This is a genomic window from Pseudomonas frederiksbergensis (assembly GCF_003732665.1).
Taxonomy (GTDB): domain Bacteria; phylum Pseudomonadota; class Gammaproteobacteria; order Pseudomonadales; family Pseudomonadaceae; genus Aquipseudomonas; species Aquipseudomonas frederiksbergensis_G.
The window spans coordinates 115,344-229,015 of the sequence record NZ_MOBP01000006.1; the positions used below are offsets into that span (position 1 = coordinate 115,344).

A 113,672-nucleotide genomic window follows, 5' to 3' on the forward strand; every position below is an offset into this window, starting at 1 on the left:
CGCCCACCGCGCACAACTGCCGATGGCCGGCCAACCGCGTCAGCCAGTCGCCGAGTGCCGTCAGGTCTTCGGGGCGATGGTCGTCCAGATACACCGGGTGCAAGCCGAATGCCGCATGCAGGTCGGGATCACTCAAAACCAAATCCCAGACCCGCTGCCAGTTATCGTGATAAACCCCCAGCACCACCATCCGCCGCACCCCCAGGGCGCGGCTTTCGGCCAGCAACGCCGGGCGATCGGCGTCGAAGTCCGGAAAGTCCAGGTGCGTGTGGCTGTCGATCAGCTCCACTTTTCAGTCCTGCAGAATGCGCTGCTTGAAGGTCCGCGCGATGGCCTGTACGCCGGGCTGGTAGTCCGACTGTTCAATCGCGGCCAGGGCCAGTTCCAGGGCTTTGTCGGCGATCAACTGATGCTGTTGGGCCATGGCATTGACCGGCAACGGCAGGAAGTCCAGCAACTGCGTGTCGCCGAAGGTGCCGAGGCGCAGCGGTCGGGTTTTCAACGGGAAGTCGTGCAACGCATCGAACACCCCTTGCAGCAGTACGTAGGAAGTTGTGACCAGCGCATCCGGCAAATGCCCCAGGCGTTGTAGTAGTTCTTCCATCAACTGCTTGCCGCACTCGCGGCTGAAGGACTCGCCTTGTTCAATCAGGATTTCGCCTTTGAACCCGGTCAGCGCTTCTTTGAAACCTGCGGTACGTTCCTGGCTGATGCTCAGCTCCGGGCGGGCGCCGATCAGGGCGATCTGCTTGGGCAGTGGTTCGAGCAGGCTGCGGGTCAACTGCAGGCTGGCCTCGCGGTCGTCGCTGATGACCGAGCAGAAATGCTCGGGCTCCATGACCCGGTCGATGGCGATGATCGGAATGCCTTTGGCCTGCAACTGCCGATAGCTGTCGTCACCGGCCGGCAGGCAACTGGCGACAATCAAGGCATCGCAGCGCCGGGCGCGGAATAGTTTGAGCAATTGCCGTTCGCTGTCCGGCGCATCGTCGGAACTGGCGATCAGCAGTTGATAGCCCCGCGCCCGGGCGCCTTGCTCCAAAAGCTTGGCGATCCGTGCGTAACTGGGGTTTTCCAGGTCCGGCAGGATGAAGCCCAAGGTGCGGGTATGCCGACTGCGCAGCCCGGCGGCCTGGGGATTGGGCGTAAAGCCATGCTGCTCGACCACGGCGCGAACACGCTCCACAGTCGCGGCGCTGATGCGTTGCTGTGCGGCCTTGCCATTGATGACATAACTGGCGGTGGTAACGGACACACCGGCCAACTGTGCGATATCACTGAGTTTCAACTCGGGATTTCCTTGTTTTTTCGAGCTTGCCCCGACATTTTCGCCAATCCTACCCGATTCGGGCGGGCGACCATTGTCTCAACGCATCCGACAAGTTGGACTTCAAGGATGGGACATTATCGAGTAACGTGCCAATCATTCTAGATTAAACGTTTCAGCAAGCGTATTTTCTGCGTTATAGGTCGCATTGGCCGGTTCTGCCGCGAAACCGCCAAATGTGATCACGAAGCGCCTAAGCTGAATCATTCAAAACAATACCTGGTGTCCCAAGACGCCAAAAAGGAGAAAGCATGCTCGAGCTCACCATAGAGCAGATATCCATGGGCCAGTCGGCTGTGGATAAGTCAGCCGCGTTGCACCTGCTGGCCCAGCATCTGGTTGCCGATGGGCTGGTCGCAGAAGGCTACCTCGCCGGTTTGCAGGCGCGGGAAGCCCAGGGCTCGACCTTTCTCGGTCAAGGTATTGCCATCCCCCACGGTACGCCGGAAACCCGCGACCAGGTGTTTTCCACCGGCGTGCGCCTGATGCAATTTCCCGAAGGTGTGGATTGGGGCGACGGCCAGATCGTCTACCTGGCCATCGGCATCGCCGCCAAATCCGATGAACACCTGCGCTTGCTGCAACTGCTGACCCGCGCCCTCGGTGAAACCGATCTGGGTCAGGCCCTGCGTCGCGCCAGTTCCGCCGAAGCGCTGTTGAAACTGCTGCAAGGCGCGCCGCAAGAACTGGCGCTGGATGCGCAGATGATCGGTCTCGGCGTCTCCGCTGATGATTTCGAAGAACTGGTCTGGCGCGGTGCGCGTCTGTTGCGCCAGGCCGATTGCGTGAGCAATGGTTTCTCCGCCGTGCTGCAACAAGTTGAAGCGCTGCCCCTGGGCGATGGCCTGTGGTGGCTGCACAGCGAGCAAACCGTCAAGCGTCCGGGCCTAGCCTTCGTCACGCCGGACAAACCGATGCGTTACCTCGGTCAGCCATTGAGCGGTCTGTTCTGCCTGGCCAGCCTCGGCGAGGCGCATCAGGCCTTGCTCGAACGTCTTTGCGCGTTGCTGATTGAAGGTCGTGGCCACGAATTGGGCCGCGCCACCAGCAGCCGTAAAGTCCTCGAAGTGCTGGGCGGTGAAGTGCCGGCTGACTGGCCGAGTGCGCGCATTGCCCTGGCCAATGCCCACGGTTTGCATGCGCGGCCGGCGAAGATCCTCGCGCAATTGGCGAAAAGTTTTGAAGGCGAGATTCGCGTGCGCATCGTCGACGGCCAGGACAGCGCGGTGTCGGTCAAAAGCCTGAGCAAACTGCTGAGCCTTGGCGCCCGTCGCGGTCAGGTGCTGGAATTCATCGCCGAACCGAGCATCGCCGCCGATGCCTTGCCGGCCTTGCTGGCGGCCATCGAAGAAGGCCTCGGTGAAGAAGTCGAGCCGTTGCCGGCGGTGAATCAGCAGCGCGAAGTGATGGCGGATATTGCTGAAGTGCTGCTCGCACCAAAATCCGGCAGCCTGGTTCAGGCCATCGCCGCCGCGCCCGGCATCGCCATCGGCCCGGCACACATTCAAGTGCTGCAAGCCATCGATTACCCGCTGCGCGGTGAGTCTGCGGCCATCGAGCGCGAACGCCTCAAGCAAGCCTTGACCGATGTGCGTCGCGACATCGAAGGCTTGATCGAGCGCAGCAAATCCAAGGCGATCCGCGAGATTTTCATCACCCACCAGGAAATGCTCGACGACCCGGAATTGACCGATGAAGTCGATACCCGCCTCAAGCAAGGCGAAAGCGCCGAAGCGGCGTGGATGGCGGTGATTGAGGCGGCGGCCAAACAACAGGAATCCTTGCAGGACGCGTTGCTCGCCGAACGCGCCGCCGACTTGCGCGATATCGGCCGCCGGGTGCTGGCGCAGTTGTGCGGCGTCGAGACCCCGAGCGAACCGGAGCAACCGTACATTCTGGTCATGGACGAAGTTGGCCCGTCCGACGTGGCGCGCCTTGATCCGGCGCGAGTGGCGGGCATTCTCACCGCCCGTGGCGGCGCCACCGCTCACAGCGCCATCGTTGCCCGCGCTTTGGGTATTCCGGCGTTGGTCGGCGCCGGTGCCGCCGTGTTGCTGCTGGCGCCGGGCACGCCGTTGCTGATCGATGGCCAGCGCGGTCGCCTGCATGTGGACGCCGATGCCGCGACTTTGCAGCGCGCCACCGAAGAGCGGGACACCCGCGAAGTGCGCCTCAAAGCCGCCGCCGAACAACGCCATCAACCAGCACTGACCACCGACGGCCATGCCGTGGAAGTGTTCGCCAATATTGGCGAGAGCTCCGGCGTCACCAGCGCGGTAGAACAGGGCGCCGAAGGCATTGGCCTGCTGCGCACCGAACTGATTTTTATGGCCCACTCCCAAGCCCCGGACGAAGCCACCCAGGAATTCGAATACCGTCGGGTCCTTGATGGCCTCGCCGGTCGTCCGTTGGTGGTGCGTACCCTCGACGTTGGCGGCGACAAACCGCTGCCCTATTGGCCGATCGCCAAGGAAGAAAACCCGTTCCTCGGCGTGCGCGGCATTCGCCTGACCCTGCAACGTCCGCAGATCATGGAAGCGCAATTGCGCGCCTTGCTGCGTGCCGCCGACAACCGCCCATTGCGCATCATGTTTCCCATGGTCGGCAGCGTTGATGAATGGCGTCAGGCCCGGGACATGACCGAACGTCTGCGTCTGGAAATTCCGGTGGCGGATTTGCAACTGGGGATCATGATTGAAGTGCCGTCGGCAGCGTTGCTCGCACCGGTGCTGGCCAAGGAAGTGGATTTCTTCAGCGTCGGCACCAACGACCTGACCCAATACACCCTGGCCATCGACCGTGGTCACCCGACGCTATCGGCCCAGGCTGACGGCCTGCACCCGGCGGTGCTGCAACTGATCGACATCACCGTGCGTGCGGCCCATGCCCATGGCAAATGGGTCGGCGTGTGCGGCGAACTGGCGGCGGATCCGCTGGCGGTGCCGGTGCTGGTCGGCCTCGGTGTCGATGAACTCAGCGTCTCCGGTCGCAGCATCGCCGAGGTCAAGGCGCGCATCCGCGAACTCAGCCTGGCCCAGACGAAAATTCTCGCCCAACAGGCCCTGGCCGTGGGCAGCGCCAATGAAGTGCGCGCATTAGTGGAGGCCCTGTAATGGCCAAGATTCTAACCCTGACCCTCAACCCGGCACTGGACCTCACCGTCCAATTGCCGGTGCTGACACCCGGTCAGGTCAACCGCAGCGACGAGATGCACACCCACGCCGCCGGCAAAGGCGTGAACGTGGCGCAGGTGCTGGCCGATCTCGGTCATCAGTTGACCGTCAGTGGATTTCTCGGCGAAGACAATCTTCAGGCCTTTGAAACCTTGTTTGCCAAACGCGGTTTTGTCGACGCGTTCATTCGCGTGCCGGGCGAGACCCGCAGCAACATCAAACTGGCGGAAAGCAACGGGCGCATCACCGACATCAACGGTCCGGGCCCGCAGGTCAATGAGGCGGCGCAACAGGCGTTGCTGGAGCGACTGGATCAGATCGCGCCGGGGCATGACGCTGTCGTCGTCGCCGGAAGTTTGCCCCGCGGTGTCAGTCCGCAGTGGTTGCAGGCCTTGATCGCGCGCTTGAAAAACCTCGGCTTGAACGTGGCCCTGGACACCAGCGGCGAAGCCTTGCGTGCGGGGCTGGCGGCCGGTCCGTGGCTGATCAAGCCCAACACCGAAGAACTTGCCGATGCACTCGATTGCGACGTGGTGTCGGTGGCGGCACAGGCCGAAGCGGCGAGCCGCTTGCACGCCCAAGGCATCGAGCACGTGGTGATTTCCCACGGTGCCGATGGCGTGAACTGGTTCAGCGTTGGCGCGGCGATGCATGCCACGCCGCCGAGGGTCAGCGTGGTCAGCACAGTGGGTGCGGGCGATTCATTGTTGGCGGGGATGCTTCACGGTTTGCTCAGCGCCGACACGCCCGAACAGACCCTGCGCACCGCCACGGCGATTGCCGCGATGGCGGTCACGCAAATCGGTTTCGGCATCAATGATGCCGCGCAGTTGACGCAACTCGAACAGGGCGTGCGCGTGCGCCTCCTGACAGAACAATAAGAGGGGTTGTCATGAAGTTAGCCATTGTTACGGCCTGCCCGAACGGCATGGTCACCAGTGTGCTGTGCGCTCGGCTGCTCGATGCAGCCGCCCAGCGTCAGGGTTGGAGCACCTGCGTCGAAGTCGTTGATGCGGCGCACCCGGAACGTCAGTTGTCGGCGGCCACCATTGAGTCCGCCGAGTGGGTGTTGCTGGTGACCAGCGCGCCTGTGGATATGTCGCGATTTGTCGGCAAACGAGTGTTCCGCAGCACCCCGGCCCAGGCCCTGCAAGACGTTGAAGCGGTGCTGCGCCGTGGCGCGCAAGAGGCTGAGGTTTACGTTGCCGACGAAGCAATCGCCGTACCCGAAACAGCCGCTAAAAACGCACCGCGTCTGGTCGCCATCACCGCATGCCCGACCGGCGTCGCCCACACCTTCATGGCCGCCGAAGCCTTGCAGCAAGCGGCCAAGCGTCTGGGCTACGACCTGCAAGTGGAAACCCAGGGCTCGGTCGGTGCGCGCAATCCCCTGAGCGCAGCGGCAATTGCCGATGCCGACGTGGTGCTGCTGGCCTGCGATATCGAAGTCGCCACCGAGCGTTTCGCCGGCAAGAAGATTTACCGTTGCGGCACTGGCATTGCCTTGAAACAGGCCGAAGCCACGCTCAACAAAGCCCTGGCCGAAGGCAAGCAGGAAACCGCCGCGTCCGGCGCGAAGGGGCCGGCCAAGCAAGAGAAAACCGGCGTCTATAAACACCTGCTGACCGGGGTGTCGTTCATGCTGCCGATGGTGGTGGCGGGCGGTTTGATGATTGCGCTGTCGTTCGTGTTCGGCATCACCGCGTTCAAGGAGCCGGGCACGCTGGCGGCAGCCCTGATGCAGATCGGCGGCGAAACCGCGTTCAAGTTGATGGTGCCGCTGTTGGCGGGTTACATCGCCTACTCCATCGCCGACCGTCCGGGCCTGGCGCCGGGGATGATTGGTGGTTTGCTGGCGAGTACCTTGGGCGCCGGTTTTATCGGCGGGATCATTGCCGGTTTCATCGCCGGTTACGCAGCCCAGGCAATCAACCGTTATGCGCGATTGCCGCAAAGTCTTGAGGCGCTGAAACCGATCCTGATCATCCCGTTGCTGGCAAGTCTGTTCACCGGGCTGGTGATGATTTATGTGGTCGGCAAACCAGTGGCGGGGATGCTCGAAGCGCTCACGCATTTCCTCGACAGCATGGGCACCACCAACGCCATCCTGCTCGGTGTGTTGCTTGGCGGCATGATGTGCGTCGACCTCGGCGGGCCGATCAACAAGGCGGCTTATGCGTTCTCCGTGGGCCTGCTGGCGTCCCAGAGTTATGCGCCGATGGCCGCGACCATGGCCGCCGGCATGGTGCCGCCGATTGGCTTGGGTATCGCCACATTTATCGCTCGCCGCAAGTTCGCCCAGACCGAGCGCGAGGCCGGTAAAGCGGCGTTTGTGTTGGGGCTGTGCTTTATCTCCGAAGGGGCGATTCCGTTTGCCGCGAAAGACCCGTTGCGGGTGATCCCGGCGAGCATTGCCGGTGGTGCGCTGACCGGTGCGTTGTCGATGTATTTCGGCTGCAAGCTGATGGCGCCGCACGGTGGGTTGTTTGTGCTGCTGATCCCGAATGCGATCAACCATGCGTTGCTGTATTTGCTGGCGATTGTCGCGGGGAGTTTGCTGACGGCGGTGGTGTATGCGGTGTTGAAGCGGCCGGAAGTGGTGGAGCTGGCGGTAGAGCCCGTCAACGCCTGACACCCAGCCTCATACCCTCTGACACCCAACCCTGTAGGAGCGAGGCTTGCCCGCGAAAGCGTCCGTTCAGTCAATGATGATGTCGACTGATATGACGCCTTCGCGGGCAAGCCTCGCTCCTACAAGGGACTGTGTTTTCACACGGGCGTCATGCGCACATGCTTTAGTTTCCCTTTTCCAGGGAGAACACCATGAGCGAATTCAACCTCGGTCGCCGGCGTGTGATGCAAGCCGTCGGCGCCGGTTTGTTGCTGCCCGGCCTGGCCCCGGCGGTGATCGCCTCGGTCAAGGATCGGCCGCAACTCACCGACGGTGTGCAGTCCGGCGACCTGCAGGGCGACCGGGTGATGGTCTGGAGCCGCAGCGACCGTCCGGCGCGGATGGTGGTGGAATGGGACACCCGCAGCCTGTTCACCAATCCCCGCCGTTTCGTCTCACCTTTGGCTGATGCCCGAACCGATTTCACCGCCCGGGTCGAACTCACTGGCCTGCCTGCCGACCAGGCGATTTTCTATCGCGTGCACTTCGAAGACGCCCAGAACGGCACCAGCAGCGAGCCCTGGTTCGGCCACCTGCGCAGCGTGCCGACGGCCCGGCGTGACATCCGTTTTGTGTGGAGCGGCGATACCGTCGGCCAGGGCTTTGGCATCAACCCGGACATCGGCGGCATGCGCATCTACGAAGCCATGCGCCTGCGCCTGCCGGACTTCTTTATCCACAGCGGCGACACCATCTACGCCGACGGCCCGGTGCCGGCGCAACTGACCACCGAGAGCGGTCGGGTGTGGCGCAACATCACCAGCGAAGCCAAGAGCAAAGTCGCCGAAACCCTCGATGAATATCGCGGCAATTACCGCTACAACCTGATGGACGAAAACATCCGCCGCTTCAACGCCCAAGTGCCGCAAATCTGGCAGTGGGACGACCACGAAGTGGTGAACAACTGGTCGCCGGGCAAGCAACTGGACGATCGCTACAAGAGCAAAGATATCCACAGCCTGGTGGGCCGGGCGCGCCAGGCCTGGCTCGAATACGCACCGATGCGGTTGCAAGCTGCTGACAACGGCGGGCGGATTTATCGCAAGCTGAGCTATGGGCCGATGCTTGATGTGTTCGTGCTCGATATGCGCAGTTATCGCGGGGCAAATGACGACAACCTCGGCGGGGAAAAACCGTTCCTGGGACGTGAGCAACTGGACTGGTTGAAGGCTTCGTTGAAGGCCTCGACGGCTCAGTGGAAAGTCATCGCCGCCGACATGCCGATCGGCCTCGGCGTGCCCGACGGTGAAGTCAGCCCGGGCGTCGCTCGCTGGGAAGCGGTGGCCAATGGCGATCCGGGACCGGCCCAGGGTCGTGAACTGGAAATCGCCGAGTTGTTGGGTTTCCTGCGGGCGCAGCAAGTGCGCAATTTCGTGTTCCTGACGGCGGATGTGCACTACTGCGCGGCGCATCACTATCACCCGGATCGCGCGGCGTTCCAGGATTTTGAACCGTTCTGGGAATTTGTCGCCGGGCCGCTGAATGCCGGGAGCTTCGGGCCTAATCCGCTGGATAAAACCTTCGGGCCGCGGGTGGTGTTCGAGAAGGCACCGCCGGCGCAGAACACCTCGCCGTTTGCCGGGTTTCAGTTTTTTGGCGAAGTGAATATTGAGGGGCAGACAGGGGAAATGAGCGTGGTGTTGCGGGATCTGGATGGGGTGAGTGTGTTTGAGCAGAAGTTGCAGCCGGTTTGATGTGGATGGCTTCAAGATCCACCCCTCACCCCAGCCCTCTTCCCAAAGGGGAGAGGGGGAAAGGGAGCCGATCTTCATACTGTTCAAATTCTGAGTTCGACTTTAAATCACTGAGCTGATTTTCGTTGTTTGCAATACCTGAGTTCGACTCGGTTTTTCAGGTCGATGTATAGCGCAAGACACCTCGGTCAGTTCCCTCGCCCCTTTGGGGAGAGGGTTAGGGTGAGGGGTGGATTCCAGATCAGAATCACGGCATCCGATTCGCAGCAATCCTGATGATCTGCTCCAACACATCACTCATCTGTTCAATGACTTCCAAATTGCTAAACCGTAGTACCTCAATCCCACACTGCTGGAGGTAAAGCGTACGGCGCTGATCATGAATCCTGCCCGCCGTTTCATAGTGCTGCCCTCCATCAAGTTCTATCGCCAGCTTTAACTCTGCACAGTAGAAATCCAGCACATACGGCGGGCACGGAAACTGTCGGCGGAATTTCAGATTGGCGATTTGTCGAGCGCGTAGTTTCTGCCAGAGCAGGAGTTCGCAGTCGGTTTGATTGGTGCGTAAATGGCGGGCGAACTGGCGTTGGTCGAGTGTGGGGCGGGTCGGCATGCTTCACGTCCTTGTGAAGGGGGTGGAGTTTTACTGTAGTCGGGGATTATGGGTTTGGCTTGAAATCGACCCCTCACCCCAGCCCTCTCCCCAGAGGGTAGAGGGAGCCGACCGAGGTGTCTTGCGCTACACATCGACCTGAGAAACCGAGTCGAACTCAGGTTTGAACAACATGAAGATCGGCTCCCTTTCCCCCTCTCCCCATTGGGGAGAGGGCTGGGGTGAGGGGTGGCCTTAATAGACGTCGCGACGGTAGCGGCCCTGTTCGATCAAGCGGTCGACTTCCTCGATGCCGAGTATTTCGTTGAGTACGTGATCCACCCCCGACGCCATGCCCTGCAAGCTGCCGCAGATGTAGATCACGGCACCTTCGGCCAGCCATTTCTTCAGCTCGACGGCGGATTCGCGCAGGCGATCCTGGACGTATATTTTCTCGGCCTGGTCCCTTGAGAACGCCAGGTCCAGACGCTCCAGATCCCCCTCGATCAACCAGCCTTCCAACTCATCGCGACACAGGAAGTCATGCTTGCGATTGCGTTCGCCAAACACCAGCCAGTGCCGCTGCTGGCCGTCGGCGATCCGCGCCTTGAGCAAACTGCGCAACCCGGCGAGGCCGGTGCCGTTGCCCAGCAGGATCATCGGCACCGGCTCCACCGGCAGATGGAAACCGCTGTTGCGCCGCACCCGCAGGCTGATGCTGCCGCCCACCGGCGCATGTTCGGTCAGCCAACCGGAGCCGATGCCGAGGCTGCCGTCGGGGTGCAGTTCTTGACGTACGATCAGTTCCAGTACGCCATCGGCGGCAATCGAGGCGATGGAGTATTCGCGCATCGCTAACGGCACCAACGCCTGCACCAGCGCCTGGGCATGCAGGCCGACCAGATGCGTGCGGTTCTCGGGGAGTTGCCGACTGGCCAGCGCCTGGTCCAGCGGTTGCGAGAGGCCATCGAGTTCAACGCTGGCCCGCCCATCGATGCCCAGGCCATCGAGGAAATGCTCGATCGCCCATGGGCAATTGCGCGGCATGACTTCCACCAGATCCCCAGCCAACCAACTGCTGGTGCTCGGGGCGGTGAGGCCGATCATGTACACCGGCGCACCGCTGCTGTCCGGGTTCATCAGCTCGCGGCGGGCCAGGGTCCAGTTGTCGTAGTTGGGCGCTTGCCAGGTGTCCACGGGGGCCTGTCCGGTCAGCAGGCCGAGTTGTTGCTGCCAGTGACGCAAGGCGTAAGGGTCGCCGCTGTCGACCTCCACCGGGGCGAACAGCGTCTTGCCGCCGTGTTCGCCGAGCCAGGTGTGCAAGCGCCGGGCGAAGCCGCAGAAGTGTTGGTACTGCCGATCACCGAGGCCGAGCACCGCGTAATTCAAACTGCCCAGGCTCAATGCCCGACCCAGCACTTTGCGTTCGAAACCCCGGGCGCTGTCCGGCGCTTCGCCGTCGCCGAAGGTGCTGACGACGAACAACGCGTTGTCCGAATCCTGCAAATCCTGCTCGCTGACATTGGCCAGCGGCTGCACCTTCACCGGCAACCCGGCGGCCTGCAATTGCCCGGCGGTTTGCCACGCCAGTTGCTCGGCAAAACCGCTCTGGCTGGCGAAGCCAATCAGCCATGCCGGCACATCACGGCCCGGTTGCACCAGGCCTTTGCGCGCATCCTTGATCTGGCGTTTCTTGCGTCGACGATCCAGGTATAGCAACCAGCCTGTGATGAAAAACAACGGCATGGTCAGCGCGGTGATCGTCAGGATGATCCGCCCGACGAGGCCGAAGTAGCTGCCCGTGTGCAGCGCATAAATACTGGTCAGCAATTGCGCCTTAAGGCTCTTGTCGCTGTAGCGGTCATGGCGTTTGACGATGCCGGTCGCCGGATCGAGGCTGATTTCGTTGAGTGCGCGATCATGGGGCGAGGTGTTCAACAGGTAAAAGACCGTGGCGGGTTGGCCGGACAGCGGTGGCATGCGGATGTTGTAGGCGGACAGGTTCGGGCCGGCGGCGCTGTAGATGCTGCTCCACATCGCCGCGTAATCGGCGGTTGGCGCCGGACCGTTTGGCGCCGGGCCACGGTTGCGCACCCGCTCGTTTTGCGGCGCATCGGAGAGCAATTGAGTCAGGCCCTTGTTGTACCACTCGTAGGACCAGGACAACCCGGTCAGCGCGGCCAACAGATAAAACAGCATGCACCAGGTGCCGGCCACCGAGTGCAGATCCCAATTAAAGCTGCGGCCTTTTTTCTTCCAGTCGAGAGTGAGCCAGGCACGCCATTTATTCCATTGGCGCGGCCAGCGCAGGTAGAGGCCGGACAGGCAGAAGAACACCAGGATCAGCGTGCACGCACCGGTGATCTGCCGCCCGGTATCACCCATCGCGAGGAAGCGGTGCAACTGCAACATGAAGCCAAAGAAGTCCTGGCCGGTGGCCTCGCCCAGGAACTCGGCAGTGTAGGGGTCGAAGTAACGCATCTCGCCGCGACGTTCACCCGGCGGCGGGGTGAAGATCACCCGGGCGGCGTTGCCGCTGTCGGTCTCGACCCAGAGCATCGAGACTTTCTTGCCAGAGGCGGCTTCGATGTGTTCAACCAGTTCGGCGGGCGGCAGCACACCGGCGACCTGTTTCTCCACCTGCAACACAGACGGATTCAGCGCCCGCAGGATTTCGTCCTGAAACGAATAGGCCGCACCGGTAATGCCCATCAGGGCCAGGACCAGCCCGGCGCTGATGCCAAAGAACCAGTGCAACTGGAACAGGGTTTTCTTCAACACGTCACTCGCCTTGTTCGTTCGAAAGTATTCATCACGGCGCGCATTATGCCGTGGGTTGTCGAGAAACATTCTTTATTACGCACAAAAGCCCCGTTCAATTGAATGAACGGGGCCTGGCCCTGATAACCACCGCAATTCCTGTAGGAGCGAAGCTTGCTCGCGAAAGCGGTGTATCAGGCAGTTTCGATGTCGACTGACACGACGCCTTCGCGAGCAAGCTTCGCTCCCACAGGGGGATTGCGGTGTGGCGGGCAATCAGAAGTGGAAGTTAGCGCTCAGCAGGGCGGTACGACCCGCCGCCACGTGGGCGTAGTGCGTCTGGAACACCTGGTCGAAATAACGCTTGTCGGTCAGGTTCTGTACGTTGAGTTGCAGGTCGACGTTCTTGGTCAGGGCGTAGCTGGCCATGGCGTCGTAGCGCCAGTAGGACGGGATCTCCACCGAGTTGGCGACGTTGCCGAACTGCGAATCGACGAAGGTCGCGCCACCGCCCACGGTCAGTTTTTCCGGGATCAGGTCATAGGTCGACCACAGGGTGAAGTTGTTCCGTGGCGTGCTCGGCATGTGGTTGCCTTTGTCGGCGGCGAGGGTGGTCTTGACCACTTCGCTGTCCATGTAGGTGTAACCGCCGAAGACTTTCCAGTTACGCGTCAGCTTGCCGGTGTAGGTCAGTTCCAGACCGTTGACGGTTTGTTCGCCGTCCAGCACTTGGGTGGTGGCGCCATCTGGATCGTCGATACGGGCGTTGGTTTTCTCGGTGCGGAACAGTGCGGCGGTCAGCGACAGGTCGTCACCGAAGAAGTCCCACTTGGTGCCGATTTCGTAGTTGCGGTTTTTTTCCGGGTCCAGGTCGCTGTTGTTCGCTGCCAGTTCCAGGCCGCCGTTACCGCTGGTTTCGCCGGCAGGGTTGCTGGAGGTGGAATAGGCCGCATACACGCTGCCGTTAGGCAACGGGTTGTAGACCACGCCGATCTGGTAGTTGAGCAGGTCGCTGGTGTTCTCGCGGGAAAAGCTGCCCGCTGGCGAACTACGGCCAGCATTGGCATAGCCGCTGGATTCGGTCTGGTAGTTGTCGTAACGCAGGCCCAGGTTCAGGGACCATTGCTCGTTGAACTTCAGCGTGTCGAATACGTAGGCTGCGGCGGTCTTGGTATCGGTGTCGGTGAAGGCGTTGCTGTCCGTGATCGTGCCCGACCAGTTATCCCCAGGCGTCGGCTTGTACAGGTTGGTGCAGTCGCCCGAGTTGAACAGCGCACGGTTGCACGTAGTGCCGGCCGCCGTCGAGGTCAGGATGTACGGACGGTTGTGGGTGTCCTGATAGGAAAACTCCAGGCCGGTGACCAGGCTGTGTTCGATCGCGCCGGTGTTGAACTTGGCGCTCAGGTCGGTCTGGTTGGCCCAGCCGCTGGACGTCGAGTTACGGCTTTTCGCGCCACGGTAAACGCTGCCTTTGGCCACGTTGCCCTTGCTGTCGTCGGGGTTGCTGACGATGTAGTCCAGGGTCGAGCGGGACATGCGGAAGCTGTTGGAAACGGTCAGGTCGTCATTCAGATCGTGTTCGATCTTGATCGTGCCGCTGTCGTTTTGGGTCTGGCGATAGTCGCGACCGGTGAGGCCGTAGAAGTTGTCTTTATTGACGTTGGCCGGTTTGTCGACGTTGTACTTGCTGCGGTTCGGGCTAAGGGTCAGCGGCACGCCGTAGTCCGGCATGTCGTCGGTTTCGACGTGGTAGTAACCGACGGTCACACGGGTGTCGGTGCCCAGGCCGAAGGAGAAGGTCGGCGCCACGCCCCAGCGGCTGACATCCACGCCATCACGGCCAGCGACGTTGGCTTCGTGCTTCATCAGGTTCAGACGGAAAGCGGAGGTGTCATTGATCTGCTGGTTCAGGTCCAGGGTGGTGCGCTTGGTCTGGTCCGAACCCCAGGTGAAGCCGCCGTTGTAGAAGTTGCCGAGTTTGGCGGTCTTGCTCACCAGGTTCAGGCTGCCACCGGTGGAGCCGGCGCCGGTGAAGGCCGAGCCCGGGCCTTTGCTGATTTCCACCGATTCCACGTCGAAGATCTCGCGGCTTTGCGACGCAGGGTCGCGCATGCCATCGACGAACACATCGCTTTCGGCGTTGAAGCCGCGAATGATCGGACGGTCGCCGGCCGGGTTGCCGCCTTCGCCGGCACCGAAGGTAATGCCCGGCGTAGTGCGCAACGCATCGACCAGGCTGGTGGCGCCGGTGTCGCGGATCACTTGTTGCGGAATCACGGTGACGCTTTTCGGCGTTTCACGCAGCGGCGCGGTGTATTTCTTGGAGGCCGAGGTATCGGTCTTGTAGGAGGTGTCTTGCTGCTCGCCGACCACGCTGGTGGCATCGAGGGAAATCCCATTGTTCGGCGCTTTTTCTTCGGTGCTTTCAGCAGCGAAAACCATGTGCCCGGCGGAGCCGGCAGTGATCGCCATGCCAATGGCAGAAGCGAGCAAACGCGGTGAACTGCCCGGTAATTGTGATTGTTGGCGTGACATGTGAATTCCCCTCCCCAAGGATTTGAGGCCGCGGAATATAGGGTAAACAAGTATTTGTATCAATTGCGAAACGTTACTATTCGCGACGAATTTACATTCTTTACAATTTAACCTTACGGTTTTTGCTGTCTCGTTCGTCTGTGGGGTTTTACACAGTCAATAAGAATCAATACCATTGGCGCCTCTTTGAAATCAGGTGTCGTCCTCATGTTGCTGCACATTCCCGGCGTGTTCGCGAAAGAAGAAGTGCAGCGCATCCGCGAGGCCCTGGAACAGGCGGATTGGGCCGACGGCAAGATCACCGCCGGCTTCCAGTCGGCCAAGGCCAAGCACAATCTGCAACTGCCTGAAGGTCATCCGCTGGCCAAGGAAATCGGCGCGGCCATGCTTGAACGGCTGTGGAAAAATCCGCAGTTCATGTCGGCCGCACTGCCGCACAAAGTCTTCCCACCGTTACTGAACTGTTACACGGCGGGTGGAAGCTTCGACTTCCATATCGACAACGCGGTACGCCAGCCCAAAGGCAGTATCGAGCGGGTGCGCACCGACCTGTCGGCGACGCTGTTCTTCAGCGAACCGCAGGACTACGACGGCGGCGAACTGGAAATCCAGGACACCTTCGGCACCCAACGGGTCAAGTTGCCCGCCGGCGACATGGTGCTGTACCCCGGCAGCAGTCTGCACAAGGTCAACGCCGTCACTCGCGGAACGCGTTATGCGTCGTTCTTCTGGACCCAAAGCCTGGTCCGCGAAGACAGCCAGCGTGCCTTGCTGTTTGAGATGGACGGCGCCATCCAGCAACTGACTCAAGACATGCCCGATCATCCTTCACTGATCCGCCTCACCGGCACCTATCACAACCTGTTGCGCCGCTGGGTCGAGGTATGAGTTACCAACTGCGCCGCGAGGAAGTGCTCGACGGTGATCAGCTCAAAGCGATGCTTGAGGAAAGTCCCGCACGGGCGGCCCAGGCGATCCTGATCGCGGCCCGCGAAGGCGTACTCGATGCCCAGGCGTTGCTCGGGCAGATCCTGCTGGACGGGCAGGGCATCGAACAGGATCAGCCGCTGGCCGTGCGCTGGTTCGACATCGCGGCCCGGGGCGGGCACCTGATGGCGCGCAACATGCTCGGCCGATGTCATGAGCACGGCTGGGGTTGCACGGCGGATGCTGCGGTGGCGGCGGTGCATTATCGCCTCGCGGCTGAGCAGGGGCTGGATTGGGCGATGTACAACTATGCCAACCTGCTCGCCACCGGGCGCGGCGTGTCCGAGGACCAGAAGCAAGCCCTGAGCCTTTATCGCCGTGCGGCTGAATCGGGCCATGCCAAATCGATGAACCTGCTGGGGCGGTATCTGGAGGAGGGGCGCCATTGCCCGGTTGATCCAGTGGCAGCCGTTAACTGGTATCGATGCTCGGCACTTGGCGGCGATTTTCGCGGGCAGTTCAGTTATGCGGCAGTGCTGGCGGAGGAAGGGAACATCGACGCGGCACTGGGCTGGCTGCACAAGGCGCTGGCCGGTGGGAATATCAATTTTCTGCGGGTCAGCAGCGAGTCGTTGCTGGGCGCACGGCATCCGCAGATTCGCGCCATGGCCCAGCCCTATCGGCAACGGCTGGCCGAGCTGGCCAGCCACCTGATTTAAAGACTGCGCACCGGCCCATTGTCTGACGGGCCGATGCGCAAGGGGCTGACAATCAGCCGCGCATCCAGCGACCTTGCAGGACGTTCATATAGGCGTGCAACGCTTGGCTTTGCCCGATCAGGCGATTGCCGGTGCTCAGCATGTCCTCATTGCTGGAGGGCATGACTGCCTTCAGGAATGCTGACAACGCAGCGACCAGTTTGTCGGCTTCGCGGACATAAACCTGCTGGTGCGGCACGACTTTCTGAGTGTCGTTTAGCTGTCGGGTCTTGTCGTGGACGTCACGCAGTTGCGCGTTCAGCGAAGTCACCCGCGCCTGGCGCTGGTCGATGCGGGTCTGGATGATTTGCCGGGCCTTGAGCAAATCCCTGTATTGGGTCAATTCGTTGGCTTCATCGAGGAATTTGTTCGCCACAATCAGCCCGGCCTTCATGGCTGCGGTTTGCGGCGTTTCAGGCTTGTCGCCGATCAGCGCCATGAGTTGTTCCAGCAAGGGCTTGAGGCGATCGATAAAGCTCTGCTTTTCGAAGACTTTGATGGCTTCGTTCAAGATGTCTTCATCGTCACGCAGGGTGTCCAGGGGCACTTGCTCTGCGCTCAACTCCTCGTCCAGGCCAACCTGTTTGTCGGCCAGCTCCGCCAGCCTGAAGCGATTGTTGCTGATGGTGATGCTCTGGACATTGAACAAGCCATGCTGCAACTGCGTGTGTAACTGGGCAATCTGGCTGGTGCACAGTTCCATCAATTGGTTGGCGGTGGTCGAATACAGCTTGATCGCGTTTTTCACACCCGCGTCGGCTTCACGGCCAGTCAATACCGCCAGGGCCTCAAGGTTTTCGTGAAGGTCTTGGGTTTCCAGCGCGGTAATCGCCGACGTAATGGCGTTGGCGAACAGTTGGTCGGTACTGCTGACGGCTGCATTAAGCCCGATCAGCTCATCGCTCAGGGCTTTAATGTACAGGTTGGCAGAGCCGACAATCGATTGGTAACGAATGGCTTCACGGCTGTCGCGAATCAAGGCGAAGTCAGGTGCAACATAAGCTGGAGTAGACATGAGGAAATCCTTTTCCTATTAATAGATGAATGGATCAGTCGAACGCGGTTATAAGGGCGTTGGCATTGTTTTGAATGTTCTTCCAGTTTTTCAGGATGACTTTAAAACTGGAGACAAAGCTTCGCAGTGTCAGGAAGTCATGAATGCCCGACAGCTTGTTTTTCGAAGCGTTGATATAGTCAGAGGTGGACCCCCACAGGGTTTCAAGTTGCGCCGTACTGGTAATGGCGCCTTCAATGTAAGTCATCAGGCTGTCCAGTTCGCTATGAAGTTCCAGCAATGTTCCTGAGAGAATGCTTTTTTGTTTAATTTGTTCTGTGAGTTGTTCGCGCTCCCTGATCAACGGTGAGAGGTGGACTTTCTGTAAGTCAGCGACAAGCTTGTAGTGCCTGGAACCCAGCGGGTTGACAAACCCCATGACATGATCAAAGAACGTGGCTGAAGTTTCTCGGGTTTTTTCATCAATACGCTTCTGGCTTTCGTCGATTTTTTGATTGATCTGGGTAATGTGCCGATTGATTTCGTCGGTGCTGGCCAGTTTCAGTTTTGCGCCGATACCGATATGGACTTCATTGTTGAGTTCTGTCTTGAAATACTTCAGGCGTTCCAGGATATCCACGCTGCTCAGCTTCTTGTCATCGATCGAACGACCAATGAACGCCAGGGATTCGCTGATGGAGCCGAAGCGGTTCTTCTCGGCCTTGCCGATTTCCAGCGGCGGCAGGCTGTTGATTTCGTTCTCCGTCATGTTTCCAATCGTGCCGAGGTAGCTTTGGTAACCGGGCATGGTCACGATGGCGTCGATAATATCCTGACCGAAACTTTCCAAATCTTCGGAGAACGTCGAAAGACTGCCGCCCACGCGTTTCATGGAAAATTCGATGTCTTTCCAGGCGTTAGCGTTATTGATGATCTTGTGATACAGGCTGACAACATCAAACGGTTCCAGACCCACGATATTGGTCGTTTTTGTTTTCAGTTGTTGTTCGACTTCTTCGAGGGTGACGGGCAGCGCTTTAGCGGTCGCAATATAATGTTTGATCTTGCGAATGTCGTCTTTGGTAATGATGGGGGTTGAGGTGTTACTGCTCAGGTGCATTGTTCTAAATCCATTTAGAGTGTGCGTTGAGTTTTTAGAGTAAAGGCATTCGCCTGATTGTTGTATGTTTTGTCTGTAACCTGTTCTTTCTTTGGTGTGTTGTAATATTAAGTGCCTTTTTGGAGGTTTTAATCATAAAAAAAACCCGTGAATGATCACGGGTTTTTTATTGGATTTTACGCTTACACGTAAAACGACTTCAGCGGCGGAAAGCCATTGAATTCAACCGCGCTGTAGCTGGTGGTGTAGGCGCCGGTGGACAACCAGTACAAACGATCACCGATGGCCAGGTTCAGCGGCAAACCGTACTTGTAGTTCTCGTACATGATGTCGGCGCTGTCGCACGTCGGGCCGGCGATGACCACTTCTTCCATCTCGCCTTTCTTCTCGGTCCAGATCGGGAACTTGATGGCTTCGTCCATGGTTTCGATCAGGCCGGAGAACTTGCCCACATCCGTGTACACCCATCGCTCGACGGCAGTACGGGATTTGCGCGCGACCAGCACCACTTCGCTGACCAGGATGCCGGCGTTGGCGATCAACGAACGGCCAGGTTCCAGGATGATTTCCGGCAGGTCGTCACCGAAGTCTTCCTTGAGGAAACGGATGATTTCTTCAGCGTAGGTTTCCAGGCTGTTGGTGCGGGTGATGTAGTTGGCCGGGAAGCCACCGCCCATGTTGATCAGCTTCAGGTGGATGCCGTCTTCTTCTTTCAAACGCTCGAAGATCACTTTGACCTTGGCGATCGCCGCGTCCCAGACGCTGATGTCGCGCTGTTGCGAGCCGACGTGGAACGAGATGCCGTAAGGCACCAGGCCCAGGTCGCGGGCGAGGATCAGCAGGTCCATGGCCATGTCGGTCTGGCAGCCGAATTTGCGCGACAGCGGCCAGTCAGCGGTGGTCGAGCCTTCGGTGAGGATGCGCACGTAGACTTTCGAACCCGGCGCCGCTTTAGCGATGTTGCGCAGGTCGGCTTCGGAGTCAGTGGCATACAGACGCACGCCCTTCTCGTAGAAGTAGCGGATGTCCTTGGATTTCTTGATAGTGTTGCCGTAGCTGATGCGATCCGGGCCGACGCCCTGGTTCATCACTTTGTCGAGCTCGTAGATCGACGCGATGTCGAAGTTCGAACCTTTCTCTTTGAGCAGGTCGATGATTTCGACGGCCGGGTTGGCCTTGACCGCGTAGTAGACCTTGGCGAAATCGAAACCGGCGCGCAGGTCGTCATAGGCCTGGCTGATCATCGCGGTGTCGATCACCACGAACGGGGTTTCTTGTTTGTCGGCGAACGCCTTCATTTTGTTGAAGGTATCGCGCGCGAAATAGTCTTCGACGTTGATCGACATGCTGGGAACTCCTACTGGCAAACTGAAATTAACAATGGGTGCAAATGAACGTCCTCCGTATCCCCACTTTGGTTCGCCTACTTCCCAAGGCATGTCGCCGAAAGCAAAAAGGCCACGGGAGGCGGTGCTGCCCTTGGCCTTGCTGTCTCGTCGTCAGTACTTGAGCCGGATGGATCGTTTCCAGCATGGACGTTCGGCGCGAACTTTAGGGCGTGAGGGGCTTGAGATCAACAAAAAATGTCGCGTTTCTGCACGCTTCCGTCGTGCGGTCCCGGACAGTTACTGATGTAACCGACCTGCATGACAGTGTGATGTTCCCTCAGAAGATCGTTCCCACGCTCTGCGTGGGAATGCATCCGGAGACGCTCCGCGTCTCAAAGGGCGGACGCAGAGCGTCCCGGGCGGCATTCCCACGCAGAGCGTGGGAACGATCAATTTGAGGTGTCTCAAGGGGATTTGTGGTGCCCCATTCGCGGGCAAGCCTCGCTCCTACAGGTTTTCGGTATGCCGTGATGTTGCGTACGACATCGCACCTGTAGGAGCGAGGCTTGCCCGCGAAGGCGTCAGATCAGGCGACCGCAGTCTCGGCCGGCGAAACAATGCTGGTCTTGCCGCCACGGGACTTGCCGGAGCTGAGGTATTCGGCAATCGATTCCTGGGTCACTTCACCCAGGAACACCCGCTCGGCGTCCATCACCGGCAACCACGAGCGGTTGAACTCGTACATGCGCGACAGCAGGATGCGTAAATGCTCGTCAAACGCCGCCGTGGCGTTGAACTCGCGCAAGTACTGCGAGCACGTACCGGTCTGACGGTGCAGGTCGCGACGTCGTACATAACCGAGCGCCTTGTTCTCACCATCCGTGACCACCACATAACGACGGTCCAGTTCGTCCATCAACTCCAGGGCCTCGGCCACCGGGGTTTCCGGGCTCACCGACGGCGCGTTGTCCGCCGCGTCTTCGGCTTTCACCAGCAACAGACGCTTGAGGGTGCTGTCCTGGCCGACGAAGTTGCTGACAAAGTCATCCGCCGGGTGCGCCAACAGCGTGTCCGGGTGATCGATCTGCAGCAGCTTGCCAGCGCGGAAGATCGCAATCTTGTCGCCGAGCTTGATCGCTTCGTCGATGTCGTGGCTGACCATGATCACGGTCTTGTTCAGCGCCCGTTGCATCTCGAAGAATTCGTTCTGGATCATCTCGCGGTTGATCGGATCGACCGCGCCGAACGGTTCGTCCATCAACAACAGCGGCGCATCCGCCGCCAGCGCACGGATCACACCGATCCGTTGCTGCTGACCACCGGACAACTCACGCGGATAACGCGTCAGGTACTGCTTGGGTTCGAGCTTGATCATGCTCATCAACTCGCGGGCGCGGTCGTGGCACTTCTGTTTGTCCCAGCCCAGCAGGCGCGGAACGATGGTGATGTTTTCCTCGATGGTCATGTTCGGGAACAGACCGATCTGCTGGATCACATAACCGATGTTGCGACGCAGGGTCACTGCGTCGAGGTCGGTGGTGTCTTCGCCGTTGATCAGGATCTTGCCCGAGGTCGGCTTGATCAGGCGATTGATCATCTTCAGCGTGGTGCTTTTGCCGCAGCCCGATGGCCCGAGGAACACACAGATTTCGCCTTCATTGACGGTCAGGCTTACCGAGTCCACGGCTTTCACATCTTTGCCGTTGCTTTGGAAGGTCTTGCTGAGGTTTTGAAGTTCGATCATTTGAGCAGTCCTTTTGGAGTCAGCGTGCGTTGCAGCCATTGCAGAAGCAGGTCGGCGAAGATGGCCAGGAGACTGACCAGCACGGCGCCGACGATCAGCATCGACATGTCGCTGCGGCTGATGGAAGCGAGAATAAGTACACCGAGGCCACCGGCGCCGATGGTCGCGGCGATGGTCATGACACCAATGTTCATGACCACGGCGGTGCGCACACCGGCGAGGATCACCGGCACCGCGATCGGCAGTTCAACCATGCGCAGGCGCTGGCCGAAGGTCATGCCGATGCCGCGTGCGGCTTCGCGAATGCCCGGTTCGACGCCGGTCAGGGCGAGGTAGGTGTTACGCATGATCGGCAGCAGCGAATACAGAAACACGGCGGTGATCGCCGGCATCGGGCCCAGGCCCTGGCCGAACTTGGAGTAGAACGGCAGCAGCAGGCCGAACAGCGCAATCGACGGCACGGTCAGCAGCACCGTGGCGCTGGCCTGCAAGGGGCCGGCGAGGGACGGGAAGCGCGTCATCAGGATGCCCAGGGGCACGCCGACGAGAATCGCCAGGGTCACGGCGATGCCGACCAGGGTGATGTGCTGCCAGGTCAGGTGCAGGACCAGCGGCCAGTCGAGATGGGAAAAGGCGTTCAAAAATTCCATGTCTTCTCCTCCTCAGTTGATCGGGTGCTGGCGCAGGAAATCTGCGGCAACCGATGAAGGGCTTTCGTGATCGACATCGACCCGGGCGTTAAGCGCACGCATGGTGGCGTCGTCGAACAGTTCGGCCAGTGGCTTGAGCTCTTCGGCGAGTTTCGGATGGGCGTCGAGGTAGACCTGACGCACTACCGGTGCGGCGGTGTAGTCCGGGAAGTAGTGCTTGTCGTCTTCGAGCAGTTTCAGCTTGAAGGCGTTCAAGCGACCGTCCGTGGTGTAGACCAGACCGGCAAACACCTGGCTGTTACGCAGGGCGGTGTAGACCAGCCCGGCGTCCATCTGTCGGGTGTTCTTGCGGGTCAGGTTCATGCCGTACAGATCGACCATGCCCTCCAGACCGTCGGAGCGGTTGGCGAACTCGGTGTCCAGGGCCACGAGGTGATTGGTCTTCGCCTCAGCCTGCATCACCGTGTTCAGCTCACTGATGGTGTTGATCTGCGGATAGGCCTGCGCGGTTTTTTCCGGCAGGGCCAGGGCGTAGGTGTTGCTGAATTTCGACGGCGTCAGCCAGACCAGGCCTTTTTTCGCGTCGACTTCTTTCACCTTGGCGTAGGACTGAGCGCTGTCGAGCTTGTCAGTGATGTGGTTGTAAGCCACCAGCGACACGCCGGTGTATTCCCACATCAAATCCAGCTGGCCACTTTCTTGGGCGCTGCGGGCCAGGGTGCTGCCCAGACCGCCGGTCACCTGGGTGTCGTAACCCTTGGTGCGCAGGTATTGGGAGGTGATTTCCGCCAGCAGGGTTTGTTCGGTGAACACCCGGGCGCCAATGCGGATCACGGGTTTTTCAGCGGATTGGGCAAATCCTGCGAACAGCAGGGCGCAGCCTAGTATCAAGCTTAATTTCTTCATAAAAATTCCTTTGCCGAGGCTTAAGACGGGCGTAGGCCGCGTTCGAGCCAGAGGCGGCTGGCGAGTGTCACCAGGCCGTCGAGCAGCAAGGCCAGCAGGGCGGTGCAGGCCGCGCCGAGCAGCAGTTGCGGCTGATTGTTCAGGGCGATGCCGGGGAAAATCAGGCTGCCCAGGCTGTTCGCGCCAATCAGGAACGCCAGCGGTGCCGTGCCGACGTTGATCGCCAGGGCCACGCGCACGCCACCGATGATGATCGGCACCGCGTTCGGCAGTTCGACCCGCCACAGCACTTGGGTGGGCGTCATGCCGATGCCGACGGCCGCTTCTTTCAGCGAACCCTGGACGTTTTTCAGGCCTTCATAGGTGTTGCGAACGATCGGCAACAGCGAGGCGAGGAACAGGGCGAAGATCGCCGGGCCGCTGCCGATGCCCAGAATCCCCAGGGCGATGGCCAGTACGGCGAGAGGCGGCACGGTGTTGCCGATGTTGAAGATCTGCATGAAGCGTTCAGCGCGGCCCACCATGTTGGGGCGGCTGAGGAAGATGCCGGCGGGGATGCCCACAATGAGGGCGGCCAGCATGGAAACCAGGACGAGAATCAAGTGAGCTTGCAGGTAAAACAACAAATCGTCGCGGTAATGTTCGATCGTGTTGATGCCAATCCAATGGACCAGCAGGGCCAGGAGTGCGACGACAACCGCACCTCCAATAAGCCCCTTGCCATAGCGAATAGCCACAGGCGGACTCCTTTTTTTCTTAGTCGGCGAACGCAGTCCCGTGTGGCAATGCCATCACTGGCTGCCGGGAAATCAACATTCGCGAGAAGCAGCTCTTCATGCTGATGAAACCGCATGAGATCGAGCCATAAGCGCAGCCTCGTCAGGCTAACTTGCAGGTTTTTCAAACCCTGCTACGAGAGCTGTAACAGGGGAGTGGACGTCTCTACCTTTTAAAAGGTTCCATAATTGGCAGCAATTAGCCACCCTTGATCTCCCAATGGTCCCGTTAATCGCCATGGACGACAGGGCGAGCGGTGGTCCGTAGCGCTCGGTTTGCGCTATACTCGCCGCCCTTTTTTGAATCACCTGCCAGGCGATTTCCCATGACCAAACAGGCCGCCGAAGTCGCGAAACGCCGCACTTTCGCCATTATTTCCCACCCCGATGCCGGTAAAACCACCATCACCGAGAAGCTCTTGCTGATGGGCAAGGCGATTGCGATTGCGGGCACGGTGAAGTCACGTAAATCCGACCGCCATGCGACGTCCGACTGGATGGAAATGGAAAAGCAACGGGGTATCTCGATTACCACGTCGGTCATGCAGTTCCCGTATCGCGACCACATGATCAACCTGCTCGACACCCCGGGCCACGAAGACTTCTCTGAAGATACCTATCGCACCCTGACGGCAGTGGACTCGGCCTTGATGGTCCTCGACGGCGGTAAAGGTGTTGAGCCTCGGACCATCGCGCTGATGGACGTCTGCCGTCTGCGTGACACGCCGATTGTCAGCTTCATCAACAAACTCGACCGTGATATCCGTGACCCGATCGAACTGCTCGACGAGATCGAAGCGGTCCTGAAGATCAAGGCTGCGCCGATCACCTGGCCGATCGGTTGCTACCGCGACTTCAAGGGCGTTTACCACCTCGCCGACGACTACATCATCGTCTACACCGCCGGTCACGGCCACGAGCGCACCGATGTGAAAATCATCGAGAAGCTCGACTCGGATGAAGCTCGCGCACACTTGGGCGACGAATACGATCGCTTTGTCGATCAACTGGAACTGGTGCAGGGCGCCTGCCACGAATTCAATCAACAGGAATTCCTCGACGGCCAACTGACCCCGGTGTTCTTCGGTACTGCCTTGGGCAACTTCGGTGTCGATCACGTGCTCGACGCCGTGGTCAACTGGGCGCCGAAACCCCTGGCCCGCGTAGCCAACGAGCGCACCGTGGAACCGGTTGAAGAGAAATTCGCCGGCTTCGTGTTCAAGATCCAGGCGAACATGGACCCCAAACACCGCGACCGTATCGCCTTCATGCGTATCTGCTCCGGCAAGTACGAAAAAGGCATGAAGATGCGCCACGTGCGCACCGGCAAGGACGTGCGGATCGGCGATGCGCTGACGTTCTTCTCCTCCGAACGTGAGCAATTGGAAGAAGCCTTCGCCGGCGACATCATCGGTTTGCACAACCACGGCACCATCCAGATCGGCGACACCTTCACCGAAGGCGAAGTCCTGGGCTTCACCGGCATCCCGCACTTCGCCCCGGAACTGTTCCGTCGCGTGCGTCTGCGTGACCCGCTCAAATCCAAGCAACTGCGCCAGGGCCTGCAGCAATTGGCTGAAGAGGGCGCGACCCAGGTGTTCTTCCCCGAGCGCAGCAACGACATCATCCTCGGCGCCGTCGGTGTGCTGCAGTTCGATGTGGTCGCCAGCCGCTTGAAAGAGGAATACAAGGTCGAGTGCTCCTACGAGCCGATCACCGTGTACTCGGCACGCTGGATCGATTGCGACGATAAAAAGAAGATGGAAGAGTTCAAGGTCAAGGCCGTGGAAAACCTCGCCATCGACGGCGGCGGTCACCTGACCTACCTCGCGCCGACCCGGGTCAACCTGGCGCTGATGGAAGAGCGCTGGCCGGACGTGAAATTCCGTGCGACCCGTGAGCATCATTAATTTGTAGGCAGCGGCTTTGCGGCGATGGTGGCGTTGGGAGCGCTATCGCGAGCAAGCTTTGCTCCTACGGGTTGTGAGGTGCACCCAAACCCCGTTGCGAAAGCTGCGGGGTTTTTTGTTACCCCGATTTTGGCCAGTTCAGCAAAATCCCTGTGGGAGCGGGCTTGCTCGCGAAGAGGGCGTGTCAGTCGATATTTATGTCACTGACACCCCCTCTTCGCGAGCAAGCCCGCTCCCACAGGAGATCGGCGTTTTTAGTGAGTTTGGGTATATCCCTTATTCCAAACCAATCTGCCCATCAACGGCAATTACCGCCATTCGTTAGCGTCCTATCTGGAGAACCCGGCCGATCGGAACTAGATTTCATTCAGCGCCACGGCACTCGGGTCATGCGCCGTCAGGCACCCATGCTGCATCTCAGAAAGGATGGAATCGGCTATGAGCATTTTTCAACGCATTGTGTTTTTGCTGAAGGTTTTGGTGATGCTGTCCGTGGGCATGTCGGCGGCGTGGGCCGATTGCCCGGCCCATGGTGAACAGGCCTCGAGCGGGCAGGTAGCGCACACGGGCATGATGATCGCCAAATCCGCATCCGAGGGCGGTGATCAAGGGCAGGGTGGTAGCGCCGATGATGATGACTCGACCACCGAAGAGCCAGACACCGACGATGACGACGAAGGCGACAGCCAGTCGTAAATCGCAGGCAAAAGAAAACCCCTTCTACCGGACTGATGCGCAATCCAGGAAAAGGGGTTTGGTCAACTTGGTAAGACACCGCAATCCCTGTGGGAGCGGGCTTGCTCGCGAAGAGGCCGTGTCAGTCGACATCACTGTTGAATGACACAGCGCTTTCGCGAGCAAGCCCGCTCCCACATTTTTACGCCGCGCCGTCGAGGAATTGCTCGGCGTAGTGGCAAGCCACCTGGCGGTTATCCAACGGCCGCAGCAATGGTTCTTCAGTACTGCAGCGCTCGGTGGCGTACGGGCAGCGCTTGTGGAAAGCGCAGCCGGACGGTGGGTTCAGCGGGTTAGGCAACTCGCCGACGATCTTGATTTTCGGCTTGTTCGGGTCCGGGTGAATGGTCGGGGTGGCCGACAGCAACGCCTGGGTGTACGGGTGCAGCGGGCGCTCGTAGATGTCGTTCTTCGGGCCCATTTCCACCGGGCGACCGAGGTACATCACCATCACGTCATCGGCCACGTGCTGGACGACTGCCAGGTTGTGGGAGATGAACACGTAGGCGGTGTTGAACTCTTGCTGCAAGTCCATGAACAGGTTCAGCACCTGGGCCTGGATCGACACGTCGAGCGCTGAGGTCGGTTCGTCCGCCACCAGCACTTTCGGTTGCAGCATCATGGCGCGGGCGAGGGCGATACGCTGGCGCTGACCGCCGGAGAACATGTGCGGATAACGCTGGTAGTGCTCAGGACGCAAGCCCACCTGCTTCATCATCGCCTGGACTTTCTCGCGACGTTCGGCGGCGGACAGATTGGTGTTGATCAGCAGCGGCTCGCCGAGCTGGTCACCGACTTTCTGCCGTGGGTTCAACGAGGCGTACGGGCTCTGGAACACCATCTGCACGTCTTTGCGTAGTTGCTTGCGCTGAGACTTGTCAGCACCGGCGACTTCTTGCCCGGCGATTTTCAAGGAACCGGAGGACGGCTCTTCGATCAGCGTCAGGGCCCGGGCCAGGGTGGATTTGCCGCAACCCGATTCACCGACGACGGCGAGGGTCTTGCCGGCTTCCAGTTCAAACGACACACCGTTCAGGGCGCGCACGGTCGCATGGCCCTTGAACAGGCCACGGGACACTTCGTAGTGACGGGTCAGGTCGCGGGCGGTAAGTACGACGGCCATTACGCCACCTCCTGGTTCAGCGGGTAGAAGCAGCGGGCGAGGCTGTTGCTTTTCGGATCGAGGGTCGGACGCTGCGTGCGGCAGTTGTCTTGCACGTACGGGCAGCGCGGCGACAGCAGACAACCCTGCGGACGGTCATAACGACCCGGAACGATGCCCGGCAAAGTAGCCAGGCGTGTGGCGCCGAGGCTGTGTTCCGGAATCGCCTTGAGCAGCGCTTCGCTGTACGGGTGTGCCGGGATGTCGAACAGTTGCGGCACTTGACCGACTTCCACCGCTTGACCGGCATACATCACGCACACGCGCTGAGCGGTTTCGGCCACGACCGCGAGGTCGTGAGTGATCAGCACCAAACCCATGTTCTGCTCTTTCTGCAGGGCCAACAGCAGGTCCATGATCTGCGCTTGAATCGTTACGTCCAACGCCGTAGTCGGTTCGTCGGCGATCAGCAGTTTCGGTTCGCCGGCAATCGCCATGGCGATCGCAACACGCTGGCTCATACCGCCGGACAGTTGGTGCGGGTAGGCGTCCATACGGCTGGCGGCGCCCGGGATTTCGACTTTTTCCAACAGCTCGATGGCACGCTTGCGCGCTTGCTTGCCGGACATTTTCAGGTGCAGGCGCAGCACTTCTTCGATCTGGAAACCGACGGTGTAGCTCGGGTTCAGCGCGGTCATCGGGTCCTGGAAGACCATGGCCAGGTCTTTGCCGACGATTTGCCGACGCTGACGGTTGCTGAGCTTGAGCATGTTCTTGCCGTCGAAATTCAGGGCGTCGGCAGTGACGATGCCCGGATGCTCGATCAGGCCCATCAGCGCCATCATGGTCACGGATTTACCCGAACCCGACTCGCCAACGATGGCCAGTACTTCGCCTTTGTCCACGGAGATGTCGAGGCCATCGACCACCGGCACGGCAGTGGCGTCGCCGAAGCGAACGTTGAGATTCTTGATTTCTAGCAGTGACATTTGAATCTCCTCAGGCGGCGTTCTTGAGTTTCGGGTCCAGCGCATCGCGCAGGCCGTCGCCCATCAAGTTGATTGCCAGCACGCTGAGCAAAATGGTCAGACCAGGCAGGCTTACCACCCACCAGGCGCGTTCGATGTAGTCGCGAGCCGAAGCCAGCATGGTGCCCCACTCAGGGGTTGGCGGTTGTACGCCAAGGCCCAGGAAGCCCAGGGCCGCGGCATCGAGAATCGCCGAGGAGAAGCTCAAGGTCGCTTGAACGATCAGTGGCGCCATGCAGTTTGGCAGCACGGTGACGAACATCAGGCGTGGCAGGCCGGCACCGGCGAGGCGGGCGGCGGTCACGTAGTCGCGGTTCAGTTCGCCCATCACCGCGGCGCGGGTCAGACGAACATAGGACGGCAGGGACACCACGGCGATGGCAATGATGGTGTTGATCAGGCCAGGGCCGAGGATGGCGACAATCGCCACGGCCAGCAGCAGGGACGGCAGGGCCAGCATGATGTCCATCAGGCGCATGATGGTCGGGCCGAGCACGCGCGGGAAGAACCCGGCGAACAGACCCAGCAGGATGCCCGGAATCAGCGACATCACCACCGACGACAAACCGATCAGCAGGGACAGGCGCGAACCGTTGATCAGGCGCGACAGCAAGTCACGACCCAGTTCATCGGTGCCGAGCAGGAACTGGATTTGCCCGCCTTCCAGCCAGGACGGCGGGGTCAGCAGGAAGTCACGGTATTGCTCGCTCGGGTTGTGCGGGGCAACCCACGGCGCGAAGATCGCGCAGAAAATCACCAGCAGCATGAACATCAGGCCGGCGACGGCACCTTTGTTCTTGGAGAAGGCTTGCCAGAATTCTTTGTACGGGGACGGGTACAGCAGGCTTTGATCGACTGCTACCGATGGAATTGGAGTGGTCATGGTCATGATGATCTCAGCGCTGGTGACGAATGCGTGGGTTGGCAAAGCCGTAGAGGATGTCCACTACGAAGTTGACCACAATCACCAGGCAGGCGATTAACAGGATGCCGTTTTGCACCACGGGATAATCCCGTGCGCCAATGGCTTCGATCAGCCATTTGCCGATGCCGGGCCAGGAGAAGATGGTTTCGGTCAGGACCGCACCGGCCAACAGCGTGCCGACTTGCAAGCCGACCACGGTCAGGACCGGGATCAATGCGTTGCGCAGGCCGTGCACGAATACCACGCGGGCCGGCGACAGGCCTTTGGCGCGGGCGGTACGGATGTAGTCTTCACGCAGCACTTCGAGCATCGAAGAACGGGTCATCCGCGCAATAACGGCCAGCGGGATGGTGCCGAGCACGATGGCCGGCAGGATCAGGTGATGCAGGGCGTCGAAGAATGCACCGACGTCATCGGCCAGCAGGGTGTCGATGAGCATGAAACCGGTGCGTGGCTCGATGTCATAGAGCAGGTCGATCCGCCCGGATACCGGGGTCCAGCCCAGGCTCACCGAGAAGAACATGATCAGGATCAGGCCCCACCAGAAGATCGGCATCGAATATCCCGCCAGGGAGATGCCCATCACCCCATGGTCGAACAGGGATCCTCGCTTGAGTGCCGCGATCACCCCGGCCAGGAGGCCCAGGACGCCGGCGAACAACAGTGCGGCCATGGACAGTTCCAGGGTCGCGGGGAATAGAGAGCTGAACTCGGTCCAGACACTTTCACGGGTACGCAGGGATTCGCCAAGGTCGCCATGGGCCAACTTGCCGATGTAATCCAGGTACTGGGCATACAGGGGTTTGTTCAGCCCCAGGCGTTCCATTGCCTGGGCGTGCATTTCGGGGTCGACCCGACGTTCGCCCATCATTACTTCCACGGGGTCGCCCGGAATCATGCGAATCAACGCGAAAGTCAGCAAGGTGATGCCGAAAAACGTGGGGATCAGTAACCCCAGTCGGCGGGCAATAAAACTAAACATCTTGTGTAGTACCTCATCAGCCGGTTAGGCGTGCCTGGCGTCCCTGGAGTCAGGGACGCCGGGAGTTTTCTTATCTACTTCACCTGGGTGGTGGCGAAGTTATTGGTTGTGAGCGGGCTAATGTGATAGCCCTCTACGTTGTTGCGCATTGCGGTAAACATGCGGGTGTGGGCCATGCTGATCCAAGGCTGATCCTGGTTAAAGACCTCTTGGGCTTGCTCATAGAGCGCTGCGCGTTCAGCGGGGTTCACTTTAGCGCGGGCTTCGTCGATCAGCGTCTGAAATTTCTCACTGCACCAGCGCGCGTAGTTTTCGCCGTTTTTGGCCGCCTCGCAACTGAGCATAGGCGTCAAGAAGTTATCCGGGTCGCCGTTGTCGCCCGCCCATCCGGCGGAAACCATGTCGTGCTCGCCGTTTTTGGCGCGTTTGAGCATTTCGCCCCACTCCATGACGCGGATGTCGATCTTGATCCCGACCTTGGCCAGGTCAGCCTGCATCATTTGTGCGCCGAGCATCGGGTTAGGGTTGGTCGGGCCGCCGCCGTTACGGGTGAACAGGGTAAACGTGGTGCCTTCCGGCACGCCGGCTTCCTTGAGCAGGGCGCGAGCCTTGTCCAGGTCACGTGGCGGGTTGGTCAGCTTGTGGTTGTAGCCCAGCAGGGTGTCCGGGTACGGGTTGACCGCCACGGTGGCGTTGCCTTTGCCGAACAGCGCGTTGACGTAGGCTGCTTTGTCGAAAGCGATGTCGATCGCTTTACGCACCCGCACGTCGCTCATGTACTTGTGGGTGGTGTTCATGGCGATATACGAAACGGTCATCGCGTTCAGCTCATCGACCTTCAGGCTCGGGTCTTTCTTGATGCTCGGGATGTCATCCGGTTTCGGATACAGCGCGATCTGGCACTCATTGGCCTTGAGCTTTTGCAGGCGCACGTTGTTGTCGGTGGCGATGGCCAGGATCAACGCGTCGGCCGGTGGCTTGCCACGGAAATATTCCGGGTTGGCCTTGAACCGTACCTGGGCGTCCTTGGCGTAGCGCTGGAAGATGAACGGGCCGGTGCCGACTGGCTTGTTGTTCAAATCGCCAGTCTTGTTGGCCTTGAGCAACTGATCGGCGTACTCGGCGGAGTAGATCGAGGAGAAGGCCATGGCGATGTCGGCCAGGAACGGTGCTTCGCGGCGGGTCAGGGTGAAAGTGACGGTGTTGTCGTCCACTTTCTCGACGCTTTTGAGCAGTTCCTTGAAGCCCATGCTTTCAAAGTACGGGAAGCCCACGCTCGACAGTTTGTGCCATGGGTGATTCGGGTCCAGCTGGCGCTGGAAGCTCCAGACCACGTCGTCGGCATTCATGTCGCGGGTCGGCTTGAAGTATTCGGTGGTGTGGAACTTGACGCCTTTGCGCAGGTGGAACGTATAGGTCAGACCGTCTTCGCTGATGTCCCAGGAGTCGGCCAGTGCCGGAACCACTTCGGTGGTGCCGGGCTTGAAGTCCGCCAGGCGATTGAAGATGGTTTCGGCCACCGCATCGGCTGTGACTGCAGTCGTGTACTGGACCATATCGAAGCCTTCCGGACTGGCTTCGGTGCAGACCACCAGGGGTTTGGCCGAGACGCCAACAGCGACACTCAGCAACGCGGCAGCGATGGCCGCACGTAGGGGAAGCATTTTCATCAAGAACCCTCTGCAATCGGTGGAACAGATAAAAGCCGAACGGCCGACTCATCATGAGTCAGCCGTCGGCGGGTGTTTTTTACAGGATGTTGAACGGGATGGTGGTCACGAGACGGAACTCGTTGATGCTGCCATCCGCCTGGTTTTCGCTGGCGCGGTGAGTGGTGTAGGTCGCGCGGATAGTGGTCGCTTTCAGCGGACCGCTCTGCACGGCGTACGAACTGCCGATGCCGTATTCGTAATGGTGTTCGCCGTCCATGTTGCGCACGTCGTAGGCGGTGCCGGTGTAGTGAGTACCGTCGATGCCCCAGCCGCGAGCCTGGTAGATGTTGAACTTCAGGCCTGGCACGCCGTATTCAGCCATGTTCAGACCGTAAGCGATCTGGAACGATTTTTCGTTCGGGCCGTTGAAGTCGGACAGCAGGGAGTTGGCCAGGTAGATGCCGTTGGTTTCGTGCAGGTAGTCGAAGTACTCGTTACCGTTCACTTCCTGGTACGAGAAGGTCAGGCTGTGGGCCTGGTGCGTCAGGCCGAACGACAGGGAGTAGGTGTCGTTGTCGATTTCGCCCATTTCTTTTTTGCCGGCATCGACGGTTTTGTAGTAGTTCAGGCCGGTGGTCAGGCTCAGGACCGAGCTGTCGCCCAGTTCATGGGTGGCGCCGAAGTAGTACTGGTTCCAGAAGTCTTCAACCTGGGAAGCGTAGAGGCTGGTCTTCAGGCTTTTCAGCGGCTGGTAGTTCAGGCCGACGATGTTGACGTGGTCGGTTTCAGCGCCGTTGTTGGTGTATTCGGAGCGGAATTTCGACAGGCTTTCTTCGGTACGCGGGGATACGCGGTCGAACGTGCCGGCGTCGAACGACAGGTTGTTCAGCTCTTCGCTGTGAAGGCTTACACCTTGAAAACTCGACGGCAGCGGACGGTTGCCGATGTTGTCGACGATCGGGGTGCTGAAGTTCTGGCGACCGGCGGTCAGGGTGGTGTTGGACACACGGAACTTGACGTTGGCCAGGCCCAGTTTGCTCCACTGACCTTGAGCGTCGCCGCCTTCGGTGGTCAGGGTACGGTTGTTGCCCGCGCCAGGACGGGAACCCGGTGCGCCACCATTGTTGGACGCCAGGTCCTTGCGATCACGGTCCAGTGCGACGGCGTTGTAGACCGCCAATTCAGTGCTGACACCCACGGTGCCCTGAGTGAAACCGGAGCTGAAGTTGACGATGGTGCCCTGAACCCAGTTGATCCGGCGATCAGTCGGCGTTGCTACACCGTCTTTGCGGTAGGTGAAAGTACTGCCGCGTTTCAGTTGCTCGTTGGCGTACCAGTTACGGGTGGTGCCTTTGATCGTCGAGCCTTCGAGGAAGCCGGTTGCATCGGCTTGGGCGCTGGAAGTATTGACCGTAACCGGGGTGTATTCCTGGCTCTGGGATTCCGCGTACGCCGTGGCGGTGATGCTGCTGATGGCCAAGGCCAAGATCGCGGTGCTGCTCAGTTTCATGGGTGAAGCTCCTTTCTTTCTTTTTTTTAATGCCGGTCTTTTTTGGTGATCCGGCTATTTGGTTTGAACTCATTGCGCGCATCGCAAACGTTTGCTGTAGGCCTGATTGGCGAATTAAGGCAATACGCTTGCGTGAGGACGGAATCCGTCCTCAGCGTTGTTCGGCTTTTCGGTTATTTTTCTATGCTGACACCCGAGAACACGTTGCGGCCAAAAGGGCTCACCTTGAACCCTTCGATTTTGGCGCTTAACGGCTGGTTGACCGTCGAGTGAGCAATAGGCGTGATCGGCACTTGCTGCTTGAGCAATTGTTGTGCCTGTTTGTAAAGCACGGTGCGCTGGTCACGGTCGGTGACGACCTTGGCCTGCTTGACCAGCTTGTCGTAAGCCGGATCACACCACATGGAGTAGTTGTTGCCGCCAATGGCGTCGCAGCTATACAGCGTGCCCAGCCAGTTGTCCGGGTCCCCGTTGTCACCGGTCCAGCCGATCAGGCTGACGTCGTGCTCGCCATTCTTGGTGCGCTTGATGTACTCGCCCCATTCGTAGCTGACGATCTTGACCTTGAGGCCGATTTTCGCCCAATCCGCCTGGAGCATTTCAGCCATCAACTTGGCGTTGGGGTTGTACGGGCGCTGGACCGGCATGGCCCAGAGGGTGATTTCGGTGCCTTCCTTCACGCCGGCAGCCTTGAGCAATTCCTTGGCTTTTTCCGGGTTGTAGGCGGCGTCTTTAATGGTTTCGTCGTAGGACCACTGGGTCGGCGGCATGGCGTTGACCGCCAACTGCCCGGCGCCCTGGTACACGGCGTTGAGAATGCTTTGCTTGTTGACGGCCATGTCCAGCGCCTGACGCACTTCGAGCTGGTCGAACGGCTTGTGCCGCACGTTATAGGCGATGTAGCCGAGGTTGAACCCCGGCTTCTCGATCAGCTTGAGTTTCGGGTCGTTCTTCAGGGCGGTTACATCAGCCGGGCGCGGATGCAGGGTGATCTGGCATTCGTTGGCCTTGAGTTTCTGCACCCGCACCGAAGCGTCGGTGTTGATGGCGAAAATCAGGTTGTCGAGCTTGACCCGGCTCGGGTCCCAGTACTGCTTGTTGCCGCTGTAGCGGATGTTGGAATCTTTCTGGTAGCTCTTGAACACGAACGGCCCGGTGCCGATCGGCTTCTGGTTGATGTCGCTCGGCTTGCCCTCGGCCAGCAGTTTGTCGGCGTATTCGGCGGACAGGATGGCGGCGAAGCTCATGGCGATGTTCTGGATGAACGCGGCGTCCACGCTATTGAGCGTCATGACCACGGTCAGCGGCCCGGTCTTCTCGACCTTGGCGATGTTCTTGTTCAGGCTCATCCCGTTGAAGTAAGGGAACTCCGTCGGATAAGCCTTACGGAAAGGTTGCTGTGGATCGAGCATGCGATTGAACGTGAACAGCACGTCATCGGCGTTGAAATCGCGGGTTGGCGTGAAGTAAGGCGTGGTGTGGAACTTCACCCCTTCGCGCAGGTGAAAGGTGTAGGTGAGGCCGTCTTCGGAAATATCCCACGTGGTGGCCAGGCCCGGTACGACATTGGTCGCGCCTTTTTCAAACTCTGCCAGTCGGTTGTACAGCGGCTCGGCGGCGTCGTTATCGGTCGCAGTGGTGTACTGCGCCGTGTCGAAACCGGCGGGGCTGCCTTCAGAGCAGAAGACCAGGCTGTTGTTGGCGGCCTGGCTGATGGAAGTGGCGGCCAACAGGCCGGTGCCCAGCAATGCGGATAAAACCAAGGTATGGCGCATAACGCTCCCTACTTTTTTAGTGTTTAACAATGAGCCGCCGTCCCGTCCAGGGACGTAGAGGCTTCATTGATCTCAAACCATGACGCTTCGCAAACCGTGGGCCCACGTATGTACTGGTCAGATCCCGACGGTATGAGCCATGGGTCCGGCAGTAAATACGAAAAGTCTGAGCCCTTTGTAGGAAAAGCCGACGCGTCCGAAACCTCTGCTGTGGTACGCAGCGGCTTTGACTGTCAGTAAATTCCTACTTTTCCGGCAGATAAAAGCAGCGGCGACGTTAAACACGTCGCCGCTGCCAAAATCTTATTTGCTAACGCTGACGCCGTAGAAGGAGTTCAAGCCGAATGGGCTGATCTTGAAGTCCTGCACGGTGTTGCGCATGGGTTGATACACCGTCGAGTGCGCGATAGGTGTCATTGGAACTGCATCTTTGAGGATGTGTTGCGCCTGTTTGTACAGCTCAACGCGTTTGGCTTGGTCAGGCGTTGCCTTGGCTTGCTTGATCAATGCGTCGTAAGGCTTGTCGCACCACTTGGAGAAGTTGTTGCCGTTCAGCGCGTCGCAGCCGAACAGGGTGCCGAGCCAGTTGTCCGGGTCCCCATTGTCGCCGCTCCAGCCGATGATCATCGCCTGGTTCTCGCCACCTTTGGAACGCTTGATGTACTCGCCCCATTCGTAGCTGACGATGTTGACGTTCAGACCGATTTTCTTCCAGTCGGACTGCAGCATTTCAGCCATCAGTTTGGCGTTCGGGTTGTACGGACGCTGAACCGGCATGGCCCACAGAGTGATCTGGGTGCCTTCCTTGACGCCAGCTTCCTTGAGCAGCTCTTTGGCTTTCTCAGGGTCGTACTTGGCATCTTTGATGGTGGTGTCGTAGGACCATTGGGTCGGTGGCATGGCGTTGACGGCCAGCTGGCCGGCGCCCTGGTAAACCGAGTCGATGATCTGTGGCTTATTCACAGCCATGTCCAGCGCCTGACGGACCTTGAGGTCAGCCAACGGGTTTGGAGTGGTCTGGCCTTTGAGCACAGGCATGACGTTGTAAGCGATGTAGCCCAGGTTGAAACCGGCCTGGTTCGGCAGTTTCAGCTCTTTGTCTTCACCCAGTGCCTTGAGGTCGGCTGGACGAGGGAAGAGGGTGACCTGGCATTCGTTTTTCTTCAGCTTCTGAATGCGCACCGACGGGTCGGTGGTGATAGCGAAGATCAGGTTGTCGATCTTCACGTCTTCAGGTTTCCAGTAGTCCTTGTTCCCGGTGTAGCGGATGTTGGAGTCTTTCTGGTAGCTCTTGAACACGAACGGACCAGTGCCGATAGGCTTCTGGTTAATGTCGCCCGGCTTGCCTTCCTTGAGCAGCTTGGCGGCGTACTCGGCGGACTGGATGGAAGCGAAGCTCATCGCCATGTTCTGGATGAATGCGGCGTCAACGGTGTTCAGGACAAATTTGACCGTGTGCTCGTCGATCTTCTCGATCTTGGCGATGTTGGTGTCCATCCCCATGTCGGTGAAGTACGGGAATTCGGTCGGGTACGCTTTGCGGAACGGATCATCCTTGCTAATCATGCGATTAAAGGTGAACAGCACGTCATCAGCGTTGAAATTGCGAGTCGGGGTGAAATACGGAGTGGTATGGAACTTCACACCTTCACGCAGGTGAAAAGTGTATTCCTTCACGTCCGGGGAAATATCCCAGCTGGTCGCCAAACCAGGAATGACAGCGGTGCCGCCCCGTTCGAACTGGGTCAAACGGTTGAACATGGTTTCTGCAGAGGCGTCGAAGTCGGTTCCGGTGGTGTACTGACCAGGATCAAAACCGGCCGGGCTCCCTTCGGAGCAAAACACCAGGTTAGTCGCCGCTTGGGCGAAAGGTGCGGCAGCTAATAAGCTGGCGCCGACTAAAAACGGAATGACCGCGTGTTTAAGCATGGTGGCCTCATGATTTGTTGTCATTTTTGGAATTAGAGGACGACCTCGTGAGTCGTGCCTGCGGATACTTATGCAGGGGCCATACCCATTGCAAGATCCAGAACGGCCACAAGTCTTAAACAGTGGCACGAACGTACCTTAATGTCGCATATGTATAAATATTGACGCATTTGACCGTTTGCGCACGTTTTTTACGGTGCAAACGGCGCCCCACGAAGGGGCAACCGGGGCGTATGGCGCACCCGGTTGGAGCGCGGTGTTACTTATTTATACCCACGCCATAGAAGGGCGTGAGGCCAAACGGACTGATCTTGAAGTCAGTGACTTCCTTGCGCAAAGGCTGGAACACCGTCGAGTTGGCAATCGGGGTGATCGGCACCTGCTGCTTGAGGATTTTCTGCGCCTGCTGGTAGAGCTTGACCCGTTCATCACGGTCGGTGGAAACCTTGGCTTGCTGGACCAGTTTGTCGTAAGCCGGATCGCACCACTTAGCGTAGTTGCTTCCTTTCACGGCTGCGCAGCTGTACAGCACACCAAGCCAGTTATCCGGGTCGCCGTTGTCGCCGGTCCAGCCGTAGATCATGGCGTCGTGGTCGCCGTTCTTGGCGCGCTTGATGTACTCGCCCCATTCATAGCTGACGATGTTGGCCTTGATCCCGACCTTCTCCCAATCCTGTTGGATCATCTGCGCCGACATCCGCGCATTCGGGTTGGAGGCGCGTTGCACGGTCATGGCCCACAAATTAATGGTCGTACCCGGCGCAACCCCTGCTTCTTTCAGTAGCGCCTTGGCCTTGGTCGGGTCGTAGGGCGCATCCTTGATGTTCGGGTCATACGACCATTGCGCGGGCGGCAAGGCGTTTTGCGCCAGTTGGCCGGCACTTTGGTAGACGGCTTTGATGATCGCCGGTTTGTCGATAGCCATGTCCAGGGCCTGACGGACCTTGAGCTGGTCCAGCGGTGGGTGGGTCACGTTATAGGCGAGAAAACCCAGGTTGAACCCGGCCTGCTTGAGCACCGTCAGGTTCGGGTCTTTCTCCATCACTTCGATATCGGCCGGGCGCGGGTAACCGCTGACCTGGCATTCGCCAGCCTTGAGTTTCTGCAAACGGACGGCGGCGTCCGGGGTGATCGAGAACACCAGGTTATCGATTTTCACATCCTCGGGTTTCCAGTACGCCGGGTTGCCGGTGTAACGAATCTGCGAGTCCTTCTGGTAGTGCTTGAACACAAACGGCCCGGTGCCGACCGGCTTCTGATTGATGTCCGCGGCTTTGCCTTCCTTTAAAAGCTGCGCGCCGTACTCGGCGGATTGCACCGAGGCGAAACTCATGGCCAGGTTCTGCACGAACGCGGCGTCGATGTTGTTCAGGCTGAAACGCACGGTGTGTTCGTCGATCTTGTCGACGCTCTTGATCGTTTTGTTCAGGTCCATATCCGTGAAGTACGGCGACTCGGCGGGGTAGGCCTTGCGGAACGCATTCTCCGGGTCGAGCAGGCGCTGGAAGGTGAACAGCACGTCGTCGGCGTTGAAGTCCCGGGTCGGGGTGAAATAGTCGGTGGTATGGAATTTCACGCCGTCGCGCAGGTGAAAGGTGTAGCTCAAGCCGTCCTTGCTCACCTCCCAACTCGTCGCCAGACCGGGCTCGACTTCGGTGCCACCGCGCTTGAACTGGGTCAGTCGGTTGAAAACCGTCTCGGCCGAAGCGTCAAAATCAGTGCCGCTGGTGTACTGACTGGGGTCGAAACCGGCGGGGCTGGCTTCGGAGCAATAGACCAGGGTCGTGGCGGCTTGGGCGAATGGCGCAGCAGTGGCTAAGGCGAGGGCGAGCAGAAGCGGTTTGACGGTGGTTCGTTCCATGGAGTCCCCGGGGAATTTGGGTAGCGGTATACCCCTGAGAGTAGCGTTGTTGACCGGTTGGGCGGAAATATCGTTTTTTGAGGTGGACCCCTCTATCCGGGCATACATCTAGTGAAATATTAAATAACACTGCGACTGACCCATCGCCTTCGCGAGCAAGCCCGCTCCCACACTGGATTTGTGCCGGGCACAAAATGTGTGAACACCATGAACTCCTGTGGGAGCGAGCCTGCTCGCGAAGAGGGCGGTACATTCAAAATCCCTGTTGCCTGACCCACCGCTATCGCGAGCAAGCCCGCTCCCACAGTGGATTTGTGCCGGGCACAGAATATGTAAGCGACCATGAACCCCTTGTGGGAGCGGGCTTGCTCGCGAAGGCGTCAGACCAATCACCACTAAATCCGGGCCATAAAAAAACGGCGATCACTCAAGTGATCGCCGCTTTCATGTACGGGCTATCGAATCAAGGCGTCATCAATACTTCAATCGAGCCATCCGCGGTCATGCTGACCTGGCTGGTGCCGGCCTCAACTTCTGGCGTCACCGGTGCCGAGTCCATGCCCGCCGCTTTCATCATCATCGGCGCGCGCATGAAGGGTTGTGGATAACCGTTGCTGTTCAGGTTCAGGTTGACGATTTTGTAGCCCTTGCCGCCCAACGCATCGGTGGCCAGTTGCGCACGGGCCTTGAACGCGGTCACGGCATCCTTAAGCAACGCGTCTTCGCTGGCCTTGCGCGTTGGTGTGGCGATGGCGAAGTCCATGCCGCCCATTTTCAGGTCGGTGAGCAGTTCGCCGGTCAGTTTCGACAGGGCGGCGAAGTCCGAGCTTTCCAGGCGCAGTTCGGCGCGTTCACGCCAGCCGGTGATTTTCTGGCCCTTGGTGTCGTAGATCGGGTAGCTGTTGCGGCTGCCTTGGCGCAGGGTGATGTCTTTGACTTGCTTGGCCTGGGCCAGGGCCTTGTTCATGGTGGTGCTGACGTCGGCGGCGAGCTTGGCCGGGTCGGTGTTCTGTTCTTCGGTGTAGAGGGTCACGATCATCAGGTCGCGGGCCACTTCCTGGCTGACTTCGGCGCGCAGGGCAATCTGGTTGTAGTGAAGTTCGTCGGCGGCCAGGGCCGGGAGGCTGGCGACGGTGCCAACGCTGAGGGCGAGGAGGGCGGCGCTGCGGCGCATTGTGTGCATGAAAAGCTCCTTGGAAGGGGCGCAGGGGTTAAGGTCCGAGCCTGCGTGAAACCATCAGACTCTAGCTTTAATGATCCGGTTCGCCCAGTTACAACTTCTATACAGATGAATGGCAGGTGACCTTGTGGCGAGGGAGCTTGCCCCCGTTGGACTGCGAAGCAGGCCTGAACCCAACCATCGCGATGCATCATCAAAACTGCGTCAGCCGATCTGCGACTGCTTCGCAGCCGAACGGGGGCAAGCCCCCTCGCCACAAGGGTAATTCGTCACAGACGGTTTGTGGGGCATGTGGCCGTTTGCCGCACTTTTGCCTGCCGGCCCCCGTGCTTGGTTATACTCCGTGCGATCCGCCTGGAGCGCTCATCAGGAGAGCTCATGCTCGCCCCCGTTCAAATCACTTCCGCGACTCGCCAGAATCTCTGGCGGCTGACGTTCATCCGCACTTTGGTACTCGCCGCCCAGGCCGGTTCTGTGGGGCTGGCCTACTGGTTCGATTTGCTGCCATTGCCCTGGTTTCAACTGGCAATGACCCTCGGCTGTTCGATGCTGCTGTGTGCCTTCACCGCCATTCGCCTGCGCACCTCGTGGCCGGTCACTGAACTCGAATACGCCGTGCAACTGGCCTGTGACCTGTTTATCCACAGTGCCTTGCTGTATTTCTCCGGCGGTTCGACCAACCCCTTCGTCTCTTATTATCTGGTGCCGCTGACCATCGCCGCCGTGACCTTGCCGTGGCGCTTTTCGCTGATTCTGTCCGGCATCGCCCTGGCCATGTACACCTTGCTGTTGGCGCGGTTCTACCCGCTGCAAACGTTCCCGATTGCCCGGGAAAACCTGCAGGTTTACGGGATGTGGTTGAGTTTCGCCCTCGCTGCCGCCGTGATCACCTTCTTCGCCGCACGCATGGCAGAAGAACTCCGTCGTCAGGAAGAACTGCGCGCCATTCGCCGTGAAGAAGGCCTGCGCGATCAGCAATTGCTGGCCGTGGCCACGCAAGCCGCCGGTGCTGCTCATGAGTTGGGCACGCCATTGGCGACCATGAGCGTGCTGCTCAAAGAGATGCAGCAGGATCATCCAGACCCGATGCTGCAGGATGATCTGAAGGTGCTGCAGGATCAGGTCAAACTCTGCAAAGAGACCTTGCAGCAACTGGTGCGCGCCGCCGAAGCCAATCGCCGTTTGGCGGTGGAGATGCAGGACGTCACCGATTGGCTCGACGAAGCCCTGAACCGCTGGCACCTGATGCGCCCGGAGGCCAGTTACCGCTTCCAGCGTCTTGGCCAAGGCACCGTGCCGCGCATGGCGCCGCCGCCGGACCTGACCCAGGCGCTGCTGAATTTGCTCAACAACGCCGCCGACGCCTGCCCCGAAGGGCTGCAAGTGACCCTGGACTGGAATCCCGAGGACTTGACCATCAGCATCCGCGACCACGGCGCCGGTGTGCCGCTGGCCATCGCCGAGCAAATCGGCAAACCGTTTTTTACCACCAAGGGCAAAGGTTTCGGCCTGGGCCTGTTTTTGAGCAAGGCCAGCGTGACACGCGCCGGCGGCTCAGTGAAACTCTACAGTCATGAGGAAGGTGGCACGCTTACCGAGCTGCGCCTGCCCCGTGTCGCCCGAGGAGACGAACATGAGTGACGAGATCCAAGTAGAAGGCGAAGAACTGCCGCATTTGCTGTTGGTAGACGATGACGCCACCTTCACCCGCGTGATGGCCCGTGCCATGGCCCGCCGTGGTTTTCGCGTCAGCACCGCCGGTTCCGCCGAAGAAGGCCTGACCATCGCCCAGGCCGACCTGCCGGACTACGCCGCGCTCGACCTGAAAATGGACGGCGATTCCGGCCTGGTGCTGCTGCCCAAACTGCTCGAACTCGACCCGGAAATGCGCGTGGTGATCCTCACCGGTTATTCGAGCATCGCCACCGCCGTCGAGGCGATCAAGCGCGGCGCCTGCAATTACCTGTGCAAACCGGCGGACGCCGACGATGTGCTGGCGGCGCTGCTGTCCGAGCACGCCGACCTCGACACCCTGGTGCCGGAAAACCCGATGTCCGTGGACCGCCTGCAATGGGAGCACATCCAGCGGGTGTTGACCGAGCACGAAGGCAACATCTCCGCCACGGCCCGCGCCCTGGGCATGCACCGCCGCACCCTGCAGCGCAAACTGCAGAAGCGTCCCGTTCGTCGCTGAACCTGCGCTGAATGAATGCAGGCCGCTCCTCGCGGGGAACCGAACCGATCATCTATGATCGGTTCGTGTGTGTTCTTTTCTCTATCGAGCCTTATCCATGAATCAGAACGCTGAATATTCCGCGGTCAATGATGCGGTGCGCGGGCAGTTTTTCCGCAGGGTCTGGGAAATGGCCTCGCCGTATTGGCGCAGCGAAGAGAAGGCCAAGGCCTGGACGTTGTTGATTGCCGTGATCGCACTGTCGCTGTTCAGCGTCGCGATTTCGGTGTGGATCAACAGTTGGTACAAAGATTTTTACAATGCTCTGCAAGAGAAGGACAGCGCGGCTTTTTGGCGACTGATCCTGTATTTCTGCGGGATCGCTGCCGTGGCGATTTTGGGCGCGGTGTATCGGCTGTATTTGACTCAGATGCTGACGATCAGTTGGCGTCGCTGGCTGACGGAGACCCATTTCAAACGTTGGCTTGAGCACAAGAATTACTACCAGTTGGAAACTGGCGGTAATACCGATAACCCGGACCAACGTCTGAGCGAAGACATCAATAACTTCACCAGCGATACCCTGACCCTGACCTTGGGGTTGTTCCGCACGGTGGTGAGCCTGGTGTCGTTTTCGATCATTCTCTGGGGTGTGTCAGGTAGCCTGGAAGTATTCGGAATCAACATTCCCGGCTACATGTTCTGGTGTGCCTTTCTTTACGCCGCCATTGGTAGTTGGCTGACACGGATCATCGGTAGCAGCCTGATCCCGCTGAACAACCAACAACAACGTTTTGAAGCCGATATGCGTTTCTCTCTGGTGCGGATTAGGGAGAACGCCGAAAGTATTGCGCTGTACGATGGCGAGCCTAATGAAAACCGGCGTTTAAGCGCACGCTTTGGCAAGGTCTGGAGCAACTACTGGTCTCTGATGCGAGTCACAAAGCGCCTGACGTTCTTTACCTCCGGTTACGCTCAGATCGCAATTATTTTCCCTTTCATGGTGGCTGCGCCGCGTTACTTCGCCGGCAAGATTCAACTGGGCGAACTGATGCAGATCAACTCTGCTTTTTCCAATGTTCAGGAAAACTTTAGTTGGTTTATCGATGCGTACGCTGCGATTGCCGTCTGGAAAGCCACTTGCGATCGTCTCCTGAGCTTCCGTCAGGCCATGGCCGATAACGAAGAACGTGCACCGGCCATCGACGTGCAGAACCAGGGTTCGGAGCTGAAAATCCACAACCTGGGCCTGGACCTGGCCGATGGTCGTCACTTGCTGGCCAACGCCGACATGACCGTGGAGCAGGGCGAGCGCGTCATGCTCAGCGGGCGTTCCGGCAGCGGCAAATCCACGCTGCTGCGGGCGATGGGGCATTTGTGGCCGGCGGGTCACGGCAACATCCGGTTGCCGGCGGCGCGTTACCTGTTCCTGCCGCAGAAACCGTATCTGCCGATTGGCACTTTGCGTGAAGCCTTGAGTTATCCACAGCCCGGCGACACCTACGCGCCTGAGCGTTACGCCGAAGTGTTGGAAACCTGCCGCTTGCCGCATCTGGTGTCGCGCCTCGACGAAGCTAATCACTGGCAGCGCATGTTGTCGCCGGGTGAGCAGCAACGGCTGGCCTTCGCCCGGGCGCTGCTTTATGCACCGCAATGGCTGTACATGGACGAAGCCACGTCGGCGATGGATGAAGAGGATGAAGCGTCGCTGTACCAGGCGTTGATCGATGAATTGCCGGGGCTGAGCATTGTCAGCGTTGGCCATCGCAGTAGCTTGAAACGCTTCCATCCAAGACATATCCGCATCGACAACGGCCATCTGGTGGACCAGGCCGTAACCGCCTGAACACCACAAATCCCTTGATGAGGCGGGCTTTTGTGGCGAGGGGGCTTGCCCCCGTTGGACTGCGCAGCAGTCCCCTTCTTTTGATGAATAGGAGGGGGGCCGCTTCGCGACCCAACGGGGGCAAGCCCCCTCGCCACACAAGCCCGCTCCCACAAGGGGAACGGTGTTGAACCCTGACGGTGATCGTACAACCCGCTTGCGCTATGATGCGCGTTCAGCCGAATTCTCGAGACAGACGTTCACCATGGAAAACCCGATCGACGCACCTCGCCTCCCTCGCAAGCGCCGCAGTCTCGCTCAGGAACTGGTGACCGTGCTGTCCGAGCAGATCCGCGACGGTCAACTCAAACGTGGCGACAAGTTGCCCACCGAGTCGGCGATCATGGACGCCCATGGCGTCAGCCGCACCGTGGTGCGTGAGGCGATTTCCCGCTTGCAGGCTGCGGGGCAAGTGGAAACCCGCCACGGCATCGGCACGTTCGTGCTGGATACGCCGAGCCCGAGCGGTTTCCGCATCGACCCTGCCACCGTGGTCACTCTGCGTGACGTGCTGGCGATCCTGGAACTGCGCATCAGCCTGGAAGTGGAGTCCGCCGGCCTCGCCGCGCAACGTCGCAGCGCCGAGCAATTGGGCCTGATGCGTGCGGCACTGGACGCGTTGAATGAAAGCGCCTCCCACGCCAGCGACGCCGTGGCCTCGGATTTCCAGTTTCACCTGCAAATCGCCCTGGCCACCGGCAACCGCTACTTCACCGACATCATGACCCACCTGGGCACCAGCATCATTCCGCGCACCCGCCTCAACTCAGCGCGCCTGGCCCATGACGACCAGCAGCACTACATGAATCGCCTGAGCCGTGAGCACGAAGAGATTTACGACGCCATTGCCCGCCAGGATTCCGATGCGGCGCGGGCGGCGATGCGGTTGCATCTGACCAACAGCCGCGAGCGGTTGCGCCATGCCCATGAAGAGGCAGAGGCGCAGCGGGGCTAGGTTTTTTCCTGTTGGGTGATTTGTTGCCTGACAGACCGCATTCGCGAGCAAGCCCGCTCCCACATTTGATCTGTGGTGTTCACAAAGTGTGTGTACACCGACGATCCATTGTGGGAGCGGGCTTGCTCGCGAAGAGGCCGGCAGCCTTGATGCAATACTTTCAGCTCGCCTTCAAAATCGACCGATCCACCCGCACCGCCAATTCAACAGCCCCAGCCTTGGCCTCAAAAACCACCAGCCCTTGAGCATCAACAACCGCCCGGGCAATCGACACACCCTTGGACAACAGTTCCAGCGGCGCACCTTTCAATGATTGGCCCGAAGCCAATTCCAGTTTCACTTTAATCGTCATGTTCAGATCTCCTTATCAGGCCACATTGCCGGTCGGGTGGTAGTCCTTGAGCAGCAGGTACGTGCTCCAGCCCCACCAGTCGTCGACGGTGGCGGTGTCGTTGAGGTTGTTCACATCCTTGCGTCGCAGGACCTTGCCGCCCTGAACCCGAAACAGTGGCGAGAAATTGCTCGCCAGGTTCAGCACCGCTTGCAGGTCCGGCAATCGTTTCAACGCCGCAAAACTACTGGGCACCGCCAGCGTGCCGCTGAGATAAGCCGCGAATACTTCATCCGCCGACAACTGAACCGCTTGATTGACGTGCAGACGATTGGCGTTGTCGATGGCGTCGAAGTAACGCTTGTCGCCATAGGCACGCCAGTGCTCGCCGTTGCCGTTTTGCACGTTGAGGCCGAACTTGCTGTCTTCGTCGTGCATGAAACGGGTGATCAGCGAGCCCAGGTCACTCGGCGTCACCGCCGCTGCCACGGCTTTGCGCGGCACCCGCAAGTGGCCGGCGGAGAACAGGTCGGTGAGGAAGTGATCGGCAAAGGCATTCATCGCATAGGCGACTTCCAGCTGTTTTTCATCACGGCTGGCGTGGGCCGCTGCTGCATGCTGAAGCGCAGCGGTGTGACCGGCGATATAGGCCTGTTGCGCCCATTCCCCGAAATGATCGGGGTTGTTCGCCGCCAGTTTCAGGTAACGACCCAGCGGGAACAGCGCCGAGACGAAACTGCCGCCGCCGGTGATCTTGTTCCACTCCTCCGACAACGTATCACCGAGGGCGTCATAGGCTTCGTGAGGCTGTTTGCCGTCCTTGATCGCCTGTTTAACGGCGTCGATCTCTTTTTGCATCACCGCGAGGATTTGCACGGCTTCGACTTTTGAGGCGGACAACACCGCCAAGGTGTCGAAAGCAGCGATAAAGCGATTCAGGCGATCCGCCGGGGTCGCGCCGTCGCTCACTGGCCGATCTGGAATGCCATAGAAATCCCCGCCCAATGCCAGCACCTGGCCGTAAGTCGGGGCGAGGCCGTTGGGTAGGTGCAGTTGCACGTCGTGGGCGGGGATCGGTTCGGCGTTCTCGACGAAACGCAGCAGGGTTTGATCGCCAATGGCCGTGTGTTCGCCGCCCTCGAACCGCTGCACAGGCTTGCCTTTCAAGGCGTTGCCGGGAAGTGTCGAGGGTTGATGGCTGTGATGCTCGGCGATGTGCAGCACCAGGTGATCGTTATCCCCGGCAATGGCGATGCCGTGTTCGGTAAACAGATCATCGAAACGGGCGATGACCTGTTTCGTGTATGCCTGCGGTTGTGTGTGTAAACCTGACATTTCTGGCTCCTTGATATGTCGTAGGTAGATTCTGATTGTGCTGTATGGATATACAGCTAAAACGAGCCTAGTCGAGAATCTTCCTACGTCAAGAAACCACCTGGCTGACTCAAATATTGAGCACGGCGATGAAATGCAGTTGACGGTTATTTTTTAAGTTGTACGATGACCTACAACTTCGGCGCAGGCTGAACGGTTTTCTCACACATCACGTCGCTACCCAGGGTGTTCGAATAATGAATCCACAAGAACTGAAGTCCATCCTCTCTTCCGGTCTGCTGTCCTTCCCGGTCACCGACTTCAATGCTCAAGGCGATTTCCATCGCGCCGGCTACATCAAACGTCTCGAATGGCTGGCCCCATACGGCGCCACGGCGTTGTTCGCCGCGGGCGGCACCGGTGAGTTCTTCTCTCTGGCGGCCAGCGAATACTCGGAAATCATCAAGACTGCCGTCGACACCTGCGAAACCAGCGTGCCGATTCTGGCCGGCGTGGGCGGTTCGACCCGTCAAGCCATCGAATACGCACAGGAAGCCGAGCGCTTGGGCGCCAAGGGTCTGTTGCTGCTGCCGCACTACCTGACCGAAGCCAGCCAGGACGGGGTTGCCGCCCACGTTGAAGCCGTGTGCAAATCGGTGAAAATCGGCGTGGTGGTGTACAACCGCAACGTCTGCCGCCTGACCGCGCCATTGCTGGAACGCCTGGCCGAACGCTGCCCGAACCTGATCGGCTACAAGGATGGCCTGGGCGATATCGAGTTGATGGTGTCGATCCGTCGCCGCCTCGGTGATCGCTTCAGCTACCTGGGTGGTTTGCCGACCGCCGAAGTCTACGCCGCTGCTTATAAGGCGCTGGGCGTACCGGTTTACTCCTCGGCGGTGTTCAACTTCATCCCGAAAACCGCGATGGATTTCTACCACGCCATCGCCCGTGAAGATCACGCCACCGTTGGCAAGATCATCGACGACTTCTTCCTGCCGTACCTGGACATCCGTAACCGCAAGGCCGGTTACGCGGTGAGCATCGTCAAGGCCGGGGCAAAAATTGCCGGTTATGACGCAGGTCCTGTGCGTGCACCGCTGACCGATCTGACGGCCGAAGAGTACGAAATGCTCGCGGCGCTGATCGACAAGCAAGGTGCGCAATAACACACCCGATTAAACAAGGCCGCTGAGTGATCAGCGGCTTTTTGCGTAGGAGAAATTCCAGTGGCTGATTCAAAACGCTTTGATAACTACATAAACGGTGAGTGGGTTGCGGGCAGTGAATACTGCGCCAACATCAACCCGTCCGAACTGACTGACACCATCGGCGAATACGCCAAGGCTGATCTGGCCCAGGTCCACGCCGCTATCGACGCCGCTCGCGCCGCGTTCCCGGCCTGGTCGACCTCGGGCATTCAGGCTCGCCACGATTCCCTGGATAAAGTCGGCACTGAAATCCTCGCCCGTCGCGAAGAACTCGGCACCCTGCTGGCCCGGGAAGAGGGCAAGACCCTGCCCGAAGCCATCGGCGAAGTGACCCGTGCCGGCAACATCTTCAAGTTTTTCGCCGGTGAAACCCTGCGCCTGTCCGGCGACTATCTGCCGTCGGTGCGTCCGGGCGTCAACGTTGAAGTCACCCGCGAAGCCTTGGGCGTGGTCGGTCTGATCACGCCGTGGAACTTCCCGATTGCGATCCCGGCATGGAAAATCGCCCCGGCCCTGGCCTACGGCAACTGCGTCGTGCTGAAGCCGGCCGATCTGGTTCCAGGTTGCGCCTGGGCCCTGGCCGAAATCATCTCCCGCGCAGGCTTCCCGGCCGGCGTGTTCAACCTGGTGATGGGCAGCGGTCGTGTGGTTGGCGATGCGCTGGTGCAGAGCCCGAAAGTCGACGGCATCAGCTTCACCGGTTCCGTGGGCGTGGGTCGTCAGATCGCCGTCAGCTGCGTCTCGCGCCAAGCGAAAGTGCAGCTGGAAATGGGTGGCAAGAACCCGCAGATCATTCTCGACGACGCCGACCTCAAACAAGCGGTCGAGCTGTCGGTACAGAGTGCGTTCTACTCCACCGGCCAGCGCTGCACCGCGTCGAGCCGCTTCATCGTCACCGCCGGGATTCACGACAAATTCGTTGAAGCCGTGGCCGAGCGCATGAAGTCGATCAAGGTCGGCCACGCCCTGAAAACCGGCACCGACATTGGTCCAGTGGTGTCCCAGGCACAGCTTGAGCAAGACTTGAAGTACATCGACATCGGCCAGTCCGAAGGTGCGCGTCTGGTCAGCGGCGGCGGTCTGGTGACCTGCGATACCGAAGGCTACTACCTCGCCCCGACGCTGTTTGCCGACAGCGAAGCGGCGATGCGTATCAGCCGCGAAGAGATTTTCGGCCCGGTGGCCAACGTGGTTCGCGTGGCGGATTACGAAGCGGCCCTGGCCATGGCCAACGACACCGAATTCGGTTTGTCGGCGGGCATTGCCACCACCTCTTTGAAGTACGCCAACCACTTCAAGCGCCACTCCCAGGCCGGGATGGTAATGGTCAACCTGCCGACCGCAGGCGTGGATTACCACGTTCCGTTCGGCGGCCGTAAAGGTTCATCCTATGGTTCCCGCGAGCAAGGTCGCTACGCGCAAGAGTTCTACACGGTCGTGAAAACTTCCTACATCGGATCGTAACCCGCTGCACTGCGGTGTCCGGTTCTATCGGCCGCCGCATACCCCTGTAGGAGCTGCCGAAGGCTGCGATCTTTTGATCTTGATCCTGGTGCCCTTGAAGGCGCTGAAGATCAAAAGATCGCAGCCTCGTTTCACTCGGCAGCTCCTACGGGGAGTAAAGGAATACAGGGAATACCCAGTTTCACCCGCGCATAAAAATAATCAGTGGGAGTACATCTACATGCAAGCGACCAAGCCGACCCACGTCCGCTATTTGATTTTGCTCATGCTTTTTTTGGTGACCACGATCAACTACGCCGACCGGGCCACTATCGCCATCGCCGGCTCCAGCCTGCAAAAAGACCTCGGCATCGACGCGGTCACCCTCGGCTACATCTTCTCTGCATTCGGTTGGGCCTACGTGGCCGGGCAAATTCCCGGTGGCTGGCTGCTCGACCGTTTCGGCTCGAAAAAAATCTATGCGCTGAGCATCTTCACCTGGTCGCTGTTCACCGTGTTGCAGGGCTATGTCGGTGAGTTCGGCATGTCCACGGCCATCGTCGCGCTGTTCATGCTGCGCTTCCTGGTGGGCCTGGCCGAAGCGCCATCCTTCCCCGGTAATGCACGCATCGTCGCGGCCTGGTTCCCGACCGCTGAACGCGGTACGGCGTCTGCGATCTTCAACTCGGCGCAGTACTTCGCCACCGTGTTGTTTGCACCGCTGATGGGCTGGATCGTCTACACCTTCGGCTGGCAGCATGTGTTTGTGGTGATGGGCGGCATCGGCATTGTGTTCTCGCTGATCTGGCTGAAAGTTATCCACAGTCCGCGCCAGCACCCGATGATCAACGACGCCGAGTTCAAGCACATCGCCGACAACGGCGGCATGGTCGATATGGACCAGGACAAAGGCACAGGTAAAAAAGTCGACGGTCCGAAGTGGGATTACATCCGCCAGTTGCTCACCAACCGCATGATGCTCGGCGTGTACCTGGGCCAGTACTGCATCAATGGCATCACCTACTTCTTCCTGACCTGGTTTCCGGTGTACCTGGTGCAAGAACGCGGTATGACGATTCTCAAGGCCGGTTTCATCGCTTCGCTGCCGGCCATCTGCGGCTTCATCGGCGGTGTGCTCGGCGGGGTGATTTCCGATTACCTGCTGCGCAAGGGCCATTCCCTGACCTTCGCGCGCAAGGCGCCGATCATTGCCGGGTTGCTGGTTTCCAGCAGCATCGTGGCGTGCAACTACGTGGACATCGAATGGATGGTGGTCGGCTTCATGGCCCTGGCGTTCTTCGGTAAAGGCGTTGGCGCGCTGGGCTGGGCGGTGGTGTCCGACACCTCGCCGAAACAGATCGCCGGTTTGAGTGGCGGCCTGTTCAACATGTTCGGCAACATCGCCTCGATTACCACGCCGATTGTCATCGGCTACATCATCAGCGCCACCGGTTCGTTCAAATGGGCGTTGGTGTTTGTCGGTTGCAATGCGCTGGTGGCGGTGTTCAGTTACCTGGTGATCGTCGGCCCGATCAAACGCGTGGTGCTCAAAGAGCCGCCAAGCACCGGTCCTGAGCTGACCAAATTATCTGAAGCGCATTCCTGAGGAGCGGCGTCATGCAGTTGATTGAACATTCCGACTCGCCGCGCTACATCCGCCTGCACGAGCGGGACAACGTAGTGATCGTGGTCAATGACCAAGGCGTGCCCGCCGGCACTGAATTCCCGGATGGTCTGGTGACGGTGGACTTCGTGCCCCAGAGCCATAAGGTCACCCTTGAGGACATTCCCGAGGGCGGTCAGGTGATTCGCTACGGCCAGACCATCGGCTACGCCTTGCAGCCGATCCCGCGGGGCAGTTGGGTCAAGGAAGATCAACTGCGCATGCCCACCGCGCCACCGCTGGACAGCCTGCCGCTGTCCACGGACGTGCCAGCGAGCCAGGCACCGCTGGAAGGCTTCACCTTCGAGGGTTATCGCAACGCCGACGGCACCGTCGGCACGCGCAATATTCTCGGGATTACCACAACGGTGCAGTGCGTCACCGGCGTGCTCGATCATGCGGTCAAGCGGATCAAGGACGAGTTGCTGCCGCTGTATCCGCACGTCGATGACGTGGTGGCGCTGACCCACAGCTACGGCTGTGGCGTGGCGATTACCGCCACTGACGCGTACATCCCGATCCGCACGGTTCGCAACCTGGCGCGCAACCCGAACCTGGGCGGCGAAGCCTTGGTGATCAGCCTCGGTTGCGAGAAATTGCAGGCCGGGCAGGTGATGCACGACAACGACAGCTCGGTGGATTTGAGCGAGCCGTGGCTGTATCGCTTGCAGGATTCCAGTCACGGTTTCACCGAGATGATCGAGCAGATCATGGCCCTGGCCGAAACGCGTTTGAAGAAGCTCGATAAACGTCGCCGGGAAACCGTGCCGGCGTCCGAGCTGATCCTCGGCATGCAGTGCGGCGGCAGCGATGCGTTTTCCGGGATCACCGCCAACCCGGCGCTGGGCTATGCCTCGGACCTGTTGCTGCGGGCGGGGGCGACGGTGATGTTTTCCGAAGTCACCGAAGTGCGCGATGCGATTTACCTGCTGACCTCCCGGGCCGAAACCAAGGAAGTCGCCGAGGAACTGGTGCGGGAAATGGACTGGTACGACCGTTACCTGGCCAAGGGCGAAGCGGATCGCAGCGCCAATACCACGCCGGGGAACAAGAAGGGCGGGTTGTCGAACATTGTCGAGAAGTCACTGGGCTCGATCGTCAAATCCGGCAGCAGCGCGATCAACGGGGTGCTCGGCCCTGGCGAACGCTTCAAGCGCAAAGGCCTGATCTTCTGCGCGACCCCGGCCAGTGATTTTGTCTGCGGGACGTTGCAACTGGCGGCAGGGATGAACCTGCACGTGTTCACCACCGGGCGCGGCACGCCGTATGGCCTGGCGATGGCGCCGGTGGTCAAGGTCTCGACCCGGACTGAATTGGCGCAGCGCTGGCCGGATTTGATCGACATCGATGCCGGGCGGATTGCTACCGGGCGCGCTTCGATTGAAGACCTCGGCTGGGAGTTGTTCCACTACTACCTGGACGTGGCCAGCGGCAAAAAGCAGACCTGGGCCGAGCAGCACAAACTGCATAACGACATCACCTTGTTTAACCCAGCGCCGATCACTTAAGACCGAGTCGCCTGCTTCGCGAGCAAGCCCGCTCCCACATTGGATCTGCAGTGTTGATGAGATCCCTGTGGGAGCGGGCTTGCTCGCGAAGGCGGCCTAACAGACGGCAGAGGACTTGCTGGCTTATCATGAGCCCCCTACCGACGCTCACCCAAGGTTAATCCCCGGCATGCTGGCAATCTTCCTCGAAACCCTGAACATCACCGCGCCGGTGTTTGCCATGCTGTTTCTGGGTGTGCTGCTCAAGCGCATCGACTGGATCAACGACAACTTCATCCACACCGCCTCGGCCCTGGTGTTCAACGTCACCATGCCGGCGTTGCTGTTCCTGGGCATCCTGCATGCCGACCTGCACGCGGCGCTGAAACCGGCGTTGCTGATTTACTTTTCGCTAGCCACCCTGGCAAGTTTCGCCATCGCCTGGGGCTGGGCGATCTGGAAGTGCCCACGGGAAGACCGGGGCATCTACACCCAGGGCGCGTTTCGCGGCAACAACGGGGTGATCGGCCTGGCGCTGGCGGCGAGCATGTACGGCGACTACGGAATTTCCCTTGGGGCGATTCTCGCGGCGCTCGTCATTCTGTTTTACAACACCCTCTCAACCATCGTGCTGGCGGTGTACAGCCCGGTGATCAAGTCCGATCCGTGGAGCATCTGCAAAAGCGTGATGGCCAACCCGCTGATCATCAGCGTGTTCGCGGCGGCACCGTTTGCCTATTTCAAACTCAGTTTGCCGGGATGGCTGGAAACCTCCGGCCAGTACCTGGCGCAAACCACGTTGCCATTGGCGCTGATCTGCATTGGCGGCACCTTGTCGCTCGCGGCGTTGCGCAAAAGTGGCGACATGGCACTGAGTTCGAGTCTGGTGAAGATGATCGGCCTGCCGGTGCTGGTGACCGTTGGCGCGTGGCTGTGGGGCTTTCGCGGGGCGGAGTTGGGGATTCTGTTTTTGTACTTCGGCAGCCCGACGGCGGCGGCGAGTTTTGTTATGGCGCGCCAGGCCAATGGCAACCATGAACTGGCGGCGGCGATTATTGTGATCACCACCTTGATGGCGGCGGTGACCACCAATATCGGGATCTTTGTGTTGCAGTGGGGTGGGTGGATCTAGTCTTCAAAATTTGTGGTGATTTTGAGGGCCTCTTCGCGGGCAAGCCTCGCTCCTACAGGGGGATCACCGAACCCGTAGGAGCGAGGCTTGCCCGCGAAGGCGATGGCCCTGCTCACTCCGGCTTCTGATAACTGTCGATCACTTCCTGCGCCGCTCGAAACGCATCAATCGCCGCCGGCACGCCGGCATACACCGCGCAATGCAGCAGCGCCTCGCGAATCTCTTCCACCGTGCAACCGTTGTTCAACGCACCACGCACGTGCCCCTTCAACTCCTGCGGACACTTCAACGCAGTCAGTGCGGCGAGGGTGATCAGGCTGCGGGTTTTCAGCGGCAGGCCTTCACGGTTCCAGACGCTGCCCCAGGCGTGTTCGTTGACGAAATCCTGCAACGGCTGACTGAACTCGGTGGCATTGCCCAGTGCGCGGTCGACGAACGCATCGCCCATCACTTGGCGGCGGACTTCAACGCCGGGTTTTTTGTTGTCGGTCATGGCACATCCCTCTTGTGGTGTTGGCGACGCCAGGCGCGCAGCGACGTGAACAGCAAGAACGCCATCAGCGCCGGCAGGACGAAAATCAGCATCAGGTGTTCCAGCTTGCCGGCCAGGGGCATGCCGGTGGTGAACGACACCACGTGCAACCCGTACGCCAGGTATAAACCGAGGAACAGCAGCCCCTCGGCTCGGGTCACGCGGTAACCGGAATAGAACACCGGCAGGCACAGCGCGGCGACGCCGAGCATCACCGGCAAGTCGAAGTCCAGGGCGTTGGGCGACACCGACAGCGGCGACGGCGCCACCAGCGCGGTAAAACCGAGCACGCCCAGCAGGTTGAACAGGTTGCTGCCGATCACGTTGCCCACGGCGATCTCCCGTTGACCGCGCAGTGCGGCGATCAGCGAGGTGGCCAGTTCTGGCAGGGAAGTGCTGATGGCGACGATGGTCAGGCCGATGATCCGCTCCGACAGCCCCAGGTCGGTGGCGACTGACACGGCGGCGCCCAGCAGCAAGTGTCCGGCGTAAACGAGCATCGCCAGCCCGGCGACGATCATCAACAGGCTGCTGATCCACGGTGCTTGTGCTTTCGATTCTTGGCTCGATGGCGGCCGGGCCGAGTGCCGCGACTGACGCAGCAGCAAGCCCAGGTACACCGCCAGCGCGGCCAGCAGGATCACGCCGTCGGTGCGGGTCAGTTCTTCGTTCCAGGCCAGCACGCAGACCAGCAGGCTGGCGCCGATCATCAGTGGGATATCCAGGCGCACCAGTTGCCGCGATACCCGCAACGGAATGATCAGCGCCGACAGGCCCAGGGTGACGAGGATGTTGAAGATACTGCTGCCGATCACGCTGCCCACGGCGATGTCGGCGTTTTGCGCGAGCATGGCTTGCAGGCTGACGGCCATTTGTGGGGCGCTGCTGCCGAGGGCGACGATGGTCAGGCCGATGATCAGCGGCCGCACATGCAGACGCGCGGCCAGGCGCACGGCGGCGCGCACCATCAGCTCGGCGCCGGCGATCAGCAACAATAGACCGCTGAGCAGTTCGATCACGCTCAGCAGGGGGATGTCTTCTAAACCGTAAATGGTCGGGGCTCCATCAATCGTCCAGGGCCTGCACGCGAACCTTTGCGGTGCCACTGCCGATCATGCCGAGCCGTACCGCAGCGGCATGGGACACGTCGATCAGGCGCCCACGGGTATGCGGCCCACGATCATTGATACGGACCACGCAGGATTTGTCGTTATTCAGATTGGTGACCTTCACCCGTGTGCCGAAGGGTAGCTGGCGATGGGCAGCGGTCAGGGAATTCTTGTCGAAACGCTCACCGCTGGCGGTGCGTTTACCTTGGTGTTTGGCGCCGTAATAGGAGGCGGTGCCGGTCTTGTCGTAGCCGTGTGGATCGATGATGTCGTTGCTGGCGCAACCGGCCAGCAGGGAGAGCAGGGCGCAGGCACTGAGCAGACGCTTCATTCAGATGTTTCCCGATACAAATGTGGGAGCGGGCTTGCTCGCGAAGGCGTCGTGCCAGTCGACATTGATATCGACTGATACGGCGCCTTCGCGAGCAAGCCCGCTCCCACAGGGGTTAGAGCCAGGCTTTAGATCTGGCTCCATTCGCATCAGCCTTCGAGCTTGCTTTTCAGCAGCTCGTTGACCTGTTGCGGGTTGGCCTTGCCCTTGGAGGCTTTCATGGCCTGGCCGACGAAGAAGCCGAACATCTTGCCGCGTTTGGCTTCGTCTGCCGCACGGTATTGTTCGACCTGTTCGGCGTTGGCCGCGAGCATCTCGTCGAGCACCGCAGAAATCGCGCCGCTGTCGGTGACTTGCTTGAGGCCACGTTTTTCGATGATCTCGTCCGCGCTGCCTTCGCCGTTGGCCATCGCTTCGAACACTACCTTGGCGATTTTGCCGGAGATGGTGTTGTCGGTGATGCGCAGCAGCATGCCGCCCAGTTGCTCGGCCGAAACCGGCGACTGATCGATGTCCAGGCCCTGTTTGTTCAACAGGCTGCCCAGCTCAACCATCACCCAGTTGGCCGCCAGTTTGGCGTCGCCGCCGATGCTTGCGACTTTCTCGAAGTAATCGGCTTGCTCGCGGCTGGTGGCCAGGACGCTGGCGTCATACACCGACAGGCCGAACTGCGCCTGGAAACGCTCGCGTTTCTGCGGTGGCAATTCTGGCAGGGTGGCGCGCACGTCATTGAGGAACGAGTCCTCGATGATGACCGGCAACAGGTCCGGATCGGGGAAGTAACGGTAGTCGTTGGCTTCCTCCTTGCTGCGCATCGGACGGGTTTCGTCCTTGTTCGGATCGTACAGGCGCGTCTGCTGGATCACCTTGCCGCCGTCTTCGATCAGCTCGATCTGACGCTGTACTTCGCTGTTGATCGCCTTCTCGATGAAACGGAACGAGTTGACGTTCTTGATCTCGCAGCGGGTGCCGAACTCAACCTGGCCCTTCGGACGGATCGACACGTTGCAGTCGCAACGCAGCGAACCTTCGGCCATGTTGCCGTCGCAGATGCCCAGGTAACGCACCAGCGCGTGGACGGTCTTGACGTAGGCCACGGCTTCCTTGGCGCTGCGCATGTCCGGCTCGGAGACGATTTCCAGCAGCGGTGTGCCAGCACGGTTCAGGTCGATGCCGGTGGCGCCGTTGAACTCTTCGTGCAGGCTTTTACCGGCGTCCTCTTCCAGGTGCGCACGGGTCACGCCGACACGTTTGATCGTGCCGTCTTCCATGGCGATGTCCAGGTGGCCCTTGCCGACGATCGGCAATTCCATCTGGCTGATCTGGTAGCCCTTGGGCAGGTCCGGGTAGAAGTAGTTTTTACGGGCGAACACGTTGTGCTGACCGATTTCGGCATCGATAGCCAGGCCGAACATCACCGCCATGCGCACCGCTTCCTGGTTCAGCACCGGCAGTACGCCGGGCATGCCCAGGTCTACCAGGCTGGCCTGGGTGTTCGGCTCGGAACCGAAGGTGGTGGAACTACCGGAAAAGATTTTCGACCGGGTGGTGAGCTGGGTATGAATCTCCAGCCCGATCACGACTTCCCATTGCATGTGTTTCTCCTCAGAAGCCGGTTGGGGTGCGGGTGTGCCAGTCAGTGTTGAGCTGATACTGGTGGGCAACGTTCAACAGGCGACCTTCCTGGAAATACGGGGCGAGCAATTGCACGCCGACCGGCAGACCGTCGACAAAACCGGCCGGCATGGACAAGCCCGGCAGACCCGCGAGGTTGGCGGTGATGGTGTAGACGTCTTCCAGATAAGCAGCGACCGGGTCACTGTTCTTGGCGCCGAGCTTCCAGGCCGGGTTCGGCGTGGTTGGACCGAGGATGATGTCGACCTCGGTGAAGGCAGCCATGAAGTCGTTCTTCACCAGACGGCGAATCTTCTGCGCCTTCAGGTAGTAGGCGTCGTAGTAACCGGCGGACAGCGCGTAGGCACCGACCATGATCCGGCGCTGCACTTCCGCGCCGAAGCCTTCGCCACGGGAGCGCTTGTACAGGTCTTCCAGGTTTTTCGGGTCTTCGCAGCGATAGCCGAAACGCACGCCGTCGAACCGCGACAGGTTGGAAGAGGCTTCTGCCGGGGCGATCACGTAGTACGCAGGAATCGCGTGCTGCATGTTCGGCAGGCTGATTTCCTTGACCACGGCGCCGAGCTTTTCCAGCTCCTTGACGCTGTTGTGGATCAGCTCGGCGATGCGCGGGTCGAGACCGGCGCTGAAGTATTCCTTCGGCACGCCGATGCGCAGGCCTTGCAAGGAGGTGTTGAGGCTGGCGCTGTAATCCGGCACGGGCTCGTCGATGCTGGTGGAGTCATTGGCATCGAAACCGGCCATGCCTTGCAACAAAATCGCGCAGTCTTCAGCAGTGCGCGCCAACGGGCCGCCCTGATCGAGGCTGGAGGCGTAGGCGATCATGCCCCAGCGTGAAACGCGACCGTAGGTCGGTTTCAGGCCGGTGAGGTTGGTGAACGCCGCAGGCTGGCGGATCGAGCCGCCGGTGTCGGTGGCGGTCGCGGCGGGCAACAGGCGAGCGGCAACGGCCGCCGCCGAACCACCGGACGAACCACCCGGCACGTGTTCCAGGTTCCACGGGTTTTTCACCGCGCCGTAGTAGCTCGACTCGTTGGCCGAACCCATGGCGAATTCGTCCATGTTGGTCTTGCCCAGGGTCACGGCACCGGCAGCGGCCAGTTTGGCGACCACGGTGGCGTCATACGGTGCTTTAAAGTTGTCGAGCATCTTCGAGCCGCAGCTGGTGCGAATGCCCTGGGTGCAGAACAAATCCTTGTGGGCGATCGGCGCGCCGAGCAGGGCGCCGCTCTCACCATTGGCGCGGCGTGCGTCAGCGGCTTTCGCCTGCTGGAGCGCCAGGTCTTCGGTGAGGCTGATGAAACTGTTGAGCTGTGGATCGAGCTGGGCGATGCGCGCCAGCAGGACTTTGGTCAGCTCTTCGGAGGAAAACTTTTTATCGGCGAGTCCGCGGGCGATCTCGGCCAGAGTCATTTGATGCATTGCAGGCTCTTTCCCTTTAGTCGATGACTTTCGGAACCAGGTACAGGCCGTTTTCGACCGCTGGTGCGATGGACTGATAGGCCTCGCGATGATTGGTCTCGGTCACCACGTCCGCACGCAGGCGCTGGCTGGCTTCCAGCGGGTGGGCCAGCGGCTCGATACCATCGGTATTGACCGCCTGCATTTCGTCGACCAGGCCGAGAATGCTGTTCAGGGCCGATGTGATGTGTGGAAGATCGGCATCATTCAGGCCCAGACAGGCCAGATGTGCGATTTTTTCCACGTCGGAGCGTTCAAGCGCCATTGCGATTCTCCAGTGGAAAACAGAACGGACGGCGTCCGTGTGTTAGATTGTCGGAACACTACCGCATTTCTACGGTCATAAGGCCGCGATTGTGGGGGTTGGTGCACAGAAAAGCGGCCAATTTAACATATTGGCGCCTTGCCCAAAATCCCTGTCGTTGTTAGAGTTTGCCGCACTTTTTTACCCACGCGTTGCCTAGGGTCCCTTTCCCATGTTCAAGAAACTGCGTGGCATGTTTTCCAGCGATCTTTCCATTGACCTGGGCACTGCCAACACCCTTATTTACGTGCGCGAGCGCGGAATCGTCCTGAATGAGCCCTCCGTTGTGGCTATTCGGACACACGGTAACCAGAAAAGTGTCGTTGCTGTCGGCACCGAGGCCAAGCGCATGCTCGGCCGTACGCCGGGCAACATTGCTGCCATTCGTCCGATGAAGGACGGCGTGATTGCCGACTTCAGCGTTTGCGAAAAGATGCTGCAGTACTTTATCAACAAGGTTCACGAAAACAGCTTCCTGCAGCCTAGCCCTCGAGTGCTGATCTGCGTTCCATGCAAATCCACCCAGGTGGAGCGTCGTGCCATCCGTGAATCGGCCCTTGGCGCCGGTGCCCGTGAAGTGTTCCTGATCGAAGAGCCGATGGCTGCTGCGATCGGTGCCGGCCTGCCGGTTGAAGAAGCGCGCGGTTCGATGGTGGTCGATATCGGGGGCGGTACTACTGAAATCGCCCTGATCTCCCTGAACGGTGTGGTCTACGCCGAATCCGTACGGGTTGGCGGCGACCGCTTCGACGAAGCGATCATCACCTACGTGCGTCGCAACTACGGCAGCCTGATCGGCGAATCCACTGCCGAGCGCATCAAGCAGGAAATCGGTACGGCCTACCCGGGCGGCGAAGTTCGTGAAGTCGACGTTCGTGGCCGCAACCTGGCCGAAGGCGTTCCACGCGCATTCACCCTGAACTCCAATGAAGTGCTGGAGGCTCTGCAAGAGTCCCTGGCGACCATCGTTCAGGCTGTGAAAAGTGCCCTGGAGCAATCGCCGCCGGAACTGGCTTCCGATATCGCCGAGCGTGGCCTGGTACTGACCGGTGGTGGCGCCCTGCTGCGCGACCTCGACAAGTTGCTGGCCCAGGAAACCGGTCTGCCGGTGATCGTTGCCGAAGATCCGCTGACCTGTGTGGCTCGCGGCGGTGGCCGTGCCCTGGAAATGATGGATAAACACACCATGGATCTGCTGTCGAGCGAGTGATATCGCCCGACGCATCTATGCTGTGAGCGCGCAGGCAGCACTTTGCAGTGCTGCCTGTTGCGTTTATCTTCTGTCAGTCTGCATCCAGGCCGGTTTGATGGCGTATGAATAAAGAGAACATTTGCCTGGGAGGAGCGGCTTATTAAACCGCTTTTCGCCAAAGGCCCCTCACTGGGCGTGCGCTTATTGGTGCTGGTCGTGCTTTCGGTCGCGCTGATGGTGGTCGATGCCCGCTTCACACTGCTCAAGCCAGTGCGTAGCCAGATGTCGCTGGTGCTGATGCAGTCCTACTGGATCACCGACCTGCCGCAGCGGTTATGGCAAGGTGTGGCCAGCCAATTCGGCAGCCGGACCGAGCTCGTCGCCGAAAACGAAAAACTCAAGACCGAAAACCTGCTGTTGCAGGGCCGCATGCAAAAGCTTGCAGCCCTCACCGAGCAGAACGTTCGGCTGCGCGAATTGCTAAATTCCTCCGCGCTGGTCAACGAAAAGGTCGAAGTGGCCGAGTTGATCGGCATGGACCCCAACCCCTTCACCCACCGCATCATCATCAATAAAGGTGAGCGCGACGGTGTGGTCCTCGGTCAGCCGGTGCTCGATGCCCGTGGCCTGATGGGCCAGGTGGTGGAGTTGATGCCGTACACCTCCCGCGTCTTGTTGCTGACGGACACGACCCACAGCATTCCCGTGCAAGTGAACCGCAACGGCCTGCGGGCGATTGCCAGCGGCACCGGCAACCCGGAACGCCTGGAATTGCGTCATGTGGCCGACACTGCCGACATTAAAGAAGGCGACCTGCTGGTCAGCTCCGGCCTTGGCCAGCGCTTCCCGGCGGGCTACCCGGTGGCGACGGTCAAGGAAGTGATCCACGATTCCGGCCAGCCGTTTGCCATCGTCCGCGCCGTGCCAACCGCCGCTCTTAACCGCAGCCGTTACCTGCTGCTGGTGTTCAGCGATGGGCGCACCGCCGAAGAACGCGCCAATGAAGCCGCCCAGGCCCAGGAAGCGCTGGACCAGCACGGCGGCGGCCCGATCATTCCGGCCACCGTGCCCAAACCGATTCCGGCGGTCGTGCCGACGCCAGCCGTTGCCGCGCCAGCCACTGCACCTGCGGCCACCACGCCGGCGGCAACGACACCGGCCAAGCCTGCGGCAACGACCCATCCGGCCAAGCCTGTGACCAAGCCGACTGCCGCGAAACCCGCTGCCAAACCGCCAGTCTCTGCACCGGCCACTACTGGGGGACGAGAATAATGGCGGGCGCTACTTCATCGCGAAACGGCTGGATCGTCTGGCTGACCTTCGCCATCGGCCTGCTGCTGAGCGTTTCACCGCTGCCGCAGTTCATGGAAATCCTGCGTCCCTTGTGGCTGGCCTTGCTGCTGGCGTTCTGGGCGCTGGCCCTGCCGCAGACAGTCGGCATGGTCACCGCGTTTTGCCTGGGGTTGGCCGAAGACGTGCTCTATGGCACGTTATTGGGCCAGAACGCCTTGATCCTGACGCTCATCACCTACCTGGTGCTGGCGTTGCAGCAGCGTCTGCGGATGTTCCCGATGTGGCAGCAGTGCCTGGTGATCCTGGTGATCTTCGGCCTCGCCCAACTTGTCCAGTTGTGGCTCAGCGCACTGACCGGCAACCGTCAGCCGACCCTGGCGCTGGTGCTGCCGGCCCTGGTCAGCGCGTTGCTCTGGCCGTGGATCAGCTTCGGTTTGCGTGGGCTGCGTCGACGTTACAAGATCAATTGAATTCGGTCAGGCATTAGCCCGCACCTCGACAAGGGAGATGTCTGGATGAAATCGCTTTACCTCGCTTCAGGCTCGCCCCGTCGGCGTGAACTGCTCACGCAGATCGGCGTGCCGTTTTCCGCCATCAGCGCGGACATCGATGAAACCCCTTTGCCCAACGAAACCCCATCGGTCTATGTCGAGCGCCTGGCGCGCGGCAAGGCCGAGGCCGGGCGGCGCACGGTTGTGTCCGACGCGGCATTTTGCGTATTGGGCGCCGATACCGCCGTGGTACTGGACGGGAAAATTCTCGGCAAACCGGTGGACGAAGCCGATGCTTGCGCCATGCTTATGCTGTTGTCGGGGCAGGAACACGAAGTCCTGACGGCGATTGCCGTGCTCGATGGCGAGCGTTGCGAATCCCGGGTTGTGCGCAGCCGGGTGCGTTTTCGCGACATCAGCCGCGAAGAAGCGGCGGCCTACTGGGCCAGCGGCGAACCCCGGGACAAGGCCGGCGGCTATGGCATTCAAGGACTGGGTGCGGTGTTTGTCGCCGGCCTCAATGGCAGCTATTCGGCGGTGGTCGGACTGCCGCTGTGCGAAACCTTCGAGGTGCTGGGCCATTTCGGCATACCCTGTTGGCAAACCTTAAACGCGCGCTAAGCGTCGTACTGACTAGATGCGGCCATTTTCGTGAACATGCCTGAACGAGACCCTGCCATGAGTGAAGAGATTCTGATCAACATCACGCCGATGGAATCGCGCGTGGCGGTGGTCGAAAACGGTGTTCTGCAAGAGGTTCATGTCGAACGCACGCAAAAACGCGGAATCGTCGGCAACATCTATAAAGGCAAGGTCGTTCGGGTATTGCCCGGCATGCAGGCAGCGTTCGTCGACATCGGCCTGGACCGTGCCGCATTCATCCACGCTTCGGAAATTTCCCTGCGTGAAGGCCCTGCGGTTGAGAGCATCAGCACCCTGGTGCACGAAGGCCAGAGCCTGGTGGTGCAAGTCACCAAGGACCCGATCGGCTCCAAAGGCGCACGCCTGACCACGCAATTGTCGATTCCGTCGCGCTACCTGGTGTACATGCCGCGCACGGCTCACGTCGGCATTTCCCTGAAGATCGAAGACGAAGCCGAGCGCGAACGCCTCAAGCAAGTGGTCACCGATTGCGTGGCGAAAGAAGGCATCAAGGAGGCCGGTGGTTTCATTCTGCGCACCGCCGCCGAAGGGGCCGGGGCCGATGAAATCCTCATGGACATCCGCTACCTGCGCCGTCTGTGGGACCAGATCAACGCCCAGATCAAAACAATCGGCGCGCCGAGCGTGATCTACGAAGACCTCGGCCTGGCCCTGCGCACCTTGCGTGATCTGGTGAGTCCGAAGATCGAGAAGATCCGCATCGACTCCCGGGAAACCTTTCAGAAAACTACGCAATTCGTCGCCGAACTGATGCCGGAAATCGCCGATCGCCTTGAGCACTATCCGGGTGAGCGGCCGATTTTCGACCTGTACGGCGTCGAAGACGAAATCCAGAAAGCCCTGGAACGCAAGGTGCCGCTCAAGTCCGGCGGTTATCTGGTAGTGGACCCGGCGGAGGCCATGAGCACCATCGACGTCAACACCGGGGCGTTCGTCGGCCATCGCAATCTCGAAGAAACCATCTTCAAGACCAACCTCGAAGCCGCTACTGCCATCGCCCGCCAACTGCGCCTGCGCAACCTCGGCGGGATCATCATCATCGACTTCATCGACATGGAAGACGAAGAGCACCAGCGCCAAGTGTTGCGCACCCTTGAGAAACAACTGGAACGCGATCACGCCAAGACCAACATCATCGGCATCACCGAGTTGGGCCTGGTGCAGATGACCCGCAAGCGCACCCGGGAAAGTCTCGAACAGGTGTTGTGCGAACCGTGCAGCAGTTGCCAGGGCCGCGGCAAATTGAAGACGCCGGAAACGGTGTGCTACGAAATTTTCCGCGAAATCCTGCGCGAAGCCCGCGCCTATCAGGCCGAAGGCTATCGTGTATTGGCGAATCAGAAAGTGGTGGATCGCTTGCTCGATGAAGAGTCGGGCAACGTCGCCGAGCTGGAAGGGTTTATCGGTCGCACCATTCGCTTCCAGGTCGAAACCATGTATTCCCAGGAACAATACGACGTGGTGCTGCTCTGAATCTCCAGGTTTCACCGCGACTAGAACGGCTGGCCTCAGCTTTTTGCAGTATTTTTGCCATGGGAGCCAACTGACATGGACCGTCTGACACGCAGTTTGGCCGCACTGACCCGCTGGGGGCTGGGCCTGTGTGCGTTGGTTCTGGTGCTGATGGCGTTGTACGTCAGCCTCGGTCGGGAACTGACGCCGCTGGTGGCCGAATACCGCGCAGACATCGAGACCAAAGCCAGTGACGCCTTGGGCATGCCCCTGCAAATCGGCAAGCTGGAAGGCAACTGGAGCGGTTTCGCGCCGATCCTGCTGGCCCACGACGTCACGGTCGGCGCGGGCACCAATGCCCTGCGCCTGGACAACGTGCGGGTGGTGCCGGACCTCTGGGCCAGCCTGTTGGCCCGGCAAGTGCGCATCGCTCACCTGGAACTCAATGGCCTGAAGATCAGCCTCAAGGAAGGCGAGAATGGCCAATGGGCACTGGAAGGTTTACCGGTGCAGCAAGACCAGCCCATGGACCCGGAACAGTTGCTCAATCGCATGCAAATGGTCGAGCAACTGTCGGTGCTCGACAGCCAGATCACCTTGCAGCCCCTGGACCACGCGCCGCTGACGCTGACCTACGTCGGCCTGAATCTGAAAACCGGTGCTTCCCGTCAGCGCCTCGATGCGCGCCTGACCCTGCCCGACGGTCAACCCGTGGCCATGAGCCTGCGCACCCGCATTCGCGCCAGCGCCTGGAAGGACGGCGAGGCCGAGGCTTATGTGAGTCTGCCGCAAAGCGATTGGTCGAAATGGTTGCCGGGGCGTCTGACCCGACAATGGAATTTCTCCGAGATCAAGGCCGGCGGCGAACTGTGGCTGACTTGGGGGGAGGGCGCAGTGCAAAGCGCGGCGATCCGCCTCAACGCCCCGCAACTCAAGGGTGCCTACGCCGAGCGCAAGCCGATCCAGATCAACAATTTTGCTCTCAACGGCTACTTCCAGCGCAGTGACGAAGGCGCGCTGGTGACCCTCGATTCCTTGTCGATGAACCTGGGCGATACCCGTTGGGAAACTCATCTGCAACTCAAGCAAAGCGTCGCTACCGACAAGGCCGATGAAACCTGGCATCTGCAAGCCGATCGTCTGGACCTGACCCCGCTCACGCCGCTGCTCAATGCGCTGGGGCCGTTGCCGGAAGGCGTGGCCACGGCCGTCGACAAGCTCAAGGTGACCGGTGCTCTGCGCAATGTATTAATTGATTTTCGGCCCAACGCCACCGACGACAGCAAATTCAGCTTTGCCGCCAACCTCGAGCGGGTCGGTTTCGACGCTTATCACGGCGCCCCGGCGGCGCGGAATGTCAGCGGCAGCATCAGCGGCGACCTCGGTCACGGCGAGCTGCGCATGGACAGCAAGGATTTTTCCCTGCACCTGGACCCGATCTTCGCCAAGCCATGGCAATACATTCAGGCCAATGCCCGGCTGACCTGGAAGCTCGATAAGGAAGGCTTCACCCTGATCGCACCGTACCTGAAGGTGCTGGGCGAGGAGGGCAAGATTGCCGGCGACTTCCTGATCCGCCTGCATTTCGACCACACCCAGGAAGACTACATGGACCTGCGGGTCGGCCTGGTGGACGGCGACGGCAAATACACCGCCAAGTACCTGCCAACCGTGCTCAGCCCGGCGCTGGACGAATGGCTGCGCACGGCGATTCTCAAGGGCGCGGTCGACCAGGGGTTCTTCCAGTACCAGGGCTCGCTCAATCATGGCGCCGAAGACACCGCCCGCAGTATCAGCCTGTTCTTCAAGGTGCACGACGCCGAACTGGCGTTCCAGCCCGGCTGGCCGCACGTCAGCAAGGTCAGCGGCGACGTGTTCATCGAGGACAGCGGCGTGCGCATCCTGGCCAGCAAAGGCCAGTTGCTCGACACCCAGGTCAGCGACATCTACGTCAACATCCCCCACGCGCCGGCCGGGCAAAACGTCCATCTGTACCTCGACGGCGGATTCTCCGGCGGCTTGGGCGATGGCCTGAAGATCCTGCAGCAAGCGCCGATCGGCACCGCTGACACCTTCGCCGGTTGGGAGGGTGACGGCGATCTGCAAGGCAAGTTGAAACTCGATATTCCGTTGGCCAAAGGCGAGCAGCCAAAAATCCTGGTCGATTTCAAAACCGCCAAGGCGCGGTTGAAACTGGCCGAGCCGACCCTGGAGCTGACTCAGCTCAAGGGCGATTTCCGCTTCGACAGCAACAAGGGCTTGAGCGGGCAGAACATCAGCGCCCGGGCCTTCGACAAACCGGTGACCGCGCAGATTTTTGCCGATGGCAGCCCCGGCAAGCTCAATACCCGGGTCGCTGCGTCCGGCCAGGTCGAGGTCAAGAAACTTACCGACTGGCTCAACGTGACCCAGCCATTGCCCGTGTCCGGCACTGTGCCTTATCAACTGCAACTGAACCTCAATGGCGCTGACAGCCAGTTGATCGTCAGTTCCAATCTGCAAGGCGTCGCCGTCGATTTGCCGGCGCCGTTCGGTATGGCCGCCGATGTGGGGCGTGACACGGTGTTCCGCATGTCCCTGCAAGGACCGGAGCGGCGTTATTGGGTGACCTATGGCGACTTGGCGAACTTCACTTTTGCCTCGCCACCGGGCAACTTTGCCGACGGTCGCGGTGAGTTGTTCCTCGGTGCCGGCAATGCCGTGCTGCCTGACGCCAAAGGCCTGCGGGTCAGCGGCGTGCTGTCGGAACTGGATGTCGCGCCGTGGAAGGCGCTGGTGGACAAGTATGCCGGCCAGGATCCGGGCGGCAGCGCCAAGCAATTGCTCAGCGGCGCGGACTTCAAGGTCGGCAAGCTCACTGGCATAGGCCCGACCCTGGATCAGGTGTCGGTGCAGTTGAACCGCAAATCATCGGCCTGGGCCTTGCAACTCGACAGTCAGCAGGCCAAGGGCAGCGCCACTATTCCCGATGCGAAAGCCGCGCCGATTGCGATCAATCTGCAATACGTGCGGTTGCCGGCGCCGGATCCGACCGTGCTGGCCGACGAAAACTCGCCGGACCCGCTGGCCTCCGTGGACCCGAGCAAGATCCCGGCACTGGATATCACCATCAATCAGCTGTTCCAGGGCAATGACCTGGTGGGTGCCTGGTCGCTGAAAGTGCGCCCGACCGCCAAGGGCATCGCCCTCAATACCCTGGACATGGGCCTCAAAGGCATCCTGTTGCAGGGCAATGGCGGCTGGGAAGGCACGCCGGGCGCGACCAACAGTTGGTACAAGGGCCGGATCAGCGGCAAGAACCTGGCCGATGTGCTCAAGGGCTGGGGCTTTGCGCCGAGCGTGACCAGTGAAGAGTTTCATATGGATGTCGACGGTCGCTGGCCCGGTTCGCCGGCGTGGCTGGCCACCAAGCGTTTCTCCGGTAGCCTCGATGCCTCGCTCAATAAAGGTCAGTTTGTCGAAGTCGAGGGCAGCGCCCAGGCGTTACGGGTGTTTGGCCTGCTCAACTTCAACTCCATCGGCCGCCGTCTGCGGTTGGACTTCTCCGACCTGTTTGGCAAAGGCCTGAGTTACGACCGGGTCAAAGGCCTGCTGGTGGCGAGCAACGGCGTTTATGTGACCCGCGAGCCGATCCTGTTGACCGGGCCGTCGAGCAACCTTGAGCTCAATGGCACCCTGGACCTGGTCGGCGATCAGGTCGATGCCAAGTTGCTGGTGACCTTGCCACTGACCAACAACCTGCCGATTGCCGCGCTGATTGTCGGCGCGCCGGCCATTGGTGGCGCGCTGTTCCTGATCGACAAGCTGATTGGCGACCGCGTGGCGCGTTTTGCCAGCGTGAAATACACCGTCAAAGGGCCATGGAAAGAACCGAAGATCACCCTGGACAAGCCGTTTTGAAAAAACACGCTCTGGGTTGATGGAGTAGCATGGCGCTATTCCCTGTAGGAGCGAGGCTTGCCCGCGAAGGCGTCTGTTCTGACACACCGCGGTGCATCCCTTCGCGGGCAAGCCTCGCTCCTACGGGTCATGTGTTGTTTTGAATAAGGAATGGCCATGTCTGTAGCGGTGATTCAAATGGTCAGCCAGAGCGATGTGCTGGCTAATCTGGCCCAGGCCCGGCGCCTGCTCGAACAAGCGGCAAACGCAGGCGCGCGCCTGGCGGTGCTGCCGGAAAACTTCGCTGCCATGGGCCGTCGCGATATCGACGATATCGGTCGCGCCGAGGCGTTGGGCGAAGGTCCGATCCTGCCATGGTTGAAACAGACCGCCCGCGCCCTCAAGTTATGGATAGTCGCCGGCACGTTGCCGTTGCCGCCGGTGGATCAGCCGATGGCCAAAGTGCATGCCTGCTCGCTGCTGGTGGATGACCAGGGCGAAACCGTTGCTCGATATGACAAGTTGCACCTGTTCGACGTCGATGTGGCGGACAATCGCGGGCGTTACCGTGAATCCGATGACTATGCTTATGGCAGTGGCGTCGTGGTCGCGGACACCCCCGTTGGTCGGGTTGGCCTGACCGTGTGTTATGACCTGCGCTTCCCGGAGCTGTACAGCGAATTGCGCGCCGCCGGGGCAGAACTGATCACCGCACCTTCGGCCTTCACCGCCGTGACCGGCGCGGCCCACTGGGATGTGCTGATTCGCGCACGGGCCATCGAGACCCAGTGTTATGTACTCGCGGCCGCCCAGGGTGGCACCCATCCGGGGCCGCGAGAGACTTATGGACATGCCGCCATCGTCGACCCGTGGGGTCGCGTGCTGGCGCAACAGGATCAAGGCGAGGCCGTGCTGCTGGCCGAACGCGACAGCAGCGAACAGGCGTCCATCCGGGCGCGGATGCCGGTGTCCAGTCACCGGCGCTTTTTCTCGCAGGGCGCCCAGCGACCTGCCTCAGAACGATGAATTTAAGGCGTAAAGCATATGAGCGAGTTGTTGTCCTCAGTCAGTGACCACCTGTTAGCGCCCGGCGGCGTGACGATCGAGAGCCTGCAAAGTGTGCTCGGCGATCTGGCCGGCCCGGGCATCGATGCGGCCGACCTGTATTTCCAGGGCCAGATTTCCGAGTCCTGGGCGCTGGAAGACGGGATCGTCAAGGAAGGCAGCTTCAACCTCGACCAAGGCGTCGGCGTGCGTGCGCAATCCGGTGAGAAAACCGGTTTTGCCTACAGCAATGCCATCACCCTCGAAGCGTTGGGCGCGGCGGCCCGTGCTGCCCGTTCGATCTCCCGTGCCGGGCAGAACGGCACGGTGCAGGCGTTCACCACCCAGGATGTCGCCCAGTTGTACGGGCCGGACAACCCATTGGAAGTGCTGACCCGCGCCGAGAAAGTCGACCTGCTCAAGCGCATTGACGTCGCGACTCGCGCCCTCGACCCGCGTATCCAGCAAGTCACCGTGAGCATGGCCGGGGTCTGGGAACGCATTCTGGTGGCGTCCACCGATGGCAGCCTGGCGGCGGATGTTCGGCCACTGGTGCGCTTCAACGTCAGCGTGATCGTCGAGCAGAACGGTCGCCGCGAGCGCGGTGGTCATGGTGGCGGCGGTCGCACTGATTACCGTTATTTCCTCAGCGATGATCGCGCTATGGGTTATGCCCGTGAAGCGCTGCGTCAGGCGTTGGTGAATCTGGAAGCCATCCCTGCGCCGGCCGGTACTTTGCCAGTGGTGCTGGGTTCGGGCTGGTCCGGCGTGCTGCTGCACGAAGCGGTCGGTCATGGTCTGGAAGGTGACTTCAACCGCAAGGGCAGCTCCGCCTACAGCGGGCGTATGGGCGAGATGGTCGCGTCCAAGCTCTGCACCATCGTCGATGACGGCACGTTGGCCGGGCGTCGAGGTTCGCTGAGTGTCGATGACGAAGGCACCCCGACCGAGTGCACCACGCTGATCGAAAACGGCGTGCTCAAGGGCTACATGCAGGACAAGCTCAACGCCCGCTTGATGGGTGTGGCCCGCACCGGTAATGGTCGTCGCGAATCCTACGCGCACCTGCCGATGCCACGGATGACCAACACCTACATGCTGGCCGGCGAAAGCGACCCGGAAGAAATCATTAAGTCGGTCAAGCGCGGCATCTACTGCGCCAACCTCGGCGGCGGTCAGGTGGACATCACCAGCGGCAAATTCGTGTTCTCCACCAGCGAGGCGTACCTGATCGAAGACGGCAAGATCACCGCCCCGGTCAAAGGCGCGACGTTGATTGGTAACGGGCCGGAAGCCATGAGCAAGGTGTCGATGGTCGGTAACGACCTGGCGCTGGACAGTGGCGTGGGGACGTGCGGGAAGGATGGGCAGTCGGTGCCGGTGGGTGTCGGCCAGCCAACGCTGAAAATCGATGCGATCACTGTGGGTGGCACAGGATCATAAAGAAATGTAGGAGCTGCCGCAGGCTGCGATCTTTTGACTTTGATCTTTGCAACATCAAAAGCAAGATCAAAAGATCGCAGCCTGCGGCAGCTCCTACAAGGGACGCGATAACTTAACGCAGACCGCGTTGAGTCTCGTCCAGCTCACGGATGTACTTGAAGATTTTACGGCTCGATGCCGGTGGCTTGTTGGTCGCCAGTTCGTGCTGGGCCTGACGGATCAGGGAACGCAACTGTTGACGATCAGCCTCCGGGTAGTCGATGACGAATTTTTCCAGGACCGCGTCGTCGCCTGCGATCAAGCGATCGCGCCAGCGTTCCAGGCCGTGGAAACGTTCGTTGTACTGCCGGGTGGAGGCATCGAGTTGATCGAGCAAGGTCAGAATGGCGTCAGTGTCCTGGTCGCGCATCAGTTTGCCGATGAACATAAGGTGCCGTTTACGCGCGATATTCGCGGTGTGCTTGGGCGCATCGGCCAGGGCCCGGCGCATGGCGTCGGTCAACGGCAGTTTTGCCAGCAAGTCAGGCTTGAGCGTTGTAAGGCGTTCGCCGAGGTCAACCAGAGCATGCAGCTCGCGTTTAACCTGGGATTTGCTTTTTTCTCCCGTATCGAGGGAGTCGTCGTAAGAATCAACCATGGTGGCCGTCCGCAAAGAAACGCCGCCATGATAACCAGTCGGGGGCCGCTTGTCCGGCCCGGTCGCTCGAAGGCCCCAGCCGAAAGCAGAATTTGAGTGGAGAACAGCATGAGTGCAGTTGAAAGCGTCGGCCCACAAGCGTTGCCGGCACTGCAAGAGCAAGTCGAGCAGATCATTGCTGAAGCCAAGCGCCAGGGCGCCAGTGCCTGTGAAGTCGCGGTGTCGCTGGAGCAGGGCCTGTCCACGTCGGTGCGTCAGCGAGAAGTCGAAACTGTCGAATTCAATCGCGATCAGGGCTTTGGCATCACGTTGTACGTCGGCCAGCGCAAAGGTTCGGCCAGCACGTCGGCCAGTGGCCCGGAAGCGATTCGCGAAACCGTCGCCGCCGCGCTTGCCATTGCCAAGCACACCTCTGAAGACGAAGCCTCGGGCCTGGCGGATGCCGCGCTGATGGCCAAGGACCTGCAGGATTTCGACCTGTTCCACGAGTGGGACATCACTCCCGAGCAAGCCATCGAAATGGCCTTGAGCTGTGAAGCGGCGGCGTTTGCCACCGACAGCCGGATCAAGAACGCCGACGGCACCACCCTCAGCACCCATCAGGGCTGCCGCGTCTACGGCAACAGCCACGGCTTTATCGGCGGCTACGCGTCGACTCGCCACAGCCTGAGCTGCGTGATGATCGCCGAGGCCGAAGGCCAGATGCAGCGCGATTACTGGTACGACGTGAACCGTCAGGGCAGCTTGCTGGCCGACCCGGTGAGCATTGGCCAGCGTGCCGCGCAACGGGCGGCGAGCCGTCTGGGCGCGCGTCCGGTGCCAACCTGCGAAGTGCCGGTGCTGTTTTCGGCGGAACTGGCCGGTGGCTTGTTCGGCAGCTTCCTGTCGGCGGTGTCCGGCGGCAGCCTGTATCGCAAATCGTCGTTCCTCGAAGGCACCCTGGGGCAGAAACTGTTCCCGGAATGGCTGACCCTCGATGAGCGTCCACATTTGATGCGCGCCATGGGCAGTTCGGCGTTCGATGGCGATGGTTTGGCGACCTATGCCAAACCGTTCGTCGAAAATGGCGTCCTGGTGTCGTACATCCTCGGCACCTATTCCGGTCGCAAACTGGGCATGCCGAGCACCGCCAACGCTGGCGGCGTGCACAACCTGTTCGTCACCCATGGCGACGAAGACCAGGCTGCGCTGTTGCGTCGTATGGGCCGTGGCTTGCTGGTCACCGAACTGATGGGGCAGGGCCTGAATATGGTCACCGGCGATTACTCCCGTGGCGCGGCGGGTTTCTGGGTCGAGAACGGCGAAATCCAGTTCGCGGTCCAGGAAGTGACCATCGCCGGCAACATGCGCGACATGTTCAAGCAGATTGTCGCGGTGGGGAATGACCTGGAACTGCGCAGCAACATTCGCACTGGCTCGGTGCTGATTGAGCGGATGACGGTGGCGGGTAGCTAATCCCGGTTTTCCGTTACATAAAAAGGCGCGTCATCCCATCGGATGGCGCGCCTTTTTTATGCGCCTCACACAAGTCCCCCTGTGGGAGCGGGCTTGCTCGCGAAGGCGGTATGTCAGTCACCTCATTTCTAGCTGACACACCGCATTCGCGAGCAAGCCCGCTCCCACAATGAACCTCATCTATTTTTCCGGGGTTGTTTTGGTTCTCATTATCATCTAATAATAAATCTCATTACCGAATGAGCCCGGATTATGAGTTCTGCCTTGCACGAGCAGCCGTACCTCGAAAGCTGGCGCTGGATGAGTCGCCAGATCCGATGCGCGATGGATCCCGACGAACCGCGCCTGATTGAACATTACTTGGCCGAAGGCCGGTATCTGGCCTGTTGCACGGCCACCTCGCCCTGGACCATCGCTGAAACCTCCTTCCGTTTATTGCTCGACACCGCCGCCGATGTCGCGCTGCCGTGGCACTGGCGCAGCTACTGCCTCGACCAAGCCTGGCGCCCGTTGCGTGAGCTGGAACGTCTCTCCCTGTGCAAATGCCGGCTCAAACGCTGGCAGCGCTACACCTGGCAACTGGCGACCTGCGAGTTGCAGCCCTCGATTCCCCTCATAGAACTGGTGCAAGGATTTAGTGATGACCAAGACTCGTATTGAGCGCGACAGCATGGGCGAGCTTCAGCTCCCGGAAGCCGCCCTCTACGGCGCACAAACCCAACGTGCGGTGGATAACTTCCCCATCAGCGGCAAACCGATGCCGGTGCAGTTCATTCGTGCGTTGATCCTGGCCAAGGCTGCCGCCGCCCGGGCCAACGTGGAGCTCAAGCAGATCAGCGAATCCCAGGGCAAAGCCATTGTCGATGCGGCTCAGGGCTTGCTCGAAGGCGATTTCATGCAGCACTTCCCGGTGGACATCTTCCAGACCGGTTCCGGCACCAGCTCCAACATGAACGCCAACGAAGTGATCGCCACCCTGGCCAGCCGACTGCTGGGCGAGCCGGTGAACCCCAACGATCACGTCAACTGCGGCCAGAGCAGCAACGACATCATCCCGACCACCATCCACGTCAGTGCCGCGCTGGCGTTGCACGAGCAATTACTGCCGGCGCTGCTGCATCTGGTGCAGGTGATCGAGCACAAGGCCGAGCAGGTCCATCACCACGTCAAAACCGGGCGCACGCACTTGATGGACGCCATGCCCGTACGCATGAGCCAAGTACTTAACGGCTGGGCGCAACAGCTCAAAGCCAACATCGGCCACCTGCAAGACTTGCTGCCGAGCCTGCAATCCCTGGCCCAGGGCGGCACGGCGGTCGGCACCGGGATCAATGCTCATCCGCAATTCGCGGCGCTGTTCAGCCAGCAATTGAGCAAACTGACCCAAGTGCAATTCCAGCCGGGCAAGGACCTGTTCGCGTTGATCGGTTCCCAGGACACGGCGGTCGCGGTCTCTGGTCAGCTCAAGGCCACCGCCGTTTCGCTGATGAAAATCGCCAACGACCTGCGCTGGATGAACTCCGGTCCGCTCGCAGGCCTGGGCGAAATCGAACTCGAAGCCTTGCAACCGGGCTCCTCGATCATGCCGGGCAAGGTCAACCCGGTGATCCCGGAAGCCACGGCGATGGTCGCCGCCCAAGTGATCGGCAACGACACGGTAATCACTATCGCCGGCCAGTCGGGCAATTTCGAATTGAACGTGATGCTGCCGATCATCGCCCAGAACCTGCTAAGCAGTATCGAGTTGCTGGCCAATTCCAGCCGACTGCTGGGTGACAAGGCCATCGCCAGCTTCAAGGTCAACGAGGCCCGGCTCAAGGAAGCGCTGTCGCGCAATCCGATCCTGGTCACCGCACTCAACCCGATCATCGGTTACCAAAAAGCCGCTGAAATCGCCAAGAAGGCGTATCAGCAGGGCCGTCCGGTGATTGATGTCGCCCTGGAACACACCGACCTGACGCGCAGCCAACTGGAAGAACTACTCAATCCAGAAAAGCTCACCGCCGGCGGCGTGTAATCACTGCTACCGCTTTGGAGGCTCACCATGGAGCACTGGAAACGCACGATCGAAAGGGCCAATCGCCATTTCATGCTGGGCGAGTTCGTCGATGCCCGCGAGGCTTACTTGCAGGCACTGGCATTGGCCCAGGTGTTGTTCGAGCGCTGGGCGGATGCCGACGAAGCGGTGGCCGCTTGCGTGATTTCCCACCACAACCTGGCGGATTTGCATTTGCGTCTGAACCAGCCGGAGGAGAGCGCCGAGTACCTGTGCGCGATCCATCAACGGTTGTTGCAGACCATGCAGGACCCGCGACTGGCCCCGGCCCTGCGCGAAGCCGCGTTGCGCCAGAGCAGCAAAACCTACGTCGAACTGCTGAATTTCATCAGTGAACACGGTGAATACCCGCGCACCCATCGGCTGTTGCACATGGATGCTGCGTCGCCCCGACATCAGCCTGTCCCTCTTCAACATGGAGTCCACTGAAATGGCTTTTACCTTGCCTGCCTTGCCGTACGCCTACGATGCCCTGGAACCGCATATCGATGCGCAGACCATGGAAATCCACTACACCAAACACCACCAGACCTACATCAACAACCTCAACGCGGCCGTCGAAGGGACCGAGTTTGCCGATTGGTCGGTGGAAAAACTGGTGGCCAGCGTTCAGCAACTGCCAGAAAAACTGCGCGCAGCGGTGATCAATCAGGGCGGCGGCCACGCCAACCACTCGTTGTTCTGGGAAGTCATGGCGCCCAACGCCGGCGGTAAACCTGATGGCGCGTTGGCCACGGCCATCGATGAGCAGTTGGGCGGTCTCGACAGTTTCAAGGATGCCTTCACCAAAGCCGCACTGACCCGTTTCGGCAGTGGCTGGGCTTGGCTGAGCGTCACGCCGCACAAGACCCTGATCGTGGAAAGCAGTGGCAATCAGGACAGCCCGTTGATGAACGGCAACACACCGATCCTCGGCCTCGACGTCTGGGAGCACGCCTATTACCTGCGTTATCAGAACCGCCGTCCGGAATACATCAACGCGTTTTACAACGTGATCAATTGGCCCGAAGTCGCGGCGCGCTATCAGGCTGCGCTGGTTTAAGTCCTCTATAAAAACAATCCAAGGCTGACTATGGGCACTGAAACACTGGCGATCGGTAGCGGACGAATGTTTCGTTACGCGTTGGGATCGCTGTTACTGCTGGCGGGTATGACGTTGTTGGTCGCCCAGGGATTGGCGTGGCTGGACCTTGAGCCGAAATTGCTGCGTGCCCTGCAAGGCGGGGCGATTTGCGCCTTGGGCACCGCGCTCGGGGCGGTGCCGGTGCTGGTGATCCGGCGCATGCCCCAGGCGCTCAGCGATACCCTGCTGGGTTTCGGTGCCGGCGTGATGCTTGCGGCGACGGCGTTTTCGCTGATAGTCCCGGGCATCTCTGCGGCCGAAAGCCTGGGGCTGACGCCTTGGGCGGCCAGCGGCCTGATCAGCTTCGGCATCATGCTCGGCGCGTTCGGGCTGTTCCTGGTGGATCGCAAGGTCTCCGGGGCCAGTCCGGAAATGCTCGTCGGCACCTTGGAAAGACCGGTGATTCCACCGCGGATCTGGTTGTTCGTCTTCGCGATCATTGCCCATAACATTCCGGAAGGCATGGCGGTTGGGGTTTCGGCCGGTGGCGGCATGCCCGACGCCGACAGCCTGGCCATGGGCATTGCCTTGCAGGATGTACCCGAGGGGCTGGTGATCGCGTTGGTGTTGGCTGGGGCGGGGATGTCGCGGGTCAAGGCGTTCCTGATCGGTGCGGCATCAGGGCTGGTGGAGCCGGTCTTCGCGCTGCTGTGTGCGTGGCTGGTCAGCCTGGCGGAGTTGCTATTGCCGTTGGGTCTGGCGCTGGCGGCCGGGGCGATGCTGCTGGTGGTGACCCATGAAGTCATTCCGGAGTCGCGGCGCAATGGTCACGACAAACTGGCGAGCCTGGGATTGTTGATCGGGTTTTGCTTGATGATGGTGATGGATACCGCACTCGCCTAGGCGAGTGCTCAGCCGCCTTCGTCGAAGTAGTTATTGATCAGTGCAACCAGCGCATCCAGCGCTTCTTGCTCCTGGTGCCCTTCGGTGCTCAGGTAGATTTTGGTGCCCTTTCCCGCTGCGAGCATCATCATCGACATGATGCTTTTGCCATCAACCGTGGTTTCGGGCGTGCGGCCCACTCTGATCGAGCAATCGGGATACTGGCCTGCCACCCCAACGAATTTCGCAGAAGCGCGGGCATGCAGACCCAGTTTGTTGATGATTTCAATTTCCAGAGCAGGCATCGCGTTGTGAATCCTTTAGCTGAGGTCGCGGTGGCGGACCTGGACGTTCTTCAGGGATTGTTGCAGGGCCTGACCCAGACGTTCGGTCAGGTAGACAGAGCGGTGATGACCGCCCGTGCAGCCAATGGCAATGGTGACATAGGCGCGGTTACTCGCGGCAAACCGCGGCAGCCACTTGAACAGGTAGTTGTAGATGTCCTGGAACATCTCCTCGACGTCGGGCTGTGCCGCCAGATAGTCGGCCACCGGCTGATCGAGCCCGGACTGTGCCCGCAGCTCCGGCTTCCAATAAGGATTGGGCAGGCAGCGCACGTCGAACACCACATCGGCATCCACCGGCATGCCACGCTTGAACCCGAAAGACTCCACCAGGAACGCAGTGCCGGGCTCTGGCTGGTTCAGCAGGCGCAACTTGATGGTATCGCGCAACTGGTACAGGTTCAGGTTGGTGGTATTGATCTTGAGGTCGGCGAGGTCCGCAATCGGCCCGAGCAGTTGGGACTCGTCGTCGATTGCCTCGGCCAGTGAACGGTTGGCGTTGCTCAGCGGGTGCCGACGGCGGGTTTCCGAGAAACGCTTGAGCAGGGTTTCTTCATCGGCATCCAGGTACAACACATCGCACTGGATATGCCGGCTGCGCACTTCTTCAAGCAGTTCGGGAAAGCGCGACAGGTGGCTGGGCAGGTTGCGGGCGTCGATGGAAACGGCGACCAGTGGCTGTGCCAGTTCGGTATGAATCAGGGCGCGTTCGGCCAGTTCCGGCAGCAGGCCGGCGGGCAGGTTGTCGATGCAGTAGTAGCCGTTGTCCTCAAGGACATTGAGCGCCGTACTTTTACCTGAGCCGGAACGGCCACTGACGATGATCAAGCGCATGATTAGTGACCGTGTTTTTCGCTGCCGTGGCCTTGCTCGTCCACGACAACCTGATACAAAGCTTCGTTGCTCGAGGCATGACGCAGTTTTTCGCGTACTTCCTTGCGGTCAAGCATGCTGGCGATCTGGCGCAGCAGCTCCAGGTGCGCATCGGTGGCGGCTTCCGGGACCAGCAGGACGAACAGCAGGTCAACCGGAGCGCCGTCGATGGCGTCGAAATCGATAGGTGCATCAAGGTGCATCAGGGCGCTGATGGGCGAGGTACAGCCCTTCAAGCGACAGTGGGGGATAGCGATGCCGTTGCCAAAACCGGTGGAACCGAGTTTTTCACGGGCAATCAGCGCTTCGAAGACAACTTGCATCTCCAGACCCTGTACTTCCCGGGCGATCAGGTTGGCAATTTGCTCGAGGGCTTTCTTTTTACTGCCGCCCGGCACGTTCACAAGGGAACGGCCGGGGGTCAGGATGGTTTCAAGTCGGATCATGGGTTGGGGGTGTTAACGACCGGTCGCGCCCTGGAGGAGGCTCTGGGTCTTTTCCTTATGCTTTTTAAGTTGTTTATCCAGCTTGTCGGTGAGTGAGTCGATCGCCGCGTACATATCGGTATGTTCCGCGTTGGCGACCACTTCACTGCCGGGAATATGCAGGGTGGCTTCGATTTTCTGCTTCAGCTTCTCGACCGTCATCGTCACCTGTACGTTGGTGATCTTGTCGAAATGTCGTTCTAATCGTTCGAGTTTTTCGCCGATGTAGGCGCGCAGGGGTTCGGTCACTTCCAGTTGGTGTCCACTGATGTTGACTTGCATACAGCTTCTCCTTCGTTGCCAGTGCATAAAGCGGTAGATCAGATGATCTACCACTGGAACGCTGTGCTGTGGCTTACATCAACCGCTTGCGTTCGCTCGAAGGCGCGATCCCCAGGGATTCGCGGTACTTGGCGACGGTGCGGCGAGCCACCTGAATGCCTTGTGCCTCCAGTAAACCAGCGATCTTGCTGTCACTCAACGGCTTTTTCTGATTTTCCGCGGCAACCAGTTTTTTGATGATCGCGCGGATCGCTGTGGACGAGCATTCGCCGCCTTCAGAGGTGCTGACATGGCTGGAGAAAAAGTATTTCAGCTCATATATGCCCCGTGGGGTATGCATGAACTTCTGGGTGGTGACCCGTGAAATCGTCGATTCGTGCATGCCCACCGCTTCGGCGATGTCATGCAGGACCAGCGGTTTCATGGCTTCGTCGCCGTACTCCAGGAAGCCGCGCTGGTGCTCGACAATCTGTGTGGCCACTTTCATCAGGGTTTCGTTGCGGCTTTGCAGGCTCTTGATGAACCAGCGCGCTTCCTGCAACTGGTTGCGCATGAAGGTGTTGTCGGCGCTGGTGTCGGCACGGCGCACGAAACCGGCGTACTGGGCGTTGACCCGCAGCCGTGGCACCGATTCCTGGTTCAGCTCCACCAGCCAGCGTTCGTTGTCCTTGCGCACGATCACGTCGGGCACGACGTATTCGGCTTCGCTGGACTCGATCTGCGAGCCCGGACGCGGGTTCAGGCTCTGGACCAGTTCGATCACCTGGCGCAGTTCATCTTCCTTGAGCTTCATGCGGCGCATTAACTGGCTGTAGTCGCGGCTGCCGAGCAGGTCGATGTAGTCGGTGACCAGGCGCTTGGCCTCGGCCAGCCATGGGGTCTTGGCGGGCAGTTGGCGAAGTTGCAGCAACAGGCACTCGCCCAGGTTGCGGGCACCGATGCCGGCTGGTTCGAATTGCTGGATGCGGTGCAGGACGGCTTCGATTTCGTCCAGTTCGATGTCCAGTTCCGGATCGAAGGCTTCGAGGATTTCCTCGAGGGTTTCGTCCAGGTAGCCCTGATTGTTGATGCAGTCGATCAGGGTCACGGCGATCAGGCGATCGGTGTCGGACATCGGCGCCAGGTTCAGTTGCCACAGCAGGTGGCTTTGCAGGCTTTCGCCGGCGGATGTGCGGGTGGTGAAATCCCACTCGTCGTCATCGTTGCTCGGCAGGCTGCTGGCGCTGGTCTGGTAGACGTCTTCCCACGCGGTGTCGACAGGCAGTTCGTTGGGAATGCGCTCGTTCCAGTCACCTTCCTCGAGGTTGTCCACCGTCGGGGCGGTTTCCTGGTAGGAGGGTTCCGAAACATCGGCGTTGGGTTGCTGTTCGGCTTTGTCGGCCAAGGGGTCGGCGTTATCGAAGTCGTCGCCTTCTTCCTGGCGTTCGAGCATCGGATTGGACTCCAGGGCCTCCTGGATTTCCTGTTGCAGGTCCAGGGTCGACAATTGGAGCAGGCGGATGGCCTGTTGCAGCTGAGGTGTCATCGTCAGCTGCTGGCCCATTCTCAAGACTAGCGATGGTTTCATGGCAGGGGCTTAACACCTTATTCGCCGGCGCGCATGCGCCATCCACTACAGGGCGCCGGAGCGCCAAACTTAAGCAAATTATATGCCCGAAACCGCGGCGTTTGCCTAGAGCGCTGTAACAATAAAAACCTATTGATTTTTTATCGAGACAAGCGCTCGGACCACCAGCCAGACACATCAGCGCTTAAAGGCGGAACTCATGACCCAGATACACTTCCTTGACCAGCTCGTTGGCCAGGATGGTGGCAGAGTCACCTTCGGCGATCAGTTGGCCATCGTTGACGATGTAGGCGGTTTCGCAGATATCCAGGGTTTCACGGACGTTGTGGTCAGTGATCAGCACGCCAATGCCCTTGGCCTTGAGGTGATGGATGATCTGCTTGATGTCGCCGACCGAAATCGGGTCCACGCCGGCGAACGGTTCGTCGAGCAGGATGAATTTCGGGTTGGTGGCCAATGCGCGGGCAATTTCCACCCGGCGGCGTTCACCACCGGACAGGCTCATGCCGAGGTTGTCGCGGATGTGGCTGATGTGGAATTCCTGCAACAGGCTTTCCAGTTCCTTGCGACGGCCGGCCTTGTCGAGTTCCTTGCGGGTCTCGAGGATGGCCATGATGTTGTCGGCAACGGACAATTTGCGGAAGATCGACGCTTCTTGCGGAAGATAGCCGATACCGGCCTTGGCACGACCGTGCATCGGCTGGTGGCTGACATCCAGGTCGTCGATCAGTACGCGACCCTGATCGGCCTGCACCAGGCCGACGATCATGTAGAAACAGGTGGTCTTGCCGGCGCCGTTCGGGCCCAGCAGGCCGACGATCTGACCGCTGTCGATCGACAGGCTGACGTCACGCACGACCTGGCGGCTCTTGTAGCTCTTGGCCAGATGCTGAGCTTTCAGAGTTGCCATTACTTGGCCTTTTTCGGGTCGGTGTTCGGAGTCGTCGGCGCGGCGGCTTTCGGCTTCGGCTGGATCACCATGTCGATGCGCGGACGCGCCTCGGTGACCTTGCTGCCCGTGGCACGGCCGGCGCTCGCCAGCTTCTTGACCGTGTCATAGACGATTTTCTCGCCCTGGGTGGTGTTGTTGTCCTTGTCGACAACTTTGGCCTTGTCGATCAGCACGACGCGGTTTTGCGCGGCGTGGTACTGGATCGTCACGCCCCAACCCTGGACAGGCTTGGTGTCACCAGCGGTCTGCAGTTGCTCGAAGTAGGCCAGGTTGCCCACCGAGGTCACCACGTCGATGTCGCCGGTCGGGGTGCGGGTGATCGTCACGGTGTTACCGGTGACCTTCATCGAACCCTGGGTAATGATCACGTCACCTTTATAGGTGGCAACGCCATTCTTGTCGTCCAGTTGGGCATCGTCGGCCTGAATGCGGATAGGCTGCTCTTGATCGTTCGGCAGAGCCCAGGCGCTCACGCTTCCCAGTGCTGCGCCCAGACTGAGCAAAATAGGGAGAGTTTTAACGAGCCTCATACTGTCCTCTTACGTTCGATAGCAGGTGTATCCTGCTTTCTTTCAAATACGCTTTCATTCCGTTGCCAGTCGACACACCACCAGCGCCGTCGATTCTAACGGGTTGATCGGTCTGCGCATATTGCTGCTGCGGGAACACGGTCATCCGGGTACTGGTAACGATCAAATCCCGGTTCTTTTCATCGGTGCGCGCAATGCGCACCGAGTCGATCAGTTCTACTTGAGTGCCGTCCGCGTTCACTTCACCGCGCAAACTGGTGACGTGCCACGGGAACTCGGTGCCGCGGTACATGTTCAGGTCCGGATTGGTCAGCAACGATACGTCGCTTGCCTTCAGGTGCTCGACCTTGTCGGAGGTCAGGTCGTACTGCAAGCCGCCATCGGGCAGGTACTGCACGCTGTGGGCGTTGATGGCGTAATAGTCGATCGCGCTTTCGTCGACTTTGGCCACTGGCTTGTCGAGGAAGCGTTCCGGGCTGATGTTCCAGTAGCCGACCGCCGCGAATATTGCAGCGATGCAACCGAACAGCATGAATCTGCGAAACTTTTTGCTCAGAATAAACATAAATGGCTCACAAGTACGCGGCGTTGGCCGCATCTAGGCGGCCCTGGGCGCGCAGGATCAGTTCGCAGAATTCGCGGGCGGCACCTTCGCCGCCACGGGCCTGGGTGACGCCGTGGGCGTGTTCGCGCACGAAACTGGCGGCATTGGCCACCGCCATGCCCAGGCCGACGCGGCGAATCACCGGCAGGTCGGGCAGGTCGTCGCCGAGGTAGGCGACCTGTTCATAGCTTAGGTTGAGTTGTGCAAGAAGCTCGTCAAGCACCACCAGTTTGTCTTCGCGCCCTTGATACAGGTGAGGAATGCCGAGGTTCTTCGCTCGACGTTCGACCACCGGGGTCTTGCGGCCGCTGATGATAGCGGTCTGCACGCCGGCTGCCATCAACATCTTGATGCCTTGGCCGTCGAGCGTGCTGAATGTCTTGAATTCGCTGCCGTCTTCGAGGAAGTACAGGCGCCCGTCGGTGAGGACGCCGTCGACGTCGAAAACCGCCAGTTTGACGTTCCGGCCACGCTGCAGCAGGTCGTTGCTCATCACATTACTCCTGCACGCAGCAGGTCAGACAGGTTGAAGGCGCCAACCGGGCGGTCTTCCTTGTCGACAACTACCAGTGCGTTGATTCGATGGTCTTCCATGATTTTCAAGGCTTCGGCTGCCAGCATATCGGGCCGGGCGGTCTTGCCATGAACGGTCATGACTTCGTCAATGGTGGTGTGGTGGATGTCGATGGTGCGGTCGAGGGTGCGGCGCAAATCGCCGTCGGTGAAAATCCCGGCCAGTTTGCCGTCGGCTTCCACGATCGCGGTCATGCCCAGGCCTTTGCGGGTCATTTCCATCAAGGCGTCCTTGAGCAGCGTGCCGCGTTTGACCTGGGGCAGTTCGGCGCCAGCGTGCATCACGGTTTCCACTTTCAGCAGCAGGCGTCGGCCCAGCGCGCCACCGGGGTGGGAAAAAGCGAAGTCTTCAGCGGTGAAGCCGCGAGCCTCAAGCAGCGCCACGGCCAGGGCGTCGCCCATGACCAGTGCGGCGGTGGTCGAAGAGGTCGGTGCCAGGTTCAGTGGGCACGCTTCGTGTTCAACGTGAACGTTGAGGTTGATCTCGGCCGCCTTGGCCAGCGGTGAATCGGGATTGCCGGTCATGCTGATCAACTGGATGCCCTGGCGCTTGATCAGCGGCAGCAGGGTGACGATTTCATTGGTGGAGCCGGAGTTCGACAGCGCCAGGATGATGTCGTCGCGGGTGATCATGCCCATGTCGCCGTGGCTGGCTTCAGCCGGGTGAACAAAAAAAGCCGTGGTGCCGGTGCTGGCCAGGGTGGCGGCAATCTTGTTGCCGATGTGCCCTGATTTGCCCATGCCGAGCACGACCACGCGACCTTTGCTGGCCAGAATCATCTCGCAAGCGCGTACGAAATCTGCGTCGATATGGGGCAACAAGCCTTTTACGGCTTCCAGTTCGAGGCGGATGGTGCGTTGTGCCGATTGAATCAGGTCGCTGGATTGGCTCATGTCAGAATCGTATAGCCCGATGAAAAGGCGGCGATTATAGCGGTAATGATCGAAAGCCTCACCTTAGTTCGTCGTGCTTTGTCATTCCTTGTTACCGAAACCGTCTAAACGGAAGCTTTTACCCTGTCATGTTGCTGAACATGGCCCGGCTTGGGCCTTGGGCGCTGAGCTGTTGCAGTGATATAGTTCGCCGCCAGTTCGGCCTGCCCGGGGAGGTATGTGCTTTCGTCAGAGAGCCAGGCGTCCGAGTGAGAGGCTGCATCGCAAGGAGTTTAGATGAGTGCCGATAACGCCTACGCGGTCGAGCTGAAGGGACTGACCTTCAAGCGCGGTACGCGCAGCATTTTCAATAACATCGATATCCGCATCCCACGCGGCAAGGTCACCGGCATCATGGGGCCTTCCGGGTGTGGCAAGACCACGCTGTTAAGGCTGATGGGTGCCCAGTTGCGGCCGTCCAGTGGCGAAGTCTGGGTCAACGGCCAGAATCTGCCCAAATTGTCACGCAGCGATCTGTTCGATGCGCGCAAGCACATGGGCGTGCTGTTCCAGAGCGGCGCGCTGTTTACCGATCTCGATGTGTTCGAGAACGTCGCCTTTCCGCTGCGCGTTCATACCGAGCTGCCGGAAGAAATGATCCGTGACATCGTCCTGCTCAAATTGCAGGCGGTCGGTTTGCGTGGCGCCATCGACCTGATGCCGGACGAACTGTCCGGCGGCATGAAGCGTCGCGTCGCGCTGGCCCGGGCGATTGCCCTTGATCCGCAGATCCTCATGTATGACGAGCCCTTCGTGGGGCAGGACCCGATCGCCATGGGCGTGCTGGTGCGCCTGATCCGCCTGCTCAACGACGCCCTGGGCATCACCAGCATCGTGGTTTCCCACGATCTGGCCGAGACCGCGAGCATTGCCGATTACATTTATGTGGTGGGCGAAGGGCAAGTGTTGGGGCAGGGCACGCCTGAAGAGCTGATGAACTCGGACGAACCGCGTATCCGTCAATTCATGACAGGCGAGCCTGATGGTCCGGTCGCCTATCAATTTCCAGCGACGGATTACCGCGCAGATCTTCTGGGGAAGCGCTGATGCGCAAGATTTCACTAATAGAAAGAGTGCGCCGGTTCGGCCAGGCGGCAATCGATGCCGTCGGGGTGTTCGGGCGTGCGGCGATTTTCCTGTTCCACGCGTTGTTGGGTCGTGGCGGTATTGGCGGCGGTTTCGGCCTGCTGATCAAGCAACTGCATTCGATCGGCGTGATGTCCCTGGTGATCATCGTGGTCTCCGGGGTGTTCATCGGCATGGTGTTGGCGCTGCAAGGCTTCAATATCCTGTCCAGCTACGGTTCGGAGCAGGCCGTCGGGCAGATGGTGGCCCTGACGTTGCTGCGTGAACTGGGGCCGGTGGTGACCGCATTGCTGTTCGCCGGGCGCGCAGGTTCGGCCCTCACTGCAGAAATCGGCAACATGAAGTCCACCGAGCAGTTGTCCAGTCTGGAAATGATTGGCGTCGACCCGCTCAAGTACATCGTTGCCCCGCGTCTGTGGGCCGGTTTCATTTCCCTGCCGGTGCTGGCAATGATTTTCAGCGTCGTCGGGATCTGGGGTGGTTCGTGGGTTGCAGTCGACTGGTTGGGTGTCTATGACGGCTCCTACTGGGCGAACATGCAAAACAGCGTGACGTTCAATGGCGATGTGCTCAACGGCATCATCAAAAGTATCGTTTTCGGGTTCGTCGTGACCTGGATTGCCGTATTCCAAGGCTATGACTGCGAGCCCACTTCCGAGGGGATCAGTCGTGCCACAACCAAGACCGTGGTGTATGCCTCTTTGGCAGTGCTCGGCCTGGACTTTATTCTGACTGCCTTGATGTTTGGAGATTTCTGATGCAAAACCGCACCCTGGAAATCGGTGTCGGCCTTTTCTTGCTGGCTGGCATCCTGGCTTTGCTACTGCTTGCATTGCGGGTCAGTGGCCTGTCCCCGACGGCAAACACCGAAACTTATAAACTTTATGCTTATTTCGACAATATCGCCGGTTTGACGGTCAGAGCTAAAGTGACCATGGCCGGTGTAACCATCGGCAAGGTCACGGCGATCGATCTGGACCGCGACAGTTTCACCGGCCGGGTGACCATGCAACTGGAAAAGCGCGTAGATAATCTGCCGACTGACTCCACTGCATCTATCCTGACGGCGGGCCTGTTGGGCGAAAAATACATCGGTATCAGCGTGGGCGGGGAACAAGCCTTGCTCAAGGATGGCGGGACCATCCATGACACCCAGTCGTCGCTGGTGCTCGAGGACCTGATCGGTAAATTCCTGCTCAATACCGTTAGCAAAGACGCCAAATGAGGAGCTTTTGAATGATCTCTACCTTGCGACGTGGCCTGTTGGTATTACTCGCGGCCCTGCCGTTGATGGCTAACGCCGTGGCGGCGCAGTCGGCGCACGATCTGGTCCAGGACACCACGACCCGGATGCTCGCCGACCTGTCGGCCAATAAAGAGAAGTACAAGACGGATCCACAGGACTTCTACACGGCGCTGAACACCATTGTCGGCCCTGTGGTGGATGCCGAAGGCATTTCCAAAAGCATCATGACGGTCAAGTACTCGCGCAAAGCCACGCCTGCGCAGATGCAGACCTTCCAGGAAAACTTCAAGAAAGGCTTGTTCCAGTTTTACGGCAACGCCTTGCTTGAGTACAACAATCAGGGCATCACTGTTGAGCCAGCCAAGGATGAGTCGGGCGAGCGCACCAGCGTTGGCATGACCGTCAAGGGCACCAACGGCGCGGTTTATCCGGTGCAATACACACTGGAAAAGATCAACGGCGAGTGGAAACTGCGCAACGTGATCATCAATGGCATCAACATTGGCAAGCTGTTCCGCGATCAGTTTGCTGACGCGATGCAGCGCAATGGCAACGACCTGGACAAGACCATCAACAATTGGGCCGGGGAAGTTGCTAAAGCCAAGGAAGCCACTGAGAAACAACCTGCCCAGAAGCAAGCCCAATGAGTGAGTCGGCCGTTCGCATGAGCGAAACCGGCGAGTTGCTGCTCAGTGGCACGCTGGACTACCGCACCGGCCCTGACTTGCGCAAGCACGGTCAGGCGCTGATAAAGGCCAGTAAAGCCACCGCTGTGGTGGTTGATTGTTCGGCGGTGGTGAAGTCCAGCAGTGTCGGCTTGTCGCTGCTGCTGTGCTTCATGCGTGATGCAGAGGCGGCCGGTAAAGCCGTCAGCATCCGTGCAATGCCCGAAGACATGCGCGAAATCGCTCAGGTCAGCGAATTGACCGAGCTGTTGGCGCACCCCTAAACGGCATCTATAAAGAAGCCCCCCGTCAGAGTCCTGTGAATGCGGGGTTCGCAGGCGCGGGGCTTTTTTGTATGATGTCCGACCCGCGCGCACAGGGCGCCGATTGAGGTTGAGCATGCAGGCCGTAGAAGTGAAGAGCTTCCTTGAAGCAAAGCTGCCCGGAACGCTGGTAGAAGTTGAGGGCGAAGGCTGCAACTTTCAGCTGAATGTGATTAGCGATGAACTGGCGGCGTTGAGCCCGGTGAAGCGTCAGCAGCAGATCTATGCCCATTTGAACCCATGGATCACCGATGGCAGCATCCATGCGGTCACTATGAAATTTTTCAGCAGCGCGGCCTGGGCCGAGCGCACCTGAGCCCAAGGGCGTCGAGATTCTTATGGATAAATTGATTATTACTGGCGGCGTTCGTCTTGATGGCGAAATCCGCATCTCCGGGGCAAAGAACTCTGCCCTGCCGATCCTCGCTGCCACCTTGCTGTGCGATGGCCCGGTCACCGTGGCCAACCTGCCGCACCTGCACGACATTACCACCATGATCGAGCTGTTCGGTCGCATGGGCATCGAGCCGGTGATCGACGAGAAGCTCAGCGTCGAAATCGACCCACGCACCATCAAGACCCTGATCGCGCCGTACGAACTGGTGAAAACCATGCGTGCCTCGATCCTGGTACTCGGCCCGATGGTTGCCCGTTTCGGCGAAGCCGAAGTCGCACTGCCTGGCGGTTGCGCCATCGGTTCGCGTCCGGTTGACCTGCACATCCGTGGCCTCGAAGCCATGGGCGCGATCATTGACGTCGAAGGCGGCTACATCAAGGCCAAGGCGCCAGAAGGCGGCTTGCGCGGTGCGCACTTCTTCTTCGACACCGTCAGCGTGACCGGCACCGAGAACATCATGATGGCCGCTGCTTTGGCCAAGGGCCGTAGCGTCCTGGCCAACGCCGCACGCGAGCCTGAAGTCATCGACCTGGCGAACTTCCTGATCGCCATGGGCGCCAAGATCACCGGCGCCGGCACCGACACCATCACCATCGATGGCGTTGAGCGTCTGCACCCGGCCACCTATAAAGTGATGCCGGACCGTATCGAGACCGGCACCTACCTGGTCGCGGCTGCCGTAACCGGCGGTCGTGTGAAGGTCAAGGACACTGATCCGACCATCCTCGAAGCCGTTCTGGAAAAACTCCGTGAGTCGGGTGCCGAAATCACCTGCGGCGAAGACTGGATCGAGCTGAACATGCACGGCAAGCGGCCAAAAGCCGTCAACGTGCGGACCGCTCCGTACCCGGCGTTCCCGACCGACATGCAGGCGCAGTTCATCTCCCTCAACGCCATTGCCGAAGGCACCGGTGCCGTGATCGAGACGATCTTCGAAAACCGTTTCATGCACGTCTACGAGCTGCACCGCATGGGCGCCAAGATCCAGGTCGAAGGCAACACCGCCATCGTTACCGGCACCGAGAAGCTCAAAGGCGCGCCAGTCATGGCCACCGACCTGCGTGCTTCGGCCAGCCTGGTGATTTCGGCGTTGATCGCTGAAGGTGACACGCTGATCGATCGCATCTACCACATCGACCGTGGTTACGAGTGCATCGAAGAGAAACTGCAGATGCTCGGCGCCAAGATCCGCCGCGTACCGGGCTAGTTCCGGCTGCAATTGTGGCGAGGGAGCTTGCTCCCGTTGGACTGCGCAGCAGTCCCGCTGCTGGGGCAGCTTCGCGACCCAGCGGGAGCAAGCTCCCTCGCCACAGTTTGCTGTTAATTGATTTGCTTCATCGAGGCTGTAATGGCCTCGATGTGTGTCCGGCGCCGTTTGCGACCGGGCATGAGTACCTTGATAAGGACTGACGTTTCCCATGTTGACCATCGCACTGTCCAAGGGCCGCATCCTTGACGACACCCTGCCGCTTCTGGCTGAAGCGGGCATCGTGCCGACCGAGAATCCGGACAAGAGCCGCAAGCTGATCATCCCCACGACCCAGCCTGACGTACGTCTGCTGATCGTGCGCGCCACCGACGTGCCGACCTATGTCGAGCATGGTGCCGCGGACCTGGGCGTCGCTGGTAAAGATGTGCTGATGGAATACGGCGGCCAGGGCCTTTACGAGCCACTGGATCTGCGAATTGCCCTGTGCAAGTTGATGACCGCCGGCAAGGTCGGCGCCATCGAACCCAAGGGTCGTCTGCGCGTCGCCACCAAGTTCGTCAACGTTGCCAAGCGTTACTACGCCGAGCAGGGCCGTCAGGTCGACATCATCAAGCTTTACGGCTCGATGGAACTGGCGCCGCTGATCGGTCTGGCGGACAAGATCATCGACGTGGTCGACACCGGCAACACGCTGCGGGCCAATGGTCTGGAGCCACAGGAATTCATCGCTGACATCAGCTCCCGGCTGATCGTCAACAAAGCTTCGATGAAAATGCAGCACGCCCGTATCCAGGCGTTGATCGACACCCTGCGCAAGGCAGTGGAGTCTCGACACCGCGGCTGATTCACCTGCGCGACGTTAAGTCGCGCCCGTCTATCCGCCTCATAGCCAGAATTCTCAGGTGCCCAAGCGGAAACGACTGCTAAGTTAGGGCGCCTGAGTTTTTGCCATTCCTATGAGGCTCTCGCTATGACCGCACCGACTGCAATTCGCCGACTCAACGCTGCTGACCCGGATTTCGCGCATCATCTGGATCATCTGCTGAGCTGGGAAAGTGTGTCTGACGACTCGGTCAATCAGCGGGTGCTGGACATCATCAAGGCTGTACGCGAGCGTGGCGATGCGGCACTGGTGGAATTCACCCAGAAGTTCGATGGCCTGCAGGTCGCCTCTATGGCCGACCTGATCCTGCCCCGCGAACGCCTGGAACTGGCCTTGACCCGCATCACCGTGCCCCAGCGCGAAGCGTTGGAAAAAGCCGCGGCCCGGGTGCGCAGCTACCACGAAAAACAGAAACAGGACTCCTGGAGCTACACCGAAGCCGACGGCACGGTGCTGGGCCAGAAGGTCACACCGCTGGATCGCGCAGGCCTGTACGTGCCGGGCGGCAAGGCGTCGTACCCGTCCTCGGTGCTGATGAACGCGATTCCGGCGAAGGTGGCCGGCGTGACCGAAGTGGTCATGGTCGTGCCGACTCCGCGCGGTGAAATCAATGAACTGGTGCTGGCCGCCGCCTGCATCGCCGGCGTGGACCGGGTGTTCACCATCGGCGGCGCGCAAGCGGTTGCGGCGCTGGCCTACGGTACTGAAAGCGTGCCGAAGGTCGACAAAGTGGTTGGCCCGGGCAACATCTATGTCGCCACTGCCAAGCGTCACGTATTTGGTCAGGTCGGTATCGACATGATCGCGGGTCCGTCCGAGATCCTCGTGGTCTGCGACGGCCACACCGATCCGGACTGGATCGCCATGGACCTGTTCTCCCAGGCCGAGCACGACGAAGACGCGCAGGCGATCCTGGTCAGCCCGGACGCCGAGTTCCTCGACAAGGTTGCCGCGAGCATCAGCAAATTGCTGCCGACCATGGAGCGCGCCGAGATCATCGAAACCTCGATCAATGGCCGTGGCGCACTGATCAAGGTGCGTGACATGGAACAAGCCATCGAAGTGGCGAACCGCATCGCGCCGGAGCACCTGGAATTGTCGGTCGCCGATCCACAAGCCTGGTTGCCGCTGATCCGCCACGCGGGTGCAATCTTCATGGGTCGCCACACTTCCGAAGCCCTGGGTGATTACTGCGCCGGTCCGAACCACGTGTTGCCGACTTCCGGCACTGCGCGTTTCTCGTCGCCGCTGGGGGTGTATGACTTCCAGAAACGCTCGTCGATCATCTTCTGCTCCGAGCAGGGGGCGTCTGAGCTGGGCAAGACCGCGTCCGTGCTGGCCCGTGGCGAGTCGCTGACTGCCCACGCCCGCAGCGCCGAATACCGCATCGTTGACGACAAGCAGGGGAACTGAACATGAGTAAATTTTGGAGCCCGTTCGTCAAGGATCTGGTGCCTTACGTGCCGGGCGAGCAGCCGAAGCTGGCGAAACTGGTGAAGCTCAACACCAACGAAAACCCGTACGGCCCATCGCCAAAAGCCTTGGCCGCGATGCAGACCGAACTGAACGACAACCTGCGCCTGTATCCGGACCCGAACAGCGATCTGCTGAAGAACGCCGTGGCCAGCTATTACGGCGTGAAGGCCAATCAGGTGTTCCTCGGCAACGGTTCCGACGAAGTCCTGGCGCACATCTTTCACGGCTTGTTGCAACACGACAATCCGATCCTGTTTCCGGATATCAGCTACAGCTTCTACCCGGTGTACTGCGGGTTGTACGGCATTGCCTTCGACGCAGTGCCGCTGGACGCTCAGTTCCAGATCAACCCGGCGGACTACGCCAAGCCCAACGGCGGGATCATCTTCCCCAACCCGAACGCGCCGACCGGTTGCCTGTTGGCGCTGGACGCCGTGGAGCAAATCCTCAAGGGCAGTCCGGATTCGGTGGTGGTGGTCGATGAAGCCTATATCGACTTCGGCGGCGAAACCGCGATCAGCCTGGTGGACCGTTACCCGAACCTGCTGGTGACCCAGACCCTGTCCAAGTCCCGCTCGTTGGCGGGGCTGCGGGTCGGTCTGGCGGTGGGCCATCCGGACCTGATCGAGGCCCTGGAGCGGATCAAGAACAGCTTCAACTCCTACCCGCTGGATCGCCTGGCGAATGTCGGGGCGGCGGCGGCGTTCGAAGATCGCGAGTACTTCGACAAGACCTGCCGGTTGGTCATCGAGAACCGCGAGAAGGTTGTCGCTCAGCTGGAAGCGAAGGGTTTTGAAGTGCTGCCGTCAGCGGCCAACTTCATCTTCGCCCGCCACCCGCAACACGACGCGGCGGGGCTGGCGGCGAAGTTGCGTGAGCAGGGGGTGATCGTTCGGCACTTCAAGCAAGAGCGGATTGCCCAGTTCCTGCGGATCTCCATCGGCACGCCAGAACAGAACCAAGCCCTGATCGACGGCCTCGGCGATCTCTAAACCAACACTGCCCTTGTAGGGGCAAGGCTTGCTCGCGAAGGCGGCTTAACAGTCAACGATGATGTTGGATGTTGCGGCCCCATCGCGAGCAAGCTCGCTCCCACAATGTTTTTTGGTGGCTGCTTACATTTAAGATCGTTCTAACTACGTAGCAAGCGGAATGTACCTTCCACCTCGGAATCATCTTCGAGCTTGAACTCAAAAGAGCCACTACCAAGTGTCATGCGATTTTCGAGTTTTAGTATCAAATGTCCGCTTTCGACTTTAAAGAACTCCCCGTCCGGGTCTATGAATTGCCATTCCAGTTGACGCCAATCTTCGGTGGGGTATGGAATGAGGTACACGCCGTCTACGTTCTGCACGGGAAATCCGAAAGCCACCCCAGCTCGATTGTCACCACCGACACTGCCCACAATCATCCAACCATTGAGGCCGGATCTGAAGGAAGGGTCGATTGCGCTGAATACGTCTCCGTTCTTACGGCCGTATGTTAAGTAGTACTCGGATTTAGTGTTATCGATGGTCATGGCTCACTCCTCGTAGAAAAGTTAATTCCAATAGGTAGGGCCAGCCTAAGTGTTTTAGCGAGCGATAACGACTGTCAGAAATAACAGTAGGAAAGGCTGTTTTGGAATAAATGGAACAAGTTCTAATACCTGTAGGAGCGAGGCTTGCCCGCGAAGGCGTCATATCAAACGACATCATCGCTGACTGACCTGACGCCTTCGCGGGCAAGCCTCGCTCCTACAGGGTTTTGTGGCGTCTGGTTATTCTTCTTCTTTAACCGGCGCCGGCGGCGGACGCAGGCCAATTTCAGCCGTTAGCTTCAGCTCCTTGCCGTTGCGCATCACCTGGATCGTCACCTTGTCGGTCGGTTTGATCCGCGCCACCTGGTTCATCGAGCGGCGGCCATCGCCGGCCGGTTCGCCGTCGATGCTTAGGATCACGTCACCCAGTTGCAGGCCAGCCTTCTGCGCCGGGCCGTCACGGAAAATCCCCGCGACCACGATGCCCGGGCGCCCGGACAGGCCGAACGATTCCGCCAGTTCCTGGGTCAGCGGCTGCACTTCAATCCCGAGCCAGCCACGGATCACCTGGCCGTGTTCGATGATCGACTTCATCACTTCCATCGCCAGTTTGACCGGGATCGCGAAGCCGATGCCTTGGGAGCCGCCGGACTTGGAGAAGATCGCGGTGTTGATGCCGGTCAGGTTGCCATTGGCATCTACCAGCGCACCGCCGGAGTTGCCGGGGTTGATCGCCGCGTCGGTCTGGATGAAGTCTTCGTAGTTGTTCAGGCCCAACTGGTTACGCCCGGTGGCGCTGATGATGCCCATGGTCACGGTCTGGCCGACGCCGAACGGGTTACCGATGGCCAGCGCGACGTCGCCGATGCGGATGTTGTCGGAACGGCCGATGGTGATCGCGGGCAGGGTCTTGAGGTCGATTTTCAGAACTGCGAGATCGGTTTCCGGATCGCTTCCGATCACTCGGGCCAACGTCTCGCGGCCATCCTTGAGCGCCACGACAATCTGGTCGGCGCCGGTGGTCACGTGGTTATTGGTCAGGATGTAGCCTTCCGGGCTCATGATCACGCCGGAACCCAGGCTCGATTCCATGCGCTTCTGCTTGGGCGAGTTGTCGCCGAAGAAGCGGCGGAATTGCGGGTCTTCGAACAACGGATGATTCGGTTTGTTTATGACTTTGGTGGTGTACAGGTTGACCACCGCAGGCGCGGCGATGACCACGGCATCGGCATAGGACACCGGCCCCTGTTGCACGCTGGTGGTTTGCGGGGCTTGCTGAAGGTTGACGTCTAGGCTCGGAAGCCCGACCCACTGCGGGTAACGCTGGATTATCAACAGAGCGATAAGCACGCCGGCCAACAGCGGCCAGCCGGAAAAACGCAGCGCCTTAAGCATTAAGCAAGTCCTGGAAAGGTTGCAGGTGGTATGAGACCGCCCATAATGTCGCGCATTATACGAGGCGAGCGCGCCTCTGAACGGGATATTTAGGAGTCTTTTATGGCCGTCGCCCTGAGCACCCTGGTCGAAGAAGCCGACCGTTACCTTAACAGTTCAAAGATCGCCGACTACTGCCCAAATGGCTTGCAGGTCGAAGGTCGTCCGCAAGTGATGCGCATCGTCAGCGGCGTGACCGCCAGCCAGGCGCTGCTGGACGCGGCGGTCGAGGCCAAGGCCGATCTGGTGCTGGTGCATCACGGCTATTTCTGGAAAGGCGAGAACCCGTGCATCACCGGCATGAAGCAGCGCCGGTTGAAAACCCTGCTCAAGCACGACATCAGTCTGCTGTCGTATCACTTGCCGCTGGATTTGCACCCGGATGTCGGCAACAACGTGCAACTGGCGCGTCAGTTGGACATCACCGTCGAAGGCCCGCTGGACCCCGACAACCTGAAAATCGTCGGCCTGGTCGGCTCCCTGAGTGAACCGATGACCCCTCGCGACTTTGCCCGTCGAGTGCAGGAAGTCATGGGGCGCGAGCCGTTGCTGATTGAAGGCAGCGAGATGATTCGCCGCGTTGGCTGGTGCACCGGTGGCGGCCAAGGCTATATCGATCAAGCCGTACTGGCCGGGGTCGATCTGTACCTCAGCGGCGAAGCGTCAGAGCAGACGTTCCACAGCGCCCGGGAAAACGACGTCAGCTTCATCGCTGCCGGGCATCACGCCACCGAGCGCTATGGCGTGCAGGCGCTGGGGGATTACCTGGCTCGGCGGTTTGCCGTGGAGCACATCTTCATCGATTGCCCGAATCCGATCTGAGATCCACCACGGCTCAAAATTGTGGGAGCGGGCTTGCTCGCGAAAGCGGTGTGTCAGTCGCCATCAATGTTGGATGTGAGTCAGCATTCGCGAGCAAGCCCGCTCCCACATTGGATCTGTGGTGGCCAAACGCAGGGGTATATTCATATACCCTTTCGATCTAGTTGGCGTCCTGATTAGAAGGGGGCGCTGTGCTAGGATTCCCCGCTCGAACACGGCCCGCTGGCCGTCCATAAGATCGTTTTCGTGAGTAGCCATGGTCGACAAACTGACGCATCTGAAACAGCTGGAGGCCGAAAGCATCCACATCATCCGCGAGGTCGCCGCCGAGTTCGATAACCCGGTGATGCTGTACTCCGTCGGTAAAGATTCCGCCGTGATGCTGCACCTTGCACGCAAGGCATTCTTCCCGGGCAAGCTGCCGTTCCCGGTGATGCACGTCGACACCCGGTGGAAGTTCAAGGAAATGTACGCGTTCCGCGATCGCATGGTCGAAGAACTGGGCCTGGACCTGATCGTCCACGTCAACCCCGATGGCGTCGCGCAGGGTATCAACCCGCTGACCCACGGCAGTGCCAAGCACACCGACATCATGAAAACCGAAGGCCTGAAACAGGCCCTCGACAAGTATGGTTTCGACGCCGCTTTCGGTGGTGCCCGCCGCGACGAAGAGAAGTCCCGTGCCAAAGAGCGCGTGTATTCCTTCCGCGACACCAAGCACCGCTGGGACCCGAAAAACCAGCGTCCAGAGCTGTGGAACGTCTACAACGGCAACGTCAACAAGGGCGAATCCATTCGTGTGTTCCCGTTGTCGAACTGGACCGAACTGGACATCTGGCAGTACATCTACCTCGAAGGCATACCGATCGTGCCGCTGTATTTCGCCGCCGAGCGCGACGTTATCGAGATGAACGGCACCTGGATCATGATCGACGACGAACGCCTGCTCAATCACCTGAGCGACGAAGACAAGGCGCGCATCGTCAAGAAGAAGGTGCGCTTCCGCACACTGGGCGACTACCCGTTGACGGGTGCGGTCGAGTCCGAGGCCACCAGCCTGACCGACATCATTCAGGAAATGCTCCTGACGCGAACTTCCGAACGCCAGGGCCGGGTCATCGACCACGATGGCGCAGGCTCGATGGAAGAAAAGAAACGTCAGGGTTATTTCTAAGGGGTTGTCATGTCGCACGTATCTGATTTGATCAGCGAGGACATCCTCGCCTACCTGGGCCAGCACGAACGCAAGGAAATGCTGCGCTTCCTGACTTGTGGCAACGTCGACGACGGCAAGAGCACCCTGATCGGGCGCCTGCTGCACGACTCCAAGATGATCTACGAAGATCACTTGGAAGCCATTACCCGCGACTCGAAAAAAGTCGGCACCACCGGCGAAGACATCGACCTGGCGTTGCTGGTCGACGGCCTGCAGGCCGAGCGGGAGCAGGGCATCACCATTGATGTCGCTTACCGTTATTTCTCCACCGCCAAGCGCAAATTCATCATCGCCGATACCCCTGGCCATGAGCAGTACACCCGCAACATGGCCACCGGTGCGTCCACCTGTGACCTGGCGATCATCCTGGTCGATGCCCGTTACGGCGTGCAGACCCAGACCCGTCGCCACAGCTTTATCGCCTCGTTGCTCGGCATCAAGCACATCGTGGTTGCCATCAACAAGATGGACCTCAATGGCTTCGACGAAAGCGTGTTCGAGTCGATCAAGGCCGATTACCTGAAGTTCGCCGACGGCATCGCGTTCAAGCCGACCACCATGGCGTTCGTGCCGATGTCGGCCCTGAAAGGCGACAACGTGGTGAACAAGTCCGAGCGCTCGCCGTGGTACACCGGCCAGTCGCTGATGGAAATTCTCGAGACCGTCGAAATCGCCAACGATCGCAACTACACCGACCTGCGTTTCCCGGTGCAGTACGTCAACCGTCCGAACCTGAACTTCCGTGGTTTCGCCGGCACCCTGGCCAGCGGCATCGTGCACAAGGGCGACGAAGTCGTTGTCCTGCCGTCGGGCAAAAGCAGCCGCGTGAAATCCATCGTCACTTTTGAAGGTGAGCTGGAACACGCAGGTCCAGGTCAGGCCGTTACGCTGACCATGGAAGACGAGATCGACATCTCTCGCGGCGACTTGCTGGTACACGCCGACAACCTGCCGCAAGTGACTGACGCCTTCGACGCCATGCTGGTGTGGATGGCTGAAGAGCCGATGCTGCCGGGCAAGAAATACGACATCAAACGTGCCACGTCTTACGTGCCGGGTTCGATCACCAGCATCGTCAACCGCGTTGACGTGAACACCCTGGAAGAAGGGCCGGCCAGTTCGTTGAACCTCAACGAAATCGGTCGGGTCAAGGTCAGTCTCGACGCCGCCATCGCACTCGATGGATACGCGAGCAACCGCACCACCGGTTCGTTCATCGTCATCGATCGCTTGACCAACGGCACCGTCGCCGCCGGCATGATCATCGCTCATCCATCGGCTCATGGTGGCAGCACGCACCACGGGAAACTGGCCCACGTTGCGACTGAAGAACGCGCCCAGCGCTTCGGCCAGCAACCGGCCACCGTGTTGTTCAGCGGCTTGTCCGGTGCCGGCAAAAGCACGTTGGCGTACGCGGTTGAACGCAAGCTGTTCGACATGGGCCGTGCGGTGTTCGTGCTCGATGGCCAGAACCTGCGTCACGACCTGAACAAAGGTCTGCCGCAGGATCGTTCTGGGCGTACCGAGAACTGGCGTCGTGCCGCGCATGTGGCGCGTCAGTTCAACGAGGCCGGCCTGCTGACCCTGGCGGCGTTCGTTGCGCCGAGTGCTGAAGGGCGTGAGCAGGCCAAGGACCTGATCGGCAAGGAGCGTCTGCTGACGGTCTACGTCCAGGCCTCGCCGGCGGTGTGTGCCGAACGTGATCCGCAAGGTTTGTACGCGGCCGGTGGCGACAACATCCCGGGCGACTCCTTCCCGTACGACGTGCCGCTTGATGCCGACCTTGTGGTCGATACCCAGTCGCTGTCGCTGGAAGAAAGCGTCAAGCAAGTGTTGGATCTGCTGCGTAGCCGCGGTGCGATCTAAGCGCTAGCAGCCCATAAAAAACCCGCCGGTGAGTGATCATCGGCGGGTTTTTTTGTGTCTTGCACTATTCCAATGTGGGAGCGGGCTTGCTCGCGAAGGCGTCGTGTCAGTCACCATCAATGTCTACTGACAGACCGCTTTCGCGAGCAAGCCCGCTCCCACAGGGGATCAATGACTGCCTGGGAATTCACGGTGCATCTGCACCAACTGCGCATCCTTGTCTTCCCACAGCTGATTGATCCAGCCCTGGAACTGCAAGCGATACTCGCCGTCCTGGTCGTAGTTCTTGCCAATGAACTGCGGCGGAATTTTCAGCTCCTGAAAATGCACCACTACATCCTTCACATTCCCGCAGAGCAGATCCCAGTAACCCGGACGCCCGCCCGGATAGTGAATGGTCACGTTAACGATCGACTCAAGCTGTTCACCCATGGCATCGAGCACAAACGCAATGCCGCCCGCCTTGGGTTTGAGCAGGTACTTGAACGGCGATTTCTGCTGCGCATGCTTGCCCTCGGTAAACCGCGTGCCTTCGACGAAGTTGAAAATCCCCACCGGGTTGTTGCGGAATTTGTCGCAGGTCTTGCGGGTGGTTTCCAGGTCCTTGCCTTTCTTCTCCGGGTGTTTTTCCAGGTAAGCCTTGGAGTAGCGTTTCATAAACGGAAACCCGAGCGCCCACCAGGCCAGGCCAATCACCGGGACCCAGATCAGCTCTTGCTTGAGAAAGAACTTCAGCGGCTGAATACGGCGGTTGAGCACGTATTGCAGGACCATGATGTCGACCCAGCTCTGGTGGTTGCTGGTGATCAAATACGAGTGCTGATAGTCCAGGCCTTCAAGACCGCTTAGATGCCAGCGGGTGCGGCAGACCAGTTTCATCCAGGCCTTGTTGTTGCTGATCCAGGCTTCGTGGATGTGGTTCATCAGCCAGAGCGTGAAGCGCTGGGTGAGGGCGAAGGGCAGCACTTTGAACAGCGCCACGAGGAACAGAATCGAGCAGAGCAGAATGGTATTCAGGGCCAGCAACAACGATGCAATCACACCGCGCACGGCGGCAGGCAGGAAATCCAGCATTTAAAGATCCATAGGTCGGTTGGCAGCTTGAATCGCGGTCAACGCGATGGTGTACACGATGTCATCGACTTGCGCGCCACGGGGCAGGTCGTTCACCGGTTTGCGCAGGCCTTGCAGCATCGGGCCGAGGCTCACGCAATCGGCACTGCGTTGCACGGCTTTGTGAGTGGTGTTGCCGGTGTTCAGGTCGGGGAACACGAACACCGTGGCGCGACCGGCCACCTGGCTGTTCGGCGCCAGTTGCTTAGCGACGGTTTCGTTGGCGGCGGCGTCGTACTGCAACGGGCCGTCGATCAGCAGCGAGTGCTGTTGTTCGTGGGCGAGCAACGTCGCTTCACGAACCTTCTCGACTTCTTCGCCGCTGGCGGATTCACCGCTGGAGTAACTGATCATCGCCACCCGTGGCGTGATGCCGAACGCGGCGGCCGAGTCGGCGCTTTGCAGGGCGATCTCCGCCAGTTCGCTGGCGCTCGGGTGCGGGTTCATCACGCAGTCGCCGTAGACCAGCACTTCCTCGGGGAAGAGCATGAAGAACACCGACGACACCAGTGTGCAGCCCGGCGCCGTTTTAATCAGTTGCAGGGCCGGGCGGATGGTGTTGGCGGTGGAGTGAATGACCCCGGACACCAGGCCATCGACTTCATCCAGCGCCAGCATCATGGTGCCGATCACTACAGTGTCTTCCAGTTGCTGCTCGGCCATCGGCGCGTTGAGGCTTTTGCTTTTGCGCAGGGCCACCATCGGTTCGATGTAGTTACCGCGAATCAAATCCGGATCGAGAATCTCCAAACCGGGTGGCAACTCGATGCCTTGGGCGCGGGCCACGGCCTCGACGTCCGCCGGTTTGGCCAGCAATACGCAACGGGCGATGCCCCGGGCCTGGCAGATCGCGGCGGCCTGCACGGTCAGCGGTTCGCTGCCTTCAGGCAACACGATGCGCTTGTTCGCAGCCTGGGCGCGCTGGATCAATTGATAACGGAACACCGCTGGCGACAGCCGCATTTCCCGTGGCGTACCGCAGCGCTGGTGCAGCCATTTGGCATCGAGATGACTGGCGACGAAATCGGTGATGATCTCCGCACGCTCGCGGTCGTCGATCGGGATTTCCTTGTTCAAGCCGTTCAACTGGTTGGCCGTGTCGTAGGAGCCAGTGCTCACCGACAACACCGGCAGGCCGGCCTGCAAGGCGCCGCGACAGAGGTCCATGATCCGTGGATCGGGCAGGGTGTCGCTGGTCAGCAACAGGCCGGCCAGGGGCACGCCGTTCATGGCGGCGAGGCTGACGGCGAGAATGATGTCGTCGCGATCGCCGGGGGTCACCACCAGTACGCCGGGCTTGAGCAGCTCCACGGTGTTGCGCATGGTGCGGGCGCAGATGATGATTTTGGTCATGCGCCGGGTTTCGTAGTCACCGGCGTTGAGAATCTGCGCGCCCATCAGGTCCGCCACGTCGCGGGTGCGCGGGGCGTTCAGTTCCGGCTGGAACGGGATGCAACCGAGCAGGCGGAAATCACCGGTGCGCAGCAGCGGCGAATGTTCCTTCAGGCGCGAGGCGAAGGCCTCCATGCTTTCGTCAGTCTTGACCTTGTTGAGGATCACGCCGAGCACTTTCGGGTCTTTCGGCCCGCCAAACAATTGCGCCTGCAACTCCACCCGACCGGAGAGTTCGGTCAGGGCTTCGCTTTCCGGTGCCGAGACCAGGATCACGTCGGCATCCAGGCTTTTCGCCAAGTGCAGATTGACCCGGGCGGCGTAGCTGGCGCTGCGGGTCGGGACCATGCCTTCGACCACCAGCACGTCTTTGCCGACGGCCGCCTGCTGATACAGGGTGATGATTTCTTCGAGCAGTTCATCCAGTTGACCGTCGCCGAGCATGCGCTCGACATGGGCCAGGCCCAGGGGTTGCGGCGGCTTGAGGCCGTGGGTGCGCGCCACCAGTTCGGTGGAGCGCTCTGGGCCGGTGTCGCCCGGATGCGGCTGGGCAATCGGTTTGAAAAAGCCGACTTTGAGGCCGGCTCGCTCAAGGGTGCGCACCAGCCCGAGGCTGATGGAGGTCAGACCCACACCAAAATCGGTGGGCGCGATAAAAAAAGTTTGCATGCGGATTCTCTGGAGGTGCATGGCAGTGGTGATCATCTATAACTGACGATCTACCGAAATTCAGTCGCCAAGGTTATCGCTAACCGAGCCTTGTGCGCACCAACCGCAATCAAAGGGCTGGCCTATTTTTTCAATACGTTGCGCAGGGTCCACGACCCAGGCCCGGGATTGCCAGGGCGGCTGATGGCGCAGGTGTTGGGTGTGGCCGCAGGAAAGCTCGGCCACCCAATGTCCGTCCTCGTCCTGATGAAAGCCTGTGACCGTTGAGGGTTTCATGGCAATCCGTCCGTCCGGGTTGTGTTCGCTTTCGGGCGATTGCTTCGCTAAACTCGCTCTTTCTATATTCTTCTGCAAAAGGTCTCGCCCCATGCTGATCGCCGCCAATAAGGCTGTCTCCATCGACTATACCCTGACCAACGACGCTGGTGAGGTCATCGACAGCTCCGCCGGCGGCGCGCCGCTGGTCTACCTGCAAGGCGCAGGTAACATCATCCCGGGTCTGGAAAAAGCCCTGGAAGGCAAAACCGTCGGTGACGAACTGACCGTTGCCGTTGAACCTGAAGACGCCTACGGCGAATACGCTGCCGAACTGGTCAGCACCCTGAGCCGCAGCATGTTCGAAGGCGTCGATGAACTGGAAGTGGGCATGCAGTTTCACGCTTCCGCGCCGGACGGCCAGATGCAAATTGTCACCATCCGTGACCTGGACGGCGACGATGTCACCGTCGACGGCAACCACCCGTTGGCCGGTCAGCGCCTGAATTTCCAGGTCAAGATCATCGACATCCGTGACGCCAGCCAGGAAGAAATCGCTCATGGTCACGTCCATGGCGAAGGTGGCCATCACCACTGATTTCTGCGCTAAGCTCAGAGAACTGGAGAGGCGCCCGAGGGCGCCTTTTTAGTCCGCGGCTGTCCCAGGCGGCGCCGCCGAGTGGCTGTTTCGAGAAGAACACGGGAATTTGGAGTTCGTCATGAGTGCTTTCCACGACCTTAATTTGAAAGCCCTGGATGGTCAGGATCTACCTCTGGCGCCCTTCAAGGGGCACGTCGTGCTGGTGGTCAACGTTGCCTCCAAATGTGGTTTGACCCCACAGTACGCGGCGCTTGAACACCTTTATCAACGATACAAAGATAAAGGTTTCAGCGTGCTGGGCTTGCCGTGCAACCAGTTTGCCGGGCAGGAACCGGGCACCGAGCAAGAGATCAAGGAATTCTGTGAATTCAACTATAAGGTGACCTTTCCGTTGTCCAGCAAGCTGGAAGTCAACGGTCACGATCGTCATCAGCTGTACCGTTTACTGGCGGGCGAGGGCGCGGAGTTTCCAGGTGACATCACCTGGAATTTCGAGAAATTCCTGCTGGGCAAAGACGGGCGGGTACTCGCACGGTTTTCGCCGCGCACCGCGCCGGATGATCCGAAGGTGATCCACGCCATCGAAAAAGCCCTGAGCTGAAACACCCTCCTTTGTAGGAGCGAGGCTTGCCCGCGAAGGCGTCCAGTCAGTCAACATCAATTTCGACTGACCTGACGCCTTCGCGGGCAAGTCGGAACGCCGCCCGCTCGCTCCTACAGGTGTCCGATCTTTTGATCCTTAATCACCCAAATCAATAGTGCTGTTCAACCCTCGCGACTCTCCATATTATCCCCGTCATAAAGTCATTTCCCCGTGGAGCGTCCCATGCCCGTCAAAGCCCTGTTCAAACCGTTCCACCTCGGCACCCTCGAACTGCCGACCCGTGTCGTCATGGCGCCGATGACCCGCTCGTTCTCGCCGGGTGGCGTACCGAATTCCAAAGTCATTGAATACTACCGCCGCCGCTCCGCTGCCGGTGTGGGCCTGATCATCACCGAAGGCACCACCGTCGGCCACAAGGCCTCCAACGGCTACCCGAACGTGCCGCACTTCTACGGTGAAGCGGCGTTGGCCGGCTGGAAGAAAGTGGTCGACGCGGTTCACGCCGAAGGCGGCAAGATCGTTCCGCAACTGTGGCACGTGGGCAGCGTGCGTCGCATCGGCACCGAGCCGGACGCGAGCGTGCCGGGTTACGGCCCGTCGGAAAAATTGAAGGACGGTCAGGTCGTGGTTCACGGCATGACCAAACAGGACATCCAGGACGTGATCGCTGCATTCGCCCAGTCGGCCAAAGATGCCCAGAGCATCGGCATGGACGGCGTGGAAATCCACGGTGCCCACGGCTATCTGGTGGACCAGTTCTTCTGGGAAGGCACCAACCAGCGCACCGACGAATACGGCGGCAGCCTGGCCAACCGTTCGCGTTTCGCCATCGAATTGATTCAAGCCGTGCGGGCCGCAGTCGGCGAAGGCTTCCCGATCATTTTCCGTTTCTCCCAATGGAAACAGCAGGACTACACCGCACGCCTGGTGCAAACCCCGGAAGCGTTGGGCGAATTCCTACAGCCGTTGTCCGACGCTGGCGTGGATATTTTCCACTGCTCGACGCGGCGTTTCTGGGAGCCGGAGTTCGACGGTTCCGATCTGAACCTGGCTGGCTGGACCCGCAAACTCACCGGCAAGCCGACCATCACCGTGGGTAGCGTGGGCCTGGATGGCGAGTTCCTGCAGTTCATGGTCAACACCGACAAGATCGCGCAGCCTGCCAGCCTGGAAAATCTGCTGGAGCGTTTGAATAACGAAGAGTTCGATCTGGTGGCGGTAGGGCGTGCGCTGTTGGTGGACCCGGACTGGGCGCAGAAAGTGCGCGATGGTCGTGAAGAAGACATCCTGCCGTTCAGCCGTGAGGCGTTGATGACGCTGGTTTAAGCGGCGATCTGAAGGGCCTCTTCGCGAGCAAGCCCGCTCCCACAGGTGACCGCGTTCTACCAGAGAAACGCGGTCGAATGTGGGAGCGGGCTTGCTCGCGAAGACGGACTAGCAGTCACCGAAAACTTCAGGGCAAAATCGACGCATTCGGCACCACCTGCTCCCCGACACAAGCCCCGCGCAACTGCCCCTCAAACTGCTCGATAATCGCCGCCCAGCCCTGGCGACTCGCATGCTGGCGCGCATTCAGCCGCACGCAGCGCAAGGTTTCCCGTTCCTCCAGCAACCAGCGCGCCGCATCGCAGAACGCCTCTTCATCCCCCGGCATCGCCAAAACACCGTTATAGCCGTGACGAATGTGTTGGCCCGCCGCCGCCAGATCGTACGCCACCACCCCAAGCCCTGAGGCCAGCGCCTCCAGCACCACATTGCCGAAGGTCTCGGTCATGCTCGGAAACAGAAAAACATCCCCCGATGCATAGTGGCTGGCCAAGGCTTCACCACGTTGTGAGCCGCAGAAAATCGCTTCCGGCAATTCCTTTTCCAGCGTCATCCGCAGCGGCCCGTCGCCGACCACGATCAGCTTCAGGTTGCGCTGTGGATAAGTCGCCTTCAGCGTGTCGAAACTGCGTTTGAGCAAACCCAGATTTTTCTCAGGGGCCAGGCGTCCGACGTGAATGACCGCGATGTCATCGTCCGCCAGGCCCCATTGCTCACGCAGGGCGTCCAGGCGTTTGGCCGGGTGAAACAGTTGGCTGTCGACGCCCCGGGACAACAGCGCCAGGCGTTCGAACTGCCGGCGTTCCAGCTCCAGCCGCTGGCTGACGCTGGGCACCAAGGTGAGGGTCGAGCGGTTGTGAAACCAGCGCAGATAGTGCGTCAACAGGCGCGTCAGCAGGCCGAGGCCATACTGGCTCGAGTACTGCTGGAAATTGGTGTGAAAGCCACTGACCACCGAAATCCCCAGGCGACGCGCGGCACGCAAGGCCGACAAACCCAACGGTCCTTCGGTGGCGATGTACAGCACGTCGGGGCGATGGCGTTTCCAGCGCCGCAGTAACTTGTGCATCGACGACTGGCCCCACTGCAACCCGGGATAACCCGGCAGCGGCCAGCCGCGACACAGCAGCAACCCATCGTCACTGCCCAGTTGTCGATCACAGCCCTGGCGCGGTCGCACCAGTTCAACCTGATGCCCACGCGCACGCAAACCGTCGCACAAGCGGCCAAGGGTATTGGCCACGCCGTTGATTTCCGGAGGGAAGGTTTCGGTGATCAGGGTGATATGCAGAGCTGTCGTCATGACCTCAGTGTCGGCTGAGGCCATGTCGTCATTGTGGCGTTTCGATGATGGATTTATGACGCCGAACGTTGGGGCACCAGATTTTCCGCACCGCGCTCACGCACCCAGAACAGCGTCGCCCCGGCCACGGCGGCCGGCATCATCAGGATGTTCACCACCGGAATCAGCAGCACCAGATAAACGATCCCGCCAAAACTCATGCTCTGCCATCGCTTTTCACGCAGCCAGGCGAGCATCTCGTTCCAGCCGAGTTTGTGGTTGTCAGCCGGGTAGTCGATGTACTGGATCGCCATCATCCACACCCCGAACAGCAGCCACAGCGGCGCCGCGATGATATTCACCACCGGGATGAACGAGAGAATGAACAGGCCCAGCGCCCGGGGCAGGAAGTAGCCGAGTTTGCGCATTTCCCGGGACAGGGTGCGGGGGATCATTTCGATCAACTCACCCCAACTGAAGGCCGGGAAGTCGTCGGTGCCACGCACCACCACTTCGACTTTTTCCGCAAGGAAGCCGTTGAACGGCGCGGCGATCACGTTGGCGAGCATGGTGAAGGTGAAGAACACCATCAGCGCCACCAGCACCACGAAGATCGGCCAGAGGATGTAACTGAGGAAACTCAGCCAGTCCGGCAGGGACGGCATCAATGTGTCGACCCATAAGCTGAATTGATGGCCAGCCAGGTAAATCAATCCGACGAACAGCACCAGGTTGATCACCAAGGGCAGCAAAACGAACAATCGCAGGCTCGGGCTCAAGACCAGCTTGAGGCCTTCGCGCAGGTATTGCGGGCCAGACAGAACAGGGGCGGGCATAACGTGCTCCGAGCAAGGGTAAACGCGCCGACCTTACCGACTTTGCCCGGCCGGTGAAAGCGCGGCGGCGGGATCGACATTCACTGTAACAAAGGCGTCTATAAAATCACTGTAACGGGATAGAGACCGCCTATGAGCTGGATTGTTAAACCGTATTTCCTTAATCTTCGCCCCCTCGATACGCTGCACCCATTCTTTTTACAGGACTGTCGAGCTCAAGCCTTCCCCAAGTGCTTTCAACAGTCCTTTTTTATTCCCGCCGGCAAACCCGGCGTTCCGCGCCAGTTTCGGGCCGGTTAACAGGAGCAGGTCATGTCTGAAGTCCGTCATTCGCGAGTGATTATTCTCGGTTCCGGCCCTGCCGGTTACAGCGCCGCGGTCTATGCCGCCCGTGCCAACCTCAAGCCATTGCTGATCACCGGCATGCAGGCCGGCGGTCAACTGACCACCACCACCGAAGTCGACAACTGGCCGGGCGACGTTCACGGCCTGACCGGCCCGGCGCTGATGGAACGGATGAAAGAGCACGCCGAACGCTTTGAAACCGAGATCGTCTTCGATCACATCAATGCCGTGGACTTCGCTGCCAAGCCTTACACCCTGACCGGCGACAGCGCGACCTACACCTGCGACGCCCTAATCATCGCCACCGGTGCCAGCGCTCGTTACCTGGGCCTGCCGTCGGAAGAAGCGTTCATGGGCAAAGGCGTTTCGGCCTGCGCGACCTGCGACGGTTTCTTCTACCGCAACAAGCCAGTGGCTGTGGTCGGTGGCGGTAACACTGCTGTGGAAGAAGCGCTGTACCTGGCCAACATCGCCAGCACCGTGACCCTGATCCACCGTCGCGAAACCTTCCGCGCCGAGAAGATCCTGATCGACAAGCTCAACGCCCGGGTTGCCGAAGGCAAGATCATCCTCAAGTTGAACTCGAACCTGGACGAAGTCCTGGGCGACAACATGGGCGTGACCGGTGCGCGCCTGAAGAACAACGACGGCAGCTTCGACGAGCTGAAAGTCGACGGCGTGTTCATCGCCATCGGCCACACCCCGAACACCTCGTTGTTCGAAGGCCAGTTGACGTTGAAAGACGGCTACTTGGTGGTGCACGGCGGCCGTGAAGGCAACGCCACTGCGACCAACCTGGAAGGGATCTTCGCCGCCGGCGACGTGGCTGACCACGTTTACCGACAAGCGATCACCTCGGCCGGCGCCGGCTGCATGGCGGCACTGGATGCCGAGCGTTACCTCGACGATCTGCAGAACGCCAAGTTCTGAGAACGTTGAAATGAAAAAACCGGCCTCGGCCGGTTTTTTTGTGCCCATGATTTCACGGCCAACACCGTACTCATGTGGGAGCGGGCTTGCTCGCGAATGCGGTGGGTCAGTCGAAATTGATGTTGCCTGACACGCCGCATTCGCGAGCAAGCCCGCTCCCACAGGGGATGTGTGATCAAGTCAGTTTTGCAAGGCAAGCTTCAAGGATATCCAGGCCTTCCTCCAGCACCGCCGCTTCGGTGGTCAGCGGTGCCAGCAGACGAATGATGTTTCGCGATTTGCCGCTGGGCATCAGCAGCAAACCCGCGTCCCGAGCCAGGGCCAGCAGCTGAGTCAATTGCGCAGAGGCCGGCGTGCCATCGGCGTTGCTCAATTCGATACCGCGCATCGCCCCGACACCGGTCAAACGCCCCAGAAACGGTGAGAGTTTGCTGGCGCGCCAAGCCTCGTAGCGGCTGACAATCGCTTCTTCCTGTTGCGAACCCCAGTTGCGCAGATTCGCATCGGTCATCTCATCCAGGGTCGCCAGTGCCGCCGCGCAGGCGATCGGGTTGCCTGAATAAGTGCCGCCGAGTCCGCCCTTGGGCAAGGTGTCGAGCAGCGACTTGCGCCCGACCACCGCGCCTAATGGCACGCCGCCGGCAATGCTTTTGGCGAGCAGGATCAGGTCCGGTTCGATGCCCAGTCGCGAGAAGGCAAAACGTTCGCCGGTACGGCCGAAACCGGACTGGATTTCATCGGCGATCAGCAGGATGTTTTTCTCATCGCAGAAGCGCCGCAACGCTTGGGCGAATTCCACGTCCATGGCCAGGAAACCCGCTTCGCCCTGCACCGGTTCGACGATAAAACACGCCACGTCATTGACGTCGATCTCGACGCTGAACAACCGATCCATCGCCTTCAACGCTTCGGCGCAGGTCACGCCGTTGTCCTTGCTCGGGAAGGGCAAATGAAACACCGGGCCCGGTAATACGCCGACTTTCTGTTTGTAGGGGGCGACTTTGCCGTTGAGGTTGAGGGTGGCGAGGGTGCGTCCGTGGAAGGCGCCGTCGAAAGCGATGACGGCGGTTCGGCCGGTGGCACCACGGACGATCTTCAGGGCGTTTTCCGCCGCTTCTGCGCCGCTGTTGGTGAGCATGCCGCTGACCGGGTAGTCCACCGGGATAAACGCGGTGAGGCGCTCCATCAGCTCGATGTAGGGCACATGCGGTGCGGCGTTGAAGGCGTAGTGGGTCAGCCGGGTGGCTTGTTCGCGAATGGCCTCGACGATGCGCGGGTGGCAGTGGCCGAGGTTCAGCACGCCGATGCCGCCGACGAAATCGATGTAACGTTTGCCGTCGGTGTCCCAGACTTCGGCATTCTTGCCGTGGCTGAGCGTGACGGGATGGACGACGTTGATCGACTGGCTGATGGTTTCGCTGCTCATGGATACCTGACTCAGAAGAAGGGTTGCTTCTTTTTATCTAAGCTGTGAGCAGGGGGGGCGGGCAAACGAAATAAAGTCGCCGGGTCAATCTTAAAAGTCGGGATGTGTGCCGGGGCCCTTTGTAGGAGCATGGCTTGCCCGCGATGGCGTCCAGAAGATCGCCTTCGCGGGCAAGCCTCGCTCCTACGGGACGGTGGTGTTCGTGGGAGCGTGGTTTTAGCGGCGGGTCAATGGTTGCTGCGAGAACTTCACGCCGGCCAGGCCCTGCGCAATCAACGCCCGGATATTGCCGTGATCGCTGCCTTCAGGCGTCGCCACTACCGAACGGTAATGCTCGCCAAACGCCAGCAGCGCTTCTTCATCGCTCAGGCCTTCCAGCAGCGCCAGGCCCAGGGTCTTGCACGAGCCTTCGTTCTGCCCGGCGGCGTTTTCCACGCCGCCGTTATTGAAGGCTTGGGGCTGGTAGTCATAACCGGCGGCGATGAATGCCAGGGTATCGGCGAAAGCATGTTCGCCGCTTTTGAGGCTGGCGCGCAGGGTGTTCAAATCACTCATTGGGTTTTCCTTTGGCGAACGCCGCTTGTTGTTCGGCGCTGGCTTCTTGCTGGTATTGGGCTTTCCATTCGGCGTACGGCATGCCGTAGACGACTTCGCGAGCGTCGTCGAGGCTGACCTCGATCTGGCGTTCATCGGCGGCAGCCTTGTACCACTTCGACAGGCAGTTGCGGCAGAAACCCGAGAGGTTCATCAGGTCGATGTTCTGCACGTCCTTGCGGCTGTCCAGGTGGGCGACCAGCCGGCGAAAGGCGGCGGCTTCAAGTTCCAGGCGTTGTTGATCGGTCATGGGGGTCTCTGCGAGACAGCTTTGAGCGGCAAGCTTCAAGCTGCAAGTGGGTTTGCGGTGGCTGGAAGTTTACCGCTTGAAGCTTGCCGCTTGAAACTAGCGGCTCGCTGCAAGCGTTATAGACACCGACTCTGCAAAACGCAGCGCATGAGGCTTGTCGACTTCCACTTCGGCGTACAGCACCGACTCATTGACCATAACCAGATCGAGGATTTCCTGGGTCAGGCGTTCGAGCAGGGCAAAGCGATTGCCTTCCACGTGGGCGATGATCGCCTTGGTGATGGTGCGGTAGTTCAGCGCGTGATCGATGTCGTTATCGCGCACCGCTTCTTGCGCGGCGTAGAGGATGGTCAGGTTGATCAACACATCCTGTTTGTTGAGGATTTCGTCTTCGTTGATGCCGATGAAGGTACGCAGGCACAGGTCCTTGACCCGGATGCGCGCCATTCCTGGTTGAAGTTGTGGCATTGCTACTTGCTCCGTCCAATCAATTGCAGGAACTCCTGGCGGGTGTTGCTCGACTCGCGGAAGGCGCCGAGCATCACCGAGGTGTTCATGGTCGAATTCTGTTTCTCGACGCCGCGCATCATCATGCACATGTGCTTGGCTTCGATCACCACGGCAACGCCGGCAGCGTCCGTCACTTGCTGCACCGCGTCGGCGATTTGCCGGGTGAGGTTTTCCTGGATTTGCAGGCGTCGGGCGAACATGTCTACCAGCCGCGCAATCTTCGACAGGCCCAACACTTTGCCCGTCGGAATATAAGCTACATGGGCCTTGCCGATGAAGGGCAGCAGGTGGTGCTCGCACAGCGAATAGAGCTCGATGTCGGCGACGATGATCATCTCGTCGGTGTCCGAGGAAAACAGCGCGCCGTTTACGATTTCCTCGACGCTTTGCTCGTAGCCATGACACAGGTACTGCATGGCCTTGGCGGCGCGCATCGGGGTGTCTTGCAGGCCTTCGCGGTCTGGGTTTTCACCGAGGCCGATGAGGATTTCACGATAGCTCTGGGATAAAGCGTTCTGAGGCAGGGATAACGGCATGGTACATCCTCGCAAGGGCGGCTTATTTGACGTGCCGTCCGCCATTGACGGTCAGGGTCGTGCCGGTGACATAAGGGTTGTCGAGCAAATAGCGCAGGCTCTGGTAGATCACTTCGCTGCCGGGTTCGATGCCCAGCGCGGACTTGGCCAGGGCCTTGGCGCGGTACGCCGCGTCGTCGTCGGGATTGAACAATAGCAGGGCTGGTGCGATGCCGTTGACCTTGATCGCGGGCGCATATTTCGCGGCGAAGGACAGGGTCAGGCTGTCGAGCCCGGCTTTGCTGGCGCAATAGCCGATATGTTGACTGCTGCCCTTGCGGGTCACGTCGTCGCTGATATGCACGATGTCGGCGGGGCTCGAGCGTTCGAGCAAGTCGGCGCAGTGCAGGTTGATCAGGTAGGGCGCCAGCATGTGCACGCAGAACATCCGGGTAAAGGCCAGGGCCTCGGTGTCCGGGGTTTCGGCCAGCCATTCGGACGCGTTATGCACAATCGCCCGCAGGCTGTCGGTATGGGTCTTGAGTTCGCTGATGAACGCGAGAATCCCGGCTTCGCTGGAGAAGTCCGCGAACAGCGCCGTCGCGCCCAAGTCGCGCAATGCCTGGACGCCGGGGCGTTCGCTGCGGTAGCTGAAGATCACCGGGTGACCGTCTTCGAGCAAGCGCCGGGCGCAGTGCAGGCCGACACGCTGGCCGGCACCGGTGATGAGGATTGGGGCTGCGGAAGAAGTCATGAACGGCTCGCGTCGCGGTTAGAGCAAAACTATACCAGCGACGGCGAGCGTTCACCTACGTCCTGTAGGAGCGAGGCTTGCCCGCGAAGAGGACGCCTCGGTCTATCTGTCAGACCGCGTTATCGTTCTTCGCGGGCAAGCCTCGCTCCTACAGGGGTTACGGATTTTGAGTGGTGGGCGCGACGGGCAACGGCCGCGCCGGCGTGCTGTGCAGCCAGTTGGCCAGCAAACGAGTCGACAGCGGAATAAAGAAATAGACCATCAATGGCGTCAGGCACAACGTGCTGACGAGCACCCGAGGCAGCAGGCTCATTTCGCCGAGCAACGGTCCCAGGACAAAGTTGAACAACAGCGAGACCGGGAAGAACGCCAGCCAGATCGCCACCGCCTGTTTCCAGCGCGGCGGGCGATTGCCGGCAGCGCCGAACCAGCCTTCAATGCCGCTGACCCGGTGTTCGGTCGGGTGGGCGAACAAGTCGCTGCCACGGCCCAGCCAGGCCGTGCGCGAGGCGGAATGCTCCCAGGCGTGCAGGGTCTGCTCGTCGGCGAAGCGGAAGATAATCTGGAATTCGTCATCATCGGGCGGCGGAGCGAGCACGCCAGAGCCGAGATAACCGGGGAAGTCGGTGGCCAGTTGTTCGCCTTCACGCAACCAGGCGATCAGGTCCTGATAACGTCCATCGGCAACGCGGCGCGCCACCATCAGGGTGACGGGTGAGGTAGACATTTTGTATCTCCGTATGACAAGCGCGTCGCTCCGGGTAGGAGTTTCACCAGACGCAGCGCCGGGGTGATGGGCTGCGACTTTGGACAAGCAAGGATTATTCCTGATTATGAAAATTTCACCAGTGGCATTCGTCATCCATCAACAGCTTGAATGATTGCGGGGGATAAGCGTTAGAATGGGATCCAATTCACCCATGGAAGATCTCCACCCAATGCCTGTCCTGACTGACGTGGTCTCTGGCTTGCTGCCAGTTGCTTCCCTGGAGCGGGAAGAGCTTTTTCCGATTCGAGAGGTGGCACGCCTCACCGGCATCAACCCGGTGACGCTGCGAGCATGGGAGCGTCGTTATGGCCTGATCCAGCCCACACGCACCGAAAGCGGGCATCGCCTGTATTCAATGGCCGATATCGAGACGGTTCGCGCCATCCTCGGCTGGATTGATCGCGGCGTGGCGGTCAGCAAGGTCGGCAAGATCCTGGCCAAGACCGAACCGCTCAAAGCGCTCTCGCACATCATCCCCAATGAGCTGGTGCTGGCCGACTACGGCCAATGGCAGCAGCAGGTCCAGAGTGCAGTCAGTTCGTTTGATGACGTGCAACTGGAGCGGGTCTATGGGCAGATTTTTTCCAGTTATTCGATTCCCGTGGTGTTCCAGGACATCCTGATGCCGCTGTGGAAGCAACTATTGCAGCGCCAGGAAATGTTCGGCCAGACCAGTGAATGGTTGTTCTACGATGCGTTCCTGCGATCCCGTGTGGCGCAGCGCCTGCTGCTGATCCGTGACTCATCACCGCGGCGAATTGTTATCAGCGCCCTGGCCGGTGAGTGCCGCGAGCTTGAACTTCTGGTCGCCGCGTTGTTTTTGAGCGGGGCGGATTCCGGGGTGCGAGTGTTGACCATCGGCCAGCCCTTCGATGAGCTGACCCTGGTCTGCGAACGGATCAAACCCCAGGCACTGATCCTGTTTTCCAACCATGCCCCGGCCCCTGAGCTGCCACGACGTTTGAATCGCCTGGCCATGAGCCTGGATTGTCAGTTGATGCTCGCCGGTGATGCGTCCGACCTGGCGCAGGAAAGCCTGGCCGCATCATCCATCGGTTGTCTGGGTAACGAAGGTTTGTTGATGCGACAGCGTCTGAAACAATTCCTGGCGGGTAACCTGGATAGTTGAGGTTCAGACGTGCAAGGCGGGATGGG

Annotated in this window: 105 protein-coding genes (2 of these 105 cut by a window edge); 49 read left to right on the forward strand and 56 right to left on the reverse strand. The window is 60.1% G+C overall.

Annotated features, from left to right (window positions below; genetic code table 11):
• Both BK665_RS10400 and cra read right to left on the reverse strand, forming a co-directional pair.
• Positions 1-289, reverse strand: partial view of a TatD family hydrolase gene (locus tag BK665_RS10400; protein ID WP_123405177.1) — the start only. It extends 488 nt beyond the left edge of the window; 289 of the gene's 777 nt are visible here — the first part of the coding sequence; it begins with the start codon at positions 287-289; its stop codon lies off the left edge, out of view.
• A 3-nt stretch (positions 290-292) separates the two neighbouring features.
• Entirely contained in the window at positions 293-1,288 is a 996-nt protein-coding gene (gene cra, locus BK665_RS10405; RefSeq protein WP_123405179.1) for a catabolite repressor/activator, read from the reverse strand.
• A 290-nt stretch (positions 1,289-1,578) separates the two neighbouring features.
• Here cra and ptsP point away from each other — a divergent pair, with 290 nt between their 5' ends.
• From ptsP to BK665_RS10425, 4 genes are all read left to right on the forward strand, one after another.
• Complete coding sequence (gene ptsP / locus BK665_RS10410) at positions 1,579-4,440, forward strand: phosphoenolpyruvate--protein phosphotransferase (protein WP_123405181.1); 2,862 nt, start codon at positions 1,579-1,581, stop codon at positions 4,438-4,440.
• The gene (pfkB, locus tag BK665_RS10415; RefSeq protein ID WP_123405183.1) at positions 4,440-5,381 is read left to right on the forward strand and encodes a 1-phosphofructokinase; all 942 of its coding nucleotides are present in this window, start codon (positions 4,440-4,442) and stop codon (positions 5,379-5,381) included. The genes ptsP and pfkB overlap by 1 nt, the downstream gene beginning before the upstream one ends.
• 11 nt (positions 5,382-5,392) lie before the next feature.
• A complete protein-coding gene (locus BK665_RS10420) occupies positions 5,393-7,132 on the forward strand; it encodes a PTS fructose-like transporter subunit IIB (RefSeq protein ID WP_123405185.1) in 1,740 nt (579 codons plus the stop codon).
• A gap of 191 nt (positions 7,133-7,323) precedes the next feature.
• The gene (locus BK665_RS10425) at positions 7,324-8,865 is read left to right on the forward strand and encodes an alkaline phosphatase D family protein (protein WP_123405187.1); all 1,542 of its coding nucleotides are present in this window, start codon (positions 7,324-7,326) and stop codon (positions 8,863-8,865) included.
• A gap of 247 nt (positions 8,866-9,112) precedes the next feature.
• On the opposite strand, the gene BK665_RS10430 is transcribed toward BK665_RS10425, so the two are convergent.
• From BK665_RS10430 to BK665_RS10440, 3 genes are all read right to left on the reverse strand, one after another.
• Entirely contained in the window at positions 9,113-9,478 is a 366-nt protein-coding gene (locus BK665_RS10430) for an endonuclease domain-containing protein (protein WP_123405189.1), read from the reverse strand.
• Positions 9,479-9,712: 234 nt separating this feature from the next.
• Complete coding sequence (locus BK665_RS10435) at positions 9,713-12,238, reverse strand: PepSY domain-containing protein (RefSeq protein ID WP_123406312.1); 2,526 nt, start codon at positions 12,236-12,238, stop codon at positions 9,713-9,715.
• A 255-nt stretch (positions 12,239-12,493) separates the two neighbouring features.
• On the reverse strand, positions 12,494-14,752 hold the full coding sequence (locus BK665_RS10440) for a TonB-dependent receptor (protein WP_123405191.1): 2,259 nt from the start codon (positions 14,750-14,752) through the stop codon (positions 12,494-12,496).
• Positions 14,753-14,959: 207 nt separating this feature from the next.
• Between BK665_RS10440 and BK665_RS10445 the strand changes: the two genes are divergently transcribed.
• Positions 14,960-15,640, forward strand: a complete 681-nt coding sequence (locus BK665_RS10445; RefSeq protein WP_123405193.1) for a Fe2+-dependent dioxygenase — start codon at positions 14,960-14,962, stop codon at positions 15,638-15,640.
• Positions 15,637-16,398, forward strand: coding sequence for a tetratricopeptide repeat protein (locus BK665_RS10450; RefSeq protein ID WP_123405195.1), 762 nt, complete (start codon positions 15,637-15,639; stop codon positions 16,396-16,398). Before BK665_RS10445 ends, BK665_RS10450 begins: the two co-directional genes overlap by 4 nt.
• A 52-nt stretch (positions 16,399-16,450) precedes the next feature.
• Here BK665_RS10450 and BK665_RS10455 read toward each other — a convergent pair whose 3' ends face one another.
• From BK665_RS10455 to BK665_RS10485, 7 genes are all read right to left on the reverse strand, one after another.
• Positions 16,451-17,452 carry an alpha-xenorhabdolysin family binary toxin subunit B gene (locus BK665_RS10455; protein ID WP_123405197.1) on the reverse strand — a complete coding sequence of 334 codons (1,002 nt, stop codon included), beginning with the start codon at positions 17,450-17,452 and terminating at the stop codon, positions 16,451-16,453.
• 34 nt (positions 17,453-17,486) lie between these two features.
• Positions 17,487-18,551, reverse strand: a complete 1,065-nt coding sequence (locus BK665_RS10460) for an alpha-xenorhabdolysin family binary toxin subunit A (RefSeq protein WP_123405199.1) — start codon at positions 18,549-18,551, stop codon at positions 17,487-17,489.
• Positions 18,552-18,733: 182 nt separating this feature from the next.
• Positions 18,734-19,897, reverse strand: coding sequence for a type III PLP-dependent enzyme (locus BK665_RS10465; protein ID WP_123405201.1), 1,164 nt, complete (start codon positions 19,895-19,897; stop codon positions 18,734-18,736).
• Between the two features lie 568 nt (positions 19,898-20,465).
• Positions 20,466-21,623 (reverse strand): osmoprotectant ABC transporter ATP-binding protein OsmV, encoded by a 1,158-nt coding sequence (locus tag BK665_RS10470; RefSeq protein WP_123405203.1) that lies wholly within the window; start codon positions 21,621-21,623, stop codon positions 20,466-20,468.
• Positions 21,620-22,273 (reverse strand): ABC transporter permease, encoded by a 654-nt coding sequence (locus BK665_RS10475; protein WP_123405206.1) that lies wholly within the window; start codon positions 22,271-22,273, stop codon positions 21,620-21,622. Before BK665_RS10475 ends, BK665_RS10470 begins: the two co-directional genes overlap by 4 nt.
• A gap of 12 nt (positions 22,274-22,285) precedes the next feature.
• Positions 22,286-23,179: a glycine betaine ABC transporter substrate-binding protein gene (locus tag BK665_RS10480; RefSeq protein WP_123405208.1), complete on the reverse strand. Its 894-nt coding sequence runs from the start codon at positions 23,177-23,179 to the stop codon at positions 22,286-22,288.
• Between the two features lie 20 nt (positions 23,180-23,199).
• Positions 23,200-23,916 carry an ABC transporter permease gene (locus tag BK665_RS10485; protein WP_123405210.1) on the reverse strand — a complete coding sequence of 239 codons (717 nt, stop codon included), beginning with the start codon at positions 23,914-23,916 and terminating at the stop codon, positions 23,200-23,202.
• A 365-nt stretch (positions 23,917-24,281) separates the two neighbouring features.
• Here BK665_RS10485 and BK665_RS10490 point away from each other — a divergent pair, with 365 nt between their 5' ends.
• Both BK665_RS10490 and BK665_RS10500 read left to right on the forward strand, forming a co-directional pair.
• The gene (locus tag BK665_RS10490) at positions 24,282-25,865 is read left to right on the forward strand and encodes a peptide chain release factor 3 (RefSeq protein WP_123405212.1); all 1,584 of its coding nucleotides are present in this window, start codon (positions 24,282-24,284) and stop codon (positions 25,863-25,865) included.
• Between the two features lie 438 nt (positions 25,866-26,303).
• The gene (locus tag BK665_RS10500) at positions 26,304-26,561 is read left to right on the forward strand and encodes a hypothetical protein (protein ID WP_123405216.1); all 258 of its coding nucleotides are present in this window, start codon (positions 26,304-26,306) and stop codon (positions 26,559-26,561) included.
• A gap of 181 nt (positions 26,562-26,742) precedes the next feature.
• Here the strand turns inward: BK665_RS10500 and BK665_RS10505 are convergent, their stop codons facing one another.
• The 10 genes from BK665_RS10505 to BK665_RS10550 all read right to left on the reverse strand — a co-directional run bounded on the left by BK665_RS10505 (position 26,743) and on the right by BK665_RS10550 (position 40,547).
• Positions 26,743-27,723 (reverse strand): peptide ABC transporter ATP-binding protein, encoded by a 981-nt coding sequence (locus BK665_RS10505; RefSeq protein ID WP_123405218.1) that lies wholly within the window; start codon positions 27,721-27,723, stop codon positions 26,743-26,745.
• Positions 27,723-28,691: an ABC transporter ATP-binding protein gene (locus BK665_RS10510; protein ID WP_123405220.1), complete on the reverse strand. Its 969-nt coding sequence runs from the start codon at positions 28,689-28,691 to the stop codon at positions 27,723-27,725. Before BK665_RS10510 ends, BK665_RS10505 begins: the two co-directional genes overlap by 1 nt.
• 10 nt (positions 28,692-28,701) lie before the next feature.
• On the reverse strand, positions 28,702-29,613 hold the full coding sequence (locus BK665_RS10515) for an ABC transporter permease subunit (protein WP_123406314.1): 912 nt from the start codon (positions 29,611-29,613) through the stop codon (positions 28,702-28,704).
• Between the two features lie 13 nt (positions 29,614-29,626).
• The gene (locus BK665_RS10520) at positions 29,627-30,637 is read right to left on the reverse strand and encodes an ABC transporter permease subunit (protein ID WP_123405222.1); all 1,011 of its coding nucleotides are present in this window, start codon (positions 30,635-30,637) and stop codon (positions 29,627-29,629) included.
• A gap of 74 nt (positions 30,638-30,711) precedes the next feature.
• On the reverse strand, positions 30,712-32,307 hold the full coding sequence (locus BK665_RS10525; protein WP_123405224.1) for an ABC transporter substrate-binding protein: 1,596 nt from the start codon (positions 32,305-32,307) through the stop codon (positions 30,712-30,714).
• A 79-nt stretch (positions 32,308-32,386) separates the two neighbouring features.
• Positions 32,387-33,799 (reverse strand): OprD family porin, encoded by a 1,413-nt coding sequence (locus tag BK665_RS10530; protein WP_123405226.1) that lies wholly within the window; start codon positions 33,797-33,799, stop codon positions 32,387-32,389.
• A 173-nt stretch (positions 33,800-33,972) separates the two neighbouring features.
• Positions 33,973-35,574 carry an ABC transporter substrate-binding protein gene (locus BK665_RS10535; protein WP_123405228.1) on the reverse strand — a complete coding sequence of 534 codons (1,602 nt, stop codon included), beginning with the start codon at positions 35,572-35,574 and terminating at the stop codon, positions 33,973-33,975.
• A 303-nt stretch (positions 35,575-35,877) separates the two neighbouring features.
• The gene (locus BK665_RS10540; protein ID WP_123405230.1) at positions 35,878-37,503 is read right to left on the reverse strand and encodes an ABC transporter substrate-binding protein; all 1,626 of its coding nucleotides are present in this window, start codon (positions 37,501-37,503) and stop codon (positions 35,878-35,880) included.
• 259 nt (positions 37,504-37,762) lie between these two features.
• Positions 37,763-39,364: an ABC transporter substrate-binding protein gene (locus tag BK665_RS10545; RefSeq protein ID WP_123405231.1), complete on the reverse strand. Its 1,602-nt coding sequence runs from the start codon at positions 39,362-39,364 to the stop codon at positions 37,763-37,765.
• 463 nt (positions 39,365-39,827) lie between these two features.
• Complete coding sequence (locus tag BK665_RS10550; protein WP_123405233.1) at positions 39,828-40,547, reverse strand: SIMPL domain-containing protein; 720 nt, start codon at positions 40,545-40,547, stop codon at positions 39,828-39,830.
• 375 nt (positions 40,548-40,922) lie between these two features.
• Between BK665_RS10550 and BK665_RS10555 the strand changes: the two genes are divergently transcribed.
• The 4 genes from BK665_RS10555 (at position 40,923) to BK665_RS10575 (ending at position 45,557) form a co-directional block, all read left to right on the forward strand.
• Positions 40,923-42,185, forward strand: coding sequence for an ATP-binding protein (locus BK665_RS10555; RefSeq protein WP_123405235.1), 1,263 nt, complete (start codon positions 40,923-40,925; stop codon positions 42,183-42,185).
• Entirely contained in the window at positions 42,178-42,738 is a 561-nt protein-coding gene (locus BK665_RS10560; protein WP_007942792.1) for a response regulator transcription factor, read from the forward strand. The genes BK665_RS10555 and BK665_RS10560 overlap by 8 nt, the downstream gene beginning before the upstream one ends.
• Before the next feature lie 97 nt (positions 42,739-42,835).
• The gene (locus tag BK665_RS10565; RefSeq protein ID WP_123405237.1) at positions 42,836-44,563 is read left to right on the forward strand and encodes an ABC transporter ATP-binding protein/permease; all 1,728 of its coding nucleotides are present in this window, start codon (positions 42,836-42,838) and stop codon (positions 44,561-44,563) included.
• Between the two features lie 244 nt (positions 44,564-44,807).
• The gene (locus BK665_RS10575) at positions 44,808-45,557 is read left to right on the forward strand and encodes a FadR/GntR family transcriptional regulator (protein WP_054616145.1); all 750 of its coding nucleotides are present in this window, start codon (positions 44,808-44,810) and stop codon (positions 45,555-45,557) included.
• Between the two features lie 160 nt (positions 45,558-45,717).
• Here BK665_RS10575 and BK665_RS10580 read toward each other — a convergent pair whose 3' ends face one another.
• Together BK665_RS10580 and BK665_RS10585 are read right to left on the reverse strand one after the other, a co-directional pair.
• The gene (locus BK665_RS10580) at positions 45,718-45,909 is read right to left on the reverse strand and encodes a hypothetical protein (protein WP_123405239.1); all 192 of its coding nucleotides are present in this window, start codon (positions 45,907-45,909) and stop codon (positions 45,718-45,720) included.
• 15 nt (positions 45,910-45,924) lie between these two features.
• Positions 45,925-47,223, reverse strand: coding sequence for a phospholipase (locus BK665_RS10585; RefSeq protein WP_123405241.1), 1,299 nt, complete (start codon positions 47,221-47,223; stop codon positions 45,925-45,927).
• Positions 47,224-47,459: 236 nt separating this feature from the next.
• Between BK665_RS10585 and kdgD the strand changes: the two genes are divergently transcribed.
• The 5 genes from kdgD (at position 47,460) to BK665_RS10610 (ending at position 54,138) form a co-directional block, all read left to right on the forward strand.
• The gene (gene kdgD, locus BK665_RS10590; protein WP_027924508.1) at positions 47,460-48,371 is read left to right on the forward strand and encodes a 5-dehydro-4-deoxyglucarate dehydratase; all 912 of its coding nucleotides are present in this window, start codon (positions 47,460-47,462) and stop codon (positions 48,369-48,371) included.
• A gap of 60 nt (positions 48,372-48,431) precedes the next feature.
• Entirely contained in the window at positions 48,432-49,877 is a 1,446-nt protein-coding gene (locus BK665_RS10595) for an aldehyde dehydrogenase family protein (RefSeq protein WP_123405243.1), read from the forward strand.
• A gap of 220 nt (positions 49,878-50,097) precedes the next feature.
• Entirely contained in the window at positions 50,098-51,462 is a 1,365-nt protein-coding gene (locus BK665_RS10600) for an MFS transporter (protein ID WP_123405245.1), read from the forward strand.
• A gap of 11 nt (positions 51,463-51,473) precedes the next feature.
• Positions 51,474-53,027 (forward strand): galactarate dehydratase, encoded by a 1,554-nt coding sequence (gene garD / locus BK665_RS10605; protein ID WP_123405247.1) that lies wholly within the window; start codon positions 51,474-51,476, stop codon positions 53,025-53,027.
• 169 nt (positions 53,028-53,196) lie between these two features.
• Positions 53,197-54,138 carry an AEC family transporter gene (locus tag BK665_RS10610; RefSeq protein WP_123405249.1) on the forward strand — a complete coding sequence of 314 codons (942 nt, stop codon included), beginning with the start codon at positions 53,197-53,199 and terminating at the stop codon, positions 54,136-54,138.
• Positions 54,139-54,250: 112 nt separating this feature from the next.
• On the opposite strand, the gene BK665_RS10615 is transcribed toward BK665_RS10610, so the two are convergent.
• From BK665_RS10615 to gatC, 6 genes are all read right to left on the reverse strand, one after another.
• Entirely contained in the window at positions 54,251-54,631 is a 381-nt protein-coding gene (locus BK665_RS10615; RefSeq protein WP_090175522.1) for a carboxymuconolactone decarboxylase family protein, read from the reverse strand.
• Positions 54,628-55,689 (reverse strand): calcium/sodium antiporter, encoded by a 1,062-nt coding sequence (locus BK665_RS10620; protein ID WP_123405251.1) that lies wholly within the window; start codon positions 55,687-55,689, stop codon positions 54,628-54,630. The genes BK665_RS10615 and BK665_RS10620 overlap by 4 nt, the downstream gene beginning before the upstream one ends.
• A 46-nt stretch (positions 55,690-55,735) precedes the next feature.
• Positions 55,736-56,110 carry a septal ring lytic transglycosylase RlpA family protein gene (locus tag BK665_RS10625; protein ID WP_123405253.1) on the reverse strand — a complete coding sequence of 125 codons (375 nt, stop codon included), beginning with the start codon at positions 56,108-56,110 and terminating at the stop codon, positions 55,736-55,738.
• 149 nt (positions 56,111-56,259) lie between these two features.
• Positions 56,260-57,705 carry an Asp-tRNA(Asn)/Glu-tRNA(Gln) amidotransferase subunit GatB gene (gene gatB, locus BK665_RS10635; protein WP_123405255.1) on the reverse strand — a complete coding sequence of 482 codons (1,446 nt, stop codon included), beginning with the start codon at positions 57,703-57,705 and terminating at the stop codon, positions 56,260-56,262.
• 10 nt (positions 57,706-57,715) lie between these two features.
• On the reverse strand, positions 57,716-59,167 hold the full coding sequence (gatA, locus tag BK665_RS10640; RefSeq protein ID WP_123405257.1) for an Asp-tRNA(Asn)/Glu-tRNA(Gln) amidotransferase subunit GatA: 1,452 nt from the start codon (positions 59,165-59,167) through the stop codon (positions 57,716-57,718).
• Between the two features lie 16 nt (positions 59,168-59,183).
• Positions 59,184-59,471 (reverse strand): Asp-tRNA(Asn)/Glu-tRNA(Gln) amidotransferase subunit GatC, encoded by a 288-nt coding sequence (gene gatC / locus BK665_RS10645; protein ID WP_007901429.1) that lies wholly within the window; start codon positions 59,469-59,471, stop codon positions 59,184-59,186.
• Positions 59,472-59,682: 211 nt separating this feature from the next.
• On the opposite strand from gatC, the gene mreB reads away from it, so the two are divergent.
• The 8 genes from mreB (at position 59,683) to tldD (ending at position 70,967) form a co-directional block, all read left to right on the forward strand.
• Complete coding sequence (gene mreB, locus BK665_RS10650; RefSeq protein WP_002555108.1) at positions 59,683-60,720, forward strand: rod shape-determining protein MreB; 1,038 nt, start codon at positions 59,683-59,685, stop codon at positions 60,718-60,720.
• 141 nt (positions 60,721-60,861) lie between these two features.
• Complete coding sequence (gene mreC, locus BK665_RS10655; RefSeq protein WP_123405259.1) at positions 60,862-61,974, forward strand: rod shape-determining protein MreC; 1,113 nt, start codon at positions 60,862-60,864, stop codon at positions 61,972-61,974.
• Positions 61,974-62,465, forward strand: a complete 492-nt coding sequence (gene mreD / locus BK665_RS10660) for a rod shape-determining protein MreD (RefSeq protein WP_123405261.1) — start codon at positions 61,974-61,976, stop codon at positions 62,463-62,465. The genes mreC and mreD overlap by 1 nt, the downstream gene beginning before the upstream one ends.
• A 45-nt stretch (positions 62,466-62,510) precedes the next feature.
• A complete protein-coding gene (locus tag BK665_RS10665) occupies positions 62,511-63,107 on the forward strand; it encodes a Maf family protein (protein ID WP_123405263.1) in 597 nt (198 codons plus the stop codon).
• A gap of 57 nt (positions 63,108-63,164) precedes the next feature.
• Positions 63,165-64,622, forward strand: a complete 1,458-nt coding sequence (gene rng / locus BK665_RS10670; protein WP_123405265.1) for a ribonuclease G — start codon at positions 63,165-63,167, stop codon at positions 64,620-64,622.
• A 75-nt stretch (positions 64,623-64,697) separates the two neighbouring features.
• The gene (locus tag BK665_RS10675) at positions 64,698-68,501 is read left to right on the forward strand and encodes a YhdP family protein (protein WP_123405267.1); all 3,804 of its coding nucleotides are present in this window, start codon (positions 64,698-64,700) and stop codon (positions 68,499-68,501) included.
• Positions 68,502-68,657: 156 nt separating this feature from the next.
• Positions 68,658-69,506: a carbon-nitrogen hydrolase family protein gene (locus BK665_RS10680; RefSeq protein ID WP_123405269.1), complete on the forward strand. Its 849-nt coding sequence runs from the start codon at positions 68,658-68,660 to the stop codon at positions 69,504-69,506.
• 18 nt (positions 69,507-69,524) lie between these two features.
• Entirely contained in the window at positions 69,525-70,967 is a 1,443-nt protein-coding gene (gene tldD / locus BK665_RS10685; protein WP_123405271.1) for a metalloprotease TldD, read from the forward strand.
• Between the two features lie 112 nt (positions 70,968-71,079).
• Here the strand turns inward: tldD and yjgA are convergent, their stop codons facing one another.
• A complete protein-coding gene (gene yjgA, locus BK665_RS10690; protein WP_123405273.1) occupies positions 71,080-71,604 on the reverse strand; it encodes a ribosome biogenesis factor YjgA in 525 nt (174 codons plus the stop codon).
• A 108-nt stretch (positions 71,605-71,712) separates the two neighbouring features.
• On the opposite strand from yjgA, the gene pmbA reads away from it, so the two are divergent.
• The 6 genes from pmbA to BK665_RS10720 all read left to right on the forward strand — a co-directional run bounded on the left by pmbA (position 71,713) and on the right by BK665_RS10720 (position 77,081).
• Positions 71,713-73,059, forward strand: coding sequence for a metalloprotease PmbA (gene pmbA, locus BK665_RS10695; RefSeq protein ID WP_123405275.1), 1,347 nt, complete (start codon positions 71,713-71,715; stop codon positions 73,057-73,059).
• Positions 73,060-73,311: 252 nt separating this feature from the next.
• A complete protein-coding gene (locus tag BK665_RS10700; protein WP_123405277.1) occupies positions 73,312-73,719 on the forward strand; it encodes a FagA protein in 408 nt (135 codons plus the stop codon).
• Entirely contained in the window at positions 73,700-75,076 is a 1,377-nt protein-coding gene (locus BK665_RS10705) for a class II fumarate hydratase (RefSeq protein ID WP_123405279.1), read from the forward strand. The genes BK665_RS10700 and BK665_RS10705 overlap by 20 nt, the downstream gene beginning before the upstream one ends.
• Positions 75,077-75,103: 27 nt before the next feature.
• On the forward strand, positions 75,104-75,544 hold the full coding sequence (locus BK665_RS10710; protein ID WP_123405281.1) for a DUF2753 family protein: 441 nt from the start codon (positions 75,104-75,106) through the stop codon (positions 75,542-75,544).
• A 1-nt stretch (position 75,545) separates the two neighbouring features.
• Positions 75,546-76,157, forward strand: coding sequence for a superoxide dismutase (locus BK665_RS10715; protein WP_123405283.1), 612 nt, complete (start codon positions 75,546-75,548; stop codon positions 76,155-76,157).
• 30 nt (positions 76,158-76,187) lie between these two features.
• Positions 76,188-77,081, forward strand: coding sequence for a ZIP family metal transporter (locus BK665_RS10720; protein ID WP_123405285.1), 894 nt, complete (start codon positions 76,188-76,190; stop codon positions 77,079-77,081).
• A gap of 8 nt (positions 77,082-77,089) precedes the next feature.
• Here the strand turns inward: BK665_RS10720 and BK665_RS10725 are convergent, their stop codons facing one another.
• The 10 genes from BK665_RS10725 to BK665_RS10770 form a co-directional block, all read right to left on the reverse strand.
• Positions 77,090-77,365, reverse strand: a complete 276-nt coding sequence (locus BK665_RS10725) for an HPr family phosphocarrier protein (RefSeq protein ID WP_123405287.1) — start codon at positions 77,363-77,365, stop codon at positions 77,090-77,092.
• A 15-nt stretch (positions 77,366-77,380) separates the two neighbouring features.
• A complete protein-coding gene (gene rapZ / locus BK665_RS10730; protein WP_123405289.1) occupies positions 77,381-78,238 on the reverse strand; it encodes an RNase adapter RapZ in 858 nt (285 codons plus the stop codon).
• A gap of 2 nt (positions 78,239-78,240) precedes the next feature.
• Positions 78,241-78,723: a PTS IIA-like nitrogen regulatory protein PtsN gene (gene ptsN, locus BK665_RS10735; protein ID WP_123405291.1), complete on the reverse strand. Its 483-nt coding sequence runs from the start codon at positions 78,721-78,723 to the stop codon at positions 78,241-78,243.
• Positions 78,724-78,735: 12 nt separating this feature from the next.
• A complete protein-coding gene (gene hpf, locus BK665_RS10740; RefSeq protein WP_054049907.1) occupies positions 78,736-79,044 on the reverse strand; it encodes a ribosome hibernation-promoting factor, HPF/YfiA family in 309 nt (102 codons plus the stop codon).
• 73 nt (positions 79,045-79,117) lie between these two features.
• Positions 79,118-80,611 (reverse strand): RNA polymerase factor sigma-54, encoded by a 1,494-nt coding sequence (locus BK665_RS10745; protein WP_032828652.1) that lies wholly within the window; start codon positions 80,609-80,611, stop codon positions 79,118-79,120.
• Between the two features lie 184 nt (positions 80,612-80,795).
• Positions 80,796-81,521, reverse strand: a complete 726-nt coding sequence (gene lptB / locus BK665_RS10750) for an LPS export ABC transporter ATP-binding protein (RefSeq protein WP_054049904.1) — start codon at positions 81,519-81,521, stop codon at positions 80,796-80,798.
• On the reverse strand, positions 81,521-82,093 hold the full coding sequence (lptA, locus tag BK665_RS10755) for a lipopolysaccharide transport periplasmic protein LptA (RefSeq protein ID WP_123405293.1): 573 nt from the start codon (positions 82,091-82,093) through the stop codon (positions 81,521-81,523). The genes lptB and lptA overlap by 1 nt, the downstream gene beginning before the upstream one ends.
• Positions 82,080-82,652 (reverse strand): LPS export ABC transporter periplasmic protein LptC, encoded by a 573-nt coding sequence (gene lptC / locus BK665_RS10760; RefSeq protein WP_123406316.1) that lies wholly within the window; start codon positions 82,650-82,652, stop codon positions 82,080-82,082. The genes lptA and lptC overlap by 14 nt, the downstream gene beginning before the upstream one ends.
• Positions 82,653-82,665: 13 nt before the next feature.
• Positions 82,666-83,190, reverse strand: a complete 525-nt coding sequence (locus BK665_RS10765; protein WP_123405295.1) for a KdsC family phosphatase — start codon at positions 83,188-83,190, stop codon at positions 82,666-82,668.
• Positions 83,190-84,164, reverse strand: coding sequence for a KpsF/GutQ family sugar-phosphate isomerase (locus BK665_RS10770; protein ID WP_123405297.1), 975 nt, complete (start codon positions 84,162-84,164; stop codon positions 83,190-83,192). The genes BK665_RS10765 and BK665_RS10770 overlap by 1 nt, the downstream gene beginning before the upstream one ends.
• A gap of 276 nt (positions 84,165-84,440) precedes the next feature.
• On the opposite strand from BK665_RS10770, the gene BK665_RS10775 reads away from it, so the two are divergent.
• From BK665_RS10775 to hisC, 10 genes are all read left to right on the forward strand, one after another.
• Complete coding sequence (locus tag BK665_RS10775) at positions 84,441-85,250, forward strand: ATP-binding cassette domain-containing protein (protein ID WP_123405299.1); 810 nt, start codon at positions 84,441-84,443, stop codon at positions 85,248-85,250.
• Positions 85,250-86,047, forward strand: a complete 798-nt coding sequence (mlaE, locus tag BK665_RS10780; protein ID WP_123405301.1) for a lipid asymmetry maintenance ABC transporter permease subunit MlaE — start codon at positions 85,250-85,252, stop codon at positions 86,045-86,047. Before BK665_RS10775 ends, mlaE begins: the two co-directional genes overlap by 1 nt.
• On the forward strand, positions 86,047-86,514 hold the full coding sequence (mlaD, locus tag BK665_RS10785) for an outer membrane lipid asymmetry maintenance protein MlaD (RefSeq protein WP_123405303.1): 468 nt from the start codon (positions 86,047-86,049) through the stop codon (positions 86,512-86,514). Before mlaE ends, mlaD begins: the two co-directional genes overlap by 1 nt.
• A gap of 11 nt (positions 86,515-86,525) precedes the next feature.
• Entirely contained in the window at positions 86,526-87,182 is a 657-nt protein-coding gene (locus BK665_RS10790) for an MlaC/ttg2D family ABC transporter substrate-binding protein (protein WP_123405305.1), read from the forward strand.
• Positions 87,179-87,484 (forward strand): STAS domain-containing protein, encoded by a 306-nt coding sequence (locus BK665_RS10795; RefSeq protein WP_123405307.1) that lies wholly within the window; start codon positions 87,179-87,181, stop codon positions 87,482-87,484. The genes BK665_RS10790 and BK665_RS10795 overlap by 4 nt, the downstream gene beginning before the upstream one ends.
• 115 nt (positions 87,485-87,599) lie before the next feature.
• A complete protein-coding gene (locus tag BK665_RS10800) occupies positions 87,600-87,839 on the forward strand; it encodes a BolA family protein (protein WP_123405308.1) in 240 nt (79 codons plus the stop codon).
• Positions 87,840-87,861: 22 nt separating this feature from the next.
• On the forward strand, positions 87,862-89,127 hold the full coding sequence (murA, locus tag BK665_RS10805) for a UDP-N-acetylglucosamine 1-carboxyvinyltransferase (RefSeq protein ID WP_092273236.1): 1,266 nt from the start codon (positions 87,862-87,864) through the stop codon (positions 89,125-89,127).
• Positions 89,128-89,338: 211 nt separating this feature from the next.
• Positions 89,339-89,974: an ATP phosphoribosyltransferase gene (gene hisG / locus BK665_RS10810; RefSeq protein ID WP_054049885.1), complete on the forward strand. Its 636-nt coding sequence runs from the start codon at positions 89,339-89,341 to the stop codon at positions 89,972-89,974.
• 126 nt (positions 89,975-90,100) lie between these two features.
• Entirely contained in the window at positions 90,101-91,426 is a 1,326-nt protein-coding gene (hisD, locus tag BK665_RS10815) for a histidinol dehydrogenase (RefSeq protein WP_123405310.1), read from the forward strand.
• Positions 91,427-91,428: 2 nt separating this feature from the next.
• Positions 91,429-92,481 carry a histidinol-phosphate transaminase gene (gene hisC / locus BK665_RS10820; RefSeq protein ID WP_123405312.1) on the forward strand — a complete coding sequence of 351 codons (1,053 nt, stop codon included), beginning with the start codon at positions 91,429-91,431 and terminating at the stop codon, positions 92,479-92,481.
• A gap of 140 nt (positions 92,482-92,621) precedes the next feature.
• Here hisC and BK665_RS10825 read toward each other — a convergent pair whose 3' ends face one another.
• Both BK665_RS10825 and algW read right to left on the reverse strand, forming a co-directional pair.
• Positions 92,622-93,008 carry a hypothetical protein gene (locus BK665_RS10825; RefSeq protein WP_123405315.1) on the reverse strand — a complete coding sequence of 129 codons (387 nt, stop codon included), beginning with the start codon at positions 93,006-93,008 and terminating at the stop codon, positions 92,622-92,624.
• A 240-nt stretch (positions 93,009-93,248) separates the two neighbouring features.
• A complete protein-coding gene (gene algW, locus BK665_RS10830) occupies positions 93,249-94,403 on the reverse strand; it encodes a Do family serine endopeptidase AlgW (RefSeq protein ID WP_123405317.1) in 1,155 nt (384 codons plus the stop codon).
• Between the two features lie 102 nt (positions 94,404-94,505).
• Here algW and BK665_RS10835 point away from each other — a divergent pair, with 102 nt between their 5' ends.
• The 3 genes from BK665_RS10835 (at position 94,506) to cysN (ending at position 98,346) form a co-directional block, all read left to right on the forward strand.
• Positions 94,506-95,264, forward strand: coding sequence for a Nif3-like dinuclear metal center hexameric protein (locus BK665_RS10835; RefSeq protein WP_123405319.1), 759 nt, complete (start codon positions 94,506-94,508; stop codon positions 95,262-95,264).
• Between the two features lie 256 nt (positions 95,265-95,520).
• Positions 95,521-96,438 carry a sulfate adenylyltransferase subunit CysD gene (cysD, locus tag BK665_RS10845; protein WP_090175435.1) on the forward strand — a complete coding sequence of 306 codons (918 nt, stop codon included), beginning with the start codon at positions 95,521-95,523 and terminating at the stop codon, positions 96,436-96,438.
• A gap of 9 nt (positions 96,439-96,447) precedes the next feature.
• Complete coding sequence (gene cysN, locus BK665_RS10850; protein WP_123405321.1) at positions 96,448-98,346, forward strand: sulfate adenylyltransferase subunit CysN; 1,899 nt, start codon at positions 96,448-96,450, stop codon at positions 98,344-98,346.
• A 168-nt stretch (positions 98,347-98,514) separates the two neighbouring features.
• On the opposite strand, the gene yihG is transcribed toward cysN, so the two are convergent.
• The 3 genes from yihG to BK665_RS10870 are packed head-to-tail and all read right to left on the reverse strand — an operon-like array spanning position 98,515 to position 101,919.
• Positions 98,515-99,420 (reverse strand): 1-acylglycerol-3-phosphate O-acyltransferase, YihG family, encoded by a 906-nt coding sequence (gene yihG / locus BK665_RS10860; protein WP_123405324.1) that lies wholly within the window; start codon positions 99,418-99,420, stop codon positions 98,515-98,517.
• Positions 99,421-101,520 (reverse strand): phosphate acetyltransferase, encoded by a 2,100-nt coding sequence (pta, locus tag BK665_RS10865; protein ID WP_123405326.1) that lies wholly within the window; start codon positions 101,518-101,520, stop codon positions 99,421-99,423.
• Between the two features lie 60 nt (positions 101,521-101,580).
• Positions 101,581-101,919, reverse strand: coding sequence for a DUF3565 domain-containing protein (locus BK665_RS10870; protein ID WP_123406318.1), 339 nt, complete (start codon positions 101,917-101,919; stop codon positions 101,581-101,583).
• On the opposite strand from BK665_RS10870, the gene BK665_RS10875 reads away from it, so the two are divergent.
• The 3 genes from BK665_RS10875 (at position 101,888) to BK665_RS10890 (ending at position 104,306) form a co-directional block, all read left to right on the forward strand.
• Positions 101,888-102,373: an FKBP-type peptidyl-prolyl cis-trans isomerase gene (locus BK665_RS10875; RefSeq protein ID WP_008150718.1), complete on the forward strand. Its 486-nt coding sequence runs from the start codon at positions 101,888-101,890 to the stop codon at positions 102,371-102,373. The two genes, BK665_RS10870 and BK665_RS10875, sit on opposite strands and share 32 nt — an antisense overlap.
• A gap of 121 nt (positions 102,374-102,494) precedes the next feature.
• Positions 102,495-102,977 (forward strand): glutathione peroxidase, encoded by a 483-nt coding sequence (locus BK665_RS10885; protein WP_123405330.1) that lies wholly within the window; start codon positions 102,495-102,497, stop codon positions 102,975-102,977.
• A 225-nt stretch (positions 102,978-103,202) separates the two neighbouring features.
• The gene (locus tag BK665_RS10890; RefSeq protein WP_123405332.1) at positions 103,203-104,306 is read left to right on the forward strand and encodes an NADH:flavin oxidoreductase; all 1,104 of its coding nucleotides are present in this window, start codon (positions 103,203-103,205) and stop codon (positions 104,304-104,306) included.
• A gap of 127 nt (positions 104,307-104,433) precedes the next feature.
• Here BK665_RS10890 and BK665_RS10895 read toward each other — a convergent pair whose 3' ends face one another.
• Together BK665_RS10895 and cysZ are read right to left on the reverse strand one after the other, a co-directional pair.
• The gene (locus BK665_RS10895; protein ID WP_123405334.1) at positions 104,434-105,633 is read right to left on the reverse strand and encodes a glycosyltransferase family 4 protein; all 1,200 of its coding nucleotides are present in this window, start codon (positions 105,631-105,633) and stop codon (positions 104,434-104,436) included.
• Between the two features lie 29 nt (positions 105,634-105,662).
• Complete coding sequence (gene cysZ, locus BK665_RS10900; RefSeq protein WP_123405336.1) at positions 105,663-106,424, reverse strand: sulfate transporter CysZ; 762 nt, start codon at positions 106,422-106,424, stop codon at positions 105,663-105,665.
• 312 nt (positions 106,425-106,736) lie between these two features.
• Here cysZ and trxB point away from each other — a divergent pair, with 312 nt between their 5' ends.
• A complete protein-coding gene (trxB, locus tag BK665_RS10910) occupies positions 106,737-107,699 on the forward strand; it encodes a thioredoxin-disulfide reductase (RefSeq protein ID WP_123405339.1) in 963 nt (320 codons plus the stop codon).
• Positions 107,700-107,874: 175 nt separating this feature from the next.
• Here the strand turns inward: trxB and BK665_RS10920 are convergent, their stop codons facing one another.
• The 7 genes from BK665_RS10920 to BK665_RS10955 form a co-directional block, all read right to left on the reverse strand.
• A complete protein-coding gene (locus BK665_RS10920; RefSeq protein ID WP_123405341.1) occupies positions 107,875-109,125 on the reverse strand; it encodes a 2-aminoadipate transaminase in 1,251 nt (416 codons plus the stop codon).
• Between the two features lie 216 nt (positions 109,126-109,341).
• Entirely contained in the window at positions 109,342-109,680 is a 339-nt protein-coding gene (locus BK665_RS10925; protein WP_123405343.1) for a HopJ type III effector protein, read from the reverse strand.
• The gene (locus tag BK665_RS10930) at positions 109,673-109,969 is read right to left on the reverse strand and encodes a DUF1244 domain-containing protein (RefSeq protein WP_008026968.1); all 297 of its coding nucleotides are present in this window, start codon (positions 109,967-109,969) and stop codon (positions 109,673-109,675) included. Before BK665_RS10930 ends, BK665_RS10925 begins: the two co-directional genes overlap by 8 nt.
• A gap of 96 nt (positions 109,970-110,065) precedes the next feature.
• Positions 110,066-110,437 carry a dihydroneopterin triphosphate 2'-epimerase gene (gene folX / locus BK665_RS10935; protein ID WP_054049847.1) on the reverse strand — a complete coding sequence of 124 codons (372 nt, stop codon included), beginning with the start codon at positions 110,435-110,437 and terminating at the stop codon, positions 110,066-110,068.
• A 2-nt stretch (positions 110,438-110,439) separates the two neighbouring features.
• Positions 110,440-111,015 carry a GTP cyclohydrolase I FolE gene (gene folE, locus BK665_RS10940; RefSeq protein WP_123405345.1) on the reverse strand — a complete coding sequence of 192 codons (576 nt, stop codon included), beginning with the start codon at positions 111,013-111,015 and terminating at the stop codon, positions 110,440-110,442.
• Between the two features lie 22 nt (positions 111,016-111,037).
• Positions 111,038-111,748, reverse strand: coding sequence for a dihydromonapterin reductase (gene folM / locus BK665_RS10945; RefSeq protein ID WP_123405347.1), 711 nt, complete (start codon positions 111,746-111,748; stop codon positions 111,038-111,040).
• 157 nt (positions 111,749-111,905) lie between these two features.
• On the reverse strand, positions 111,906-112,475 hold the full coding sequence (locus BK665_RS10955) for an antibiotic biosynthesis monooxygenase (RefSeq protein ID WP_123405349.1): 570 nt from the start codon (positions 112,473-112,475) through the stop codon (positions 111,906-111,908).
• Between the two features lie 211 nt (positions 112,476-112,686).
• Between BK665_RS10955 and BK665_RS10960 the strand changes: the two genes are divergently transcribed.
• Positions 112,687-113,646: a MerR family transcriptional regulator gene (locus BK665_RS10960; protein ID WP_123405351.1), complete on the forward strand. Its 960-nt coding sequence runs from the start codon at positions 112,687-112,689 to the stop codon at positions 113,644-113,646.
• A gap of 3 nt (positions 113,647-113,649) precedes the next feature.
• Here BK665_RS10960 and BK665_RS10965 read toward each other — a convergent pair whose 3' ends face one another.
• Positions 113,650-113,672, reverse strand: the 3' portion of a protein-coding gene (locus BK665_RS10965) for a hypothetical protein (RefSeq protein ID WP_123405352.1). 583 nt of this gene lie beyond the right edge of the window; only the last 23 of its 606 coding nucleotides appear in the window; its start codon lies off the right edge, out of view; its stop codon occupies positions 113,650-113,652.

What these genes read in the sequence shown, in the direction of transcription:
- ptsP (WP_123405181.1), top strand. Translation starts at nt 1,579, where the DNA reads ATGCTCGAGCTCACCATAGAGCAGATATCCATGGGCCAGTCGGCTGTG.
- pfkB (WP_123405183.1), top strand. Translation starts at nt 4,440, where the DNA reads ATGGCCAAGATTCTAACCCTGACCCTCAACCCGGCACTGGACCTCACC.
- BK665_RS10420 (WP_123405185.1), top strand. Translation starts at nt 5,393, where the DNA reads ATGAAGTTAGCCATTGTTACGGCCTGCCCGAACGGCATGGTCACCAGT.
- BK665_RS10425 (WP_123405187.1), top strand. Translation starts at nt 7,324, where the DNA reads ATGAGCGAATTCAACCTCGGTCGCCGGCGTGTGATGCAAGCCGTCGGC.
- BK665_RS10430 (WP_123405189.1), bottom strand. Translation starts at nt 9,478, where the DNA reads ATGCCGACCCGCCCCACACTCGACCAACGCCAGTTCGCCCGCCATTTA.
- BK665_RS10440 (WP_123405191.1), bottom strand. Translation starts at nt 14,752, where the DNA reads ATGTCACGCCAACAATCACAATTACCGGGCAGTTCACCGCGTTTGCTC.
- BK665_RS10445 (WP_123405193.1), top strand. Translation starts at nt 14,960, where the DNA reads ATGTTGCTGCACATTCCCGGCGTGTTCGCGAAAGAAGAAGTGCAGCGC.
- BK665_RS10450 (WP_123405195.1), top strand. Translation starts at nt 15,637, where the DNA reads ATGAGTTACCAACTGCGCCGCGAGGAAGTGCTCGACGGTGATCAGCTC.
- BK665_RS10455 (WP_123405197.1), bottom strand. Translation starts at nt 17,452, where the DNA reads ATGTCTACTCCAGCTTATGTTGCACCTGACTTCGCCTTGATTCGCGAC.
- BK665_RS10460 (WP_123405199.1), bottom strand. Translation starts at nt 18,551, where the DNA reads ATGCACCTGAGCAGTAACACCTCAACCCCCATCATTACCAAAGACGAC.
- BK665_RS10465 (WP_123405201.1), bottom strand. Translation starts at nt 19,897, where the DNA reads ATGTCGATCAACGTCGAAGACTATTTCGCGCGCGATACCTTCAACAAA.
- BK665_RS10470 (WP_123405203.1), bottom strand. Translation starts at nt 21,623, where the DNA reads ATGATCGAACTTCAAAACCTCAGCAAGACCTTCCAAAGCAACGGCAAA.
- BK665_RS10475 (WP_123405206.1), bottom strand. Translation starts at nt 22,273, where the DNA reads ATGGAATTTTTGAACGCCTTTTCCCATCTCGACTGGCCGCTGGTCCTG.
- BK665_RS10480 (WP_123405208.1), bottom strand. Translation starts at nt 23,179, where the DNA reads ATGAAGAAATTAAGCTTGATACTAGGCTGCGCCCTGCTGTTCGCAGGA.
- BK665_RS10490 (WP_123405212.1), top strand. Translation starts at nt 24,282, where the DNA reads ATGACCAAACAGGCCGCCGAAGTCGCGAAACGCCGCACTTTCGCCATT.
- BK665_RS10500 (WP_123405216.1), top strand. Translation starts at nt 26,304, where the DNA reads ATGAGCATTTTTCAACGCATTGTGTTTTTGCTGAAGGTTTTGGTGATG.
- BK665_RS10505 (WP_123405218.1), bottom strand. Translation starts at nt 27,723, where the DNA reads ATGGCCGTCGTACTTACCGCCCGCGACCTGACCCGTCACTACGAAGTG.
- BK665_RS10510 (WP_123405220.1), bottom strand. Translation starts at nt 28,691, where the DNA reads ATGTCACTGCTAGAAATCAAGAATCTCAACGTTCGCTTCGGCGACGCC.
- BK665_RS10515 (WP_123406314.1), bottom strand. Translation starts at nt 29,613, where the DNA reads ATGACCACTCCAATTCCATCGGTAGCAGTCGATCAAAGCCTGCTGTAC.
- BK665_RS10520 (WP_123405222.1), bottom strand. Translation starts at nt 30,637, where the DNA reads ATGTTTAGTTTTATTGCCCGCCGACTGGGGTTACTGATCCCCACGTTT.
- BK665_RS10525 (WP_123405224.1), bottom strand. Translation starts at nt 32,307, where the DNA reads ATGAAAATGCTTCCCCTACGTGCGGCCATCGCTGCCGCGTTGCTGAGT.
- BK665_RS10530 (WP_123405226.1), bottom strand. Translation starts at nt 33,799, where the DNA reads ATGAAACTGAGCAGCACCGCGATCTTGGCCTTGGCCATCAGCAGCATC.
- BK665_RS10535 (WP_123405228.1), bottom strand. Translation starts at nt 35,574, where the DNA reads ATGCGCCATACCTTGGTTTTATCCGCATTGCTGGGCACCGGCCTGTTG.
- BK665_RS10540 (WP_123405230.1), bottom strand. Translation starts at nt 37,503, where the DNA reads ATGCTTAAACACGCGGTCATTCCGTTTTTAGTCGGCGCCAGCTTATTA.
- BK665_RS10545 (WP_123405231.1), bottom strand. Translation starts at nt 39,364, where the DNA reads ATGGAACGAACCACCGTCAAACCGCTTCTGCTCGCCCTCGCCTTAGCC.
- BK665_RS10550 (WP_123405233.1), bottom strand. Translation starts at nt 40,547, where the DNA reads ATGCACACAATGCGCCGCAGCGCCGCCCTCCTCGCCCTCAGCGTTGGC.
- BK665_RS10555 (WP_123405235.1), top strand. Translation starts at nt 40,923, where the DNA reads ATGCTCGCCCCCGTTCAAATCACTTCCGCGACTCGCCAGAATCTCTGG.
- BK665_RS10560 (WP_007942792.1), top strand. Translation starts at nt 42,178, where the DNA reads ATGAGTGACGAGATCCAAGTAGAAGGCGAAGAACTGCCGCATTTGCTG.
- BK665_RS10565 (WP_123405237.1), top strand. Translation starts at nt 42,836, where the DNA reads ATGAATCAGAACGCTGAATATTCCGCGGTCAATGATGCGGTGCGCGGG.
- BK665_RS10575 (WP_054616145.1), top strand. Translation starts at nt 44,808, where the DNA reads ATGGAAAACCCGATCGACGCACCTCGCCTCCCTCGCAAGCGCCGCAGT.
- BK665_RS10580 (WP_123405239.1), bottom strand. Translation starts at nt 45,909, where the DNA reads ATGACGATTAAAGTGAAACTGGAATTGGCTTCGGGCCAATCATTGAAA.
- BK665_RS10585 (WP_123405241.1), bottom strand. Translation starts at nt 47,223, where the DNA reads ATGTCAGGTTTACACACACAACCGCAGGCATACACGAAACAGGTCATC.
- kdgD (WP_027924508.1), top strand. Translation starts at nt 47,460, where the DNA reads ATGAATCCACAAGAACTGAAGTCCATCCTCTCTTCCGGTCTGCTGTCC.
- BK665_RS10600 (WP_123405245.1), top strand. Translation starts at nt 50,098, where the DNA reads ATGCAAGCGACCAAGCCGACCCACGTCCGCTATTTGATTTTGCTCATG.
- garD (WP_123405247.1), top strand. Translation starts at nt 51,474, where the DNA reads ATGCAGTTGATTGAACATTCCGACTCGCCGCGCTACATCCGCCTGCAC.
- BK665_RS10610 (WP_123405249.1), top strand. Translation starts at nt 53,197, where the DNA reads ATGCTGGCAATCTTCCTCGAAACCCTGAACATCACCGCGCCGGTGTTT.
- BK665_RS10615 (WP_090175522.1), bottom strand. Translation starts at nt 54,631, where the DNA reads ATGACCGACAACAAAAAACCCGGCGTTGAAGTCCGCCGCCAAGTGATG.
- BK665_RS10625 (WP_123405253.1), bottom strand. Translation starts at nt 56,110, where the DNA reads ATGAAGCGTCTGCTCAGTGCCTGCGCCCTGCTCTCCCTGCTGGCCGGT.
- gatB (WP_123405255.1), bottom strand. Translation starts at nt 57,705, where the DNA reads ATGCAATGGGAAGTCGTGATCGGGCTGGAGATTCATACCCAGCTCACC.
- gatA (WP_123405257.1), bottom strand. Translation starts at nt 59,167, where the DNA reads ATGCATCAAATGACTCTGGCCGAGATCGCCCGCGGACTCGCCGATAAA.
- gatC (WP_007901429.1), bottom strand. Translation starts at nt 59,471, where the DNA reads ATGGCGCTTGAACGCTCCGACGTGGAAAAAATCGCACATCTGGCCTGT.
- mreB (WP_002555108.1), top strand. Translation starts at nt 59,683, where the DNA reads ATGTTCAAGAAACTGCGTGGCATGTTTTCCAGCGATCTTTCCATTGAC.
- mreD (WP_123405261.1), top strand. Translation starts at nt 61,974, where the DNA reads ATGGCGGGCGCTACTTCATCGCGAAACGGCTGGATCGTCTGGCTGACC.
- BK665_RS10665 (WP_123405263.1), top strand. Translation starts at nt 62,511, where the DNA reads ATGAAATCGCTTTACCTCGCTTCAGGCTCGCCCCGTCGGCGTGAACTG.
- rng (WP_123405265.1), top strand. Translation starts at nt 63,165, where the DNA reads ATGAGTGAAGAGATTCTGATCAACATCACGCCGATGGAATCGCGCGTG.
- BK665_RS10675 (WP_123405267.1), top strand. Translation starts at nt 64,698, where the DNA reads ATGGACCGTCTGACACGCAGTTTGGCCGCACTGACCCGCTGGGGGCTG.
- BK665_RS10680 (WP_123405269.1), top strand. Translation starts at nt 68,658, where the DNA reads ATGTCTGTAGCGGTGATTCAAATGGTCAGCCAGAGCGATGTGCTGGCT.
- tldD (WP_123405271.1), top strand. Translation starts at nt 69,525, where the DNA reads ATGAGCGAGTTGTTGTCCTCAGTCAGTGACCACCTGTTAGCGCCCGGC.
- yjgA (WP_123405273.1), bottom strand. Translation starts at nt 71,604, where the DNA reads ATGGTTGATTCTTACGACGACTCCCTCGATACGGGAGAAAAAAGCAAA.
- pmbA (WP_123405275.1), top strand. Translation starts at nt 71,713, where the DNA reads ATGAGTGCAGTTGAAAGCGTCGGCCCACAAGCGTTGCCGGCACTGCAA.
- BK665_RS10700 (WP_123405277.1), top strand. Translation starts at nt 73,312, where the DNA reads ATGAGTTCTGCCTTGCACGAGCAGCCGTACCTCGAAAGCTGGCGCTGG.
- BK665_RS10705 (WP_123405279.1), top strand. Translation starts at nt 73,700, where the DNA reads ATGACCAAGACTCGTATTGAGCGCGACAGCATGGGCGAGCTTCAGCTC.
- BK665_RS10710 (WP_123405281.1), top strand. Translation starts at nt 75,104, where the DNA reads ATGGAGCACTGGAAACGCACGATCGAAAGGGCCAATCGCCATTTCATG.
- BK665_RS10715 (WP_123405283.1), top strand. Translation starts at nt 75,546, where the DNA reads ATGGCTTTTACCTTGCCTGCCTTGCCGTACGCCTACGATGCCCTGGAA.
- BK665_RS10720 (WP_123405285.1), top strand. Translation starts at nt 76,188, where the DNA reads ATGGGCACTGAAACACTGGCGATCGGTAGCGGACGAATGTTTCGTTAC.
- BK665_RS10725 (WP_123405287.1), bottom strand. Translation starts at nt 77,365, where the DNA reads ATGCCTGCTCTGGAAATTGAAATCATCAACAAACTGGGTCTGCATGCC.
- rapZ (WP_123405289.1), bottom strand. Translation starts at nt 78,238, where the DNA reads ATGCGCTTGATCATCGTCAGTGGCCGTTCCGGCTCAGGTAAAAGTACG.
- ptsN (WP_123405291.1), bottom strand. Translation starts at nt 78,723, where the DNA reads ATGATCCGACTTGAAACCATCCTGACCCCCGGCCGTTCCCTTGTGAAC.
- hpf (WP_054049907.1), bottom strand. Translation starts at nt 79,044, where the DNA reads ATGCAAGTCAACATCAGTGGACACCAACTGGAAGTGACCGAACCCCTG.
- BK665_RS10745 (WP_032828652.1), bottom strand. Translation starts at nt 80,611, where the DNA reads ATGAAACCATCGCTAGTCTTGAGAATGGGCCAGCAGCTGACGATGACA.
- lptB (WP_054049904.1), bottom strand. Translation starts at nt 81,521, where the DNA reads ATGGCAACTCTGAAAGCTCAGCATCTGGCCAAGAGCTACAAGAGCCGC.
- lptA (WP_123405293.1), bottom strand. Translation starts at nt 82,093, where the DNA reads ATGAGGCTCGTTAAAACTCTCCCTATTTTGCTCAGTCTGGGCGCAGCA.
- BK665_RS10765 (WP_123405295.1), bottom strand. Translation starts at nt 83,190, where the DNA reads ATGAGCAACGACCTGCTGCAGCGTGGCCGGAACGTCAAACTGGCGGTT.
- BK665_RS10770 (WP_123405297.1), bottom strand. Translation starts at nt 84,164, where the DNA reads ATGAGCCAATCCAGCGACCTGATTCAATCGGCACAACGCACCATCCGC.
- BK665_RS10775 (WP_123405299.1), top strand. Translation starts at nt 84,441, where the DNA reads ATGAGTGCCGATAACGCCTACGCGGTCGAGCTGAAGGGACTGACCTTC.
- mlaE (WP_123405301.1), top strand. Translation starts at nt 85,250, where the DNA reads ATGCGCAAGATTTCACTAATAGAAAGAGTGCGCCGGTTCGGCCAGGCG.
- mlaD (WP_123405303.1), top strand. Translation starts at nt 86,047, where the DNA reads ATGCAAAACCGCACCCTGGAAATCGGTGTCGGCCTTTTCTTGCTGGCT.
- BK665_RS10790 (WP_123405305.1), top strand. Translation starts at nt 86,526, where the DNA reads ATGATCTCTACCTTGCGACGTGGCCTGTTGGTATTACTCGCGGCCCTG.
- BK665_RS10795 (WP_123405307.1), top strand. Translation starts at nt 87,179, where the DNA reads ATGAGTGAGTCGGCCGTTCGCATGAGCGAAACCGGCGAGTTGCTGCTC.
- BK665_RS10800 (WP_123405308.1), top strand. Translation starts at nt 87,600, where the DNA reads ATGCAGGCCGTAGAAGTGAAGAGCTTCCTTGAAGCAAAGCTGCCCGGA.
- murA (WP_092273236.1), top strand. Translation starts at nt 87,862, where the DNA reads ATGGATAAATTGATTATTACTGGCGGCGTTCGTCTTGATGGCGAAATC.
- hisG (WP_054049885.1), top strand. Translation starts at nt 89,339, where the DNA reads ATGTTGACCATCGCACTGTCCAAGGGCCGCATCCTTGACGACACCCTG.
- hisD (WP_123405310.1), top strand. Translation starts at nt 90,101, where the DNA reads ATGACCGCACCGACTGCAATTCGCCGACTCAACGCTGCTGACCCGGAT.
- hisC (WP_123405312.1), top strand. Translation starts at nt 91,429, where the DNA reads ATGAGTAAATTTTGGAGCCCGTTCGTCAAGGATCTGGTGCCTTACGTG.
- BK665_RS10825 (WP_123405315.1), bottom strand. Translation starts at nt 93,008, where the DNA reads ATGACCATCGATAACACTAAATCCGAGTACTACTTAACATACGGCCGT.
- algW (WP_123405317.1), bottom strand. Translation starts at nt 94,403, where the DNA reads ATGCTTAAGGCGCTGCGTTTTTCCGGCTGGCCGCTGTTGGCCGGCGTG.
- BK665_RS10835 (WP_123405319.1), top strand. Translation starts at nt 94,506, where the DNA reads ATGGCCGTCGCCCTGAGCACCCTGGTCGAAGAAGCCGACCGTTACCTT.
- cysD (WP_090175435.1), top strand. Translation starts at nt 95,521, where the DNA reads ATGGTCGACAAACTGACGCATCTGAAACAGCTGGAGGCCGAAAGCATC.
- cysN (WP_123405321.1), top strand. Translation starts at nt 96,448, where the DNA reads ATGTCGCACGTATCTGATTTGATCAGCGAGGACATCCTCGCCTACCTG.
- yihG (WP_123405324.1), bottom strand. Translation starts at nt 99,420, where the DNA reads ATGCTGGATTTCCTGCCTGCCGCCGTGCGCGGTGTGATTGCATCGTTG.
- pta (WP_123405326.1), bottom strand. Translation starts at nt 101,520, where the DNA reads ATGCAAACTTTTTTTATCGCGCCCACCGATTTTGGTGTGGGTCTGACC.
- BK665_RS10875 (WP_008150718.1), top strand. Translation starts at nt 101,888, where the DNA reads ATGCTGATCGCCGCCAATAAGGCTGTCTCCATCGACTATACCCTGACC.
- BK665_RS10870 (WP_123406318.1), bottom strand. Translation starts at nt 101,919, where the DNA reads ATGGAGACAGCCTTATTGGCGGCGATCAGCATGGGGCGAGACCTTTTG.
- BK665_RS10885 (WP_123405330.1), top strand. Translation starts at nt 102,495, where the DNA reads ATGAGTGCTTTCCACGACCTTAATTTGAAAGCCCTGGATGGTCAGGAT.
- BK665_RS10890 (WP_123405332.1), top strand. Translation starts at nt 103,203, where the DNA reads ATGCCCGTCAAAGCCCTGTTCAAACCGTTCCACCTCGGCACCCTCGAA.
- BK665_RS10895 (WP_123405334.1), bottom strand. Translation starts at nt 105,633, where the DNA reads ATGGCCTCAGCCGACACTGAGGTCATGACGACAGCTCTGCATATCACC.
- cysZ (WP_123405336.1), bottom strand. Translation starts at nt 106,424, where the DNA reads ATGCCCGCCCCTGTTCTGTCTGGCCCGCAATACCTGCGCGAAGGCCTC.
- trxB (WP_123405339.1), top strand. Translation starts at nt 106,737, where the DNA reads ATGTCTGAAGTCCGTCATTCGCGAGTGATTATTCTCGGTTCCGGCCCT.
- BK665_RS10920 (WP_123405341.1), bottom strand. Translation starts at nt 109,125, where the DNA reads ATGAGCAGCGAAACCATCAGCCAGTCGATCAACGTCGTCCATCCCGTC.
- BK665_RS10925 (WP_123405343.1), bottom strand. Translation starts at nt 109,680, where the DNA reads ATGAGTGATTTGAACACCCTGCGCGCCAGCCTCAAAAGCGGCGAACAT.
- BK665_RS10930 (WP_008026968.1), bottom strand. Translation starts at nt 109,969, where the DNA reads ATGACCGATCAACAACGCCTGGAACTTGAAGCCGCCGCCTTTCGCCGG.
- folX (WP_054049847.1), bottom strand. Translation starts at nt 110,437, where the DNA reads ATGCCACAACTTCAACCAGGAATGGCGCGCATCCGGGTCAAGGACCTG.
- folE (WP_123405345.1), bottom strand. Translation starts at nt 111,015, where the DNA reads ATGCCGTTATCCCTGCCTCAGAACGCTTTATCCCAGAGCTATCGTGAA.
- folM (WP_123405347.1), bottom strand. Translation starts at nt 111,748, where the DNA reads ATGACTTCTTCCGCAGCCCCAATCCTCATCACCGGTGCCGGCCAGCGT.
- BK665_RS10955 (WP_123405349.1), bottom strand. Translation starts at nt 112,475, where the DNA reads ATGTCTACCTCACCCGTCACCCTGATGGTGGCGCGCCGCGTTGCCGAT.
- BK665_RS10960 (WP_123405351.1), top strand. Translation starts at nt 112,687, where the DNA reads ATGCCTGTCCTGACTGACGTGGTCTCTGGCTTGCTGCCAGTTGCTTCC.